Annotated in this window: 98 protein-coding genes, 2 tRNA genes and 2 pseudogenes (2 of these 102 cut by a window edge); 24 read left to right on the top strand and 78 right to left on the bottom strand. The window is 43.7% G+C overall.

What is annotated here, in order from left to right; genetic code table 11:
- Nucleotides 1-672: the start of an NCS2 family permease gene (locus SWP_RS05560; protein WP_020911425.1), read on the bottom strand. It extends 687 nt beyond the left edge of the window; 672 of the gene's 1359 nt are visible here — the first part of the coding sequence; it begins with the start codon at nt 670-672; its stop codon lies off the left edge, out of view.
- Between the two features lie 410 nt (nt 673-1082).
- A complete protein-coding gene (locus tag SWP_RS05555; protein ID WP_020911424.1) occupies nt 1083-1772 on the bottom strand; it encodes a hypothetical protein in 690 nt (229 codons plus the stop codon).
- Between the two features lie 105 nt (nt 1773-1877).
- On the opposite strand from SWP_RS05555, the gene SWP_RS05550 reads away from it, so the two are divergent.
- Nucleotides 1878-2750, top strand: coding sequence for a LysR family transcriptional regulator (locus tag SWP_RS05550; RefSeq protein ID WP_020911423.1), 873 nt, complete (start codon nt 1878-1880; stop codon nt 2748-2750).
- Between the two features lie 60 nt (nt 2751-2810).
- On the opposite strand, the gene SWP_RS05545 is transcribed toward SWP_RS05550, so the two are convergent.
- Entirely contained in the window at nt 2811-2996 is a 186-nt protein-coding gene (locus SWP_RS05545; RefSeq protein ID WP_044555696.1) for a hypothetical protein, read from the bottom strand.
- A 373-nt stretch (nt 2997-3369) separates the two neighbouring features.
- Between SWP_RS05545 and SWP_RS05540 the strand changes: the two genes are divergently transcribed.
- The 4 genes from SWP_RS05540 (at nt 3370) to SWP_RS05525 (ending at nt 6073) form a co-directional block, all read left to right on the top strand.
- Nucleotides 3370-3549: a hypothetical protein gene (locus tag SWP_RS05540; protein WP_044555695.1), complete on the top strand. Its 180-nt coding sequence runs from the start codon at nt 3370-3372 to the stop codon at nt 3547-3549.
- 262 nt (nt 3550-3811) lie between these two features.
- Nucleotides 3812-4165, top strand: coding sequence for a glycine zipper family protein (locus SWP_RS05535; RefSeq protein ID WP_020911421.1), 354 nt, complete (start codon nt 3812-3814; stop codon nt 4163-4165).
- 47 nt (nt 4166-4212) lie between these two features.
- On the top strand, nt 4213-5370 hold the full coding sequence (locus SWP_RS05530; protein ID WP_020911420.1) for a BamA/TamA family outer membrane protein: 1158 nt from the start codon (nt 4213-4215) through the stop codon (nt 5368-5370).
- 247 nt (nt 5371-5617) lie between these two features.
- A complete protein-coding gene (locus tag SWP_RS05525; RefSeq protein WP_044555694.1) occupies nt 5618-6073 on the top strand; it encodes a hypothetical protein in 456 nt (151 codons plus the stop codon).
- 102 nt (nt 6074-6175) lie between these two features.
- Here the strand turns inward: SWP_RS05525 and SWP_RS05520 are convergent, their stop codons facing one another.
- Nucleotides 6176-7405: a DEAD/DEAH box helicase gene (locus SWP_RS05520; protein ID WP_044556290.1), complete on the bottom strand. Its 1230-nt coding sequence runs from the start codon at nt 7403-7405 to the stop codon at nt 6176-6178.
- A 160-nt stretch (nt 7406-7565) separates the two neighbouring features.
- On the opposite strand from SWP_RS05520, the gene SWP_RS05515 reads away from it, so the two are divergent.
- The 3 genes from SWP_RS05515 (at nt 7566) to SWP_RS05505 (ending at nt 9960) form a co-directional block, all read left to right on the top strand.
- Entirely contained in the window at nt 7566-8753 is a 1188-nt protein-coding gene (locus SWP_RS05515) for a BamA/TamA family outer membrane protein (protein WP_228371117.1), read from the top strand.
- A 159-nt stretch (nt 8754-8912) separates the two neighbouring features.
- On the top strand, nt 8913-9458 hold the full coding sequence (locus SWP_RS05510) for a YgjV family protein (protein ID WP_020911416.1): 546 nt from the start codon (nt 8913-8915) through the stop codon (nt 9456-9458).
- A 130-nt stretch (nt 9459-9588) separates the two neighbouring features.
- Nucleotides 9589-9960 (top strand): PilZ domain-containing protein, encoded by a 372-nt coding sequence (locus SWP_RS05505; protein WP_020911415.1) that lies wholly within the window; start codon nt 9589-9591, stop codon nt 9958-9960.
- A gap of 51 nt (nt 9961-10011) precedes the next feature.
- Here the strand turns inward: SWP_RS05505 and radA are convergent, their stop codons facing one another.
- Nucleotides 10012-11385 carry a DNA repair protein RadA gene (radA, locus tag SWP_RS05500; protein ID WP_020911414.1) on the bottom strand — a complete coding sequence of 458 codons (1374 nt, stop codon included), beginning with the start codon at nt 11383-11385 and terminating at the stop codon, nt 10012-10014.
- Between the two features lie 152 nt (nt 11386-11537).
- Between radA and SWP_RS05495 the strand changes: the two genes are divergently transcribed.
- Complete coding sequence (locus SWP_RS05495; protein ID WP_020911413.1) at nt 11538-13943, top strand: PilZ domain-containing protein; 2406 nt, start codon at nt 11538-11540, stop codon at nt 13941-13943.
- A 63-nt stretch (nt 13944-14006) separates the two neighbouring features.
- Here SWP_RS05495 and nrfD read toward each other — a convergent pair whose 3' ends face one another.
- From nrfD to SWP_RS05475, 4 genes are all read right to left on the bottom strand, one after another.
- Nucleotides 14007-14954, bottom strand: coding sequence for an NrfD/PsrC family molybdoenzyme membrane anchor subunit (gene nrfD / locus SWP_RS05490; protein ID WP_020911412.1), 948 nt, complete (start codon nt 14952-14954; stop codon nt 14007-14009).
- Complete coding sequence (locus tag SWP_RS05485; protein ID WP_020911411.1) at nt 14951-15523, bottom strand: 4Fe-4S dicluster domain-containing protein; 573 nt, start codon at nt 15521-15523, stop codon at nt 14951-14953. The genes nrfD and SWP_RS05485 overlap by 4 nt, the downstream gene beginning before the upstream one ends.
- Before the next feature lie 12 nt (nt 15524-15535).
- On the bottom strand, nt 15536-17812 hold the full coding sequence (gene phsA / locus SWP_RS05480; protein ID WP_020911410.1) for a thiosulfate reductase PhsA: 2277 nt from the start codon (nt 17810-17812) through the stop codon (nt 15536-15538).
- Nucleotides 17813-18222: 410 nt separating this feature from the next.
- Complete coding sequence (locus SWP_RS05475; RefSeq protein ID WP_020911409.1) at nt 18223-20007, bottom strand: sensor histidine kinase; 1785 nt, start codon at nt 20005-20007, stop codon at nt 18223-18225.
- Nucleotides 20008-20164: 157 nt separating this feature from the next.
- Here SWP_RS05475 and SWP_RS05470 point away from each other — a divergent pair, with 157 nt between their 5' ends.
- The gene (locus tag SWP_RS05470; protein ID WP_020911408.1) at nt 20165-20773 is read left to right on the top strand and encodes a response regulator transcription factor; all 609 of its coding nucleotides are present in this window, start codon (nt 20165-20167) and stop codon (nt 20771-20773) included.
- On the opposite strand, the gene SWP_RS05465 is transcribed toward SWP_RS05470, so the two are convergent.
- Nucleotides 20770-21678, bottom strand: a complete 909-nt coding sequence (locus SWP_RS05465) for an alpha/beta fold hydrolase (RefSeq protein WP_020911407.1) — start codon at nt 21676-21678, stop codon at nt 20770-20772. The genes SWP_RS05470 and SWP_RS05465 overlap by 4 nt on opposite strands.
- 266 nt (nt 21679-21944) lie before the next feature.
- A complete protein-coding gene (serB, locus tag SWP_RS05460) occupies nt 21945-22916 on the bottom strand; it encodes a phosphoserine phosphatase SerB (RefSeq protein WP_020911406.1) in 972 nt (323 codons plus the stop codon).
- Between the two features lie 78 nt (nt 22917-22994).
- Here serB and SWP_RS05455 point away from each other — a divergent pair, with 78 nt between their 5' ends.
- The gene (locus SWP_RS05455; protein ID WP_020911405.1) at nt 22995-23699 is read left to right on the top strand and encodes a YtjB family periplasmic protein; all 705 of its coding nucleotides are present in this window, start codon (nt 22995-22997) and stop codon (nt 23697-23699) included.
- 382 nt (nt 23700-24081) lie between these two features.
- On the opposite strand, the gene deoD is transcribed toward SWP_RS05455, so the two are convergent.
- From deoD to pnp, 10 genes and pseudogenes are all read right to left on the bottom strand, one after another.
- Complete coding sequence (gene deoD / locus SWP_RS05450; RefSeq protein WP_020911404.1) at nt 24082-24792, bottom strand: purine-nucleoside phosphorylase; 711 nt, start codon at nt 24790-24792, stop codon at nt 24082-24084.
- Nucleotides 24793-24894: 102 nt separating this feature from the next.
- Nucleotides 24895-26113: pseudogene (locus SWP_RS05445) on the bottom strand (phosphopentomutase).
- Nucleotides 26114-26126: 13 nt separating this feature from the next.
- On the bottom strand, nt 26127-27458 hold the full coding sequence (gene deoA / locus SWP_RS05440) for a thymidine phosphorylase (protein WP_020911402.1): 1332 nt from the start codon (nt 27456-27458) through the stop codon (nt 26127-26129).
- A 163-nt stretch (nt 27459-27621) separates the two neighbouring features.
- Nucleotides 27622-28395: a deoxyribose-phosphate aldolase gene (deoC, locus tag SWP_RS05435; protein ID WP_020911401.1), complete on the bottom strand. Its 774-nt coding sequence runs from the start codon at nt 28393-28395 to the stop codon at nt 27622-27624.
- A 512-nt stretch (nt 28396-28907) separates the two neighbouring features.
- Entirely contained in the window at nt 28908-29756 is an 849-nt protein-coding gene (locus SWP_RS05430; protein ID WP_020911400.1) for a nucleoside-specific channel-forming Tsx family protein, read from the bottom strand.
- Between the two features lie 339 nt (nt 29757-30095).
- Entirely contained in the window at nt 30096-31370 is a 1275-nt protein-coding gene (locus SWP_RS05425) for a NupC/NupG family nucleoside CNT transporter (RefSeq protein WP_020911399.1), read from the bottom strand.
- A 177-nt stretch (nt 31371-31547) separates the two neighbouring features.
- Nucleotides 31548-32354: a TatD family hydrolase gene (locus SWP_RS05420; RefSeq protein WP_020911398.1), complete on the bottom strand. Its 807-nt coding sequence runs from the start codon at nt 32352-32354 to the stop codon at nt 31548-31550.
- A 231-nt stretch (nt 32355-32585) separates the two neighbouring features.
- A complete protein-coding gene (prfC, locus tag SWP_RS05415; RefSeq protein WP_044555692.1) occupies nt 32586-34166 on the bottom strand; it encodes a peptide chain release factor 3 in 1581 nt (526 codons plus the stop codon).
- A 153-nt stretch (nt 34167-34319) separates the two neighbouring features.
- Nucleotides 34320-35213, bottom strand: a complete 894-nt coding sequence (gene nlpI, locus SWP_RS05410; RefSeq protein ID WP_020911396.1) for a lipoprotein NlpI — start codon at nt 35211-35213, stop codon at nt 34320-34322.
- Nucleotides 35214-35418: 205 nt separating this feature from the next.
- Nucleotides 35419-37524 carry a polyribonucleotide nucleotidyltransferase gene (gene pnp, locus SWP_RS05405; RefSeq protein ID WP_020911395.1) on the bottom strand — a complete coding sequence of 702 codons (2106 nt, stop codon included), beginning with the start codon at nt 37522-37524 and terminating at the stop codon, nt 35419-35421.
- Nucleotides 37525-37722: 198 nt separating this feature from the next.
- Between pnp and SWP_RS05400 the strand changes: the two genes are divergently transcribed.
- Nucleotides 37723-39771 (top strand): putative bifunctional diguanylate cyclase/phosphodiesterase, encoded by a 2049-nt coding sequence (locus tag SWP_RS05400; RefSeq protein WP_020911394.1) that lies wholly within the window; start codon nt 37723-37725, stop codon nt 39769-39771.
- Nucleotides 39772-40176: 405 nt separating this feature from the next.
- Here SWP_RS05400 and rpsO read toward each other — a convergent pair whose 3' ends face one another.
- The 14 genes from rpsO to rlmE form a co-directional block, all read right to left on the bottom strand.
- Nucleotides 40177-40446: a 30S ribosomal protein S15 gene (gene rpsO / locus SWP_RS05395; RefSeq protein ID WP_020911393.1), complete on the bottom strand. Its 270-nt coding sequence runs from the start codon at nt 40444-40446 to the stop codon at nt 40177-40179.
- A gap of 126 nt (nt 40447-40572) precedes the next feature.
- Nucleotides 40573-41523 carry a tRNA pseudouridine(55) synthase TruB gene (gene truB, locus SWP_RS05390; RefSeq protein WP_020911392.1) on the bottom strand — a complete coding sequence of 317 codons (951 nt, stop codon included), beginning with the start codon at nt 41521-41523 and terminating at the stop codon, nt 40573-40575.
- On the bottom strand, nt 41523-41951 hold the full coding sequence (rbfA, locus tag SWP_RS05385; protein WP_020911391.1) for a 30S ribosome-binding factor RbfA: 429 nt from the start codon (nt 41949-41951) through the stop codon (nt 41523-41525). The genes truB and rbfA overlap by 1 nt, the downstream gene beginning before the upstream one ends.
- 67 nt (nt 41952-42018) lie before the next feature.
- Nucleotides 42019-44721: a translation initiation factor IF-2 gene (gene infB / locus SWP_RS05380; RefSeq protein ID WP_020911390.1), complete on the bottom strand. Its 2703-nt coding sequence runs from the start codon at nt 44719-44721 to the stop codon at nt 42019-42021.
- A gap of 26 nt (nt 44722-44747) precedes the next feature.
- Nucleotides 44748-46247, bottom strand: a complete 1500-nt coding sequence (nusA, locus tag SWP_RS05375) for a transcription termination factor NusA (protein ID WP_020911389.1) — start codon at nt 46245-46247, stop codon at nt 44748-44750.
- A 27-nt stretch (nt 46248-46274) separates the two neighbouring features.
- Nucleotides 46275-46730: a ribosome maturation factor RimP gene (rimP, locus tag SWP_RS05370; protein WP_044555691.1), complete on the bottom strand. Its 456-nt coding sequence runs from the start codon at nt 46728-46730 to the stop codon at nt 46275-46277.
- 159 nt (nt 46731-46889) lie between these two features.
- A tRNA-Met gene (locus SWP_RS05365) sits at nt 46890-46966 on the bottom strand.
- 105 nt (nt 46967-47071) lie between these two features.
- Nucleotides 47072-47158 (bottom strand) — tRNA-Leu (locus SWP_RS05360).
- A 110-nt stretch (nt 47159-47268) separates the two neighbouring features.
- A complete protein-coding gene (gene secG, locus SWP_RS05355; protein ID WP_020911387.1) occupies nt 47269-47604 on the bottom strand; it encodes a preprotein translocase subunit SecG in 336 nt (111 codons plus the stop codon).
- A 2-nt stretch (nt 47605-47606) separates the two neighbouring features.
- Nucleotides 47607-48389 (bottom strand): triose-phosphate isomerase, encoded by a 783-nt coding sequence (gene tpiA / locus SWP_RS05350; RefSeq protein ID WP_020911386.1) that lies wholly within the window; start codon nt 48387-48389, stop codon nt 47607-47609.
- 185 nt (nt 48390-48574) lie between these two features.
- The gene (glmM, locus tag SWP_RS05345; protein ID WP_020911385.1) at nt 48575-49912 is read right to left on the bottom strand and encodes a phosphoglucosamine mutase; all 1338 of its coding nucleotides are present in this window, start codon (nt 49910-49912) and stop codon (nt 48575-48577) included.
- Nucleotides 49913-49994: 82 nt separating this feature from the next.
- Nucleotides 49995-50867 carry a dihydropteroate synthase gene (folP, locus tag SWP_RS05340; protein ID WP_044555690.1) on the bottom strand — a complete coding sequence of 291 codons (873 nt, stop codon included), beginning with the start codon at nt 50865-50867 and terminating at the stop codon, nt 49995-49997.
- Nucleotides 50868-50895: 28 nt separating this feature from the next.
- Complete coding sequence (gene ftsH / locus SWP_RS05335) at nt 50896-52839, bottom strand: ATP-dependent zinc metalloprotease FtsH (protein ID WP_020911383.1); 1944 nt, start codon at nt 52837-52839, stop codon at nt 50896-50898.
- A gap of 70 nt (nt 52840-52909) precedes the next feature.
- Nucleotides 52910-53539 (bottom strand): 23S rRNA (uridine(2552)-2'-O)-methyltransferase RlmE, encoded by a 630-nt coding sequence (rlmE, locus tag SWP_RS05330; RefSeq protein WP_020911382.1) that lies wholly within the window; start codon nt 53537-53539, stop codon nt 52910-52912.
- A gap of 91 nt (nt 53540-53630) precedes the next feature.
- Between rlmE and yhbY the strand changes: the two genes are divergently transcribed.
- The gene (gene yhbY / locus SWP_RS05325; protein ID WP_020911381.1) at nt 53631-53930 is read left to right on the top strand and encodes a ribosome assembly RNA-binding protein YhbY; all 300 of its coding nucleotides are present in this window, start codon (nt 53631-53633) and stop codon (nt 53928-53930) included.
- 366 nt (nt 53931-54296) lie between these two features.
- Here the strand turns inward: yhbY and secF are convergent, their stop codons facing one another.
- The 11 genes from secF to dnaK all read right to left on the bottom strand — a co-directional run bounded on the left by secF (nt 54297) and on the right by dnaK (nt 69125).
- A complete protein-coding gene (gene secF / locus SWP_RS05320; protein WP_020911380.1) occupies nt 54297-55196 on the bottom strand; it encodes a protein translocase subunit SecF in 900 nt (299 codons plus the stop codon).
- A 1-nt stretch (nt 55197) separates the two neighbouring features.
- A complete protein-coding gene (gene secD / locus SWP_RS05315) occupies nt 55198-57012 on the bottom strand; it encodes a protein translocase subunit SecD (protein WP_020911379.1) in 1815 nt (604 codons plus the stop codon).
- A gap of 308 nt (nt 57013-57320) precedes the next feature.
- Complete coding sequence (locus SWP_RS05310) at nt 57321-57875, bottom strand: hypothetical protein (RefSeq protein ID WP_020911378.1); 555 nt, start codon at nt 57873-57875, stop codon at nt 57321-57323.
- 142 nt (nt 57876-58017) lie between these two features.
- On the bottom strand, nt 58018-58494 hold the full coding sequence (greA, locus tag SWP_RS05305) for a transcription elongation factor GreA (RefSeq protein WP_044555689.1): 477 nt from the start codon (nt 58492-58494) through the stop codon (nt 58018-58020).
- Between the two features lie 334 nt (nt 58495-58828).
- Nucleotides 58829-62050, bottom strand: coding sequence for a carbamoyl-phosphate synthase large subunit (gene carB / locus SWP_RS05300; RefSeq protein ID WP_020911376.1), 3222 nt, complete (start codon nt 62048-62050; stop codon nt 58829-58831).
- Between the two features lie 28 nt (nt 62051-62078).
- Complete coding sequence (gene carA / locus SWP_RS05295; protein WP_143711174.1) at nt 62079-63251, bottom strand: glutamine-hydrolyzing carbamoyl-phosphate synthase small subunit; 1173 nt, start codon at nt 63249-63251, stop codon at nt 62079-62081.
- 175 nt (nt 63252-63426) lie between these two features.
- Entirely contained in the window at nt 63427-64242 is an 816-nt protein-coding gene (dapB, locus tag SWP_RS05290) for a 4-hydroxy-tetrahydrodipicolinate reductase (protein WP_020911374.1), read from the bottom strand.
- 64 nt (nt 64243-64306) lie between these two features.
- Nucleotides 64307-64924, bottom strand: coding sequence for a BamJ family beta-barrel-assembly machinery protein (locus SWP_RS05285; protein ID WP_020911373.1), 618 nt, complete (start codon nt 64922-64924; stop codon nt 64307-64309).
- Between the two features lie 81 nt (nt 64925-65005).
- Complete coding sequence (locus SWP_RS05280) at nt 65006-65794, bottom strand: M48 family metallopeptidase (protein WP_020911372.1); 789 nt, start codon at nt 65792-65794, stop codon at nt 65006-65008.
- Between the two features lie 186 nt (nt 65795-65980).
- Nucleotides 65981-67111, bottom strand: coding sequence for a molecular chaperone DnaJ (dnaJ, locus tag SWP_RS05275; protein ID WP_020911371.1), 1131 nt, complete (start codon nt 67109-67111; stop codon nt 65981-65983).
- A gap of 88 nt (nt 67112-67199) precedes the next feature.
- On the bottom strand, nt 67200-69125 hold the full coding sequence (gene dnaK, locus SWP_RS05270) for a molecular chaperone DnaK (RefSeq protein WP_020911370.1): 1926 nt from the start codon (nt 69123-69125) through the stop codon (nt 67200-67202).
- A 309-nt stretch (nt 69126-69434) separates the two neighbouring features.
- Here dnaK and SWP_RS05265 point away from each other — a divergent pair, with 309 nt between their 5' ends.
- Nucleotides 69435-70352, top strand: a complete 918-nt coding sequence (locus SWP_RS05265; protein ID WP_020911369.1) for a DMT family transporter — start codon at nt 69435-69437, stop codon at nt 70350-70352.
- Nucleotides 70353-70455: 103 nt separating this feature from the next.
- On the opposite strand, the gene SWP_RS05260 is transcribed toward SWP_RS05265, so the two are convergent.
- The 8 genes and pseudogenes from SWP_RS05260 to SWP_RS05225 form a co-directional block, all read right to left on the bottom strand.
- Nucleotides 70456-71091 carry a hypothetical protein gene (locus SWP_RS05260; protein WP_020911368.1) on the bottom strand — a complete coding sequence of 212 codons (636 nt, stop codon included), beginning with the start codon at nt 71089-71091 and terminating at the stop codon, nt 70456-70458.
- A gap of 321 nt (nt 71092-71412) precedes the next feature.
- Complete coding sequence (locus tag SWP_RS05255; protein WP_020911367.1) at nt 71413-72681, bottom strand: glutamate-5-semialdehyde dehydrogenase; 1269 nt, start codon at nt 72679-72681, stop codon at nt 71413-71415.
- The gene (gene proB, locus SWP_RS05250) at nt 72678-73796 is read right to left on the bottom strand and encodes a glutamate 5-kinase (RefSeq protein WP_044555688.1); all 1119 of its coding nucleotides are present in this window, start codon (nt 73794-73796) and stop codon (nt 72678-72680) included. The genes SWP_RS05255 and proB overlap by 4 nt, the downstream gene beginning before the upstream one ends.
- A gap of 242 nt (nt 73797-74038) precedes the next feature.
- Nucleotides 74039-75328, bottom strand: coding sequence for an NCS2 family permease (locus tag SWP_RS05245; RefSeq protein WP_020911364.1), 1290 nt, complete (start codon nt 75326-75328; stop codon nt 74039-74041).
- A 604-nt stretch (nt 75329-75932) separates the two neighbouring features.
- Nucleotides 75933-77405: pseudogene (gene ltrA / locus SWP_RS05240) on the bottom strand (group II intron reverse transcriptase/maturase).
- A 776-nt stretch (nt 77406-78181) separates the two neighbouring features.
- Nucleotides 78182-78553 carry an SMI1/KNR4 family protein gene (locus SWP_RS05235; RefSeq protein ID WP_020911360.1) on the bottom strand — a complete coding sequence of 124 codons (372 nt, stop codon included), beginning with the start codon at nt 78551-78553 and terminating at the stop codon, nt 78182-78184.
- A gap of 118 nt (nt 78554-78671) precedes the next feature.
- Nucleotides 78672-79088, bottom strand: a complete 417-nt coding sequence (locus SWP_RS22990; RefSeq protein WP_020911359.1) for a DUF4265 domain-containing protein — start codon at nt 79086-79088, stop codon at nt 78672-78674.
- A gap of 176 nt (nt 79089-79264) precedes the next feature.
- Nucleotides 79265-79759: a hypothetical protein gene (locus SWP_RS05225; protein ID WP_020911358.1), complete on the bottom strand. Its 495-nt coding sequence runs from the start codon at nt 79757-79759 to the stop codon at nt 79265-79267.
- A 1258-nt stretch (nt 79760-81017) separates the two neighbouring features.
- Between SWP_RS05225 and SWP_RS05220 the strand changes: the two genes are divergently transcribed.
- Nucleotides 81018-81470, top strand: coding sequence for a hypothetical protein (locus tag SWP_RS05220; RefSeq protein ID WP_044555687.1), 453 nt, complete (start codon nt 81018-81020; stop codon nt 81468-81470).
- Nucleotides 81471-82623: 1153 nt separating this feature from the next.
- On the opposite strand, the gene SWP_RS05215 is transcribed toward SWP_RS05220, so the two are convergent.
- Nucleotides 82624-84162 (bottom strand): M17 family metallopeptidase, encoded by a 1539-nt coding sequence (locus tag SWP_RS05215; protein WP_020911355.1) that lies wholly within the window; start codon nt 84160-84162, stop codon nt 82624-82626.
- 226 nt (nt 84163-84388) lie between these two features.
- On the opposite strand from SWP_RS05215, the gene SWP_RS05210 reads away from it, so the two are divergent.
- Nucleotides 84389-85852 carry an aminoacyl-histidine dipeptidase gene (locus SWP_RS05210; protein ID WP_020911354.1) on the top strand — a complete coding sequence of 488 codons (1464 nt, stop codon included), beginning with the start codon at nt 84389-84391 and terminating at the stop codon, nt 85850-85852.
- A gap of 71 nt (nt 85853-85923) precedes the next feature.
- Here SWP_RS05210 and dinB read toward each other — a convergent pair whose 3' ends face one another.
- The 17 genes from dinB to SWP_RS05125 all read right to left on the bottom strand — a co-directional run bounded on the left by dinB (nt 85924) and on the right by SWP_RS05125 (nt 102041).
- Nucleotides 85924-87000 (bottom strand): DNA polymerase IV, encoded by a 1077-nt coding sequence (gene dinB / locus SWP_RS05205; RefSeq protein ID WP_044555686.1) that lies wholly within the window; start codon nt 86998-87000, stop codon nt 85924-85926.
- Between the two features lie 164 nt (nt 87001-87164).
- Entirely contained in the window at nt 87165-89165 is a 2001-nt protein-coding gene (locus SWP_RS05200) for a methyl-accepting chemotaxis protein (RefSeq protein WP_020911352.1), read from the bottom strand.
- 253 nt (nt 89166-89418) lie between these two features.
- The gene (locus SWP_RS05195; protein ID WP_020911351.1) at nt 89419-89622 is read right to left on the bottom strand and encodes a hypothetical protein; all 204 of its coding nucleotides are present in this window, start codon (nt 89620-89622) and stop codon (nt 89419-89421) included.
- A 285-nt stretch (nt 89623-89907) separates the two neighbouring features.
- On the bottom strand, nt 89908-90375 hold the full coding sequence (bfr, locus tag SWP_RS05190; protein WP_020911350.1) for a bacterioferritin: 468 nt from the start codon (nt 90373-90375) through the stop codon (nt 89908-89910).
- Between the two features lie 12 nt (nt 90376-90387).
- Entirely contained in the window at nt 90388-90855 is a 468-nt protein-coding gene (gene bfr, locus SWP_RS05185; protein ID WP_020911349.1) for a bacterioferritin, read from the bottom strand.
- A gap of 334 nt (nt 90856-91189) precedes the next feature.
- Nucleotides 91190-91411 carry a (Na+)-NQR maturation NqrM gene (gene nqrM, locus SWP_RS05180; RefSeq protein WP_020911348.1) on the bottom strand — a complete coding sequence of 74 codons (222 nt, stop codon included), beginning with the start codon at nt 91409-91411 and terminating at the stop codon, nt 91190-91192.
- Between the two features lie 12 nt (nt 91412-91423).
- A complete protein-coding gene (locus SWP_RS05175; RefSeq protein ID WP_020911347.1) occupies nt 91424-92440 on the bottom strand; it encodes an FAD:protein FMN transferase in 1017 nt (338 codons plus the stop codon).
- 29 nt (nt 92441-92469) lie between these two features.
- Nucleotides 92470-93717, bottom strand: a complete 1248-nt coding sequence (gene nqrF, locus SWP_RS05170; RefSeq protein WP_020911346.1) for an NADH:ubiquinone reductase (Na(+)-transporting) subunit F — start codon at nt 93715-93717, stop codon at nt 92470-92472.
- Between the two features lie 47 nt (nt 93718-93764).
- Complete coding sequence (gene nqrE, locus SWP_RS05165) at nt 93765-94373, bottom strand: NADH:ubiquinone reductase (Na(+)-transporting) subunit E (RefSeq protein WP_020911345.1); 609 nt, start codon at nt 94371-94373, stop codon at nt 93765-93767.
- A 5-nt stretch (nt 94374-94378) separates the two neighbouring features.
- Nucleotides 94379-95011, bottom strand: a complete 633-nt coding sequence (locus SWP_RS05160; RefSeq protein ID WP_020911344.1) for an NADH:ubiquinone reductase (Na(+)-transporting) subunit D — start codon at nt 95009-95011, stop codon at nt 94379-94381.
- Nucleotides 95011-95805, bottom strand: a complete 795-nt coding sequence (locus SWP_RS05155) for a Na(+)-translocating NADH-quinone reductase subunit C (RefSeq protein ID WP_020911343.1) — start codon at nt 95803-95805, stop codon at nt 95011-95013. Before SWP_RS05155 ends, SWP_RS05160 begins: the two co-directional genes overlap by 1 nt.
- Nucleotides 95798-97000, bottom strand: coding sequence for an NADH:ubiquinone reductase (Na(+)-transporting) subunit B (locus SWP_RS05150; protein WP_020911342.1), 1203 nt, complete (start codon nt 96998-97000; stop codon nt 95798-95800). The genes SWP_RS05155 and SWP_RS05150 overlap by 8 nt, the downstream gene beginning before the upstream one ends.
- Nucleotides 97000-98334 (bottom strand): Na(+)-translocating NADH-quinone reductase subunit A, encoded by a 1335-nt coding sequence (locus tag SWP_RS05145; protein ID WP_020911341.1) that lies wholly within the window; start codon nt 98332-98334, stop codon nt 97000-97002. Before SWP_RS05145 ends, SWP_RS05150 begins: the two co-directional genes overlap by 1 nt.
- A gap of 647 nt (nt 98335-98981) precedes the next feature.
- Nucleotides 98982-99491 carry an S-ribosylhomocysteine lyase gene (luxS, locus tag SWP_RS05140; RefSeq protein WP_020911340.1) on the bottom strand — a complete coding sequence of 170 codons (510 nt, stop codon included), beginning with the start codon at nt 99489-99491 and terminating at the stop codon, nt 98982-98984.
- Nucleotides 99492-100243: 752 nt separating this feature from the next.
- Nucleotides 100244-100543, bottom strand: coding sequence for a BolA family protein (locus SWP_RS05135; protein WP_020911338.1), 300 nt, complete (start codon nt 100541-100543; stop codon nt 100244-100246).
- Nucleotides 100544-100702: 159 nt separating this feature from the next.
- The gene (locus tag SWP_RS05130) at nt 100703-101206 is read right to left on the bottom strand and encodes an ACT domain-containing protein (RefSeq protein WP_020911337.1); all 504 of its coding nucleotides are present in this window, start codon (nt 101204-101206) and stop codon (nt 100703-100705) included.
- Between the two features lie 169 nt (nt 101207-101375).
- The gene (locus SWP_RS05125; RefSeq protein WP_020911336.1) at nt 101376-102041 is read right to left on the bottom strand and encodes an alpha-ketoglutarate-dependent dioxygenase AlkB family protein; all 666 of its coding nucleotides are present in this window, start codon (nt 102039-102041) and stop codon (nt 101376-101378) included.
- A gap of 118 nt (nt 102042-102159) precedes the next feature.
- Here SWP_RS05125 and SWP_RS05120 point away from each other — a divergent pair, with 118 nt between their 5' ends.
- Nucleotides 102160-103398 carry a methyltransferase gene (locus tag SWP_RS05120; RefSeq protein WP_020911335.1) on the top strand — a complete coding sequence of 413 codons (1239 nt, stop codon included), beginning with the start codon at nt 102160-102162 and terminating at the stop codon, nt 103396-103398.
- Nucleotides 103399-103464: 66 nt separating this feature from the next.
- On the opposite strand, the gene SWP_RS05115 is transcribed toward SWP_RS05120, so the two are convergent.
- The 5 genes from SWP_RS05115 to SWP_RS05095 form a co-directional block, all read right to left on the bottom strand.
- Nucleotides 103465-104589, bottom strand: a complete 1125-nt coding sequence (locus SWP_RS05115) for a hypothetical protein (RefSeq protein ID WP_020911334.1) — start codon at nt 104587-104589, stop codon at nt 103465-103467.
- Between the two features lie 97 nt (nt 104590-104686).
- Nucleotides 104687-106261: a winged helix-turn-helix domain-containing protein gene (locus tag SWP_RS05110; RefSeq protein ID WP_020911333.1), complete on the bottom strand. Its 1575-nt coding sequence runs from the start codon at nt 106259-106261 to the stop codon at nt 104687-104689.
- A 137-nt stretch (nt 106262-106398) separates the two neighbouring features.
- Nucleotides 106399-107307: a sterol desaturase family protein gene (locus tag SWP_RS05105; RefSeq protein ID WP_044556285.1), complete on the bottom strand. Its 909-nt coding sequence runs from the start codon at nt 107305-107307 to the stop codon at nt 106399-106401.
- 32 nt (nt 107308-107339) lie between these two features.
- Nucleotides 107340-108404, bottom strand: a complete 1065-nt coding sequence (locus tag SWP_RS05100) for a DUF2804 domain-containing protein (RefSeq protein WP_020911331.1) — start codon at nt 108402-108404, stop codon at nt 107340-107342.
- A 219-nt stretch (nt 108405-108623) separates the two neighbouring features.
- Nucleotides 108624-109187 (bottom strand): porin family protein, encoded by a 564-nt coding sequence (locus SWP_RS05095; protein ID WP_020911330.1) that lies wholly within the window; start codon nt 109185-109187, stop codon nt 108624-108626.
- 224 nt (nt 109188-109411) lie between these two features.
- Between SWP_RS05095 and SWP_RS05090 the strand changes: the two genes are divergently transcribed.
- The 4 genes from SWP_RS05090 (at nt 109412) to SWP_RS05075 (ending at nt 112667) form a co-directional block, all read left to right on the top strand.
- A complete protein-coding gene (locus tag SWP_RS05090) occupies nt 109412-109978 on the top strand; it encodes a YajG family lipoprotein (protein WP_020911329.1) in 567 nt (188 codons plus the stop codon).
- A 36-nt stretch (nt 109979-110014) separates the two neighbouring features.
- Nucleotides 110015-110608, top strand: coding sequence for a peptidylprolyl isomerase (locus tag SWP_RS05085; protein WP_020911328.1), 594 nt, complete (start codon nt 110015-110017; stop codon nt 110606-110608).
- A gap of 106 nt (nt 110609-110714) precedes the next feature.
- Nucleotides 110715-111035, top strand: coding sequence for a hypothetical protein (locus SWP_RS05080; protein WP_044555685.1), 321 nt, complete (start codon nt 110715-110717; stop codon nt 111033-111035).
- A 210-nt stretch (nt 111036-111245) separates the two neighbouring features.
- Nucleotides 111246-112667, top strand: a complete 1422-nt coding sequence (locus tag SWP_RS05075) for an AmpG family muropeptide MFS transporter (protein WP_020911327.1) — start codon at nt 111246-111248, stop codon at nt 112665-112667.
- 65 nt (nt 112668-112732) lie between these two features.
- Here SWP_RS05075 and SWP_RS05070 read toward each other — a convergent pair whose 3' ends face one another.
- Complete coding sequence (locus SWP_RS05070) at nt 112733-113218, bottom strand: YajQ family cyclic di-GMP-binding protein (protein WP_020911326.1); 486 nt, start codon at nt 113216-113218, stop codon at nt 112733-112735.
- A gap of 158 nt (nt 113219-113376) precedes the next feature.
- Here SWP_RS05070 and SWP_RS05065 point away from each other — a divergent pair, with 158 nt between their 5' ends.
- The 3 genes from SWP_RS05065 to SWP_RS05055 form a co-directional block, all read left to right on the top strand.
- On the top strand, nt 113377-113751 hold the full coding sequence (locus SWP_RS05065) for a VanZ family protein (protein ID WP_044556282.1): 375 nt from the start codon (nt 113377-113379) through the stop codon (nt 113749-113751).
- Nucleotides 113752-113785: 34 nt separating this feature from the next.
- On the top strand, nt 113786-114748 hold the full coding sequence (locus SWP_RS05060) for a ketopantoate reductase family protein (RefSeq protein WP_020911324.1): 963 nt from the start codon (nt 113786-113788) through the stop codon (nt 114746-114748).
- A gap of 142 nt (nt 114749-114890) precedes the next feature.
- Nucleotides 114891-115343: the start of a sodium-dependent transporter gene (locus SWP_RS05055; protein ID WP_020911323.1), read on the top strand. It continues 1047 nt past the right edge of the window; 453 of the gene's 1500 nt are visible here — the first part of the coding sequence; the start codon lies at nt 114891-114893; its stop codon lies off the right edge, out of view.

Here is a 115343-nt window from a genome sequence, read left to right as displayed (position 1 = left end):
TATCAAACCAAATACAGACAACGCGATAATCACTAACAAGATCCCGCCCGGCATACCGCGACGTTCAAGCCCAATTGTGGCTGCGAGGCCAACAATCGTCGCGATAACAGCTAGACTGTTAATATCGCCAAGTTTTACCGGCAAACCAGCGTCATTCGATACAATCAAATTCACACTGTTGGTCGCAATAAGCAAAAGGAATAAGCCGATACCAATTCCCGTACCGTGAGCTATCCCCTTGGGCAGATTAGTCAGTACCCACTGACGTATACCAGTCACGCTAACAAGGGTAAATACGACCCCCATTAAAAAAATAGCGCCAAGTGTGACTGGAATTGAAATCCCCTGCCCTAACACCATACTAAAAGCGGTAAATGCTGTGAGGGAGATTGCGCAGCCAATCGCCATTGGCAGATTAGCCCATAGCCCCATAAGTAAGGAGCCAAAAGCGGCAATTAAACAGGTCGCAATAAACACAGCCGCTGGGTCAAAACCGGCAGTGCCTAGCATGTTAGGTACCACAATAACGGAGTAAACCATGGCTAAAAACGTAGTAAAGCCAGCGATAACTTCACGCTTTAAGGTACTTCCACGGGCTGAAATATTGAAATATCGATCCAAGAATGAATCGGCAGGGACAGTCGAGTTTGAAAGAGCCTGTGCAGACTTCATAATTATTTTACCTTGATCTCTTAAATATCAGTTAACTAATGACGATTCATTAGCGACACGGCTACGGCAGGTAGAGCCCCAAAGCCATTAGACTTGGGTGAGAGATCCACTTAACGCTTCTTGCGTCAGTGACCTGCGAATCATGTTGTCATCTTTCAAAATGTTTGCATTCGACGACAAACAATGTCTGGTAAAATTTACTCTTACCAACATAACCTTTGTTGGCGCGGAGTGTACCGTAATATAGAGCGCTGAGATACGAAACAGCTAACAGTTTTGAGTAACATATGTAAAAACACCGCTATTTTAAGTAACGGTGTTTTCTAAGGCGAACGGTGTACCATTAAATTTTGCTCTGTTGCATTAATTACAGGCCTGATTAGACTGAAGACTTATTTCAGTACTTCCTCCTAGAAATAGTAGTTCGCTTGTAACCAAGTCACTGTATCTGCTTTCATGGTACCAAATTGATTCTTGTGCTCAGCCGTATACTCAACCTTGGCGCCAACAGAGATATTACTGCTCACCATAAAGCCTCCCCCCAGTTCTACTTGGTTAATAAACGCTTTGTTCTTCACGTGGTACGTTGTCTTAGGGTTAGCGTATAACCAGTGACCCGCATCAAAACCGTACATTGCATATACACCAGCCTGAGCAAGACCTGAACGATCATACTTGTTGTCTTCCCCTGGGCGTTTCACCTGTGTGGCACCACCACTAAGCATTGGAAAGATTGAAATATTGTCAGTTACCTGAAACTTATAGATAAGGCCACCGAGTACCGTTTGAGAGTTTGCATCTGCAAGAACATCAACTGAGTAACCAAGACCATCAGTCACATGAAAATAGCGACCACGACCGTTTAAGTCGCCAGTTTTATTATCGGCGGCAATATCAAGTTGAAAAATATTAGCGCCAAAACCCGCCATACCATTTAGTTGAGTGGTATCTTTGCTGGCTGAAATACCAATGGTTGAAAAACTGGCGGTGGGATCACCGTAGTTAACATCTTGTTCAACTTCAGGATCGGCAGCAATAGCATTGAAAGAGAATAAAGTCGCGATAGATAGTGCCGTAAATGTTGAAGTAAGTGTTTTCATGATAGTGCCTCTTGGGGTTGATTCGAATAATTAACTGGCGCCAGTATCCCAAAAGGTGTTTAATAGATTAAACCAATTAGTATTAACAAAACGAATAGGTGACTAATGCTAAATCTAGAACAACTTAATGCTTTTGTAGCTGCTGCGGAGAAAGGCTCTTTTTCAGCTGCTGCTAGACACATTGGTAAAAGCCAAAGCTCAGTCAGTATTGGGGTGAACAACCTTGAACTTGATTTAGGGGTTAATCTATTTGATCGAAGCACTAAATACCCGACGCTGACTCAGCAAGGTGAGCGACTCTATCAACAAGCAAAAGTCATCATTCGCCAAGCAAACAGAATGGAGAACTATGCGCAAGGTACAATCGAAGAAGTAGAAGATGAGTTGGTCATTGCCGTTGACCCTCTTGTCCCCATGTCAGTATTTGATTTTGCGCTTGAAAAAATGGCGCAAGCATTCCCATTCACCCGTATCAAGCTGGTTAAGCTATTTGGTGATGAACTCAACCGTGCACTCGTAGAGCAAACCGCTAACCTTGGTTTCAATATTGCCTCGGATGCTATTCCTGAGAATCTGGATTTCGTTACTATCACTCAAGTCGAGTGGGTCTGTGTTTGCAGTCCAGACTCCAAGTTTGCCGATATGGAGATGGTTGACAATGAAATGCTGATTACCGAAAGGCAGATCACCTGCACCAGCATGTTGCAACATAAGCTGCTTAAAAACTCAGCGCTAGTATCACAGGAAACATGGGAGGCATCAGATCAAGATGATATGATCCGCTTAGTTGAACAAGATTTGGGCTGGGCTTTTTTACCTAAAAGCATGCTCGATGAAAAACTAGCAATTGGAACCATTAGTCAATTCACGCCTGAGTTCAATAGAGCTAAAATGTATTCTGCAATTGATCTTATCTGGAAATCTAACAGCCCTAAAGGGCCTGCAATGAGCTTTATTGTTGATCAAATGCAGGGATAATATTTTACCTTGGCTATCAATTAACAACTGGATAGCCAAGGTCAACTTGGTCAACATCATTTAGCTCAACCTTAGCAAACGTTCGAGTAACACTTGAACGTGCAAGCGATCATCTAATAAGGTTTTATAAGCAACAAATAGCACGATTAATGCGATGGTAGAGACCAGATCCACTGCTTGGATCTCGGTATTATTCAAACCATCGGCTTCATGAGCAAACAATTTATTTAGATGTTTAATTGACATGCTAGCCTCCAAAATTAATTCGCGGCTATTTTCCAACTAAATTCACTATAGTGTTAATGACTTTTTATTAGACTTTCAAATAGATAGTTACAGACTAGGCACTATAAAGACAAATACCTCGTATCAATACGCGCTTTATCCACCACTACCTATTCGCTATAACGATAATAGCTAACAAATACTATTCAATTAACTTCTATAAGATGACGCAAACCTTATCCGAGATCAGTTCAATCAATAGTGAAGTTGATGATATTGAGCCTACAGTCACAACGTCTTGAACTGCTATTAACAAATATCAAGGATAAGGATAAAACCTCTCTTTAAACGCAAATTATAAAAGGGAATCAATCCACTTTAGCTTAGGAAGCCTATGACCTATCTAATTCGTTACTCGTTCTACCACCAATTAGGAGCAACATCTAAGCGCTTTACAGACAAAGTCCTCATAAAGGACACCACGCTACAAGGTGCCAAAAAACAAGTGACTGCACGTGCTATAAAGGAAGAGCTGCAAAACTTTAAAATCACTTCAGCAGAACTGATGTTGTAACGACCAGTAAGCAAGTCTCTTTTCCCCTAAACCATAGAGTTGGTCTAGCTTGGGCTAGATCCACTCTCTACCTCTTACGCCCTCCTATTAAAAAGACATTGTGATTAAGCAGAAAAATAGCAATGCCAAACAGTGAGATCTTCGCTGTTATTCAACCTTAAGCAATCCATTCGATTTGGCAATACAAACTAACTCTTAGTATTGAATATATTCAAATAAAATGTGCTTCAAGTTAATCACACTATTACGAAGAGGTACCACTATGAAACTTAAACATCTATTGATCACGGCAACCCTGAGCCTCAGCTGTGTAGCCACTAGCTCTTTTGCTGATTACTGCGACGATACCTTAGGAAATGTTGTCGGCGGTGCTCTTGAAGGCGGCTTAGTTGGCACAGGATTAGGCGCTATTGCCGACGGCAGAGAGGGAGCTAAACGAGGCGCACAAATTGGCGCTGCAGTTGGAGCTATTGACGGCCTAATTGAAGGGGAAATAAAGCGAGATCGCTGTAAACGTGACATGCAAGATCTTGAAGACGGCCTAATCATGGATGAGCTCGATGATATGGCAGTTGAAGATGCCATCGCCGACGACATTATCTTTAACGGTTATTAGTTTTGTCGCGCGCTGTCTCAACGCAGCGCATAATCCTTAGGGGGAACATGAATATTAGCAACATTAAACTGGCCGTGAAAACGGCCACACTCAGCGCATTATCACTGTTAATGTTACCGAATATTGCATCAGCTAGCTTTATGGATGGTTTTAAAGACCCTATAGATGGGCGTATAGACGCTAGCCAGTGGATTTTAGATAACTCCGCAGGCTTTATGCCTATACCACTGATCATAACAGAGCCAGCGGTAGGCACTGGTGGTGGTGCTGCTTTGCTGTTTTTTCATGAAACCGAGGAACAAAAAGCACTCCGTGAACAGAACCCCGAACAAGTCTCAGAGATCCCACCGAGCGTTACCGGTGTCGTCGGTGCCGCTACCAGTAATGGTAGCTCGCTCGCTGGAGTGTTCCATTCAGGGAACTGGGAAAACGACAATATCCGTTACTTGGGCGGTATATTCGGCGCTGATTTCAACCTACAGTACTATCAAGAGGGCTCAGAACAAGCCAATAAATTCAACATTAAAGGCTTATATTTCTTCCAAGATATCGACTTTAGGCTCGGTAACAGTAATTTCTTTATCGGGGCAGATTACGTCAACATGAGTTCAGAGGCTTCTTTTGACCTATCTCCTATGCTGCCAGGTGTTGACCCCCTCGCATTAGATAGTACTGATGCTCATTTAGGGCTCAAACTCACCTATGACAGTCGAGACAATCAGTTTGCCCCTAGAAGCGGCACCAAAGCTGGCATGAAGGCCAATATGCATGGCAAAGGTGTTGGCGGAGATTTCGATTACCAAGATTACCACGTCTTTGTGCAGAGCTATCATCGGCTAGCCCATAAGTGGGGAGTCGCTATCCGCCTGGATGCACAATCAACAACAGACGGTGCACCCTTTTATGCCAAACCCTATATTGATATGCGCGGCATGGCAGCAATGCGCTACCAAGCTGACAATACTGCACTTGCTGAAGTTGAGGTTAGTTATGACATAGACGACCGCTGGACTGTTTTAGGTTTTGCAGGCTCAGGCAAAGCAGTCAATAACGACCAAAGCTTTAATCAAGCTAAGTGGCAAAATGCACAAGGTGGTGGCTTTAGATACCTAATTGCTCGTCAGCTGGGTTTAAGAACAGGAGTTGATATCGCCAAAGGCCCTGAAGAGTGGACTGTTTACCTACAATTCGGTGGCGCATGGTAACTCCCAGCGACTTTCAATAAAAAAGGAGCCAATGGCTCCTTTTTTAATTGTTCAAACTGAGCACCTATTCGACAACATTGATACTAACGGCTTAACTTTTACACTGGCATTAACTATCTAGTTTTAGGCAATAAATGCCTCATCTCAAGCCATCCACAACCTATTACAAAAACGAATACAAACCAACTGTAATTCACTCTATATTCTATAGATAATACTAAGCTCCTAGCCCTTAATAAGATACAGAATGAAAATAACAGTAACGAGCCTACTACTCACTCTGTTCACTGGTGGCTGCTCTAGCAAACACACCTTACAAGAAGTTCAAGGAGAAGTATTAACAATCAAAATGACTCAGTCCAGTGATGAGAAAGCTGCTAATAATCTGTTGGAAAGATTAATGGTTGCCGATCGAAATGTTAGTTCACCAGGCTGGATCCTCGGCGCTGCCACTAAAGACCCTATTGATGAAGCAACACTCCATAGGGTGTCGGAAGTTACTGTTCGGCTAAATGACGGTAGCATTGTCAGTATGGAGCTAGCCTATTATGCAGATGACCTTAAGCAAGGTGATAAGGTCTCCGTCAGTATGAACCAGAGCGATGAGATAATGAATATTGAAACGCTAATAGTAAAAGCACTACCAATAAATAGGATGGATAAGCCGCTACATCAACGCAATACTCTGCTGCTAGCAAAATAGTTAAGCTTTAATCCTTAAAAGCGCTGAAACATATTAAACATTTAGAATAAAAACGGTCTTAGCTATTTACTCCTATTTAAACAACGCAGTTTTTAGCATAGGTTAACGCTTCCCTTTTGAACCCAAAGCCCGTTTTTTAGCTCGTTGCCTTTGCGCTGCTTTACCATTTTTGCGCGGCTGCACTTCCATTTTGGTTAAATCGGGCTCAAAGCCTGGTAACCATTGCTGTGGAAGGCGTTTATCCAGCAATGATTCTAGCTCTTCGAGCAAACGAGCATCATCTTCACTGTAGAGTGTAATGGCTTTACCCGAGTTACCCGCCCTCCCCGTACGACCGATACGATGGATATAGTCTTCAGCTACAAAGGGGATCTCATAGTTAACCACATAATTGAGCTCTACAATATCAAGCCCTCGCGCAGCCACATCTGTGGCAACTAACGCTTTAATATTGCCCGCCTTAAAATCATTAAGCACTTGCTCTCTAGCGCCTTGACTTAAATCGCCATGGAAGGCTTTAGCTGCAACTCCTGCTGCGACTAATTTACTGGTAATAGTATCGGCGGTTTGTTTCTTACGGCTAAAAATAAGTACTTGTTGCCAGTGATATTTGTTAATGAGATGACTAATTAGCGCAGCCTTACGATCACTATCTACCGCATAAACTATTTGCTCGACACTGTCTGCAGCGCTATTGGCCTTATCAACTTCAATGCGTACAGGTTTGCTGAGTAGTTTTTTACTTAAGCGGTAAATAGCATCTGAAAAGGTCGCCGAAAACAGTAAAGTTTGTCGCTCCGTTGGTAGCTGCTTTAGAATGGCATTAATCTCATCCATAAAACCCATGTCCAGCATTCTGTCAGCTTCATCAAAAACTAAAGTGTCAATCGCCATCAATGACAATGAACCTCGGCGAAGATGATCCAATAACCTACCAGGGGTAGCAACCACTATATCGACGCCAGCAGCAAGGGAGCTTGCCTGAGCATCAATACTAACGCCGCCATATATCACCATGCTCTTAAGCGCGGTATTAACCCCGTATTCAGTGACGCTTTTATTGACTTGAACAGCGAGTTCACGCGTCGGAACTAAGATCAGCGCACGAATACTATCAGTCTCTTTACCAGCAGACTGCATCGCCAACTTTTGCAATATTGGTAGGGTAAAAGCCGCAGTTTTTCCGGTGCCAGTTTGAGCGCTCGCCATTAAATCTTTGCCACTTAAAATAACCGGAATAGCAGCAGTTTGGATCGGTGTAGGCTCGTTATAACCTTTTTGCTTTATGAGGCTAAGTAATTCGTCACTTAATGATAAAGATGAAAAAGACACCTGCATATACCTAAATATCGTTGTTGAACTTGCGCGCATGGTAGCAGAAAACAGCTGGCTTGTTTATTGGCTAACTCGAGCATTCAGTTATTGCGACCTATTTGAAAATATTCAGTTTCAAGGACTATACTCAAAGTTCGTTAATGAGGGATCGAATAACGTGATAAATAATAACAAGATTGCGCTCACCTTAACCATTGCTGCCTCCAGCTTGTTCTCAAGCAGTGCCACCGCAATTGATTTTTTTGACCCCATTGATGGCTACTTTGATGCTGGGGAATATCTAGCAGAAAACGCCTACGGCTTTCTACCTGTTCCTAGCATTATCACCGAACCATCGGTAGGCAACGGTCTAGCGGTAATGGGGTTATTCCTGCATGAGACTGACGCCCAAAGAGACAAACGAAAGGAGGTCGCTACCCATTCTATTGATGGCGGTGCGCAGCTACTCACACCGGGCATCTCGGTGGTCGGAGTCGGTGCCACAGATAATGGTACAAAAATGGGCTTTGCTGGACATCGACAAACATGGGGTAAAGACAGTATTCGTTACTTGGTCGGTGGCGGCTATGGCGATATCAATATGAGCTATTACAGTCAAAACGATTTTGCTGATGCCCTCTCTCTCGACCTTAACTTGCAAGGCTATGGGTTATTACAGAAATTCCAGTATCGTATTCCTGGCAGTGCATTCTTTGTCGGTGTATCACAAAAATTCCTTAGTGTTGATATGACAAATCGACACGAAAATAGCGCTGTTCCAGCTGAACTAATCGATAGACTCACAGGGTTATTAAACGTTTCACCTAAAGTCTCGGCCCTCGGCGCCGTGATCGAATATGACAGCCTCAACAACTTCTTTCTGCCCACTAGCGGCTATAACTACATTTTTGAATATGATTGGTTTAGTGAAAGCCTAGGCAGTGATTATGATTACCAAACCCTGAATGTTGAAGGTATCAACTATTGGGCACTATCTAAGAGCCTGACATTTGGATTAAAAGCCCGATATCAATCTGTTACAAGCGATGATCGCCTACCGGTTTTTGCCTATCCCTATATCGATCTTCGTGGTATTCCTAAAAACCGCTATCAAGGCGAGAACGTTGGCTCGGCGGAGGTACAACTTATGTGGAAGCTCACTCCGCGTTGGATGTTGCTCTCCTTTTTAGGCAGTGGTGTGGCTGGAGATTTAAGCAGCTCAATGTGGGACAGCGATCAACAAAATGCCTATGGAGTCGGCTTTAGATACACCATTGCCAGACGTTACGGCCTGCATATGGGTATTGATGTCGCGAAAGGGCCTGAAGATGTTGCTTGGTACGTAAATGTTGGCACTGGGTTTTAATGCCCACCTGTCATCTAAGCAACAAAACATGAGCCAAGTCACAAACTACAGCAAAGCATGATAAAGCAAACGCTAAAGTGACGAATGGATCACGGCGCTGACGACTAAAAAAACGACAATAGCAGCCGGTTTAATTATGTCGTTATTGTTGGTCGTTCTGTGTTCGAGTTATCTCATCAAGCATTATTTTGGGTTCAAGCGATAGGCTTTGTGTCTATGGCTATCGGTTGGTGGGCAAATGCTCAGTCATGCGATTCAAAACTCGTCTCAGGCAACCTGTTAGCATCTAGCTTAACAGCGATTCACTTAGGGCTGCTTGGCAGTACTTTAGGCATGATGAACCAACTGCTTAATATTGGTCGATTTGGCAGCTGTAGAAGCGAAAAAGCACGCTGTGGTTGGCGAATAACATTACTGCCGTTGCTGTTTTCAGCATTAGCTGTAATACAAGGCTTTATTTGGGCTGAACATTGGTCTGAATGGTGCGCTGTTGCTGCCGCAGTTTTAATGAGCTACGCCCTGTTTTATAGCAGCTCATTGAGATTACGTTACGCCATGCTATTGAGTAACATACTGAACTTAATGCTATCGGTGCACCTACTTTCATGGTCTGGTATCGCTTATCAGCTCGTCACCATTGCAATTATCCTAAAAGGATTGTCAGCGGTAAAACAACAGTCTTACGCACTAGAGAGTACAGCTTAAGTAGAACTTTACAGCTAAATTAGCTTCAACATAAGCAGAATGTTTTACTCAAGTTCTTCATTAAATTAGTATACGACAGAAAATGTAATGTTCTGAAGTTGACACTGGAATCGCTGGACAAGGAAGCAATATGAATGAACGCAGACAGTTTTCAAGGATTTTATTTTCCAATCAAGCACAGCTTCGTTGCCAAGAAGTCGTCTGGCAAACAACACTGCTCGATATTAGTCTCAATGGTGCACTCGTAGTAACTCCCGCACAATTTGCCCCCGAAACAAGGCAATTACAGTTAAGCTTTACCCTCTCAGACTCTGATATTCTAGTTCAGATGGAGACTCAGCTTGTTCACCAAAAAGATAATCAGCTGGGCTTAGCTTGTCGGCATATTGATGTTGAAAGTATTAGCCACTTAAGACGTCTAGTTGAACTTAATGTTGGCGACCCAGCATTACTTCACAGAGAGTTGGCGCTATTTATCGATATGCACAGCCCTGAAAAATAACTCTCTTCCAGGGCAGGCTAGCAGCTCAATAGTTATCACTAACTGCTGTCACTAGTTAATCAACTCAATAAGTTCATGGATCGTTTTAATCGCATGGACTTTCGCCCCTAACCCTTCCATCGATTTATGATAATTCCTAAAAGGAATATAGATCTCAGTAAAACCGTGCTGCACCGCTTCTTTTACTCTCGGCACACCGCTATCGATTGGCCTAACATCGCCATTAAGACTTAACTCGCCCATGATGCAGGTTGTCCTTGGTACCACAAAATCATTAAGGCTACTCAGCAGGGCTGTAACCAAAGCTAAATCGATACAGGTTTCAGACTCATCAATCTTTAAGCCTCCCACCAAATTAAAGTAGGTATCGTGGAAGATTTTCGTCTTAGTGTGTTTGCGTAAAATACCCGTTAACATCTTAATACGATTCATATTAAGGCCAACACATACCCGCTGTGGAAATTCGCCCTCGGTTTCAGTGGTCAAACATTGGATCTCAAGTAGCAGATTGCGATTACCTTTACGAATACAGGTGATCGCGGCTCCTGGAGATTCAGTGCTCGAACCAGAAAGAAATATTTCACTGGGGTTATCAACGCTCAACATGCCGCGCTCAGTCATGCGAAATATGCCGACAGTATCAACATCACCAAAACGGTTTTTGTTGGCCCTAAGCGTGCGTACTTGGCCGTCATTGCACTCGATATGGGTTAAACAGTCAACGATATGAATAAGGGTCTGTGGGCCTGCTGTTTCATTGTTTTTATTCACATGCGCCACCAAAAACATGGTGACATTGTTTTGCTTACAGTATTGCGTCAGCGCTTGGGCACTGCCTTTTACTTGTGAAGGCGAACCAGGACTGCCATTCGCCATCTCTGTGACAACCGCTTGAATAGAATCTATCACTGCGAACTTCACCTGCTTAGCTTCAAGCTCTGCAATAATCGCCTCTACGCTGGTCTCAGCCATAAGATAAAGGTTATCTTCGTTACAATTGAGCTTTAATCGATTTACGCGGTTTTTAAACTGCGATAGAGATTCCTCTGCAGTACAATAAAGGGATGGCATTAACTGCGACATACGCGCAACAAGATCAGACAATAAAGTCGTTTTACCTGCGCCAGGGTCGCCAGAGATAATATTGACAGAACCGGTCGTTAACCCGCCGCACAAGACTCTATCTAACTCACCAATGCCAGTCAGCCTTTTTTGTGCCTCGACCTCTTCAATCTCAGTGAGCTTTTTTGAACCACCACCAACAGCGCCAGCGTAACCGGCACTGGTTGCTGTTGTCGGTTTAATGGTAGAGATTTTAAGTTCACTAATGGTGTTCCACTCTTGGCAAGCGCTACACTGGCCCTGCCAGCGAGGAAAGTCTTGACCACATTCATTACATACGTAAGCTGTTTTATTCTTTGCCATGATTCTTTCTAGGTAGTATAAAGTCGATAAAGTATCGGCACTTTAAGCCGATAGCTATTAGTACAAGGAAGATAGTACTGGAAATAATTATAAAATCTTGCCTGTGAGCCTATCAGCCATTGGCCCAATAAGCATCCTAAAAGAAGTAATAGATGAGTTTAGATCTGCATAATGCGCTAATAGAACAACTAAAACCCTTACTCATGGAACCCGATTTCCATGAGTTGTTTGAACAGCTCACTGCAGAAGAGTCAAATTCCACCCGTTTTCTGCTTAAGATGGAGCTCAACAGGTTAGCCACTAGCTGCACTCGAGTTATCGACCTACGTAACAAAACCGATCTCAACTGCGAAACTTTTGAGTTTGGCGCACAAACTCACTTTATCGACCCACCAGCAAAAGCCAGTTTTCGAGAAGCGCTAGCGCTATATAGAGAACAATATACCCTTGGCGTTTACGAGCAAGTCATCGCCGCCCATAAAGCGCGAATTCTAAAGTCTCGCAGCAGTACTAACAGTTCTGACAATGTACCAACGACGTACGTCGCTGAAGGTGTAGTGCTGGGTAACTACTTTGCCCGCAGTGAAGAGCGCATGAATTACAGCATGAAAATTGAAGTGTCCCAAGCGATGCAACAATACATGGGGATAACGGTAGACTTATCGGTCGGTGGCGCGCGAATTCGCCTGCCAGCGAAGCAAAACCTCAATGCTAAGCAGCCAATTAGAGTCAAACTGCTAGAGCTAAGTGATGACTATTACCACCGAGACCTTCAGCAAGGGGTTGAATACGAAATTGTCGATATTGAGGGCAACGATGAATACAACTGGCTGAGATTAAAACGAATTTCAGGTAGTGAAGCTTTAGCCGAAATGTTAGCTAAGCTTATAAGAGGATTTAAGTTCCGATACAAAGTTGATGTCAATGATGTGCTGGTCACCGCCAAAGGTTTAGGTTTCGAGCGTCATTACCTGCCTCATCTACCACACCTTGCACTCTTTATTGAACACAAAGACCAAGGTGATGCTGGGCTTCAGTATCTGCCAACCCATCTTTTTTTAGGCCGAGACAATCAGGCTATTTCACAATACTTTAAAGATGAGTCAGGTGTTAGTCAGATAAAGGCGCTACTCACTCCATCCCGCTTAAATGCCATCATAAACTCTGATGATAACAGCCCCCATTGCCAGCTATTTTGCTTCACCTTTCAAGCAAAAGGCTGCAAATTTTATTACTCGGCAACCTTAGCTGAATTAAAAGAGAAGCAGTTACAGGCACTGTTTTTAAGCTTTGGCGCAACCAAACCTAGTTGGCGTATTTTCCATGTAGCTCGTCAAACCATCGATCACCAACAATCTTATCGCGCGAGTTTATTGCCTGGGGATGATGCTAGCTATAGTGCACTAACCGAGACGCAACTGGCGGCATTTACTCATGTGATTCAATTGATCGATGTCACCAATGATGCTGCAAACGAGCAGTATCAAACTTGGAGTAAATTGAACAACAGCAGTGCTAATGAACTTAAAGTTTTTGGTCAAAAAAAGCTTAAGAAACATAATTTGAAGCAAGTCTCTATGCAGTTCAGCGAACGCCGTAATGAGGCGCGCTTTGCATTTAAAACCTCGGTTATATTAACTCAAGGGAATCTCAGCGCCACGGCATTAACTCAAGATATCTCCAGTAAAGGGATGCAACTTACCACTGAAACCGCGGTTGAATTTAGCCTTACAGCACCTATTGCTGTTAGCTTCCCCAAATTACAAACCATCGCAGGGAAAACCTCTTTACAACATCTGCCCTACCGTCTCATACGCACAAGAAAGAACGGCGTGACTTTGCATCTTGCGGCACAGATAGGACATACCCCGCATATTGGCGTTGAATTTCTCAATCGTTTAATCGAGCACAATAAAGATAAATTCGATAAGCTCACAGAGAACAACCATGAGGTAAAAGAGCTTGCCGATGGTATGAAAAACATACTGATCCGCAAACTGGTGTCTGTCCCTTTTTATCTAGAAAAAACATTGAAATCGGCTTTCGTCTCAACCATTGGAGTAGGTAAAGAACAAAATCACATCGCCAATGTCTTCGCCTCCAATACCAATAACTTATTGGAATATGATTTAGCGCCACTGTTTCAAGATGACAAGCTAAAACGCGATATTGTGACCCCGATTCGCACCATGAAGCCACAAAATGGCCTATCTTTTTACGAAGTTTATCTGCAAATATCGCAGCACTCTCAAGGAAAGATTAACGTTCGCTGTATTGCAGATTCTGATATTAAGGATACCGCCCACTTACAACAGTTTATCGAGCAAAGTAGAAACCTCGGTGAGTTTTTAGCATTACGTGTTTATCGAGGCGCTGTAGGAAAGCCAGATCTAGACTATATCCGTAGAGAGCGAGAATATATAAAGATCCATGCACAGCACAAAGGGAAAAAGCTAGAGGAACAATTGTGGCGAATTATAGGTGTTGGAGAGCTACTCGATGTGACTCGCGAGGTCATCCTGCGTTTTCCAGAACTTGAGCGTGAACTCTTAACCTAGCGGGATCAACAAAAAGGCAGCCCAAGTATGCACTTGTGCTGCCTTTTTAATACAGGTTAGCAGTTAGCTAATATAACTTTGTCCTGCATACACAACAAAGTGACGTAATGCTAATACCCCTAAAATGGTGCTACAAGATACCGTGATTAAAAAGCCTTTGGTATGACGCCATGCCTTTGGCGCTAAAGTACTGGCTAATACAGGCACCACTAGACCTAAGCCAACCACACCTATCCAAAACACGCTTGCCCATGCACCAGTGGTAATTGCAGCGGTAGCCGCTTGTGCTGCAGGGCCTGAGAAGTTAAGTCCAACGAACAACAACACCAGACAAAGCGCCTCGTTAAACGCCACTGGATACTCAATGCGGTGCACCTGCTCAATACAATCAGACTCTTTTTTACTGAAAAACAATGTAGCAACTAATATATTCCCCGCTGAGCCGACCGACATTGCCGACGCTAAAAACAGTGCCGGTAATACTGCTGTATTTAAGATAGGGTAGCTAATCATCGCCGATAGTAGGAAGCCAGTGTAAACCCCAACACCTAAAGCTAGCGCAAATATAAGCTTGTTAAGGCTGCCCTCAAGTTGCCGGCATACCTTCAATACTCCGGCAAGCCAAGGCGCAAAATGTAGTACCTGCTTTTCGAACACTAACGCAGCAAATACAAATACTAGCGGAATATATACCAGTAAAGCGATAACTCCCCATGCCATCACTGAGGTGAGGTTATAATTAAGCAAGATATGATAAAACTCGAACGGTTTTGTCAAATCGAGTACTAACAGTGCCATCCCTAAACAAATTGCTACCGGTCCAATCACAGCTGCGGCTTTAATTACCGGCAAGCCCTCTGTGGGTAGCCCGCGGCTTTGTTTGTACCACTTGAGCCCAATCGCCACCAACATTGAACCTGCTGACAGACCAGCCATAAAGAGATACACAGCGATGATCCAATTCCATACAACGGGATCGTATTGCTCCATTGAGCCCCATATATTGTTCATGCTTTGATCCCCCCTCGACGGCTTGGAATTCGGTAAACTCTTGGTTCAGTGCCAAGGTTCACCTTCTGTTGGTAGTTCTGTTTGGTATCTAGCAGCTTGCGTACTTCTGAGTTCAAATCGTTCGCATCACCAAAAGTGAGCGCATCTGTTGGGCAAACACTGACACAAGCAGGTTCTTCTCCTCGTGCTAAACGACTCTCTTTACAGAAATCGCATTTATCTGGCACACGCGTTTCAGGGTTAATAAAGCGCACTTTGTATGGGCATGCTGCAACACAGTAAAGACAGCCCACACATTTGCCTTCATTGATTGAAACAATGCCATCATCATTGACATACGCCGCCCCCGTCGGACAAACCTTCACACAAGGCGCATTTTCGCACTGCTCACAAGAGACACGATTGTACTTAAAATGTAAGTGAGGAAAGTTACCATATGGTCCTTCAATTCGAACTTGTAACCGAGTCACTGACTCAGGTACATTATTTTCGCTGCGGCAAGCCACGTTGCAGGCTTGGCAACCAATGCACTTGTTTTCATCGTGCACAAGAACATAACGTTTAGTCATAATGATCTCCGATTAAATCTTGGCAATTTTGACGCCGGTGGTATGCAGGTTCATACCTGTCACCGGAGACGTAACGTGAGGAAGTAAGTTACCGCAATGCACACCTTTACCCGTTGCTCGCGCTAGCTCTTTATTTTTGGAACCGCAGCCCATGTAAGCAAATACGGTATCCGGACGTATACCAGGCGTAACCAAGGCATGCCCCTCTTCACTGCCAGTATCGTTGTAGATACGAATTGCATCACCACTAGAGATACTTAAAAGTCCTGCTGTAATAGGGTGGATCCACACGGCATTGTCAGACATCAAGTTGGCAAGCATAGGCACATTTTGCGTTGCAGCATTGGTATGAACGGCCACTTTACCCTGAATGAAAAATAGCTCATCGGCTTTTTTCATATTCACTTCACGGTAGCGAATGACGCCGCGCCCAGGGGCCATTTTCTCAACCTTGTCAGAACTTAATTCAATTTTGCCCGACGGGGTTTTGAAGCTTAACTGGCTTGCATAAGTGCCATCAGCGTCCAATGGTTTGGCATTGGGGTAACTCACACTGAACGCTTTTACCATTGCAGGCTCACGTAATAGCAGAGGTTTGCCGTAGCTCACCCAACCATCAGCTTTTATCTTATTCAATAACGAAGTGTTTTTATCAACTTGGAACAGTTGTAGTGTTTCCATGTTCTGCCATGGGAAGAACTGACCCTGACCCATTTTATCAGCGAGTTCTTTCCAAATAAGCCAGCTTGGTTTGGTATTACCAATGGTTTCCACCACTTTCTGGCGTACGTAATAAGCAGGGCTCTTACCCGACTTATCAACAACCTCTTCGTCGCGCTCAAGGTAAGTTGACTCAGGAAGGAAAATATCAGCGTAAGCAGCACTTTCGCTAATGTAGATATCGCAAGCGACCACAAAGTCGAGCTTTTGCATCGTTTTAACGATCCTTGCTCTGTCAGTCATCGTCTGCATTGGGTTAGTGCGGCTCATTACCCAGCCGTGGAGCTGATAAGGCTTGGCATCGAGTGTGGAGTCTAGAATGGTTTGGTAGATCCCGCCTGATGACCACAGTAGCGAGTATTGCTCGTCAACCATGTCGATGCGTTTAGCATCTATTTTCGGCATGTCTTTCACGCCTGGTTTTGCTAACGTAGGCGCGACATTTTCTCCAGCAAATTTATTGTATTTAGAGGCTTTCTTGCCGAAGTACAATCCGCCTTTTCGCTCAATATTACCCACTAGCACATTGGCAGCATAAAGCGCTCGGCGCATTTCAAATTCTTCGGTTGTAAATGAAGAACGGTGACCAAAATCAACTAATGCATGTGGGGCTGCTGCGGCATACTCGTGGGTAATGCGGCGAATATCTTCTGCAGGCACATCACTGATAGATTCTGCCCATTCAGGCGTATAAGCTTTAACTTCTTTGGCAAAATCGGCAAATCCTGAAACAAACTCAGCAACAAAGGCTTTGTCGTACAGGTCATCTTCAATAAGCGTGTGACAAATGGCGAGCGCCACCGCAACATCAGTGCCGGGCTTAATGGCATACCACTCATCAGCTTTATCTGCCACAATCGAAAAGCGCGGCTCAAAAACCACCAGCTTAGCGCCTTTCTCCATTTGTGCATTCATCATGCCTCTGGTTTCAGACATATTGATGCCTTCATAGAGGTTGTGACCAAAGTTAATGATGTACTTAGAGTTGCTCAAGTCGCGTTTAATTTTACCGCCAAACATGGCTTTGGCTGCAACCACATAGCCTGCAGGACAAGTTGATGCATGGGTAAAGGTATTAGGGCTGCCAAAAGCTTTAGCAAGGTGAAAAAGGTGGCCAGAAAGAGAGCCCGATTTTGAAGAGAATGCGACAGATTCGGCGCCATGCTTTGCTTTAATCCTATTAAGGTTTTCAGCAATGGTTGCATAGGCTTCATCCCACTCAATCTCTTGCCACTTACCTTCACCGCGCTCACCAATACGCTTCAATGGCTTAACGATACGCTGCTTATCATAAAGCTGACTATGGCCTGCTCCGCCTCGAGCGCAAACAGCGCCACCATAGGATTTTGCGTTTTCGTTGCCTAATATCGACACGTTCTTGCCATTGACAACTCGAGCAGAGATTGGACAACGTGTGGAACACATTTCACAGATACTCGCAACGGACTCTGCACTGCCCTTCAATGTGGATTCTCCAAAAGCAGCTAACGAGCCAGGCAAGCTTGCGAGTGCACAGCCTGCTGTCGTTGCGCCAGCCCCTTTGATGAAGGTTCGCCGATCTAGTTTCATGATGATTCTCCCAGTAAACATTGGAACTCAGTGCTTGGTTGAAAGCAGATGACCTTTAGTTAGCTATTAAGCTCAAAAATCACTGCTGTCCCAAACTTTTCACCATTGTCTGCTAGGAATTATCAGCTGAATATTGTGGTAAACCACATTTCAATATTTACATATTACGCTTTGTGAGTTGTTTCACAGTTGAGTTTTTGTCCAACATAAACCAATAGAATATGTCTATTGTGGTAAACCACATATCGATAGTCTGTCCAGAAAAACCTTCCCGAAACGCTTTTTTGAATCTGACTGGAATATTATGGATGTATGGAACAAACAGGGAAAAGAAGCCTGTATATTTAACAGGCTTTTACATGTGCAGAATTCGAAGGTATTGGTTTGGCGATAGATATTAGCAACGTTAATCACACTTCTACGCTACGCTCACTGCCACGTTTTTTTAAGCTAACTTTGGCAACACAGCCAGCTTGCCCATCAACACGGTCATTGAGTGAGAATGCGCCATCATGTTCATTGACTACCTCATTACAGATAGCTAAGCCTAAACCCAAACCATCTTCTTTGGTGGTAAAGAATGTCGCCATCACCGAGTCGGCACTCTGGACTAAGCCACTACCGTTATCTATAACCAGTACGTCAACTTGAAACTCCTTAAAAACAAGTTCGATAACAACCTTACCTTCAGTTGCAGGTTGCGCTTCAGCGATGGCATCGATACTATTTTTAGTCAGATTGATGAGTACCTGTAGTAAACCAACCCGATCAGCGCTAATGAAAAAAGGTTCGCCCTTAATACGTTTAGTAATTTGAATATCTCGTCGCTGAGACTCCAGCTTTAACAAAGATATGCACTCATCAACTAAGCTGAGAATATTAACGTCACTCATCACCGATTCTCGCCGTTTGAGCAGACTGCGGATCCGATGCACTACCTCTCCAGCTCGAGTCGACTGGCTGTGGATCTTTTGCAATAGTTCAACTGTTGATGCGCACTCTTGTGCTTGCCCTCCCTCTAAGCGCATTATTCCGCCTTCGCTGTAACTGGTAATCGCCGCAATCGGTTGATTAATTTCATGGGCTAGGCCTGCACCAATTTCGCCAATAATAGACGCACTCTGCAGCTTTTCAAGCGCAATAGCTTGCTGTTTAAGCTGCCTCTCTGTGGCGATTAGTGATTCACTTTTCTGGTGAAAGCGATACTCTATCCATAAGTGGTAAACCGTCGCGACCAGAAATACAAAAATGGCAAATATGCCCCAATGCCGATTATATTTTAGCCAGTTCTCAACACTTTCCCAGCGGCTACCGTCGCTAGCATGAACATGAAGTTCACCAAATAGTTGAATAACTGCTAGTTGACTGATGGGCGATGTCCAGCCCATGAGCAGCGCTTTAATTGCGGCGGGATGATCCGCTGTTAGCTCCATTAATGCTTGGGTAATCTGTTTACTCAAGCCGATATCGACACTTTCACTCGCCGCAAAAGACCAATTTGGGTAAAGATTAGTGCTGCACTGGCAATCAAAGCCATCTGGCCGACTTGGATTAAGAATGCGATAGTCAGCCTTATTGATAAGCCCGCGAGCGATCATATCTTCAAAAGTACACAGCGGCGTGATCGCCGCATCAACATTACCATCTCGGACTTGATACAAAAGAGGATCGAGTGGGAAACCAAGGAACTTAACCTCTTTAAAGTAATTTTCTGATTCCATCCCCAATTTATGCATCAAGCCCACCGTCGCCTGATACCCGCCCAATGCGTGGGGATCACTTGCTGCAATCACCTTGCCTTTTAGATCATAGAGAGTGCGATAGTCACTTTCCGCCTTAACGATAATGGCTGAGCCTATGGCCGATGTGGCGCCGTTATGACGCGCTGAACGCATTGTCGCCAGCCAAGATAACGGATACTGATTTGATAGGTACAGGTACTGGCCAGGGTTAGTAATAATAAACTGGATCTGTCCAAGCTCCATGGCCAGATTAAGCGCCTCAAAATTACCTGGGTAAACATGAAAGTCAGTGCCGGGTACCTGCTCATTTAGATATTCCATCATAGGTTGCCAACGCTCAATCGCTTGTTGGTTCCCCCAGTTAGACAGCACTCCAACATAGAGTGCTTGAGTTTGTCCCCAAACACTGGATGTACAACACAGTAGTAATAAACACAATAAGGTCCGATACACTCGATTAGCCTCGAATTAAACGCTGGCTCAAGTTTACGATAGGCTAATGTAGAGCCAACGTGATGGGTCTCATGCTTTGTAAAAAAGATGTTCGCATTAAGTAAGGAACTGAGATATCTATCTACTAGATCCTAATTAAAGTGAAAGAGGAATACCCATGCAAGCGTTGATTGGCGGCCCTGTCTACCTTGTCGATGATGATGAAGCTATCGTTGATTCCATCACTTTTCTAATGGACGGATTTGGCTACAAGATTAAAAGTTTCAGCTCTGGCAATGATTTTATAGCTAGCATTGATCTTAGCCAGCCAGGTTGTGTGATCCTTGATGCCCGTATGCCTGGCCTTAGTGGACCACAAGTCCAGCAACTGCTTAGTGAAGCGAATAGTCCTCTGTCGGTCATTTTTCTTACCGGCCACGGTGATGTGCCCATGGCTGTGGATGCCTTTAAAAATGGTACTTTCGATTTTTTTCAAAAACCCGTTCAAGGCCAAGTGTTATCGCAATCTATCTCAAAAGGTCTGCAAAACAGCATTAATAAATATAATCGGTTCGTCGAACAACAGCTGATAACCCGTTTATCTGAGCGAGAATTGCAGATCTTTAAGCTCATTGTTGCAGGTAATACCAATAAACAGATGTCGAGCGTACTTTGTGTCGCAATTAGGACCATTGAGGTGCACAGGTCAAAGTTGATGGACAAGCTTGGGGCAGCAAATGTCGCTGAACTTTTAAAGCTTGCCCCCTTGATTGAGCTCGAGGATTAGCGATTGAACTGACGATACCAATCACGAACTGTTGGAAAATGATCTTGCACTGCATCTTTATGGGTCAACATGCCAGCATGGTCATAGTCGTGCTTAAAACCATGTTTACGGCTGAGCAAAGTATAATCGACCTGCTGAATTTGACACTCGCTAATCATTCGCTGTACATCACTAGGGTTGCCTAAAACAGTATCGCCCTGCCCTGCAATAAACCAAGACTTAGGCCACTTTGCATGTTTTGCAGCCTGACTGTAACTAAAGCCATCGTCATGATCGATCCAATGGCCGCGAACCCAGTCGATACTTTGCAGCAATGACGCCTGAGACTCATTATCCATCCCCACCTTTAACTTATCAGCCGGAAGATATCCACGCTGCCAAGCGATAAAAGGGGCAAGTCGATTCCAGAAAAGATCGACCTTCAACCATTTGCTGAGCGACTTAACTTCAATTCGACGCTTGCTGCCAAAGGTCACCAGTGAAGCCACCGTTTGCTGTAAATTTTCATATCGGGCGATAGCGCTAGCCATCAACACACCGCCCCATGAGTGGCCACACCAATGCACGCTATCTGCTTTTGGATGTAGAGAAAGAATGTACTGTTGAATAAGTGGCAATTGCTCTCTGATAACTTCACCTTGCCCAGCACGAAACCCTCGAGCAAGCTTTGGTGTACTGTGGCCTCGCCCAAGCGTGTCCAATACATAAACTACCACTCCAGCATCAGCCAAATAGCAGCCTAGCCCTTTACCTGATTCACTGTAAAAAACACGCCCATTGGACATTGCACCGTGCAGCATCAATAACGGAGGCTTATTCATATCTGGGTTGGCTGGCAATAGCTGCCTTAAATGCAGGTGGCCGTGGTTATAAGGCACAAAGAGAGATTTCTGTTGAGTTTTCACGCTGTAATGCTCAATTTTTTAACCTAAGTTACTGAGTTAACCGCACAAAAACAAGAGTAATAACTCTAACTCTGAGGTTGAGATTAACAAAACCAACAAGTTTCAAACGGTAAAGCAGAGAATCTAATAAGTGGAACAGCAGGATAAGACACTTTTAAAACAGAAATAAAAAGACCTACAAAAATTAATTTGTAGGCCCAATAATGAAATGTCCTTAAATGGTGCTTACTTTGACCAAAGTGCACTTAACATTAACGCTGCTGAGGCTAATTAAGCTGAAATAAATAAGGCAACACTTTAAGGTTTAACTTTTCAATATTAATATCTGCAGCCGAGGCAAGCTTAGGCTTTGCATGGTAAGCAATACCAAAGTCCGCAATATTAATCATTGGGATATCATTGGCGCCATCACCAATGGCAACACGTTGCCCCTTTGCAATTGACCACTGCTTAGCGCAACTTTCGACAGTATCAGCTTTAAACTGTGCATCAACCACCTGACCGGAAACCGTGCCGACTAGCTTACCTTCAACAATATCTAACTCATTAGCATAAGCGGCGTCTAAATCGAGCAACTGTTTAAGGTGATTAACAAAAGGAGTAAAGCCTCCAGAAGCCACGACAGTTCGCCATTGATACTGTTTTAACTCGGCAATCATTTCGTTCAAACCAGGCATTAACGGCAGTTTGCTACATAAACGGTGAATAATGTCAGCATCGGCATCTTCAAGCTTTGCCACTCTTGCACGCAGGCTCTGTTCAAAATCAAGCTCTCCCTGCATCGCTTGCTCAGTCACAGCAGCAACTGCAGCGCCAACCCCAGCCATCTCAGCAAGTTCATCGATACATTCAATCTCTATCGCGGTAGAGTCCATATCCATCACTAACAGTCCCGGCTGATTTAACACAGGGGCATCAGCTTTAAGCTGAAATACTTCTATATCCGATAAGGTCTTAAAAGCAGCAAAGTTTAACGTTTCAGCCGCGCAAACTTCTATACATGTCAGCCCCGTTGAGCGTGAAATCACCGCCAGACTTAACTCTGCAGTATTGCACAGCAACCAATCCTCTATAACTGCCTGACTGCTATTTTCAGAAAACAAAATCCTATACCGCAGCGAAGCCGATGGAAAATGAGTCTCGACATGGCGAGAAAATCTTTTTCCCCCAGTGCCGTAAGACATGCTACTTTCACTGTTTAACCATTCAAAAACAGTAGATTGACTTAAATTTTCCATTAGTTATGCTTCTCCAACTACCGAGTACCGAGATAATCAATTATGATTAAGTGAGTACACTACAAATTAAGGATTTCAGTGTTTTATTTAAAAGGCCTAAAAAAGAGCCATCGAATAAGCAGGATATTGCAGATCCTTATCGCTATCGCATTATTCATTGGTCTGGATCAGTTGTGGGAAACTAGCCTACTACAAGGGCAACAGCTTCTAAAGTCCCAAACTGAAAAGATGGCAAGATTATTAGTAGAGCAAACTGCCTATGGTGCCGCTCCAGCCCTGCAATTGGAAAATGATGAGCAGCTGCAATGGCTTGCTACCGCACTAGTACTTGACCCTAAAGTGATGTCGGCCAGTATTTTTAGTGAAGATGGCGTGAGGCTGTCCTTTGCACAAAGTGTCACCCAAGACGATTATGAAGTTGATTCCGAGGAGATGGTACAACTACTTGCACAATACCCTCCTTATGTTGAGGCTGTTTCGCAAGATGGACAGAACTTGGGTTATGTCGAGGTCAGGTTAGAGCCAAAGTACTTTTTTAATGAAATTAAAGAAGCGCACCAGATCAATATGGAACAGCAGCAGATGATGCTGATCATTGCGGGGCTCATCGGTATGCTATTGTCACGCGCGTTATCGTTTAAACGTGCCGATTTTGATAGGCGTAAAGCTAAGATAAAGTTCAGGCAACTACTCAGCAAGAGAAATGCTATACATCGACGTGAAGAGTCAGACAATCAAGCGGATGAAACACTTTCTGTTGAAGAAACAGTGGATAAACCATAAATCGCTATAGTAATACCAATCAGTATAAAGATTTGATCGCTCAGCGAGAGTTTAGCGGCTTTGAGGTAAGGCAATGAATGAAGAGCATAGTTATTCTACGTTCAAATTAATTAACACAGCATCAAAGCCGCTAAAATTCGCCTTTAGGAGTGTTTTTGGCTTGCTACTTCTGCGTTGAATAAACTCATAAGGGAATAACCATTATGTCATTTATTCGCCTTGAATTAGCGTGCCGAAAACGCTCTGAGTAGATCAACTTCTTATACTGATTGGTATAATGCATTTCAGCACCAAACAAACAGCCACAAAAAAGCGGACAATCAATGTCCGCTTTTTTTATAACGTATAAACCAGTACTACTGGTTTACTGCACCAATACCCATTAAAGAGTAATAGCTGCTTCTAGTGTCATTTCGATCATTTCGTTAAAGGTCGTTTGACGCTCGTCAGAAGAGGTCTTTTCACCAGTACGGATGTGATCAGATACAGTACAAACACATAATGCTTTAGCGCCGAACTCAGCAGCTACGCCGTAAAGGCCTGCAGCTTCCATTTCGACACCTAAGATGTTCATTTTTTCCATAACGTCAAACATTTCTGGATCTGGAGTGTAGAAAAGATCAGCAGAGAAAACGTTACCAACGCGGAACTTAGTGCCTTTCTCTTCTGCAGCTTTAACCACTGCGCTAAGTAGGCTGTAGTCAGCGATTGCTGCGAAATCTTGGCCTTTAAAACGTAGACGGTTAACTTGTGAATCAGTACATGCGCCCATACCGATTAACACGTCACGAACTTTAACGTCAGTGCTAACCGCACCACAAGTACCAACACGGATTAAGTTTTTAACGCCGTAATCTTTGATCAATTCAGTTGCGTAGATTGAGCAAGAAGGAATGCCCATACCTGAACCCATAACTGAGATGCGAACACCTTTGTATGTACCAGTAAAACCTAGCATGTTACGAACGTCAGTAACTTGCTCAACGTTTTCTAGAAATGTTTCAGCAATGTATTTTGCACGTAGTGGATCGCCAGGAAATAGAACTGTATCGCCAAATGCACCGTCTACGGCATTAATGTGTGGTGTAGCCATCAGAAAACCCCTATTTATATTTTGAGACTGTCGTTAATACTTGAGTCTTTGTATGCTAGCGGTCCAAAGTGAACCGCCAAATTTAAATTTGTTTCGGTTTAACTAGCGAACAAACGATTCGCCATATTCCATAGGCTCAAGCTTAAAGTAGCTCGCTATCGATTGGCCCATATCAGCAAAGCTATTACGTAGACCTAATGATCCGGGTTCGAGCCCTGCGCCATACGCTAAAACCGGTACTCGCTCTCGAGTATGATCGCTGCCAGGCCAAGTTGGGTCACAACCATGGTCAGCAGTTAACAGTAAGAAGTCATCTTCGTCTAACAACGCTAATATTTCTGGCAAGCGCGCATCGAAATATTCTAAGCTTCGAGCGTAACCCGCGACATCACGGCGGTGGCCATAATGTGAGTCAAAATCAACAAAGTTAGTGAATACAATCGTATTGTCACCCGCTTGTTTCACTTGCTCTAACGTCGCATCAAACAGTGCTTCAAGCCCGGTCGCTTTCACTTTTTTAGTGATACCACAGTGTGCATAGATGTCAGCAATCTTGCCCACACTAACCACTTCACCGCCGGCCGCTTTAAGTTTATCGAGTACGGTTGGTGCTGGTGGCTCCACTGCATAGTCACGACGATTACCAGTACGCTCAAAGTTACTGGCATCAGTACCTACAAATGGACGCGCAATAACACGACCAATGTTGTAATCAGCTAGCTCTTCACGGGCGATAATGCAAAGCTCATATAATTTTTCTAGGCCAAAGCTCTCTTCATGACAAGCAATCTGGAACACTGAATCAGCAGAGGTATAGAAAATTGGCTTACCAGTGCGCATGTGCTCTTCACCGAGTTCTTCTAGGATCACAGTTCCTGAAGAGTGGCAGTTACCGAGAAATTCAGTTAAACCTGCGCGAGCTAGAATTTTGTCAGTCAGCTCCTGTGGGAAAGAGTTGGTTAAATCGCTAAAGTAGCCCCATTCATACAAAACAGGTACACCCGCCATTTCCCAATGTCCACTCGGCGTATCTTTACCTGAGCTTAATTCATCGGCATGACCGTAAGCGCCGATAATCTCAACATCATCGCCAAAACCCGCAGGAAACTCACCCGTGCTTTCTTTAGATGCGTGCCCTAAGCCTAAGCGCGCGAGGTTTGGTAGCTTTAATGGTCCTTCGCGACCATCATTAGCTTTACCTTCTGCACAGGCTTTTGCGATATTACCAAAAGTGTTAGAGCCTACATCGCCGAAAGCTGCTGCATCATGTGCAGCTCCGCACGCCGAATGAATCTAGCATCATGATTATAGTACGTTTCATAAACTGTGCTCCGTTACAGATCTGACTCACGGATATAACGATATATCTCAGGAGTCTTTTCTGGCTTGGTATCGCCAATATGAATCGCTTTCTTCACTGCAGCTTCCGCTTCAGCAAAGGCACCTTCAGATTGGGCGTGAATAAATGCGATAGGCTTGTCGGCACTGACTTCATCGCCAAGGGCGCAAACTTTAGTCAGTCCAACACTATAATCGAGTGTGTCGCCAGGCTTGCGGCGCCCACCACCGAGAGTAACAACAGCGAGACCGAGTTCACGGGTATCCATAGCTGTCGCGAAACCAGTTTGCTCAGCATATACAGGACGAATGATTTGTGAATCAGGTAGGTATTTACTGTAGTTCTCAACAAAATCAGTCGGTCCACCTAGACCTGATACCATACGACCAAATATTTCAGCCGCTTTGCCATTATCGAGTACTTCATTCAGCTTGGCGCGTGCCTCTGCTTCATTGCTTGCAATACCACCAAGGGTAAGCATCTCAGCACAAAGCCCCATCGTCACTTCGTAAAGGCGAGGGTTACGGTAAGCACCGGTCATGAAGTCAACAGCTTCTTTAACCTCTACCGCATTACCTGCACATGAGGCCAAAACTTGGTTCATGTCAGTCAATAGTGCAGTGGTTTTAGTGCCTGCTCCATTAGCGACTGCAGTGATACTGCGGGCAAGCTCTTCTGATGCTTCATAAGTCGGCATAAAAGCACCTGTACCGACTTTAACGTCCATTGCAAGGGCATCGAGTCCAGCAGCTAACTTTTTAGAAAGAATTGAAGCGGTAATCAGAGAGATAGACTCAACGGTCGCGGTATTATCACGAATAGAGTAAAAGCGCTTATCAGCAGGGACAAGATCACCAGTCTGACCAATAATCGCCACACCAGCCTCTTTAACAACTTTGCGGAACAAAGCGCTATCAGGCTCGGTATTGTAACCAGGGATAGCATCAAACTTATCAAGCGTACCGCCAGTATGACCTAGGCCGCGGCCAGAAATCATAGGTACATAACCACCGCAAGCAGCAGCCATTGGGCCTAACATCAAACTAATGACATCCCCCACACCGCCAGTTGAGTGCTTATCGATAATCGGACCATTAAGGTCAAGAGATTTCCAGTCGAGAACCGTACCAGAGTCACGCATAGATGTGGTCAGCGCAATACGCTCATCCATATTCATGTCGTTGAAGTAAACAGCCATACCAAGCGCAGCGATCTGCCCTTCAGAAACGGTGTTATTAGTGATGCCGTTAACGAAGAATTGGATTTCTTCAGTTGAAAGGACTTCAGCATTACGTTTTTTACGAATAATTTCTTGAGCTAAAAACATGTACTACCTCCAAGAATGTAACTGAGTTTCCATCAAGGGTAACTTTCAGTTAGCAATCTGCTAAAGGGGAATCAAAAGCCGTAATATTGTTACATAATAACGGACTTTTGATACACCTAATTAGATTTAGATCACACTTAACAACAAGCTAAATCAGTAAAGATTAGTAACCTTGTGGTCCTTTTGGTGCGTCACCTAACTCCAATGTGTGAAGTAAGTTAGTAAGTAGGCTAGAAGCGCCAAAACGGAACGTAGCTGGAGTCGCCCAATCATCACCAAGAAGACGTGCAGCAACACCTAAAAACTCTGCAGCGGCTGCAGCATCTTTTACGCCACCAGCTGGCTTAAAACCAACCTTAGTGTTCTTTTCACTAATAACAGTCATCATGATTTCTGCAGCTTCTAGCGTTGCGTTTACAGCAACCTTGCCTGTCGAAGTCTTGATGAAGTCAGCACCTGCATCGATTGATAGCTCAGAAGCCTTTCGGATAAGTGCAGGGTCAGCAAGCACACCTGATTCGATGATTACTTTCAAGATTGCTTCATCACCACATGCTTCTTTACACGCTTTAACTAGCTCAAAACCAACGGTTTCGTTACCAGCCATTAGTGCGCGGTATGGGAATACGACATCGACTTCATCAGCGCCGTAAGCGACAGCAGCACGAGTCTCTAATACTGCGATTGCAATATCATCATTACCGTGTGGGAAGTTAGTCACTGTTGCGATTTTAATATCATCGCCGCCAATCTCATTTAGCGTTTTACGTGCAATAGGAATAAAGCGAGGGTAAATACAGATAGCAGCGGTGTCGCCTGCTGGCGTCTTAGCTTTATGACATAAGTCGATCACTTTTTGATCGGTATCATCGTCATTTAGCGTAGTAAGATCCATTAAATTAATGGCTTGTTGTGCTGCTTTTTTTAAGTCGCTCATAATAGCTCTCCGAGACATATTCAAATAGTAAAATTTTGATAGAAATTTGTCGTATAGCTGCGCTTAGAAGTGGCTGTTTTGATTATAGTTATGGGCCGGGCCTTCGAGCATTGCCAAACCTTAATGATGAAGATCGATTAACGATGCTCAAATTAAGGTCAATATTCAGGTATCCAACATTGCATCGTCTATGCGCTGCAATAATCTTGACACTAGTGTCACGACTTGAATCCATGAAGACCGGGAAGGGAGATAGATACTGCCTATGTCTGCCTTTCCGCGAAAAGTCCTTTTTAGCGCGTTATAAATCTTATATCACTTTCAATTAATACTTACCTAAACAAGCTAATTAAATATAGTTCATGCTTAAGTAAAAATTAATCTGTTTGCGTTAGCAAATGACTAAAATTCGAAATAACAATTAAAGGTTCAACATTATTATGATTAGAAGATAGTGAGAGCCGCGATGCTTCGCGGCTCTGACAGATACTTAGCTGTTCTTTAAGCGTTGCTTAGAACTTGTAAGTAGCAGTTAGGTAGTGAGCCCAACCAGTAGTTTCTAGACCAACGATGCCAGCACCATCTTCAAGAAGGTACACATCTTTGTAGCCTTTTAGACCGTAACCCAGTGCGTAGTTCTCTGAGTGCCAGTGTAGACCGAAATATGCAGCACCACCGCTTGATGTCATAGGAACGAACTCGTTACCGTACTCGTCATCAGCGCCGAACTGGTAGTCAACATAACCTTGGAAAGAAACGAAAGAACCGTTATCAAAGTTTACGAAAGGCTTGAACCAGTTCATAGAGAATTGGTAACCATTCCACTCTTTACCGTTCATGTCGTAGTGAGCGTATAGGTTCATGCCAGTTTTACCTAACCATGGAACCATTACGTCAGCACCGATACCCCAGAAAGATGCATTTACATCACCTGAACCATCTTTGTTGAATGCTCCGCCACCCCAGTTAAATAGCGTTGAGAAGTAAACTTCTTGGATAGGACCAGCAGAAAGATCCCAACCTGTCATTGCATCGATAGAGAAACGAGGAGCAAACTTCATGAACATCTTGCTGTCGCCGCCAGTCTTATCGCCTGAGCTGCTGTTAGTTAGGTTGAATACATCAACATAACCGTATAGGTCTACGATGCCAGCGCGGCCGCCAAATTCCATCTCTAGGTAATCATGACCAGAACCGTCACCGTCAGATGGTAGTTCGTCAAATGCGTACATTGCGTTGAACTGCATCCAGCTGTAGTCGCCAGCGCGAAGGTCTGTACGATCTGCTGCGAAAGTAGGTGCTGCCATTGTTGCTGTAGCTGCTAGTGCTGTAGCTAGTGCGATAGTTTTAACGTTTTTCATCATCAACCCCATTTATTTATGGTTTGCTGCTCGACTTTATGAAGAGTCAGCGTTTCTTTTTTATGGCGCCGCATTTTACTTACTTTATGTCAAACTTCAACACTATTTGTGTAAAAATGCGAACACTAAGTTTTAACATTCGAACAAAGCCATGATTTGTCGACAGATTATGCTGCCTGATCATTGTTATTGTCGTATTTAAATCGAAATAGCCCCTAACCATAGTTATTGATCATTTCGTAAAACTTGGTAATTGGAAAACGATTGACTTAATTGTGGTTCTGCTCAGAGTGAGCAGAACCAAGACTGAGCAACACATGCCACTCAGTCAATTGAGGCTTACAATGCTAGGAATAGACCAGCAAGTGTTGCACTCATAAGGTTTGCTAGTGATGCTGCGATAACCGCACGAACACCAAGTTTAGCAAGGTCGTGACGACGGCTTGGAGCCATAGCGCCTAGACCACCAAGTAGAATTGCGATTGAAGATAGGTTAGCAAATCCACATAGTGCAAATGAGATGATAGCTTTAGTTCTATCAGTCATAGCAACACCAGTTTCAGCAACAACCATACCGCCATCAGCAATATCTTTTAGGTATGGGGCAAAGTTTAGGTAAGCAACGAATTCGTTAACAATGATCTTTTGACCAATGAAAGAACCAGCTACCATTGCTTCACTCCAAGGCACACCGATTAGGAATGCTAAAGGCATGAACACGTAACCTAGGATAAGTTCTAGAGAAAGGTTCTCCATACCAAACCAGCCACCGATGCCACCCAACATACCGTTAAGCATTGCGATAAGACCAACGAATGCTAGAAGCATTGCACCAACGTTAAGCGCTAAATGCATACCAGAAGCAGCACCTGCAGCAGCAGCGTCAATAACGTTAGCTGGCTTGTCAGTGTCTTCAGGCAGGTCGCCCATTTCGTTTTTAGTTTCTTCAGTCTCAGGATGGATAAGCTTAGCCATCATTAGACCACCAGGAGCAGCCATGAAAGATGCAGCAACTAAGTACTCAATCTTAACGCCCATGCCAGCGTAACCCGCAAGTACCGCACCAGCGATAGATGCAAGACCACCAACCATGATAGCGAATAGCTCTGAGTTAGTCATAGTCGCAATAAATGGACGTACAACTAATGGCGCTTCAGTTTGACCGACGAAGATGTTTGCAGTAGCAGACATAGACTCAGTACGGCTTGTGCCCAATGCTTTCTGAAGACCACCACCGATGAACTTAATTACCATCTGCATGATGCCAAGGTAGTAAAGAACAGCAATCAAAGAAGAGAAGAAGATAATCACAGGTAGTACGCGAATAGCGAAGACGAAGCCAACACCGTTTGCGAACATAGCGTCAGTACCTAGACCACCAAATAGGAAGTCGATACCAGCTTGAGAGTAACCAATAACACTGGCAACACCCATTGAAACGCCACCAAGTACTTCTTGTCCAACTGGTACATACAATACGAAACCACCGAAAGCGGCTTGAATTGCTAGTGCACCTAGAACAGTACGTTTGTTAATTGCTTTTTTATTATTTGAAAGCCCGAAAGCGATCGCTAGTAAGGTGACCACCCCTACTAAACTCATTAAAATATCCATTAACCATCACCCTATTGTTAATACTTTTTAATTATGTTGTTAACCAACCTTTTTCCGCGGTCGATTATACCCGACCAGACGCCCAAAAGCGTCGTATTGATCAAATTTTTGAAGTTTTATTTCAATGATTTCGTTAGTTATTATGATGCGAGTTACATCTGTTCAAACAAAATAAAACTAAAGGTCAAAGAGTTGCGAAACATTCAAATACAGCTGTTCTGATATAAGAACATTAGTTTTTTTCTGCAAACTTGCCATTTTTTTGAGTAATAAAGGCAAAATAAGTGGTGAATTACGATCACTATCACTATTTTGAGGCCTCATCGCAGGGGAATCGGTTTCTAATACGAATGCACTGAGGGGTAATTCAGCCACTGTTTGCTGCAACTTATGAGCATTATCATTCAAAAGTAATCCGCCAATACCTAACTTATAACCTAAATGAACATAACGTGATGCCAACTCAGGTCCGCCATAAAAACCATGGATCACACCTTTCCTGACATTTTTACTGACTTTGAGCAGGTTAAGCATCTCTTCATGGCTTTTAACACAATGAATAATGAGAGGTAGCTCAAACTCTTCAGCGAGCAAAATTTGAGCTTTAAATACCGATAATTGTGTTGCGAAATTACTTTTATGTAACTTATCTAAACCGCACTCGCCAATAGCGACAAGTTTTTCATCTTGCTGCGAGCGCAATAACAACTCCCTGAGATTGGCTAACGTTTGGTTTGTCATCGAATGACAAAACCAAGGGTGTATACCTAATGCAAAAGGACAATCAAACTGCTTGGCAATGCGAACTTGGTTTGCCCACTTATCTTCTGATACGCCTGGGATCACTACTTGCTCTACCCCAAGATCCCTCATCTGTTGAAAAAGTTCGCCTCTGTCATGATCAAACTCGCTAAAATCCAAATGAGCGTGACTATCTATCATTGGAAATATTTTAAACTGCTCATCATTCACTAATAATGTCATGGCTACCTCTATACTCTTTCAAAATCAACGGTCAATTTAAGAACTCCCTCTATTATTGTAATACTCGCTCTCATGAATCAAACCTTTGGCAAATTCAACTTTTACTCATGAACCTAATTGCCCATGTACGCTTACAGTATATCGTTCCAGCTCATTCAACCTAACTATAAACAGCCAATAAAAAACCCAAGCCATGGCTTGGGTTTTAGTATCGAGTATCAGTTGCGAAGATTAATTCTCACGTGTCTTAGCAAACTCAATATCAGGGTAGCGTTCCATCGAAAGATTCAAATTCACCATTGTCGGTGCGATATAAGTGAGGTTATCACCGCCATCAAGTGCTAAGTTCATGCTGCACTTACGCTTAAATTCGTCCAATTTCTTATGATCATCACAATAAACCCAGCGAGCAGTAGCGACACTAATCGCTTCATAAATAGCTTCAACTTTGTATTCAGTCTTCAAGCGACCTACAACCACCTCAAACTGCAGCACACCAACAGCGCCTACAATCAAGTCATTACTGTCTAATGGTCTAAATACCTGTACAGCGCCCTCTTCAGAAAGCTGTACTAAGCCCTTTAGCAGCTGCTTTTGCTTTAATGGATCTTTAAGGCGAATGCGGCGGAACATCTCTGGCGCAAAGTTAGGTACACCAGTAAAGCGTAACTTTTCACCTTGAGTAAAGGTATCACCAATGCGAATGGTACCGTGGTTATGCAAACCAATAATATCACCTGGATAAGCTGCCTCTGCACGATTACGATCGCCCGCCATAAAGGTCAACGCATCGCTGACATTTACATCTTTCCCCAAACGTACATGATGCATCTTCATGCCCTGCTCATAACGGCCAGAACAGATCCGCATAAAGGCAACGCGGTCACGATGCTTAGGATCCATATTGGCTTGGATCTTAAACACAAAACCACTAAATTTAGCTTCCGTAGGTTCGATATTACGTGCTTCTGTTTCACGCGGCTGTGGAATAGGAGCCCACTCAACGATACCGTCAAGAATATGGTCAACACCAAAGTTACCCAATGCAGTACCAAAATAAACAGGTGTTAATTCGCCTTTGAGGAATTGCTCACGATCAAATTCGTGAGACGCGCCAGCCACGAGCTCCATCTCATCACGAATTTCGTCAGCATAGCTGCCGATTGCTTCGTCAAGTTCTGGGTTATCGAGACCTTTAATAATTTGGGAGTCTTGAATCGTGTGCCCCATACCATTTTGGTACAAGATCACTTCGTCTCGCAAAAGGTGATAAACCCCTTTAAACTCTTTACCTGCACCAATCGGCCAAGTGATAGGTGCACACTTGATGTTAAGCACCTCTTCAACTTCATCCATCAACTCAATAGGATCACGAATATCACGGTCAAGTTTGTTCATGAAGGTAACAATTGGCGTATCGCGCAGACGAGTGACTTCCATCAATTTAATGGTACGTTGTTCAACACCTTTTGCCGAGTCAATCACCATTAAACAGGAATCAACCGCTGTAAGCGTACGGTAGGTATCTTCAGAGAAGTCTTCGTGACCAGGTGTGTCGAGAAGATTAACTAACGCATCATTGTATGGAAACTGCATGACAGAAGTAGTAATCGAGATACCACGGTCTTTTTCCATCTCCATCCAGTCAGACTTAGCGTGCTGACCTGACTTTTTGCCTTTTACTGTGCCCGCTTTTTGTAACGCGTTACCAAATAAAAGAACCTTTTCAGTAATGGTGGTTTTACCCGCATCTGGGTGAGAGATGATGGCGAAAGTGCGACGTTTGTCGACCTCAACTTTATAGCCTGACATGTATACCTGTAATTCTGGGAGTTCACAAAGGCGGCAATTATAGCTGTTCACCTATATTTTGGCTACCAGTGCGGCAGCTTAAAACGAATTCAAAATCGCATTCAAGCAATAAAAAAGCCTCCTTAAAGGAGGCTTTTGCAAGATCAATAATACCTAGTTAACTGCAGGTGCCATTGCAGCGGCAACTCGTGCAAGCTCAAGACGTGCATATCTATGCTCAACAAAATCATAGATGTTTGTTGCTAATGCTAAACGAAAGTAATTAGCGGCCTCGGCATTATCACCCCGTTGCTGGGCTATTTTTGCCATATAGAAGTAGGCTTCACATAAACGTTCGGCATATTCATTCGGGTGCTTTAAGCCCTCTTTAGCTAGCGCAAACACAGCTTCTTTATCTTTTTTACCTAGGTAGTAATCAACTAAGGTGCTTGACCAAGCATCTGGATTCAGCTTAGCGCGGTTCTCAACCATTCTGACGGTAGCAGCTTGCTCATCGATCTCTCTTTCAGCAAGGAAAAGCCATAACACGCGATAACCATCAGATGGGTCACGGTTATAGAACATATCCATATCAGATACGGCTAACTCAGAGCGCTCTCCATAATAAAGCGAGATGCCGCGGTTCAAATAGGCATAGTCGTAGTCAGGAGACAACTCAAGCACAGCATCAAATGCTTCATAAGCGCTTTCGAATTCATTTTCTTGGGTATAGTAAATACCGAGGAAATTATAGGCATCGGCTAGGTTAGGCTGTAACTTCAATGCCTGATGGAAATCGATTCGGCTTAAAATACGTAAGCCAACTCGGTCATAAATAACACCGCGGTCATAATGGAAACGCGCACGCTGTTCCTGGGTTAACTCTACACTAGATAGGATTTCATTTAGTTTGGCTAGCGTAATCTCGAGCTTATAGTCAGGGGAAACGGGAGCGACTTTAATAGCGTCAGGTTGGTTACTACCTGCTTGGGTTGATACACATCCGGTCAGCAATATACTGATCCCAGCCATCACTGCAATTGCAGTGGTACGCATCTTTTGATTCATCCATTTAACCTTTTGAGTTCAGCAATAGCTCCAATCATAGCAATCCCCTGTTACTACTGCTATCAAGGAATTGAAAAATACTCTCATTTACAGTAAATAATTACCAGCGACAGCGTTAAACCTTCATACATACGCTAGAAGAGGTTATTAGCGCTCACAAAAAAGGAGGCCACATGGGCCTCCTTTTAAATAAACGGTTTAAGGTTTATTCTGCAGCAGGAGCTTCAGCTTTTGGCGCAGCTTCTTTCATAGAAAGACGCACACGACCTTGGCGGTCAACTTCCATAACTTTAACTTTAACTTCTTGGCCAACTTCTAGGTAGTCAGACACATTTGCAACACGCTCTTCAGCGATTTGAGAAATATGAACTAGACCATCTTTGCCAGGAAGAATTGTCACGAATGCACCGAAATCGACGATACGAACAACTTTACCGTTGTAAACAGTTCCAACTTCAACTTCAGCAGTGATCTCTTCGATACGACGAATAGCTTCTTTAGTTGCTTCGCCATTTGAAGAAGCAATCTTAACTGTGCCGTCATCTTCAAGCTCAATCGTAGTGCCAGTCTCTTCAGTAAGTGCACGAATTGTTGCACCACCTTTACCAATAACGTCACGGATCTTCTCAGGGTTAATCTTAAGAGTTGTGATACGTGGTGCGTGGTCAGAGATATCTTCACGATGTGAACCAATGGCTTGGTCCATTACATTTAGAATATGTACGCGCGCGCCATAGGCTTGTTGCAGTGCAATCTGCATGATGTCTTTAGTGATACCTTCAATCTTGATATCCATCTGCAAAGCAGTAATACCGTCACGAGTACCAGCTACTTTAAAGTCCATATCACCAAGATGATCTTCATCACCTAGGATGTCAGAAAGAACAACGAAGTCGTCGCCTTCTTTAACTAGACCCATTGCGATACCTGCAACCGATGTTTTAATCGGTACACCTGCATCCATAAGCGCAAGTGAAGTACCACATACAGAAGCCATTGAGCTTGAACCATTTGATTCAGTGATCTCAGATACTACACGAACGCTGTACGGGAACTCTTCAGCTGAAGGCATAACAGCGTTAATACCACGCCATGCTAACTTACCATGACCAATTTCGCGGCGCTTAGGTGAACCAACAAAACCAGTTTCACCCACTGAGTACGGAGGGAAGTTATAGTGCAGCATAAAGCGGTTTGTGTACTCGCCCATGATGCTATCAACTTTCTGTGCATCACGCTCTGTACCAAGAGTACAAGTAACTAGTGCTTGAGTTTCGCCACGAGTGAACAGTGAGCTACCGTGTGTACGTGGAAGTACGCCAGCCATCACGTTTAGTGCACGAACCATATCTGGCTCACGACCATCAATACGTGGGTTACCCGCAATGATACGGCTACGAACGACTTTCTTCTCTAAGCTACCAAGCAGACCGTCGATTTCGCGCAAATCAGCTTCTGGGTTTTCAGCCAAAAGTGCTTCTTTAGCAGCAGATTTAATTACGCCAACTTGAGTGTAACGATCTTGCTTAACTTCGATTTGATAAGCTTCAGTAAGACCTGCTTCAGCCAGGTCTTTAATCTTAGCTACAAGCTCTTGATCTTGAACTGGAGCAGTCCAATCCCATGCAGGCTTGCTAGCTTCAGCTTTTAGTTCACTAATCGCATTAATAACAACTTGCTGTTGTTCATGGCCATAAACCACACCGCCAAGCATCACTTCTTCAGGTAGAGAAGCCGCTTCCGATTCAACCATCAGAACCGCGCCTTCAGTACCCGCAACAACTAGATCTAGCTCACTATCAACAAGCTGAGTGACATCTGGGTTAAGAACGTATTCACCGTTTGTGTAACCGACACGTGCAACCCCTAGTGGGCCGTTGAAAGGCAGACCAGAAATAGCTAGTGCAGCAGAAGTACCAATCATCGAAATAATGTCAGGATTGATTTCAGGATCAACAGAAACTACTGTGATAATTACCTGAACTTCATTCTTGAAGCCATTTGGGAATAGTGGACGAATTGGACGGTCAATGAGGCGTGCAATCAATGTTTCGCTTTCAGATGGACGACCTTCACGTTTGAAAAATCCACCAGGGATCTTACCAGCAGCGTATGTCTTTTCCTGGTAATTAACGGTTAGCGGGAAAAAGTCACGACCTGGCTCTTCAGCTTTCTTTCCGACAACAGTAACAAGGACTGTTGTATCACCCATACTTGCTAAAACAGCAGCGTCTGCTTGACGTGCGATAACACCAGTTTCTAATGTAACTGTGTGCTGACCATATTCAAAACTCTTTACGATTGGATTCACGTGAACCATTCCTTAAATTTAATTACCTTAATTACGCGCGTAAGTATACTGCAAGTTTATTCAATAGATAAAGAGAATAGATTAATGACAAAGCGGAATCTTTTCTCTAAAGTGGGCATATTACAATATCAATGTTTCCCTAAACACAACTACCTACCTACACAAGCATACATAAGCTATTAAAATAAAGGAAAAAAGTTGAAAAAGGAAAATTTTAAGTCACTGACTTGGAAGCAAACCATACTTGTTGTTTCTTCAACGTTATTTTTTGCTTTTGCAATTTTTCTAGTTGAAATTTCGCTAGTTTTTGTCAATGAACGCCAACAGTTGATTTCAACCCAGCAAGAATTACTCAATTCTGTCGAGCAACCAGCAACAAATGCGGTTTGGGCAATGGACGAGACATTGGCTGCTCAAACCATACAAGGTCTATTAAAGGTTGATAATATTGGTTCTGCAACCATTGAACTTGATGATAAAAGCCTTTTTGTTGTCGTCAAAAATTCGAACGATATGCAAATTTCAGGGTTGTTCACAAAAATAAGCAAAGAACTTTTTGGCGATCTAAATCAAGTATCCCGTTTATTATACCGCCCCATTTCCACTAATAACTATCAACAAGAGCTAATAGGTCAGCTAACGGTTCATTATGATGTGCAGAAGCTGACTCTCTCGCTATTTTCAACCTTACGTTACAGTTTGTGGGCAACCTTAACCCGCGCCTTTCTACTTACTCTGTTGCTATCAATTGTTTTCCATCGATTCTTAACCCAACCTATTGCTAGGATAAGTGAAGCCATCGATAAAATAGATCCCGAATCGCCGGCTGAAAACCTGCTTCCAACATCACGAGCCCACAGAGATGACGAACTTGGCCTTGTAACCAGTAAGCTCAATCAAATATTGGTGCAGTTCTCAAGAACACAAAACAAACTGAGAAAAATGGCGACAAGAGATGCGTTAACAGGCTTACCCAATAGGGCACTTCTACTTGAAACCATTGCGGTCACGATACAAAGAGCTAAAGTTCAGAAAGTGCAGTTTGTATTGTTATTTATTGATTTAGACAGGTTTAAAAATATCAATGACTCCCTTGGCCATGCCTTGGGTGACCAATTTCTCGTGCGGATCGCTCGGATTTTAGAAGATTCTGTTGCTGAAAAAGGCACGGTGGCACGCCTAGGTGGTGATGAATTTGTTATTCTAGCTGACGGTCTAACCACACCATGCCAAGCCGCTGACTTTGTCAGTAAATTGTTACTCAAACTCAACACGCCAATGCAGTTGAATGAGCATGCAATCCATCCTGCAGCATCTATAGGGATATCTATCTTTCCTGATGATGGTCTAGCGGCTGAAGATCTTATCCGCCACGCCGATATCGCCATGTACAGCGCCAAAGCGGCAGGAACTAACCAGTGGGCCTTTTTCAAACAACAGATGACTGAGCGCGCCGCAGTGCGATTAAGAACCGAAGCATCATTGCATGATGCACTTATAAATAAAGAGTTTGTTTTACACTTTCAACCTAAGCTCGATATTCAAACAGGGCAACTAATTGGCTGTGAAGCCTTAATAAGGTGGCAGAAAGACGGCAGATTAATTAGCCCCATGTCATTTATACCTGTCGCGGAAGAAACTGGTATTATTATCCCACTTGGACAATGGGTAATAGAAGAGAGTTGTCGTACCATTAAGAAGTGGCAAAATGAATACAACTTTTCTTTACCTATTGCTGTCAATGTTGCCTCACAACAGTTCGAACATTCAAGCCTCGTACCTGATATCAAAAAGGCTGCGCTGCGCTATCAAATAGCACCAGAGTTATTGGAGATTGAGATCACTGAGACCTCATTAATGAATGATGTTCAGTTAGCGATAAAGAAGCTAGATGAGTTGCGTTCAGCTGGTTTTGGCATTGCTGTAGATGACTTTGGTACTGGCTACTCTTCGTTGTCATATCTACGTCACTTACCAATCACCACGATGAAAATAGACCGCTGTTTTGTATCTGATCTTCCGAAAGAAAGTGCTATAGCTTCAACAATATTGATGTTAGGGAAACAGCTGGATTTAAAGATAGTCGCAGAAGGCATTGAAAACGAAGCCCAGTTAACGTGGTTACAAGAACGTGGTTGCTTAATTGGGCAAGGCTATTACTTCAGTAAACCCCTACCGCTAAACATATTTGAAGATAAATATATTAAGCAACATAGCACTGAGGCGAAAACGCTAAGCTCTCGCTGACGGAACAAATATTCATATTAATACCAATTGCATTAAGTATTTGACCATTTCAGAGCCCCTCAGCCTTTTCAATTCAAAGCGCATTGGTAAAGAAATGGTTATTCCCTTTTAAGCCAATGCAAAGCAGAAGTGGAAAGACTGAAGGGCTCACGTAGTGCGGGTTTCAAAACGCTGTATGCTTCGCTATGGGGTTTGGATATAGAATAACTATTAGCTCAAATCCCACTACTTGCCTACAACGTTTTGAATTCCCGCTGAATGGTCAAACTTTTAATGCAATTGGTATAATTCGTACAAACAATTATTTTGTGTTTCAGTAGGTACAGCCAAGCATTGCTAAATTGCAGGCACAAAAAAAGGAGGCTATGCCTCCTTTTAATAGGTCGAACGTTATCTAATTAAAGATTAACGACGTAGACCTAACTTCTTGATAAGCTCTTGGTAACGAACATTTTCAGTACGCTTAAGGTATGCAAGAAGTTTACGACGTGTGCTAACCATACGTAGTAGACCACGACGTGAATGGTGATCATGGATGTGCTCTTTGAAGTGACCTTGTAGGTGGTTGATCTGCGCAGTTAGCAGAGCAACTTGAACTTCAGAAGAACCAGTATCATTTTCACAACGACCAAATTCAGCTAGGATTTTAGCTTTAGCTTCAACACTTAGTGACATTTCTATCTCCAAAATAATAATTAAAAATCTTTAGCCGATCACTAACTCAGCCAAAGTGAGCGCGCTATTCTACCCATTAAGCTAAGTAGTAGCAACTAGATTTCTTACTCGCATCGCAAATAATTGCTATTGAGCTGCCTCATCTCTTAAAACAATAAGTCGCTTCGGCGCAAGCAGTCCATCATCATTCATCTGACCAATGCCAACAAACCTACGCTCAACACCTAAAGTGATACGCACAAGCTCATCAACGGGCAAATTTGCAACCTGGACAGGGTTACCATTCATTAAGAACGGCGCTATATCATCGGAGACGTTAATCTCTTTGAAATCACTCACCGCAGTATCCATCGGTAGAAGAAGCGGATCTAATACCTCAGCTAAAGTCAATGACTCAGCTTCAACCTTAGTAACAAGCGCTTCAAGCTCTGCTAGAGAGACCATATTGTCGTATGGATAACCCGCGACTTGAGTACGTCGCAGCATTATCACATGAGCGCCACAGCCGAGCATCTCACCCAAGTCATCAGTAATGGTTCGGATATAGGTCCCTTTAGAGCAATGAATATCTAAGGTTAACTCGTCGCCTTCTAGGCTAATAAAGTTAAGCTCAAATACATTGATAGGACGTGCTTCACGCGGTACTTCAATGCCTTCACGGGCATATTTATACAAGGGCTGACCTTGATATTTAAGCGCTGAATACATTGACGGCACTTGCATCGTTTTACCGCGAAAATACTCAAGTGCTGTATCAAGCTGCTCTTGAGTAAAGTCAATTTCACGAGTCTGAACAACTTCACCGTCGGAATCGCTAGTGTCAGTGCGCTGACCAAGCTTGGCGGTGACGAGGTAACGTTTATCAGCATCGAGAAGGTGCTGCGAAAACTTGGTCGCTTCACCTAAGCATATAGGCAACATGCCTGTGGCTAAGGGATCAAGCGCACCAGTATGACCCGCTTTGTTTGCATTAAAAAAGCGTTTCACTCTTTGCAATGCAAAGTTCGAGCTCATGCCAGTGTCTTTATCAAGCAACAACACACCATCTATATGACGACCACGAGAACGACGAGCCATTACTTGTCGTCCTCAGCCTTGTCACCGTCTTGCTTAGCATTTTCAACTGTGCCGTGCTCTTGCTGCTTAGCTTCATCATCACTGATCACTCGGCTAACCAGGTTCGACATGCGCATACCTTCAACCAGCGAACTGTCATAGATAAAACGCAGTTCAGGCATCACGCGTAACTTCATACGACCTGCAACCAGTGAACGGATATAGCCTGCTGCGGCATCTAATGCTTCAACTTTCTCTTGAACAAGCTTTTCATCTTCTTCAAAGAAAGTAACAAACACCTTTGCGTAGCTTAAATCACGTGAAACATCAACGTCATTGACCGTTACAAAGCCAATACGAGGGTCTTTCATATCACGCTGAAGAACGACAGCTAACTCTTGTTGCAGTTGCTGTGCAATACGGCGTGTACGACTAAATTCTTTTGCCATAATATATTTGCCATTTACTTTAAAAAATAAAGGCGGCTTACGCCGCCCTTATAATTAATAAGATAGATTACAAGGTACGTGCAATCTCAACGGTCTCGAAGACTTCAATCTGATCGCCAACTCTGACGTCATTATAGTTCTTCACACCGATACCACATTCCATTCCGTTACGGACGTCGCTAACATCGTCTTTGAAGCGGCGTAGAGATTCTAGCTCACCTTCGTAAATAACAACGTTTTCACGTAGAACACGGATTGGAGCGCTACGCTTAATAGTACCTTCAGTCACCATACAACCAGCGATTGCACCAATCTTAGGAGACTTAAATACGTCACGAACTTCAGCAAGACCAATAATTTCTTGTCTAAATTCTGGCGCTAGCATGCCACCCATCGCGTCTCTAACTTCATCAATCAATTGGTAGATGATGCTATAGTAACGTAGGTCAACACTTTCGCTATCGACGACTTTACGCGCTTGTGCATCAGCACGAACGTTAAAGCCAACCATAATAGCGTTAGATGCTGCTGCTAATGTTGCGTCTGTCTCAGTCAGTCCACCTACACCGCGAGCGATGATGTTAACTTTAACTTCGTCAGTTGATAGCTTATTAAGCGAATCAGCGATTGCTTCAAGCGAACCTTGTACGTCAGCTTTAAGTACCAAGTTAAGCTCTTGAACTTCACCTTCAACCATATTGGCGAACATGTTTTCAAGCTTTGACTTCTGCTGGCGAGCCAGCTTAACGTCACGGAACTTGCCTTGACGGTAAAGTGCAACTTCACGCGCTTTACGCTCATCACGTACAACAGTAGCTTCATCACCAGCTGATGGCACTCCAGAAAGACCTAAGATCTCTACCGGAATAGATGGACCTGCTTCAGTAATTGCTTTACCGTTTTCATCTTTCATCGCACGGACTTTACCGTACTCAAGACCACAAAGAACGATATCGCCCTGCTTCAGTGTACCTTCTTGTACAAGCACTGTTGCAACTGGACCACGGCCTTTATCAAGCTTAGATTCAACAACAACACCAGCAGCCATACCTTCACGAACTGCTTTAAGCTCTAATACTTCAGACTCTAGAAGGATACCTTCTAGTAATTCATCAATACCTTCGCCGCTCTTAGCTGAAACGTGAACAAACATGTTCTCTCCGCCCCAGTCTTCTGACATTACGCCATGTTGAGACAGCTCAGACTTAACACGCTCAGGATCTGCTTCCGGCTTATCAATCTTGTTCACTGCAACAATCAGTGGTACACCACCTGCTTTAGCATGCTGGATAGCTTCGATTGTTTGTGGCATAACGCCATCGTCTGCAGCAACAACAAGAATAACAATATCAGTTGCCTTGGCACCACGAGCACGCATTGCGGTAAACGCAGCGTGACCAGGAGTATCAAGGAAGGTGATCATGCCGTTACCCGTTTCAACGTGGTAAGCACCAATATGCTGGGTAATACCACCCGCTTCGCCAGAAGCAACTTTTGCACGACGAATATAATCAAGTAGCGATGTTTTACCATGGTCAACGTGACCCATGATAGTTACTACTGGTGCACGTGGTTCAACTTTAACGTCACCGTTACGATCAGCAAGAACTTGATGCTCGAGCTCATTTTCACGAGTCAGAATCACTTTGTGACCCATCTCTTCAGCAACTAGCTGTGCAGTCTCTTGGTCTAGGACTTGGTTAATCGTAACCATAGAGCCCATTTTCATCATCTGCTTGATAATTTCAGTTGCTTTAACTGACATCTTTGAAGCAAGTTCAGAAACTGAAACCGTTTCACCAATGCTAACTTCTGCTTTAACAACAACGGCAGATTTATTAAATGCTTGATCCATAGACTCTGGTGCAACGCTACGTGCATTACGTGAGTTACGTGAGTTACGGTTATCACGACGGTTATCTTTACCGCGCTTACCTTTGCCGCCTGGACGGCCTGAACCCGCATTTGAGTTTGAGTTGGCATTATTGCCAGCATTTGCAGAAGGCTTACGAGGACGACGTCCACGTTTTTCAGCATTAGCATCAGCGGTATCTTCAGCTGCACGAGCTTCTGTAGAAGTCGTTACATGGTGATCGCCTGTCTTCTCTGCTTCTTTACGAGCTTTTTCTTCATCAGCCCAACGTTTAGCATTTTCTTCAGCTAAACGACGTGCTTCTTCAGTAGCTGCGGCAGCTTCAGCATCAGCCTTGGCTTTAGCAACTTCATCTTTAGCTGCTTGAAGCTTATCTGCTTCATCTTTAGCGGCTTTTTCGTCTGCAGTTTGTGCAGGAGCTGCTTCTTGCTTCTCTGACTTAGCTTTAGCTGCTTTTTCAGCTTTCGCTTTAGCTTCTGCATCAGCTTTTTGCTTTGCTTCAGCATCGGCTTTAGCCTTAGCTTCTGCTTCAGCTTTCGCCGCAGCAGCTTTCGCTTCTTCTTCAGCTTTCGCCGCAGCCGCTAATTCAGCTTCTGCCGCTTCGTCGCGTTTAACAAAAGTGCGCTTCTTGCGAACTTCTACTTTAACGTCTTTAGATTGACCGCCACTTCCCGCAACGCTCAATGTAGACACCGACTTACGCTGTAATGTCATCTTTTGTGGTGCAGCATCGCCACCATGTTGCTTCTTAAGAAAATCAAGCAACTGCTGTTTTTCAGATTCAGAAACCGTATCGTTCGCCGATTTCTTGATACCAGCCTGAGAAAATTGCTCGACCAGTCGATCAGCGCTTTTCCCAACTTCTTTGGCTAGTTTGTCTACTGTAGTATCTGCCATTATTAAATTCCCCTCTGTTGATCGACTTATGCTTCTTCGCCAAACCAACAGATATTACGGGCAGCCATAATGAGCTCACCTGCTTTTTCTTCTGTTAATTCTTCAATTTCGATCAAATCATCAATGCCTTGTTCGGCTAAATCTTCTAGCGTGATTACGCCTTTGCTTGCCATTACGAATGCCAAATGTCTATCCAAACCTTCTAACGCTAGTAGGTCTTCACTTGGTTCAGCACCATCAAGTGCCTCTTCAGTCGCAAGTGCGCGAGTCGAGATCGCAGCTTTTGCACGTTCTCTTAAAGACTCAACGATATCTTCGTCAAACCCTTCAATTTCTAGTAGTTCTGAGCTTGGTACGTAAGCAATCTCTTCTAAAGAGGTAAAGCCTTCGTCAGCCAAAACTTGAGCAAACTCGCTATCTACGTCTAATGACTCGATGAACAAGTTAACTACTTTAGCGCTCTCTGCTTGATGCTTAGCTTTCATATCATCAACAGTCATTACGTTAAGTTCCCAACCAGATAGTTGAGTTGCTAAACGAATGTTTTGACCATTACGACCAATTGCTTGCGCTAAGCTATCAGCTTCAACAGCGATATCCATAGAGTGGTTGTCTTCATCTACAATGATTGAAGCAACATCAGCTGGCGCCATACAGTTGATAACGTATTGCGCTGGGTTATCGTCCCAAAGCACGATATCAACACGCTCACCGCCAAGCTCGTTTGAAACGGCTTGAACACGTGCACCACGCATACCAACGCACGCACCGATAGGATCGATACGACGGTCGTTAGACTTAACAGCAATCTTTGCGCGAGAACCAGGATCACGAGCAGCGCCCATGATTTCGATCATTTCGTCTTGAATTTCTGGCACTTCAACACGGAAAAGCTCAATGAGCATCTCTGATTTAGTGCGAGTCAAGAATAGCTGTGCACCGCGCGCTTCTGGGCGTACCGAGTAAAGCAATGCTCTAACACGGTCACCAGGGCGGAAAGACTCACGTGAGATAAGGTCTTCTTTGAACAGTACGCCATCAGCATTACTACCCAAATCAACAACCACGCTTTCACGGTTACTTTTCTTAACGACACCAACGATTAGCTCACCTTCGCGATCACGAAATTGGTCAACAATCTGTGCGCGTTCAGCTTCACGTACTTTCTGAACGATGACTTGTTTCGCAGTTTGCGTCGTAATACGGTCAAATGCCACTGAATCGATTTCATCTTCGATAAAGCCACCAAGCTCAATCTCAGGATCGTCGTATACAGCTGCTTCGAGCGTAATTTCGCGGAAAGGGTTCTCTAACGGCTCGCCAGTGTCCTCAACAACCATCCAACGACGGAATGTTTCGTAACCACCAGTTTTGCGATCAATGGCAACACGTACTTCAATGTCACCTTCATATTTTTTCTTGGTTGCTGTGGCTAGTGCAATTTCCAACGCTTCAAAAATCTTTTCGCGAGGTACACCTTTTTCATTTGAAACCGCCTCAGCGACTAGCAGGATCTCTTTATTCATTCTCTTGCCTCGTTCACCTTGAATTCATCAAAACTTAGCGATTAAATTGCCTTTGCGGATATTATCCAAAGCAATTATCAGTTCGTTGCCGTCTACCGACAGAGTAAGCATTTGCCCCTCTATGCCAATAACGGTTCCTTTTAAATTACGACTACCTGCAACAGGCATCGTCACTTGTACTTTTACAGTTTCACCGATGTAAAGTTGATACTGTTCAGCAGTGAACAGTGGTCTATCTACACCAGGTGAAGAAACTTCGAGTGTGTACTCTGTTGAGATTGGGTCTTCAACATCCATTACAGCACTAACTTGACGACTGGTCTCTGCACAGTCCTCAATAAAAATGCCTTTTTCGTTGTCTATATATAGACGCAAGATAGAGTGCTTACCTGCTTGAATATATTCCAAACCCCAAAGCTCGTGGCCTAATGCTTCAACTGGTGCTTTGAGCATCTCTACCAGTTTGCGTTCTAATGTAGCCAAGGTTACCCCCAGAAAAACAAAAAAGGGCCTAATAGCCCCAGTAAAAAGTCATTTTCATGACAGTTTTGTAAGTCCCAGATAACAAAAAACCCCGTAATGACGAGGTTGATATATCCAGAACCTGTAACAGTATAGGATCTAAATCCTTTACTGGGAAGCTGGTTGCGGGGACCGGATTTGAACCGATGACCTTCGGGTTATGAGCCCGACGAGCTACCAAACTGCTCCACCCCGCGACAACTTGTGCAAGTATATTGAGAATCGACTCTACTTGCAATAATAAAGGGCTTAACTAGCCACTTTATTACCTTTGACTTGGTCATTAAACAAAATCAAAGATTTGGTGCGGATGGGGGGACTTGAACCCCCACGAGCTTTCGCTCACCAGCCCCTCAAGCTGGCGTGTCTACCAATTCCACCACATCCGCATAATTTCTACGTTAATTGTTGTTAATAATGACTACGTTTAGAGGTTAATAGTCATTGCAACAATCGCTATTAATCTATTTGATTAATAGGTTCCATAAGTCACTATGGATTAGTCAGGGATTTTATCTTCTGACTTTTCAGCGCCCTGCTGAACTTGCTCAACAGCTTGTGCTGCATCGCTACCCAAATCGTTCCATGCATCTTCAGATTGAGTGTGGTTTGCACTTAAGTTACCAATAGTAAGACTTAAAGCAAAAAACGCTATCGCTAAAATTGCAGTTGAACGAGTCAAGAAGTTACCAGAACCTGATGAACCGAACAGAGTACCAGATGCACCGGCGCCAAAAGAGGCCCCCATATCTGCACCTTTACCTTGCTGGATTAGGATCATGCCTACAAGACCAATCGCTACCAACAAGTAAACAACCATTAGAACTTCATACATATTTATGCGCTCATCGCTATCGTACATAGACTGAGAAATTCAGTAGCATTGAGGCTAACACCGCCAATCAAGCCACCGTCTACATCAGGCTGCGCAAATAAATCTGCTGCGTTACTCGGTGTTACGCTACCACCGTACAAAATCCTGATATTTTCTCCGATAAATGGAGATACTTCAGAGAGGCGTTTGCGAATAAACGCATGAACTTCCTGTGCCTGCTCTGGCGTAGCGCTCTTACCTGTTCCTACTGCCCATAATGGCTCGTAAGCGATAATTGCGTTGTCAAAAGCCATGGTGCCATTTTTTTCAATGACCACGTCTAACTCTTCAGCAATAACTTCAAAAGTACGTCTTGCTTCACGAGCTGGACCTGACTCACCAACACATAAGATTGGCGTCAAACCATGTTTTTGAGCTGCAGCAAATTTCTCTGCTACTATGTCACTCGTCTCTCCGTACATACGGCGACGTTCTGAATGGCCAATAATAACATATCGGCATCCTGAATCTTTTAACATCTGCCCAGATATTTCACCAGTATAAGCACCGAAGTCATGTTGACTGACATTCTGCGTACCCATTCTGACAAGACAACCATTTAAGGCTTCTTTATTTTCATCTAGCAGCTGTCGAACACTTTCTAAATAAATAGAAGGCGGACACAAAACTACTTCCGCTGAATCATTTTGGAGCTTGGTAGCGAATTTTTTGAATAGCTCTTGCGCGAGTTGCGCACTGCCATTCATTTTCCAATTACCAGCGACCATGGGACGTCTTAGTGCCATCACTGTCTCCTCTGAAAGCGGCGTGAATAATAGCGAACCACTTGTTAACTTACAATACCTAAAGGCGTAATTTTTAATAAACTCGGTTAGAACGCATATTTTTTACGCGAACAAGGCGATATATGCTTGAGATGCTTGTTTTTACAGCATCATCAACACCAAAAAATTCTAACCAAGCAGCAAGTCTACACTAGATTACGGACAGCATCTGCTATGTCGTTTGCAAATTGCGTTACGTCAGCGCGATCGTCACCCTCTACCATCACCCGAAGTAAAGGCTCTGTGCCAGACTTACGCAACAGCACACGGCCTCTTGCACCAAGTTTCTGTTCAACCTCGGCTTTAGCTGCCAAGACAACTTCTGACGACAACGGGTCATCAGCACCTTCAAAACGAACATTGACCAATACTTGAGGCAACATGGTTATGCCGGCGGTGAGCTCTTCAAGGCTAGCGCTTTGACGACACATTGCTGCGAGTACCAGTATCCCCGCCACAATACCGTCACCAGTTGTACCATGATCAAGGTTTAGAATGTGGCCAGAGTTCTCGCCTCCAATCTTCCAATCATGCTCTTTTAATAACTCCATCACATAACGGTCGCCCACTTTAGAACGTACAAACGGAATATCAAGCGCCTGCAGTGCTAAGTCTAGGCCTAGGTTAGACATCAATGTTCCAACGACTCCGCCTTGCAATACGCCACGCTTTTGCGCATCACAGGCTAGGATATAAAGAATTTCGTCGCCATCAATCACCCGACCATGACGGTTAACCATCATGATCCGATCACCATCACCGTCTAGTGCTATACCTAAGTCGGCATTTTCTTCCAGCACAGTTTCACAAATTTTAGCCATCGAAGTTGCACCAACTTTGTCGTTGATGTTCAAGCCATTAGGTTTATCACCAATCGCGATAACTTCAGCGCCAAGCTCTTTAAATACGCTAGGTGCGATGTGATATGTAGCCCCGTGGGCACAATCTACAACAATCTTTAATCCACTTAATGTTTGCTCAGCCGGGAAGTGACTTTTACAGTATTCAATATAACGGCCAGCAGCATCATCGATACGACCCACTTTGCCCAATAAGTGAGACTCTACGCAAGTTAATGGTTTTTCCAATTCAGCTTCGATTTCAAGCTCTACCGCATCTTCTAATTTACTACCATCGGTATAAAAGAACTTAATACCATTATCATAATAAGGGTTGTGTGATGCGCTGATCACTATGCCTGCTTCTGCGCGGAATGTACGTGTTAAATAAGCAACGGCAGGCGTCGGCATTGGGCCAATAAGCATGACATCAAGACCCGCAGCAGATAAGCCAGCCTCTAGTGCTGATTCAAATAAATACCCTGAAATACGGGTATCTTTACCAATAATCACTTTATGTGTTCCGGCACGAGATAATACACGTCCTGCCGCCCAACCCAGTTTGAGAGCAAGCTCAGGTGTCATCTTGCCCGCACCGACCTTGCCACGAATACCGTCGGTACCAAAAAATTGTCTTTGCTTCACGAAAACTCCAAACTAATAACAGTGGGTAGAAACGAATGCACATATTCTACCAAATAATACTTCATTTAAGCTGAACAAGAGTCTAGCTTAAATCCTTGTAATTTTTTGTCGCGCTGAGTACAGCCATCATATCGGCTGTTTCCTGTACATCATGTACACGCACTATATCGGCTCCCGCCTGCAGGGCTAACATATTAGCAGCAAGCGACGCGCTTAATCTTTGTGATACATCACGATTAAGTAACTGACCGAACATGCTTTTTCGAGACATTCCTGCTAACAAAGGAAGCCCGAAAACATCAAATTCAGCAAAGCGCTGTAATATTTCATAATTATGCGCTAATGATTTACCAAATCCAAATCCTGGATCAAGCACAATATTGTCACGCTTAATACCTGCTTGAACACATTGTTCTATACGCTGCTTAAAAAACGCCGCTATATCTTCAACAACGTCGGCATAGATTGGGGCTTGCTGCATCGTACGAGGTTGCCCTTGCATATGCATAAGGCATACGGGAACATTAAGCTCACAGGCCGCTGCTAATGCACCAGGCTCTTGTAAGGCTCTAACATCATTAATGAGCTGTGCACCAGCAGCGACAGCTGCTCTCATTACTTCTGGCTTACTGGTATCAATCGAGATCCAAATATCATGATGCTTAGATACATATTCTATTAGCGGAATAACTCGTGCGAGCTCATCGGCCACGCTTACATCTTTAGCACCAGGTCTGGTAGACTCGCCACCAATATCAATAAACGTCGCCCCATGTTCAACCATGGTATCTGCTTGAAGGCAGGCTCTTTCAAATGAAGAGTATGCGCCACCATCAGAAAAAGAGTCAGGGGTAACGTTAAGGATCCCCATAATAACCGCTGTAGATAAATCTAATGATTTGTCACCACAAGTTAATATCGACAAAATAAAACTCCATAAACAAGAAAGCCCCATAATGGGGCTTTCTCAAATTAACTAAAGATTACTTAGCAGGTGATTCGTCCGCATCAGTTACATCAGTTTTTCGCTCTTCAGTGTCGTCAGTGTTCTCTTTCTTCTCAGAAGAAGCACCGTTGCTGTCGTTATCATCAGACTGCTGGTCTTTTTCCCACTCAGCAGGCATACGCACTTCACGACGTTCCATTAAGTCATCAATCTGATTTGAATCAATGGTTTCATACTTCATCAAAGCATCTTTCATTGCATGGAGAATATCCATATTTTCAGTCAAATACTTTTGAGCTCTTTCGTAGTTAGAGTCAATCAACATCTTAACTTCAGCATCAATAATTCGAGCAGTGTCGTCTGACATATGCTGTGATTTACCCATGCTACGACCTAAGAAGACTTCGTTCTCATCTTCAGCGTAAAGTACTGGACCTAACTTCTCAGAGAAACCCCATTGCGTCACCATGTTACGCGCGATAGATGTCGCGTACTTAATATCTTGCGACGCACCAGTCGAAACTTTCTCTGTTCCGTAGATAATCTCTTCAGCTAGACGGCCACCATAAGCAACTGAAATCTGGCTTTCAAGTTTACGTCGACTTTGACTAATCGCATCCGCTTCAGGCAAGAAGAAAGTAACACCCAGGGCACGGCCACGTGGAATAATAGTAACCTTATGCACAGGATCGTGCTCAGGCACTAGACAACCAACGATAGCATGACCCGCTTCATGGTATGCGGTCATCTCTTTTTCTTCTTCAGACATCACCATCGTACGGCGCTCAGCACCCATCATGATTTTGTCTTTTGCGCTTTCAAACTCTTCCATGCCAACGACACGGCGACTGTTACGAGCAGCAAACAGCGCCGCTTCATTAACAAGGTTAGCCAAGTCAGCACCAGAGAAACCAGGTGTACCACGAGCAATAACACTTGCCTTAACACCGTCAGCTAAAGGTACTTTACGCATATGCACTTTAAGAATTTGCTCACGACCACGAACATCTGGTAAACCAACAACAACCTGACGGTCGAAACGGCCTGGACGTAATAATGCAGCATCAAGTACGTCGGGACGGTTAGTCGCTGCGATGACAATCACACCTTCGTTACCTTCAAAGCCATCCATTTCAACCAGCATTTGGTTCAATGTCTGTTCACGCTCATCATGACCGCCACCCACACCTGCGCCACGCTGGCGACCAACAGCATCGATTTCATCAATGAAGATAATACAAGGAGCAGACTTTTTAGCTTGTTCGAACATGTCACGTACGCGAGATGCACCAACACCAACAAACATTTCAACAAAGTCTGAACCTGAAATAGTAAAGAAAGGCACTTTAGCTTCACCAGCAATGGCTTTAGCAATTAGCGTCTTACCTGTACCTGGAGGGCCCACGAGCAAAACACCTGTAGGAATTCGGCCACCCAACTTTTGGAAACGTGTTGGCTCTTTCAGGTAATCAACCAGCTCTTTAACGTCTTCTTTGGCTTCGTCACAACCAGCAACGTCAGCAAAAGTCGTTTTAATCTGGTCTTCGCTCATCAATTTGGCTTTACTCTTACCAAATGACATCGCGCCTTTACCACCACCACCTTGCATTTGACGCATGAAGAAAATCCACACACCAATAAGGAGTAGCATTGGGAACCAAGAGATAAAGATTTGGGTCAAGAAACCCGACTCTTCCGCTTCTTGGCCTTTCATCATGATGCCTTTACGGTCAAGATCATTAATTAGATCTAGATCCGGCATTGGCATAATGGTGACAAATTTCTCACCTGTACGCTTAGTCCCTTCAATGGTACGTTGATCGCTTTTCACTTCAACAGTACTAACCTGTCCAGCTTTTACGTCATCCAAAAAGGTAGAATAATCCATCTTCTGCTTATTTGAAGAAGAGGGGGAATAGCCCTGAAAAACTGACATCAATACAACAGCGATGACAACCCAGAGAATTAAATTTTTAGCCATGTCACTCAAATTACTCGACCTCTTTTTAAAGTCTTTCGAAAACTAATGTTAGAGTACTTACGATAGATTACTATAACTTGTACCCAGTCGCCACAAGATAGACTTCACGCGATCGTGGTCGCGAAGAATCTGGCTTACGTGTTTTAACCGTTTTAAATGCTTCTTTTACTGCTTTCATGTATTCGTCAAAGCCCTCCCCCTGAAAGACCTTAACAGCAAAACAGCCATTAGGTGCCAAAACTTGATGACACATGTCTAATGCAAGTTCTACCAAATACATAGCACGAGGTTGGTCTACCCCGCCAGTCCCACTCATGTTTGGTGCCATATCAGATAACACGACATCCACTTTTGCATCACCAACTCGAGTCAGTAGCGCATCAAGTACTTTTTCCTCGCGAAAATCCCCTTGCAAGAAATCTACACCTACAATGGGATCCATAGGCAAGATGTCACATGCGATAACTTTTCCTTTGTCTCCAGCAAGTTTAACGGCCACTTGTGACCAACCGCCGGGTGCGGCACCTAAATCAACAACCGTCATCCCCGGACGAATAAGTTTATCTTTCTCTTGGATCTCTTCTATCTTAAAGGCCGCTCTTGACCTAAAACCGCGTTTTTGCGCGAGTTTGACATAGTGATCATCGAAATGTTCTTGCATCCAGCGAGATGAACTAGCTGTTCGTTTTTTACCTGACATTTAAAATCCGCAACAATTGAGAGTTACACAAAGCATATATAAGGGTAGAATAGCGGCTTTTCAACAGTAACTCAGCATAAAGTTGGTATAAATGAACTTAACAACCAAACAAAAACAGCACTTAAAGGGCTTAGCGCACAGTTTGAAGCCTGTAGTGATGCTTGGTGGCAACGGCCTGACTGAAGGTGTACTGGCTGAAATTGATAGTGCACTCTCTCATCATGAATTGATTAAAGTGAAAATAGCCTCTGGTGACAGAGAGCTTAAAAATGCAATCGTCGACGCCATCGTACGTGAAACTCAAGCTGTTCAAGTTCAGCTTATTGGTCACGTTTTAGTACTGTTCCGTCAGTCTGAAGAAATGAAAATTGCTGTGCCTAAGGCAAAGTAGTTAGCAAAAAGCCTCTTTTATCCACGAAAGATGCTTTAGCGAGATAGATAAAAAGAGCCGCTGATTATTTAGCGGCTCTTTTTTTACGCCTTATACCAATTGCATTAAGTATTTGACCATTTCAGAGCCCCTCAGTCTTTTCAATTCAAAGCGCATTGGTAAAGAAATGGTTATTCCCTTTTAAGCCAATGCAAAGCAGAAGTGGAAAGACTGAGGGGCTCACGTAGTGCGGGTTTCAAAACGCTGTATGCTTCGCTGTGGGATTTGGATATAGAATAACTATTAGCTCAAACCCCACTACTTGCCTGCAGCGTTTTGAATTCCCGCTGAATGGTCAAACTTTTAATGCAATTGGTATTAGTAAAACTATGGCGTATCGTTTATTGGTTTTACCTCATAGTGCTCAGCTTTTACTTTCAGTAACTCAGGCAAGCAGGTTCCCACGGAAATAGACGAGACAGTTCCGATCAAAATCCCTAAGAACATCGCGATGGAGAACCCCTGTAAAGGTCCCCCCCCCATAAACCATAACGCAGCGACAGTTATCAGAGTTGTACCACTCGTCACCATGGTTCGAGAAAATGTTGCTTTAACCGCACTGCTACAGATTTCATCAATGGCCATTTTAGGTTTGGCGATTAACACCTCCCTAATTCTATCGGCAATCACAATCGAGTCATTGAGCGAGTAACCTAAAATGGCTAGAACGGCCGCTAGAATGGTTAGGTTAAACTCCATCTGTGTCAAAGAGAAAACAGCCAATACAAATACAACATCATGAAACAGGGCCAATAGCGCACCACTTGCCAGTCGCCATTCAAAACGAAAGCTCAAATATACCAATATACACAGCATAGCCACTAGCAATGCTAAACCGCCCTGCTCCGCAAGTTCCTGGCCGATTTGTGGGCCTACAATACTTGAGTTAAGCACTTCAACATTTTCTGTTAGTGGTGCAAAAACACGGGCGATATTAGTGCTTGATTCAGCATCTACTTGGCTGTATCTCAGCACCCAACGTCCAGGTTCTCCGGCTGAAATAACACTCACCTCTTGCTCTGAGTGTGCAGCCAATAGTTGACTAATCTGCGCTGCTTGGATATTTGCATCAACCTTAACTTCGGTGACTACTCCTCCAGTAAAATCTAACCCCCAATTAAAGCCATGGCTAAAGATTATGCCTATAGAGGAGAGCATGATGATCAAGGACAGTACACTTGAAAGGTAACGGGCTTTGCTTAGTTTGCTTATACTAGATAATTTCATACTACACCTTCACATCGCGTCTAAAGTCACGTCCATATACCCAGTTAACTAATGCTCTAGAGGCAAAAATACCGGTAAACATACTGGTTAATAGTCCTAGCCCTAGAGTCAAGGCAAAGCCTTGGATCGGACCGTTACCAATCGAATACAACACAACAGCGGTTATCATAGTGGTAAAGTTAGCATCGATAATGGTTGAAAATGCGCTATCAAAACCTCGATCAATCGCGTGAGCAAAACTTCGCCCTTCCCGTAGTTTGTCCTTAATCCTTTCAAAGATGAGCACGTTTGTATCAACTGCCATGCCCACTGTTAACACCAGACCTGCAATTCCAGGCAGGGTTAAAACAGCGCCAGGGATTAATGCCAGTAGACCAAATAACAGCACCATATTTGAAAGAAGTGCCACATTAGCAATCCAACCTAAACGGCGATACCAAAGCCCCATAAACAGTAATGTGAATGCCATGCCTAACGCCAAAGCTGCAAAGCCATTAGTAATATTTTCCTCTCCTAAACTTGGCCCTATGGTACGCTCCTCTACAATTGTCACTGGCGCAGTCATCGAACCAGCCCTTAATAAAAGTGCCAGTTGCTGTGCGCTCGCATAATCGCCAGCACCAGTAATACTAAAACGGTCCCCTAATTGTGAGCGAATGGTTGCCACGCTTATCACTTTAGTGGACTGGCTAACCTTACCTTGCTCATCTCGGCTATATTCGCTGTACGATGTCGCCATTGGCTTGCCGATATTGGCACGAGAAAAGTCTGACATCTTTTTTCCGCCATCACGATCAAGGTGAATCACCACTTCTGGCAACCCCATTTCACCTAATTGAGCCCTAGCATCAACAATATGCTCACCACCTAGCACTGCCCGCCTTGCAACTGATACTGGCTGTCCTTGCTCATCGTTCAGTTTTTTTGAGTTAATTGAGTTTGGCTGCATCACCTGATAGAAAGCTAAACTAGCTGTAGCACCGATCACCGACTTAGCCTCGGCTGGATCTTGTACGCCCGGCAGTTCAATTCGGATCCGTTGCTCTCCTTGACGTTGAACGACAGCTTCGGTGATCCCCAACTGCTCAATGCGGCTACGCATAATCTGCAGGTTCTGTTTCACAGTGAGATCTTGAATATTGTTTTTTTCAGTCGCTGATAGCACCACACTCAGTGAATTCGCACCATTATTACTCAATTGCCAATTTGGGTATCTTTGGCTAATGAACGCCCGCAAAGCTTGTCGATGGTTTGAATCCGATGTCGTGATTTGTACTCTATCACCGACCAGCTGTTGCACTGCGACACCTGTTAGAGATTCATCTCTAACAAATTGCCGAACAGAATCCACAAAGGTGTTGTAGTGCAACTTGTAAACAGGCTCTATTTCAACATCCAGCAAAAACTGTACGCCTCCACGAAGATCTAGCCCTAACTTTATCGGTGAAACTCCTAGGGACAGCATCCAATTAGGGGCTGCCGGAGCTAACATTAGCGTCAGCTCAGATGGGTCTTTTACCTGCTCTGCAAGTAACGACTTCAACTGCGCTTGCTGATAGTTATCTCCAAGCACAACTAAAGTTTGTCCGTGTGACTGCTCAATTCTTTTAACATCAATACCGGAAGATAGTAATTGTTGCTGCAGCGCCAATGGCTGTAACTTAAGACCAGCATTCTTGCTCACTTGAATAGCAGAATCTTCCCCATAAAAGGTTGGTAGCGCGCTAAAAAACATAATGGTGATAGTGACCACTAACAGCACATATTTCCATGCACTGTAATGGTTTAAGATTGTTGCTTTATTTTGTTTATTCATACTGTTTTGCTCTTTGTATTCACTAAAAACGCGAAAACGAACTGCAGCACTCACTCAGAATCTTATTAAGATATTGAATTCAATTAAGAGATGCGGCAGTAACAACTATCAAGAGCAACACTTCGCCTCTAATGACTCAATTGAGTCATCTATAAAGGCTGTTAAGCGTCACAACAGATTCAAAGGCACTTGATTCAACGCGTAAGCTTGAAAATACAAGTACTAACCAATGTCTGAAACAAGGGTTTCTGACAATAGAGATGAACTTTTCTTGATAGAGAAGCCTGAAACGGCTTATGGGTAGTTAGCTAAGCGGAGCGTGTATGAGATAAACGATATAAAAGATTAGACTCTTTCCATGCGGAAAGTCTGAAAGAAGAACCGCCAACATGTAATTGCCAATCGACAGCTGGGGTGGAGTCCATGCGGTATCCAACAGTTAAAGACGGTACTGGTGGAGAAGTAAACTCAAATGCGAATTGATAGTCAGGTCGACTGTGTAGTCGCTCATGTTGTGCAAAACTCATGAAACGCTGCGATACCAGCGGCGCATATTCTGAGCCGGTGGGCTCAGTGTGTGTTAGATGGTTACCTTTTAATTTACCTTGCAACTTAGCTTGCATAGCGGCTTTATCAATAGGTTGTAACAGAGTCTGGCTAAAAGAGTCATCAATCATCCAGTCCTGAACGAGTACTTTCTTTGTGTCGACACCTGTGGAGGCACCAGCGAATGCTTCTATGTTGGCTTGGATTGAAGATTGCCATTCATATTGGTTTTGTACAGGCGCACTTGCTGACATAGGTGACAATAAAAGCCCCCCAATGAGCAACAACATGAACCCAACCATTGCAAATAATCGCACTAAACTGTCCTACAACTAAATTAACTCAAGCTTATATAAACACACTATGATGCCAACTCAAAGTTTTGATTTCCATCTTATGATGGTTAATTATAAAGAAAAAGCCGCAAAAGCGGCCTTAACGATTCATCATACCTTTTACTTAGATATATTCTACTTTAGTGATTTCAAAATCACTGGTACCACCTGGCGTGGTAATAGATATTTCATCATCAACGCTTTTGCCGACTAAACCGCGAGCAATTGGCGAGCTGACTGAAAGCAAGTTCTCTTTCACGTTAGCTTCATCTTCGCCTACGATACGGTAAGTCACTTCTTCATCAGTATCGATGTTTAAAATCGTCACTGTTGTGCCGAAAATAACTCGGCCAGTATTTGGCATCGTCGTCACATCGATAATTTGAGCATGTGATAACTTACCTTCAATATCACGCACGCGAGCTTCACACAGCCCCTGCTCTTCTCGAGCGGCGTGATATTCAGCGTTCTCTTTCAAATCGCCTAGTTCACGAGCTTCACCAATTGCCTCTGCAATTGCTGGGCGACGTTCAAACTTCAAAATATCTAATTCTTTGCGAAGCTGTTCAGCACCGATAATTGTCATTGGAACCTTGCTCATAATCTTCTTTCGTCTCCTTTAAAACAAAAGCAGCCCTCGCTGACGAGGAAAATGTCAACGGGGTTAAAAATCTAGTGGAATAGCGTCATTGTAAACGCTAAGGGCGAAACATGCACCCTATGGAATGCATAGAGCTTACTCAACCTTGGCGACAGTTACTAGCTAAGTAAGATAAATTTTCATTAATCGAGAACCGCTGCAACCATTTCTAGCAGTCAAATAACAGCTACTGCTATAAAGCCCATCTCTTTGTTTCAACTCGTTGCCACGGACATTACGCACGCATAAAAAAAGGCCGCGCAATGCGGCCTTTTTAGCAAAACAGCACTAAGCGTTACTTAGTAATGCGTTTATGAAGCTCTTGTACTGAGCTTACATTTGAACGGTCATCTGCAGCATGCGCCATGCATGTTGCAAAAGCAGCGTTCAATGTCGTGGTGTAGTTCACCTTATAACGCAGTGCACCGCGGCGAAGTTGACGTGAATCTTCAATCGCCTTACGACCTTCAGTGGTGTTCACTATGTAGGTGTACTCATCATTCTTAATGCGGTCAAGAATATGAGGACGACCTTCGTGTACCTTATTGACTAGACGAGGATTAATCCCCGCTTCACCTAAAATAACAGCGGTGCCATGTGTCGCATCGATTTCGTAACCAAGTTCAATCAACTTAGCCGCCAAATCTGCAACTCGCGCTTTATCACTGTTACGCACAGATAAAAGTGCGCGTCCAGACTTAGGCACTTCAGATGTTGCACCTAACTGCGCTTTAGCATAAGCCTCAGCAAACGTATCACCAACGCCCATCACTTCACCGGTTGAGCGCATTTCTGGGCCAAGCAGTGGATCAACACCTGGGAACTTGTTAAACGGCAATACGACTTCTTTTACAGAGTAGAATGGCGGAATAACTTCCTGTGTGAAGTTCTGTGATTTAAGGCTTTGACCAGCCATCACTCGAGCTGCAATCTTAGCTAACGGTACACCTGTTGCTTTCGATACAAATGGCACTGTACGGGCTGCTCGAGGGTTAACTTCAATCATGTAGATCTCGTTATCCTTCACCGCAAACTGTACGTTCATTAGACCAATAACACCGAGCTCCATTGCAAGCTTGCCCACTTGCTCACGCATGCGATCTTGAATATCTTGGCTTAAGCTATATGGCGGTAGTGAACAACCAGAGTCACCAGAGTGAACGCCCGCTTGCTCGATATGCTCCATGATAGAACCAATCACGACGGTTTCACCGTCACATACTGCATCGATATCAATTTCGATGGCATTATCAAGGAAACGGTCAAGCAATACAGGAGAGGCATTCGATACACTTACCGCTTCATTAAAGTAGCGACGTAAGTCTTGCTCGTCATAGACGATCTCCATTGCGCGGCCACCTAATACATAAGATGGGCGAACAACTAGCGGATAACCAATACGCTCAGCAGAGATAACCGCACCTTCAACCGTTGTCACAGTATCGTTTTCTGGCTGCTTCATGCCTAAACGCTCAATCGCTTGCTGGAAACGCTCGCGATCTTCAGCGCGGTCAATCGCATCAGGGCTAGTACCAATAATCGGTACGCCAGCAGCTTCTAAGTCACGTGCAAGTTTAAGTGGTGTTTGACCACCGTACTGCACGATAACGCCTTTTGGCTTCTCGATACGGACAATTTCAAGCACGTCTTCAAAGGTGATTGACTCAAAGTACAGACGGTCTGAAGTATCATAATCGGTTGAAACAGTTTCAGGGTTACAGTTAACCATGATGGTTTCAAAGCCGTCTTCACGTAGCGCTAATGCCGCGTGAACACAACAGTAATCGAACTCGATACCTTGGCCAATCCTGTTTGGCCCGCCGCCCAGTACCATGATTTTGTCACGGTCTGATGGGTTCGCTTCACACTCTTCTTCATAAGTAGAGTACATGTAAGCAGTATCAGTTGAGAACTCAGCCGCACAAGTATCTACGCGCTTGTATACTGGGTGTATTTCGAAACGGGTACGTAGTTTACGCACCTCCGATTCGCTTACACCCGCCAATATTGCTAAACGTGAATCAGCAAAACCTTTACGCTTAAGTTTACGTAATACGTCCGCATTCAAACCAGCAAGACCGGCTTCAGCCACTTGAGCTTCGCTCTTCAGCAAGTCTTCAAGCTGCACAAGGAACCAAGGGTCGATATTGGTCAGCGCAAAAATATCATCCACCGACAAACCGCTACGGAATGCATCTGCGATATACCAAATTCGCTCAGCGCCAGGCTCTTTAAGCTCATGGCGAATACGTGACATAGCATCGGTTTCGGTGATATCGATTTCTGGGCAAAGCCCCTTCTTACCAACTTCAAGACCGCGCAGCGCTTTTTGCAGTGACTCTTGGAAAGTACGACCAATCGCCATGACTTCACCCACAGATTTCATCTGCGTGGTGAGACGGTCATTTGAACCGGCAAACTTTTCAAAGTTAAAACGAGGGATCTTAGTCACAACATAATCAATTGCTGGCTCAAATGATGCAGGTGTAGCACCACCAGTAATATCGTTGCTTAACTCATCAAGGGTGAAGCCAACCGCAAGCTTGGCTGCAATCTTAGCGATTGGGAAGCCGGTTGCTTTAGAGGCTAACGCAGATGAGCGAGATACACGTGGGTTCATCTCGATGATAACCATACGGCCATCTTTCGGGTTGATACCAAACTGTACGTTTGAACCACCGGTTTCAACACCGATTTCGCGCAGTACTGCAAGTGATGCATTACGCATCAGTTGGTACTCTTTATCCGTCAATGTTTGTGCAGGAGCCACGGTAATAGAATCACCCGTGTGCACGCCCATTGGATCGAAGTTTTCGATTGCACAAACGATAATACAGTTATCGTTACAGTCACGGACCACTTCCATCTCGTACTCTTTCCAACCAATCAAAGATTCGTCGATAAGCAGCTCGCTGGTAGGCGAAAGTTCAAGACCTTGAGAACAGATATCCTCAAACTCTTCTTTGTTATATGCGATACCGCCACCACTACCGCCCATGGTAAATGATGGGCGAATAATACATGGGTAGCCAACTTCAGCTAAAACAGCACGTGCTTCATCCATGTTATGAGCGATACCAGCGCGAGGACACTCAAGACCAATTGACTTCATTGCTTTGTCAAAACGGCTACGGTCTTCGGCTTTATCGATTGCATCGGCAGTTGCGCCAATCATATCGACATTAAACTCTTTTAGTACGCCACGGCTTTCTAGCTCTAACGCACAGTTAAGTGCAGTCTGGCCGCCCATTGTCGGTAAGATCGCGTCAGGGCGCTCTTTAGCAATAATGTTGCGTACAACTTCCCAGTGAATAGGCTCGATATAGGTTGCATCGGCCATCTCTGGATCAGTCATAATGGTTGCAGGGTTAGAGTTAACAAGTATAACTCGGTAACCTTCTTCGCGTAGGGCTTTACAGGCTTGAGCGCCTGAGTAGTCAAACTCACAGGCTTGACCAATAACAATTGGTCCAGCACCTAGGATAAGAATACTCTTTATATCGGTACGTTTTGGCATTGCTTAAATCTTCTCCCGGATGAATTTACTACTTGGCATTCTGACGATACAGTTCAATCAAATCGATGAAGTGATTAAACAGCGGCGCAGCATCGTGTGGCCCAGGGCTCGCTTCAGGGTGTCCCTGGAAGCTAAACGCAGGCTTGTCAGTTAAGTGAATACCTTGCAAAGAACCATCAAAGAGTGACTTATGGGTCACTTTAATATTGGCTGGTAGCGTTGATTCATCTGCAGCAAAACCGTGGTTTTGACTGGTGATCATTACGTTACCTTGCTCGATATTGCTCACTGGGTGGTTTGCACCGTGATGACCAAATTTCATTTTTAAGGTTTTAGCGCCAGAGGCTAATGCTAATAACTGATGGCCAAGGCAAATACCAAAGACTGGAATATCCGTCTTCAAAATCTCTTGAATCGCAGCAATCGCATAATCACAAGGCTCTGGGTCACCAGGACCGTTTGATAGGAAAACCCCATCTGGGTTCATCGCTAATACTTCTGATGCAGGGGTTTGTGCAGGCACCACGGTGACATCACAACCACGGTCAACAAGCATGCGTAAAATATTACGCTTTACACCATAATCATAAGCAACGACTTTATATTTAAGCTCAGCTTCAGCCTTATCTGACGGTAAACCGCCAACAAGACGCCAGCTACCACTACGCCATTGATAGGCGTCAGTAGTTGTCACTTCTTTGGCTAAATCCATGCCTTTTAAACCAGGGAACGCTTTAGCTGCTGCTAGCGCTTTGGCTTCATCAAGATCACCCACCAGAATACATCCTGCTTGGGCGCCTTTTTCTCGTAAAATACGAGTCAATTTACGGGTATCAATATCCGCGATACCAACAACGTTGTTGGCCTCTAAGTATTCACTTAAAGATTGCTGATTTCGGAAGTTACTTGCGATAAGAGGCAAGTCTCGAATAATAAGGCCACAAGCATGAACAGACGACGATTCAGTGTCTTCTTCATTAGTGCCAGTATTACCAATATGTGGATAAGTGAGAGTTACCATTTGACGAGCATATGATGGATCAGTCAAAATTTCTTGGTAACCAGTCATTGAAGTGTTAAATACCACTTCACCAACAGACATCCCTTCAGCACCAATTGCAGTGCCAGAAAAAACGGTTCCATCTTCAAGTACGAGTAAGGCAGACTTTGTCAACGCGACCTCCGGAAAGAGCCAAGCCATTGAAATACAATGTTTTTTGTGTTTTTTTAAAATACCAACTTTCGCTAAAATACGAAATTTTGACAAATTCCGCCGATTTTATACGTAAAATAGGTACTCGTCTATAGTGGAACTGTACTTTTAAAAAAAATAACTGTTCTCACATAAAAAAACCGCTAATAGCGGTTTTTAATATTTATTCTTTTAAGCCAAGGACTTGCTGCATATCATACAGACCAGAACCTTGAGCGCTGAGCCAGGAGGCGGCACGCATAGCACCATTAGCAAAAGTCATACGGCTCGATGCTTTATGGGTGATCTCGAGTCGCTCACCAATATCAGCAAACAGTGCGGTATGCTCACCAACAATATCGCCAGCACGAACAGTAGCAAAACCTATGGTTTCCCTATCACGCTCTCCGGTAATACCTTCACGACCATAAACAGCACATTTTTCAAGATCACGACCTAAGGTTTCTGCGATCACTTCACCCATTTTAAGTGCTGTGCCAGACGGTGCATCTTTCTTATATCTATGATGCCCTTCAATGATCTCAATATCGCTGTAATGACCCATCACTTCAGCCGCAACCTCTAGCAGTTTCCACATTAGATTTACGCCGACAGCCATATTAGGTGCCATGACAATGGGGACTTGTTCTGAGTATGCTGAAATCTGCTCTTTTTGAGCATGATTGAAACCAGTTGTACCAATCACAATGGCTTTACCATGTTTAGCACACCAATCGGTATGGATCACGCTAGCTTCAGGCGAGGTAAAGTCAATGAGTACATCAAAATCATCAACGGCCTTATCTAGTGAATCGGTAATCGCAACATTCATTGCGCCCACACCCGCAAGCTCGCCAGCGTCAACTCCCATTAACGTTGAACCCGCACGCTCAATCGCAGCGCCTAACAAAATAGCATCATTTTGTTTAGCCGCTTCAATAAGAGTTCGTCCCATACGGCCACTGCCGCCGGTAATCGCCACTCTTACTCTTTCAGTCATCTCGCTACTCCCTAACTAATTGTCAAAAAAAAGCCTAAGTATTAACTTAGGCTTATTGGCTAACTTAGATAATCTCTAACAATTCAACTTCGAATACTAAAGTTGAATATGGTGGGATTGCAGCGCCAGCGCCACGCTCACCGTATGCTAAGTGCTGTGGTACGCAAAGCTTCCACTTAGAACCAACAGGCATTAGCTGTAGTGCTTCAGTCCAGCCAGCGATAACGCCGTTAACTGGGAATTCAGCAGGCTCGCCACGAGCAACAGAGCTATCAAATACATCACCAGAGATGAATGTACCGTGGTAATGAGTACGTACAGTAGAATCAGCGCTTGGCTTTTCACCATTACCTTCGGTAATGATTTCGTATTGAAGACCAGACTCCAAAGTAACAACGCCTTCACGTGCGCCGTTGTCAGCCAAGGAACTTATCGCCAACTTCTGATGCAGCTGCGGCAGCTTCTTCTTGCACTTTCTGGATACGTTGGCTGATTTCAGTGAATGCGATTGCATATCTTGCATAGCCACTACACTTTCTTTACCTTCGAAAGCGTCAGATAGACCCAATTGAACGGCAGAAATATCGATACCTTCAAACGAGTTAGCAGCTAGTTGCTCACCTAGTTGACGACCAACACCGTAACTTGCTTGCTCTTCAATTGTACTGAACTTATCAGACATAATGATTTTACTCTCAATGATTCATGAATTTTCGCGCGCCAGTTTAGCACATTTTCTGTGATATTCCCCTAAAAAGGGCGGCTAATTTGGCCTTTGACAAGTATTTTTCACGCTAACACGATTAACTTCATAAAGCGGCTGAGCTTTGGCTTGCATCTGTTGTAGCTGTGCAATGCGTTGGCCATGTGATGGGTGGGTCGATAGCAGTTCAGGCCCCTGTTCTCCGCCAGCTTTAGACATATTTTTCCACAGCTCAATGCTTTGTGCTGGGTTAAAGCCCGCCTTGGCCATTAGCTCTACCCCGATAATGTCGGCTTCAGATTCTTGGTCGCGACCATAAGGTAAAATGTAACCGACCTGTACTCCGAGTCCGAGCGCAGCCATATAGATACTTTTATCTTCAATGCCTCCAGCACCTAACGCCACATCAGCGAGCTGCATGCCTGCACCTGTTAACTGCGCGCGCGACACTTGCTCATTACTGTGATTTGCCAAAACGTGGGCCACTTCATGGCCGATAACTGTTGCTAACTGATCTGAATTGACCGCGACATCTAGCAGGCCAGTGTATACACCTATATGGCCACCAGGCAGCGCAAAAGCATTGACTTGTTCAGATTCAAATACCACCACTTGCCACGGTAAGCTTTGATCAGGTAATGCTGCGGTTACCCTATCCGCGACACAGCTGACATAGTTGTTCGTTGCTTTGTTTTGACTGACCTTCTCTTGCTGCTTCAATTGCGCAAATGAAGCATCGCCCAATTTCGACATCTCTTGTGATGAAAACAGTAAGGTTTGGCCACGGCCTGTGGGGGATTGGTGAGTCGCGCAGCCCGATAACAGCAGTACTGAGCTGATAAATATCATTAGTCCTTTATCATATACTTAATCCCATATTACTAATAACAAAAAGCCCCGCAATTGCGAGGCTTAAATTATATACCCGTTCTACCTGAAGATGTAGGATTCAGTGGGAATCGCAGAAGGCTTTGTGCCAGCCCACTTGAAACAAGCAGCTTCGAGTCGCACGGCTATATAACGATTTAGTGCGTTTTAGCTATTCAAGTCCTGAAAAAACTTTTTAACACCATCAAAAAAACCTTCAGCTTTAGGGCTGTGTTTCTTTGACTGGCCAGTTAGTGTTTCTTCAAATTCGCGCAATAACTCTTTTTGACGTTCGTTAAGGTTAACAGGAGTTTCCATCACAACCTTACACAATAGGTCACCAACAGCATGACTGCGAACAGACTTAACACCCTTACCGCGCATACGGAACATACGTCCAGTTTGCGTTTCAGTTGGGATCTTAAGATTAACTTTGCCATCTAATGTTGGCACTTCAATCTCACCACCCAATGCCGCCTTGCTAAATGAGATAGGTACTTCACAATAAAGGTTATTGCCATCACGTTGGAAGATTGCATGTTCACGTACACTGACCTGAACATATAAGTCCCCTGGAGGTGCACCAAACTCGCCCGCTTCACCTTCACCAGATAGACGAATACGATCGCCAGTATCAACCCCTGCAGGGATCTTAACCGATAATGTTTTGCTCTTCTCTACGCGACCTTCACCATGACACTTATTACAAGGATCTTTAATAATCTTGCCGCGGCCATGACAGGTAGGACAGGCTTGCTGAACAGCAAAGAATCCTTGACGCATCTGAACTTGGCCTTGGCCATGACAGGTACCACAAGTTGTCGGTTTAGAGCCTTTCTTAGCGCCGCTACCATCACATGGTTCACATGCAACCAGTGTTGGAATGCGTAACTCTTTGCTCAAACCTTTAACTGCTTCCTCTAAAGAAAGCTCAAGGTTATAGCGTAAGTCGCTGCCACGCGCTGCTTGACGTTGTCCGCCACCACGACGACCACCACCGAAGATATCACCAAATACATCGCCAAATACGTCGCCAAAATCAGCACCGCCATGACCGCCACCGCCACGATTAGGGTCAACGCCAGCATGACCAAACTGATCATACGCCGCTTTCTTATCGCTATCGGTTAGGATTTCATAAGCTTCTTTAACTTCTTTAAAGCTAGCTTCTGCTTCTTTATCACCTGGGTTGCGATCTGGGTGAAACTTCATTGCTAAACGCTTATAAGCTTTTTTCACTTCGCGTTCGCTGGCGTCACGTCCGACACCTAATACTTCGTAAAAATCTCGCTTTGACATAATCTCATGCTTTCTTTGCTGGAGTTGCACGAACGGGCGTAAGAGTTACCTCAAACGCCCGCTTGAATAAATTAGGGGTTAGCCGTCATTATTTTTTGTCGTCTTTCACTTCTTCAAACTCAGCGTCAACAACATCATCCGCTGCGTGAGCGTCTTGTTGAGCTTCGCCTGCGCCTTCTGGCTGACCTTGCTGAGCTTGCGCTTTAGCTTGGGCAATTTCCATTAGCTTAGAAGAAGCTTCCATTAGCTCTTGAGTCGCTTTTTCAATCGCTTCTTTGTCGCTACCTTTAGTGGCAGTGTCAACGTTAGCCATTGCAGCTTCAATTTTCTCTTTTTCGTCAGCTGGTAACTCTTCACCGGCTTCTTCGATCTGCTTCTTAGTTGCGTGAACCATGCCATCAGCTTGGTTACGAGCTGTTACTAGCTCTTCGAACTTAGCATCTTCATCAGCATGTGCTTCAGCATCACGAACCATTGCTTCAACTTCTTCATCACTTAGACCTGAAGAGGCTTTAATAGTGATGTTTTGTGCTTTACCGGTTTTCTTGTCTGTAGCAGATACATGCAAGATACCATCGGCATCGATGTCGAATGCAACTTCAATTTGTGGCATGCCACGTGGAGCTGGCTCAATCCCTTCTAGGTTGAATTGACCTAGAGACTTGTTACCGCTTGATTGCTTACGCTCACCTTGCAGTACGTGAATAGTCACGGCAGCTTGGTTGTCATCTGCAGTCGAGAACGTTTGCGAAGCTTTAGTCGGGATAGTGGTGTTCTTCTCGATAAGCTTAGTCATTACGCTACCCATAGTCTCAATACCTAGAGACAGAGGCGTAACGTCTAGTAGCAATACGTCTTTAACGTCGCCAGATAGTACGCCAGCTTGAACTGCTGCACCGATAGCAACTGCTTCATCAGGGTTAACATCTTGACGTAATTCTTTACCAAAGAATGAAGAAACTTCTTCACGAACCTTAGGCATACGAGTCTGACCACCAACAAGAATTACCTCGTTGATATCTGAAACTGAAAGGTCAGCGTCTGCTAGAGCAACTTTTAGTGGCTCAAGTGAACGAGTAATTAGATCTTCAACCAATGACTCAAGTTTTGCACGAGTGATCTTAACCACTAAATGCTTAGGACCTGTTGCATCAGCTGTGATGTATGGCAGGTTAACTTCAGTTTGTGTGGTGCTTGAAAGCTCAATCTTCGCTTTTTCAGCAGCTTCTTTTAGACGCTGCATCGCTAGCGGATCGTTACGTAGGTCAAGAGATTGCTCTTTCTTGAACTCGTCAGCTAGGTAATTAATTAGACGGTTATCAAAATCTTCACCACCTAAGTGAGTGTCACCGTTAGTCGCAAGTACTTCAAAAGTTTGCTCGCCATCAACACTGTCGATTTCAATGATAGAGATATCGAATGTACCACCACCTAAATCGTAAACGGCAACGATGTTGTCGCCTTGCTTCTTATCAATACCGTATGCAAGTGCTGCAGCTGTTGGCTCGTTGATAATACGCTTAACTTCAAGACCTGCGATGCGGCCGGCATCTTTTGTCGCTTGACGCTGTGAATCGTTAAAGTATGCAGGAACAGTAATAACCGCTTCTGTGACTTCTTCACCTAAGTAATCTTCTGCAGTTTTCTTCATCTTCTTCAAGATTTCAGCAGAGATTTGTGGTGGCGCCATTTTCTTACCTTGAGCTTCTACCCAAGCATCGCCATTATCTGCGCCGATGATTTTGAATGGCATGATGTCAACGTCACGTTGTACTTCATCATCTTTAAAACGACGACCGATAAGACGCTTAATAGCAAATACGGTGTTAGTTGGGTTTGTAACAGCCTGACGCTTTGCAGGTTGGCCAACTAAAGTTTCATCAGCAGTGTATGCGATGATTGAGGGTGTAGTACGATCGCCTTCAGCATTTTCTATTACGCGAGCTTTGTCGCCGTCCAATACTGCAACACAAGAGTTTGTTGTGCCTAAATCGATACCAATAATTCTACCCATGGAGTCCTCCGAAATCTTATCTAAACTAAATTTGTTATCTGGTAATAGAAATGGGGTCAGACCGAATCGTTTTCAAGTCTTAATTTTTTGCCCATTTCGTCTCTTGGTTACCTATATTGGGACGTTTGAAACGAATACAAGGGAAAAGTGTAAATTTTGTCATTTGATTGCATTTTATTGATCTAAATCTCAGTTCACTAATATGCACAAACGTATAATGCATACAATCGAAGTAATGGATGTGCAACGTATGTGTTCTAACAGTGTTGCGCGTATATATGTAGTCTCGACGTAGTAGAGTAGTAAAAATTGAAAACATCCCATCAGGCTTATGCTTTCGGCATAGGTGCAATACTGCTGTGGTCGACTGTCGCCACAGCCTTTAAATTAGCATTGACCCATTACACGCCTTTGCAACTGGTGTTCATTGCGGTCACCACCTCTATTGTGGCGCTTGGCGTCATTCTTGCCGTGCAAAATAAATTGTCACTCGTTAGCAAACAGTTTGCTAGCCGACCACTGTTTTATTTGCAGACGGGTTTACTTAGCCCTTTTCTTTATTACTTAGTGCTGTTTAAGGCTTATGACTTGCTGCCAGCACAGCAAGCTTTATCACTCAATTATACTTGGGCAATTTTACTGCCTTTACTGTCAGTTCCCTTATTAGGGCAAAAGCTAAGAAAAAGTGATGTGGTTGCAGCAGTGGTTGCTTACCTTGGGGTGTTTACCATTGCCACAAAAGGAAATTTGACGGGGTTTCATTTTGAAAGCACAGCCGGTGTGGTGTTAGCGTTGACCAGCACCCTGCTTTGGTCGTTATACTGGATAGTCAACACTAGAGACAAAGGCGATCCGGTAGTCAGTTTACTACTGAGCTTCCTCGTTGGATTACCATTTATTGTCACAGCAATGCTTACAACCCAAACACTGCCAGCTTGGAATATGGAGGGCATGCTAGCTGGGGTTTATGTTGGTTTGTTTGAGATGGGTGTAACTTTTGTGCTGTGGCTTATCGCATTAAAAAAAGCCGAGCGAACTGCGAGTATTACCACCTTAGTGTTTATTACCCCAGTACTGTCTATCGGCTTTATTGCCTGGATCTTGCGAGAAAATATTGAAGAGTCGACCTATATAGGCCTTGCTTTGATCTTATCTGCATTAGCATTGCAGCAGCTATTGCCAAAACTCGGCAAATGGCGCGACAGTAAACGTGCATCAGTGCAGTAATATCAACTCGCGAGAACCTTGCACTCAGCTATGGCCTAAGAATATATAATAAAAAACCGGCATACGCCGGTTTTTTAAATCATTAATTAAGGAAGGCTAAGAGCTACAATTTAGTAACCACAACCTCTCCAACACCAACATCGACAGTGAGTGATGCCTTCCCTTCTTGGTCTTTGTTCGAATACGACTGCGCCACTAAACTTCTCTCAACAGTCAGTTTTCTCCCCTGCTCACTGATCGATATATCACCCACACCAGAATCAAGTTCTATGCTGTGATAGGTCACTTGATGCTCAACTATGGCACTGCCGACCCCTAACGAAATTTCAATATCATTGGTCATACCGCTAACTTCGATTGCACCCACTCCAACCTCTAGTGACAGTGCTGCTTGCTTTGGTAAATACACCGTCCACTGCTGCTCGATATTATCTTGCTCATTCAGGCTCAAATTAAGCTCTTTGGTTGTTAGCTTTGATTCGATGGCGATATCGCTAAGATCGGTACCGCCCCAAAAGAACAACCAATTGGTGTCGGAATCTTCAACTACTACCTCAATTGTTATCTCATTACTGTCAGTGGCAACAAAATTAGCCGAGCCGATCCCCATATCGAGGCTGACTTGTTGGCCATCATATTGATAACTTTCGCTCAAGGTTCGGCTAGATGCAGCCATCGCTGCCGTTGATGTCATCCCTAATATCAAGAAGAGTGTTGTAAATAAGCGGGCAGTCGTCATGGATAAGTCCTTTTGATTATCTTTCATTTGTTAACAATTAGAATGCAAGCGACAGGCCAACTTTTATACCCAACGAATTCAACGTCTTAACAGTACGATTGATATTGGAGAAATAAGTTTGTGTTATTTCACACTAGTTAATAGCAATTCTAACCACCTTAAGGTTTGAATCTGCTAGCAACAATAAGCAGTAATACCAATCAGTATAAATAGAGAGAAAGCAAAGCAATAAAAAAGGCCGCTGATAGCGGCCTTTTCTACGACAAGTAGCTTTTATGCAAAACTTCAATCCATTATTAAGCGAAGTGAATAGCTAATAATTTAGCCTCTGACAGTGTAATCTCCCCAAGCCAGCCACTTATATGTTGTAAGCGCTTCGAGTCCCATTGGGCCACGAGCATGTAGCTTTTGGGTGCTTACCGCCACTTCAGCCCCTAAACCAAACTCGCCACCATCGGTAAAGCGAGTACTGGCATTAACGTATACAGCAGCAGAATCGACCGCATTCATAAACTCGCTAGCAGTATGGATATTGTCAGTCAAAATAGACTCTGAGTGGCCACTAGAATATTGACGAATATGCGCCACAGCTTCTTCTAAGCTTCCAACCACTTTTATTCCTAGAGTTAACGATAACCACTCCGTTGAATAGCTCTCATCAGTAGCCTGCATAATTTGCTGTTCATTATTCGCCATCACCGCTTGAGTTTGCGCGCAACCATAAAAACTAACGCCTTTAGTTGCCAACTGCTGACATAAAGCAGGGATAAAGCTGGCTGCATTTGTTTGATGTACTAGTACTGTATCAAGTGCATTACACACTGTAGGTCGCTGCACTTTGGCATTTTCAATAACAGCTACCGCCTTGTCGAGATCGGCTTGAACGTCAACAAACAGATGACAAATTCCTATGCCGCCCAAAATGACTGGGATGGTGGCTTGCTCTGCACATAAACGCTGCAGATTTTGCCCGCCTCGCGGTACAATCATATCTACATACTTATCGAGTTTAAGTAGCCCAGACACCAAGCTACGATCTGGGTTATCAATTAGCTGTACACAATCTTCAGGTAACCCTTGCTCCGCCATTGCACTGCGGATCACTTTGCATAGTGCCTTGTTTGAGGCCAAAGTCTCTTTACCGCCGCGCAGAATAACCGCGTTGCCCGTCTTTAACGCGAGTACTGCAATATCAACCGTCACGTTCGGGCGAGCTTCGTATATAACACCAATAACACCGAGTGGTACACGGCGGCGAGACAATCGCAGGCCGTTATCAAGTAAGCGGCTATCTATCTCACTGCCTACGGGATCGGTCAAGCCAATCACATTATCAATATCAGCAATCACGCTAAGTAAACGCGGTTCATCTAATAACAATCGGTCTATCATCGCCTCTGATAATCCGTTTGCTTTTGCTTGTTCCACATCTTGTTGGTTAGCCGCAATAATATTCGCTTTGGCATCAGTCAGTTTGCTAGCGATACAGCGCAACAATGCCGTCTTTTGCTGACCTGTTAGGCTAGCTAGCGCATAACTTGCTTTTTTTGCCTGTTCACCTAACTTATTTAGAAATTCGTTATTACTCATAACACCACCATATCGTTGCGATGAACCACTGCATCACCATAATCATAACCAAGCACCAACTCGATGCTATCTGAATGTTTGCCCGCTATTAGGCTTAAATCTTTCGAGCTATAACGGCTCATGCCTTTGGCGCAGACTTTGCCAGTAATATCGACTAACTCAACGGTATCACCGCGTTGAAACTGACCGTTTATCTCGGTAATACCTTTAGACAGCAGGCTCTTACCTTTATCCGTCACCGCGGCAACTGCGCCAGGATCAAGCTTAATTTGGCCTCGTGTTGCCGGGCCTGCCAAAATCCACTGTTTGCGGCTTTCTAACGGGTTTTCTAACGCAGTAAAATGGGTGCCCACTGGTGTTGAACAGACCACTTTTTGAATCACATCTTTATGATGTCCAGAAGCAATCACCACCTCAACACCTGCACGGCGAGCGATATCAGCCGCCTCAAGCTTGGTTGCCATACCGCCTGTACCTAAGCCAGAAACTGCTCCACCAGCCAACATACGCAGGCTATCGTCAATATTAGCTACTTCAGTGATCAGCTTTGCATTAGGGTCACTTCGTGGATCGGCATCAAACAAACCTTTTTGATCCGTCAGTAGGATAAGCATATCCGCATCACAAAGTAGCGCTGCGCGTGCAGACAAGTTATCGTTATCACCCACTTTAATTTCAGTGGTCGCTACAGCGTCATTTTCATTAATAATCGGGATAATGCCATTAGCCAGCAACGCGTTTAAAGAGTCTCTTGCATTGAGGTAGCGCTCTCTGTCGTGCAGATCGGCGCGGGTAAGCAATAGCTGACCAACATGCAAACCGTAGATACTAAACAGCTGCGACCAAGCTAAGATAAGCTGACTTTGACCAACTGCTGCTAATAATTGCTTACTTGCCATGGTATCGGGGAGTTCGGGGTAGCCCAAATGCTCTTTGCCAGCAGCGATAGCCCCCGAAGTGCAAAGCACGACTTCAACACCCGCTTTCATCAAACTCGCCATTTGGCGAGCAAGTTCAACTAAATGTGCTTTATCCAATTTGCGGCTGCCAGAAGTCAGCACGCTCGTTCCCAGTTTTACCACCACGCGGCGGTAAGCAATCTCACTTAAGTTCATTATTATCTAGCTAAAATACATTGAATAAACCTTATACCCAATCTAGGTTTGAATTGGTAGTGAGTGCCCACAAAGAGCAGAAATAAATTAGATGAATTGGATATATCTCATATTATTGCTACTTTACAGTAAGATCTGCAGCCCATTTAACTCGTCAGCGTTCAAACGGCAAAATAAAAGCCACTCGAAGTGGCTTTTCTATTAATGCGATAAAATGACAACAAAATAATGCTTTGACAGCATTAGCCATAAATGAACTTAGCCACAAACAGCGCCGCTAAAATCACCACCCCAAGGCTTAAATCTTTATAACGACCGCTCATCAGTTTTATCACTGCGTAAGAGATAAAGCCCATTGCAATTCCGGTCGCGATAGAGAAAGTCAGTGGCATGAGAATACAAACCACCACCACAGGTGCCGCTTCGGTAATATCCTCCCACTCAACATGCACAAGACCAGACATCATTAATATGGCGACGTAAAACAGTGTGCCAGCGGTGGCGTAAGCAGGCACCATGCCCGCAAGCGGTGAGATAAATAGCGAGCCTAAAAACAGCAATCCGACCACAACGGCAGTAAGACCCGTTCGACCACCAGCACTGACGCCTGCTGTACTTTCAATATAACTAGTGGTGGTAGAAGTCCCCAGCATAGCGCCGGCAATCGTCGCAGTACTATCGGCAGTAAGCGCACGATTAAGCCTTGGCAACTTACCTTTGTCATCTAAAAATCCACCGCGCTGCGCAACGGCGACTAAGGTGCCTGAAGTATCAAACAGATCGACAAACAAAAATGCAAACACCACCGACAACATGCTCACTTCAAGCACACTCGACAAATCCATCTTCATAAATGTCGGCATCACTGACGGCGGCGCCGATACAATGCCTTGATACTGCACATCACCGAAAAGTAGCCCTAGCGCAGTGACCCCCAAGATGCTGATAATGACCGCCGACTTCATGCCTCTGTGTACCAAAGCGATAATGATGAAAAAGCCAAGCACCGCCATAACTGCAGGAAACGCGGTGATATCGCCCATTGTCACTAAAGTCGCTGGGCTAGCAACCACAATGCCGGCACTCTTGAGGCCAATTAGCGCTAAAAATAGACCGATACCGGCTGCAATGCCTAAGCGTAATGAGATCGGAATGCTATTCACGATCCACTCACGAATGCGTACCAATGAGAGTACCAAAAAGCAGATCCCAGAGAGGAAAACCGCGCCTAATGCTGTTTCCCATGTGTAGCCCATTTCACCTACAACCGTGTAAGTGAAAAAAGCATTCAAGCCCATACCTGGAGCAAGTGCAATAGGATAGTTAGCGACAATTCCCATGATCAAGCAACCAATGGCGGCGGCCAAACAGGTAGCCACAAATACAGCGCCATGATCCATGCCCGCATCAGCGAGCATCATAGGGTTAACAAAAATAATATAAGCCATGGTTAAAAAAGTGGTTAATCCCGCAACAACCTCTTGTTTTAACGACGTTTGGTTCTGTTTTAGTTTGAATAATTTTTCTAGCATGGAACAAGGTTCCTTGATTTTATTATGTAGGGTATGAATACAGTTTTTACTGTCATATAAATGTTTACGGACTGTTAAGAGCGCACATTTTTAGGCGATTATACGGGCAGATATTAAATGACGCTAGCGATTTACTTCAGGTTAGAAGCGGCTAATTTAAATAGTGTTTTTTGATGGAAGGACAAACAAAGTTAAGCGGGTTAACAGCACATATATCGGTAGCTTTCAGCTATCTATTGAGAACAGGTTTTCTCCAATTAGAGGGTTAAAACTCACTTTGAGACTAGAGGGGAGTAAACCTAAAGAGTCTAAAAGCCAGTAAGGGTTAAGAGAATATATGGCAATGGGACGTAATTCAGCTGCATTGAGCTTTTGCAAGTCGCCGTGAATATATCCCTATAGGCTCTGCTAAATCATCCATGATTTAGCAGCTTGCACAGCCCAATTCAGATGAATTTCTAGCAAATTTCATTTTAGTCGTTAACTCGTTTTTGTCGGATAGGCGGCACTTGTTACCAAGTGCCACCCTCCTAAGAACCGTACGTGCAACTTTCACTGCATACGGCTCAAGCCTCCACAAAGGCGTATTCTGTTACCCAGCACCCTACATAGCAGCCAAAACAGGATCAAACCAAGAGTTTCTGCCTTCCTTTGCCCGTTTCCGCTTACTTAAGTAAGCTTCGTATTCGGGGTCGTAAGGTATAGCTGCGCTCCTGATTTTCACATGTCTTTTTATCGGCGTTTGAGCTATCTGAACCAGATTAAAATGGCAGTCCATGTTGGCAATCTTCTGCCAGCCATGGAATTGCCACCCACCTATGCGATTCATGTAATATTTACGCCTCACCCAGTCCTTACTTTTCGTTGGATGACGCCTTACCGCCCATCGCCATAACAGCCAGAAAAGTTGATGGCCTACATAACCGAAAACTTGCTTTGCAACACTGTGGCGATAATAGTTCGCCTATCCTCTCAGTTTCGGATTCAATATTTTGATTAAATCGTTAACGGGGATTGTTGGATGTTTTCTGATGAATTCACGTAGATTACTCAAAAATGATAGAACGTTACTCTTGCTCGGTTTAATGAGCAGTTTGCCTTTGTACTTCCTAAGATTGAATCCCAGAAAGTCAAAACCATCATCGATATGAGTTATGTGCGTTTTCTCATCAGAGAGTGTTAAGCCTCTTTCCTGTAGAAAGCCAATGAGTTGCGGTTTGATTTCATTGACGAGCACTTCCTTCGAAGAACTTGTGATAACAAAATCATCTGCGTACCCGATAAAGTTGACTCTATTCCCTGTTTTACAAGCAATAGACTTAACCAACTGTTCTAACCCAGCCAGCGTCAGTAACATCAGCGTTGGGGAGATTATCCCGCCTTGCGGTGTTCCTTCTGCTGTTTTGTAGAACAATCCTTTATCAACATAACCACATCCAAGCCATTGTTTCAGCATTCGCTTATCTAATTGAATGTTATCGATGAGCCATTGATGACCAATCTTATCGAAACAGGCTTTGATATCTCCCTCAAGAACCCACTGACTAGAGCGCTTCATACACAAACATTTGAAGCACTGTGCAATTGCATCTGCTGCGCTTCGGTTAGGTCGAAAGCCATAGCTATTGAGGTCGGCTGCCGTTTCTGAAATAGGCTCCAAGGCGAGAAGATGAAGCGCTTGTTGCGCTCTGTCTATCATGCAGGGAATGCCTAAAGGTCTGAGTTTGCCGTTTTTCTTGGGGATGTAGATCCGCCTGAGCGGTTTGGCATGATAGCCCTTTCTACTCAGTTGATTGACCGCACCTATACAACGAGCATCACTGTTCCAAATGATCCCGTCGATTCCAGGTGTTTTGCTGCCTTTGTTTTGAGAAACTCTTTTAACTGCAAGCAATTTTGCTGATTTAGAGTGAGTTAATATCCACTGCAACGCTTTCGCCTTACCGTGTTTACCTTCTCGGGTTGCTTTTGCAATGCGCATTTGAAGCTTTAATACATGTTGCTTAACCGCTTTCCAGTTAATGGATTGCCATTGAGCGCTGTTAGGAGATGCACTAACTTCGATTGAAGCCATCATTTGCGTTTCTCCTTGAATAAAGTTCTTCAAATCATCTTGCAACGGGAGACCAGCTAGAAGTCAGCTCGCTTTCGCGCCAGATAACAACCTGTATCCGCATCATTACAACACGGCTTTCGCTTTTTCCAGCCTCCTTTACCTACATCACTATCAGTAGCCTTCGCAGGCCACTTTCCCCAAAGGGAGCAATACAGGCTTACCCTGTTCCGTATGTCGCGCAACGTCAGGTTAGATGCCCACTATAGTGCGGAGAGTTATTTGATCACGAAAGAGCACTGTCCAATCTCTTTCCAACTCTCGTGCCTTTTGGCCACAGCGTATTAACCACTTCCGCTGTTTCTCATATAACGCACCTTACATGGATTCACATACGTTCATCATACTGACACCCTAGCACTTACCCGATTGTGGTTATCAGGAAGAACGTCCTCTCACGATTCAGTTCCCATTTGACATAAGCCAAATATCGTTACATTGTCAGACTCGCTACTTTATTCAGAGTCTTAGGGTCATCTGGTGATACAGATGGTTCACTCTTACCGTGGTGAACAACGCTTCATACGACTTCAGGTCGCACGGACAGAAATGCGTTAGTGCAAAGGGTCTAAAAACCGGAATGGGATAAGTAAATGTATGGATAGCCAATTAAAGTTTACCCTGACCCCACATATCCTTAACGCCTTACTAATGGGCGCATAAATGCTTGGCTAAAATTAGCGACGAAGGTGTGCACGCCAAGCGTTTTGCGTCCTTTTGAGTAACTTGTTAGTTGTACGTTATTCACCAGCCTCTAAAACAATATGATTACGCCATATAGCTACATTTTCCCACTTTTCATCTGTAATTCCATTATGTGACCAAAATACAACTTCACCTTTATCGTTGATGCAGTAGTAATCCGAGCTGTCTTCGCAGATAGGCAATAATTCTGCTGGTAGATCGTAAAATTTTCGCGCGCTTTCCAATGCTTCATATATGTCAGCGTAACTTGGAGGGTCGACGATTTCTAGTGCTTCTAGTGGGGCATCTCCTAAATCGTATCCAGATTTTATAAACGCCACATATTCTTTAGGAAATCTAAAACCTAGCTTCTTTTGGGCATCTGCAATTTGAATGTCGGATGGTATTTTGATTTCGAATTCTTCCATTTACTCTGACTCTAATTGAGTACAACTAACGCCCCTCTAATAAGTGAACCATGTGCTGGCGGGCGATTTGCACAGCAAATGGCATGACAGCCTTTGTGAATCTGAATTTAGCAGCTTGTTAGCCATTTTCTGCGTCTTCTGGAACAGCATCAAAGCTACCTTCAATGCATTGTTCACAAGTCTCAAAACTAAGTATTCCCTTTAATTCTAGTTCATCCAGTTTATCGAAAAACTCATCATAATTTCCAGATGGCGTGACGTTGAGAGTAAATTGATCATCATCCCATCCTTCGTAGCCAATATGTTCAGTTCGTATCGATTCGATCACCGAAATATGTTCTTTTTTACCTTTATTGTCGGTAAATATAACCCTCAGAGTTTGGTGGCCACTAGCTTCTACAACCTCAAGTATTTCGGGCTTAGAACCTTCATTTTTGGCAATTGCTTTAACAATGTCGTTGTAATTTAACCCGTAAGAAAAAAATGGGATATTTTTCAATTGATAGAGGTTTTCACCGACGGGCTTTGCCCACATTGACTCTCCACCAACGGACCAGTGATTTGGTAAATCTACGTGTAACTTAACTAAAGGGGCCTGATTCATAATTTAGATGGCTAACGCCCCGCTAGGGGAAATTTGTAGTTGGCTAAAATGTTGAACGGAGTGAAAACAGCCAACTGTAAATTTTCCCTCTTGAGCGCCTTGTTAGGTTACGTATACTTTAACCAATTCAAAGTGCTTTGCCAAAAAGAACCTTTTATTAAGGCTTTAGGCTCATTATCAGTTAGCCACACGATAAATGGTTTAAGGAAAACACTTGGAATATTATTATCTGTGAATGCGTTATCGTTAGACTCTACAGCTGCATTTATACAGGCTTGAAACTCTTCTAGTGCTTTCCCAAATAATGCAGGGTTGGTTGCTACGAAATCTAGATTTGAATTATTTAAACGAAAAACCTCATTAGAAGTTGTAGAAATACAAATATGATTATCATCACGATCCGAACCTAAAACAGCGAGTTTTTCGTTTTGTATTAGTAATTCAGGTAACCAACAATCTTCTTCTCCGAAAAACATATTCGGGGCACACCATTCAGGTAAACCAATATCTGATAAGAATCTAATAGTTGATAAATGTAATCCAAGTTCACTGAGTCTAGTTATTGGATATTTGGAATAATTATCGAAGATTGCAGCATCCATACTCTAGTAACCTAACATTTGTATACACGCCTTGCTCGTTTATCAGGTTAGACCAGTCAAAGTGTATGCACTTAAATGTCTGATTTATAATATTTTTCAACGGTTAGTCCAAATACACCTTCTGGAAAAACGAGAATGCACACTTTGTTTGCCTCGTATCTTCTGCAAAACGAGCAAGCGCGTTTTTAGTTACTTGAATTTACTCTTCTTTTTATTTTAGCTCAATAGCAAACCGCGAACTGATTGCGCATAATTTGGTGATTATCCGCACAAAACCAATAATACTGTATAAAAACACAAACACTGCTCTTTCCGACTGATGAGAAAAAATATTGCAAAGAGGTTATTGCTGTATTGGACTAATTGCTGGCGTAAACTCATTTTGGGGCAGAAGTGAGTTTCAAAAACTAACAGAATACACCAACTCCCCATCGGAGTTGCCGAAGTGCGATGAAGAAATAACCGTAATGCCCACACGGATGTGGGCATAGCTTTCGCGGGACAGGATGTCCCATCGGAAGCGTTAGGTGATTTCAAATAAGTACGAGGGAGACAACTTCGTCTGGGGCGCTGAAGGATTGTCAAGGGGCGCAAGCGCTTTGCCCCTTGGCTCGGGTGTGGGCGAAGCGCCACGACTTAGGTCAAGCGTAGCTTGATAAAACTTATAGAGGTCCACTAACTTTGGGGCAAAAGTGAGCTACAAAACTAACAGAATACACCAACCCCCCATCGAAGTTGCCGAACTCATCGAAGACAAATCGCGTGAGTGAGGCATGGATGCCGAGTTAGCCTTAGGTGAGCCATGGACGGCGAATATAAGGCGATAGCTATTTTCGAAAATGAGCGAGGCTCAACAACTTCGCCGGGGCGGCAGGGGTGATCCAAGAGGGGATTGCTGTTGATCCCCTTTTGGCCGAGTGTGAGCTGGAAGCTCACGACTTTGGTCAAGCGCAGCTTGACATGTGGCAATCCCACCTCAAATTACAGGCAAAAAAATGCCTGTTCAAAGAGCAGGTAGACATGTTCAAGTGTTCCATAAGGAAATCGGCATAACACTGCTAGCGTTAATTCATAGCAAGGTACTGCCATTAATCTCCAGAAAAAACCTCAAATTTCAGGCAAAAAAAATGCCTGCTCAAAGAGCAGGCAGACATGTTCAAGTGTTCCATAAGGAAATCGGCATAACACTGCTAGCGTTAATTCATAGCAAGGTACCGCCATTTATCTCCAGAAAAAACCTCAAATTAAAGGCAAAAAAATGCCTGCTCAAAGAGCAGGCAGACATGTTCAAGTGTTCCATAAGGAAATCGGCATAACACTGCTAGCGTTAATTCATAGCAAGGTACCGCCATTAATCTCCAGAAAAAATCTCAAATTAAAGGCAAAAAAAATGCCTGCTCAAAGAGCAGGCAGACATGTTCAAGTGTTCCATAAGGAAATCGGCATAACACTGCTAGCGTTAATTCATAGCAAGGTACCGCCATTAATCTCCAGAAAAAACCTCAAATTAAAGGCAAAAAAAATGCCTGCTCAAAGAGCAGGCAGACATGTTCAAGTGTTCCATAAGGAAATCGGCATAACACTGCTAGCGTTAATTCATAGCAAGGTACCGCCATTAATCTCCAGAAAAAATCTCAAATTAAAGGCAAAAAAAATGCCTGCTCAAAGAGCAGGCAGACATGTTCAAGTGTTCCATAAGGAAATCGGTTAGCGCGCTAGCGTTAATCAATGGCATGTTGACTAGCATTCAACATACAACTTGCGTCTAAACACACCCAAAGGGTGCTATAAGGTTGATGGATATTGAAACTACTCTTAAGGAGGGTTAGCCCTTAAAAGTCATAGCATATAGACCGCCACGCATCACATCGGTGTTTAACCAAAAGCTCTGCGAATAAATAGTACTACTAGCTGTAAATGACATAATCATTACTCCTAACAAAGTTGAAAAATACTCTAATCAATTTAATTACGGGGTTGAGACCAATTAAACTGACGAGTCAACTTGTCGCTCGATTCCTTGGAGAATTATCCATCCTGGATAGACTTATCTGTGGTAGGCATTCACCCTAACCAACGAGAGCCATTATAGATAGCTGTAATTTTATTACAACTATTAATTCAACATAATGCTAAAAAGCGGCTTTAAACGTAATTTAACCACACATACTATGTGTGTAGATCACACTAAATCACTTTTTATTGAGGTTAATGTCAATTGTTAACAGGTTTTGATCAGAATAATTACCTTAATCCAACCAGAATCGAAAAAAATGACTAAAGCGGATCAACGTATATAATGCAAAAAAAAGCCCGCTCAATGAGCGGGCAAGACATATTCAAGTTTTCTGATGGAAATTGGTTAACGCGCTAACGATAATCAATGGTAAATTTGGTCAATCTACAACTTGGTCTAAAGACACCTAATAGATGTCATAAGGGTGATGGAAACTTGCGACTTACTAGGTGGTTAGCCCTTGTAAGCCATGGCGTATATTCCGCCACGCAAAACATCTGTGTTTAACCAAAAGCTTTGCGAATAAATAGTTGTGCTCTTTGTAAATGACATAATCAATACTCCTAACTAAGTTGAATTCCTAATACTCTGCATGCTAATTGCGCCCCTTCGTGGGTTAAGCAAAGCCAACTCGTCGCTCGATTCCTTGGAGAATTATCCATCCTGGATAGACTAGCTCGATTAGGCACCTGCCTAATCAACGGAAATCATTATATCCAAATGTAGTTTTATTACAACTATTTTTATTTAAAAAGCCAAAAAACAGCGAAAACTGTAATTTTATTACTTAAGTCCTCACTAAAAAGCCGACATTAGTGTCGGCTTTGAGTGTTTTAACCGGTAAAGCTTACTGACTATCGAGCATATAATTAAACAGGCCTACCAATGGTGTTGCTGTAGGGCTACCGTATTGAGGGTGACCTTCGGTTGCGCTACCCGCGATATCTAAGTGAGTATATGCGATAGGTGTATCGCTATTTAAACCATGCTCGCTTAACCCTGATGCTTGGATTAAAAACGCTGCTGGGTATTGATGTCCACGAGCTGTCACCGATGAAGGTGCATTATTTGATGACAACATGTCTGCAGCCGCAGACGGATCAATAATTTTACTAAAATCATCTCGACGCAATTGACTAACTTCTATTGGTTCTCCCCAAATTGCCGCCTGTTGCTGAATACGCTCGGCAACGTTCGCCTGCTTAGCGACACTATTTTCTACCGCTGCTGTATAACCACCAAAACAGCGCACCACGTGACCGGTTAACGTTGCAACAGAGTACATCTCAGGTTTTACCGCTGATTCCGCTTTAAGACGTAGATGCGACAGTAGATCCGCTAATACCAGTCGCCCTTCGGCGTCAGTATTACCAATACGCACACGTTTGCCAGCATGACTGGTAATGATTTCATCTGTCACAAATGCCTCGCTACCTATGCTATTACGCACTAAACCGAGCTCAGCAACAATACGGATCCCCTTCGGTTTAAGCATACTGACGGTTTTGAGCAGACCAGCAACGGCCGCTGCGCCACCTTTATCTCGGCTCATACCAGCCATCCCACCAGCAATCTTGATATCTGCGCCGCCAGTGTCATAAACCACACCTTTACCAGCAAACATAAAGGTGCGTTCGATTTCGCCCTCACCGACATACTCCAGCTTCACCACTCGGGGCTGATGTCTCAGCACGGCAAAAGAGGAACGACCGACTGCGCTAAGTAGCGGATAATCACGCTCTAAAATATCTCTGTCCTCTACCACTGACATCGTTAAGCCGCTATCAGCAAGAGCCGCTAAACAGTAGTCGGCAAAAGCGGGGGCTGACATGCGCTCAGGCTCGGTACCACACAGGTCACGTGCTAACACGCGTCCAGCTTCAATTGCCGTTAACGTTGCAGCATGATGGCTGTCATTCAATAAACCGATGCACTCTAGCGCTTCATCTGCCCCACCCGCTTCGCGTAGTTCAAGCGCCTGCCATAGCTCTTGCCCACATGCTAAAGCCGCTACCTCTGCCGCTTTTTGGTAACGCGACTCTCCGATACCGTTGACTAATAACAATGGTCGTTTGGCTCCCGCTTCTTTAGCGACTCGAATACCTTGACGCGCCGCGTCAGCAAAAACCCGCACATCTTCATAGTCATCTTTTGCTTTGGTTACCGGCGCGATAACGAGTCGACCGCCCGCAATGCCTGGCGCAAACAGCAGCGTTACCGATTTACCGACTCGCTGATCAACTTTCTGACCATGATTGGCCAGCAGTGCCACTTCTTCAACCTTAATCGTATTGAGATCGGCAGCGACAACCACTAGCGCATCCCATCCATTACCTTCAAAAATCGCCTCTTGAGAGGCTACATCAATATATTTAACTACAGCCATGACCCTTCCTTTTTATTTTTAATTGCTGGCATTATTATCCTATTGCGTGCAGATTACCAACGACTTCATCAAGCTTGAAACCTTCTATGGCAACTTCTGCTGACACTGAATAGGTAAAGCCCAGTAAACCTCTCTTGCAGTTACTGAGACTATGATAGAATATTGCCATTTTCAGCCTCAAGCGCACCAGCGCAGTAGTGATAATCTCAAAATAGAGGAACTTTCTGTGACCGCACTAAACCAGCTACAACCACAAGCACTTTGGCAATGGTTCGAACAAATCTGTGCCATTCCACACCCTTCAAAGCATGAGCAAGCTCTGAGTGAGTACATTCAAGCTTGGGCTAAAGATAAACAGCTGTCTGTTGTCGAAGATAAAGTCGGGAACCTTATTATTAAGAAAGCCGCCACCGCGGGTATGGAAGATCGTAAAACCGTCGTACTGCAAGCGCATATCGATATGGTTCCACAAAAGAATGCCGATAAAGTGCATGACTTTGAAAAAGATCCCATCGATGCCTACGTTGAAGGTGACTGGGTAAAAGCCCGTGGTACTACACTTGGTGCTGATAACGGAATTGGTATGGCTTCGGCTCTAGCGGTGCTAGGCGCTGACGATATTGTTCATGGCCCGCTAGAAGTGCTTCTGACTATTGATGAAGAAGCGGGTATGACTGGTGCATTCGGCTTGGAAGCTGGCATGCTTGAAGCAGAGATATTGATCAACACTGACTCTGAACAAGAGGGTGAGATCTACATGGGCTGCGCCGGTGGCGTAGATGGCCAGATAAGCGTGCCTATAGTTTGGCAATCTCCAAAGCCAAGTAACTCAAGCTATACACTTTCGCTTGCGGGCCTTAAAGGTGGCCACTCTGGAGTGAATATCCATTTGGGGCGGGGTAATGCCAACAAGTTGCTGGCTAGATTCCTGTTTGATCATAGCGATGAACTAGCGCTTGAGCTAACAAACTTCACAGGTGGTTCACTGCGTAATGCTATCCCACGTGAAGCACAAATTAGCTTTATGCTACCAGCTGAAAATGTCACTTTGCTACAAAGTCGTATTAGCGAATTTCAAGCATTGGTTCGCCAAGAATTAGCCATTGCCGACCCAGACACGGAGCTAACACTGACAGAAATACCTGCCGAAACGAAAGTGATGAGTGAAGACTCGCAACAGATTTTGATCGATATCCTCAACGCTTGCCCTAATGGCGTAGTGCGCATGAGCGATGAAGTTGAAGGCGTCACAGAAACCTCTTTAAACGTTGGTGTTATTAGCACGGAGACTGATTCAGTACAGGTGCTTTGCCTTATTCGCTCACTGATCGATTCAGGTCGTGAAGAGATAGAAGGCGTGCTCACCTCGTTAAGCAACCTTGCAGGTGCTAACGTTGAGTTTAGCGGTGCATACCCAGGTTGGAAGCCTGACAATAGCTCGCCTGTGATGGCGAGTGTGCGTGAGACTTATGAAGATATCTACAACAAAGAGCCGACTATCATGGTGATCCATGCTGGCCTTGAGTGTGGCTTATTTAAGAAGCCTTACCCTGAAATGGACATGGTTTCTATTGGCCCAACCATCCGCTACCCACATAGCCCAGATGAAAAGGTCAATATCACTACTGTTGGTCAGTACTGGAAACTATTGCTGGCAGTACTTGAACGTACACCAGTAAAAGGTAGCTAATCGCTATTTTGGCTACACTCCAAATAAAAAGCCGCTCTTGAGCGGCTTTTTTGTCTTTATACTATTGCGGCTTAAAAACCGAGGTCCATTTGTGGTGGCTCTGCACTATCGTGGTTAGCTGCAGGTGTATTTGAAGCTAAACCGACAGAGACTCCTAACAGACGAATACCGCGCTCATGTTGGCGAACCATCGCCTGCTCTAACAGTTGATAAAACAGATTAACGGAGATCTCGTCACTGCGATGTTCAATCGTTGTCTGCTTAAAATCTTCAAACTTGAGCTTAACCACTTGCTTATGGATCACGCGATCTTTTGCGCTACGATTAACTCTTGCACCTAACTCTTGTATAAGCTGCGGCATCACTGCACGGCACTGCTCAAGTGTATGAATGTCTTTTGCCAATGTGGTTTCAACCCCCACAGACTTGCGTTCCCTATTTGGGGATATTGCTCGATTATCGATCCCTTTTGCCCTTTCTATTAATATTGCACCAAATTTTCCAAACCGCTCTAACAGCTTGTTTTGTGGGTATGCCTGAATGTCTGCGCAGGTGTTCAAACCAAGATCGGTTAGCTTTTTAGCAGTGACCTTACCGACACCGGGAATTTTGATTAATGGCAAGGTTTTTACAAATTCGTCTATTTGGTCTGGTCTCACAAGATACTGGCCGTTTGGCTTATTTAGATCAGAGGCTATCTTGGCAAGAAATTTTACCGGCGCTATCCCCGCCGATGCAGTGAGCCCCGTCTCGGCAAATATCTCCTCGCGGATCGCTTTAGCCATTAACGTTGCAGAGCCTTGGCAGTGGTCGCTTTCTGTGACGTCAAGATATGCTTCATCGAGTGACAATGGTTCAATCAAGTCAGTATAACGCTCAAACACCGCTCTAATTTGGCGAGAGACATCTTTATAGACCTGCATTCTACCAGGCACCAATATAAGATCAGGACAAAGCTTAAGGGCGTAACCTGATGCCATGGCTGAACGCACGCCAAATTTACGTGCCTCATAGTTACAAGTGCTTATCACACCACGGCGATCGCTCCTGCCACCCACTGCGATGGGTTTACCTTGTAACTCTGGAAAATCACGCATCTCTACTGCAGCGTAAAAGCAGTCCATGTCGACATGAATTATTTTTTGCAATCTTGAGCCCTCCGCAGAAGATGGTACTGTATATAAAAACAGTACTCAAGAAAAATTATTCCTCCAAGTCAGGCAACCGTCCATTGCCAGCCTTATTAATGTGGGCTAAAAATAAAAACGGAGCCAATCGGCTCCGTTTCAATCTAATAACCAACAGCAAATTGTTAGATTTTAAACTGCTTAATGTTACCTGACAGTGATTCAGTGACTCGGGCAAAGTCACCAAAGTTACGTGATAACTCTTCACTGGCTGCGAGTGAGTCATCAGAAAGCGCTCTAACATTCTCGACATTACAAGCCACTTCTTCGGCGACAACAGCTTGTTGACCTACAGCCGCTGAGATCTCAATGGTCTGCTGTTGAATCGCTTCAATGGCGCCAGTAATACTGTCCAGTGCCACTTCCACTTTTCCTGTCAATTCCTGGCCGATATTGGCCTGCTCAACGCCCGCCTCCATCACTTGCTCTGCCTCATTAGCATTTTGTTGTAGTGTTTGGATGATCTCTTGAATGTTTGCTGTTGAGTCTTGAGTACGTGATGCTAACGTTCTCACTTCATCTGCGACAACCGCGAATCCTCTGCCCTGCTCACCCGCTCTCGCCGCCTCAATCGCCGCGTTAAGCGCTAGCAAGTTAGTTTGCTCAGCAATACCACGGATGACATTAAGTACTTCGCCAATCTGCTCAGAGCGAGTTCTTAGCTGCTTGACAACCTTTGCAGCTTCAATCACTTGAGATGATAAAGACTGCATCCCTTGGCTGGCTTGTGCAACAATGGCACCGCCCTCAACCGACTCCGTTTGTGCCTTATCGGCAAAATCACTGGCACGTTGTGCACTCGCGGCCATCTCTTGGCTCGTATGCGCCATCTCAGTAGCCGCTGTTGCGACAGAGGCTATCTCCTCTTTTTGCTGTGCAACAGAGTTAAGCGCACGTTCACTGACCTCTGAAGCCGATGTCACACCTGTTTCCACTTCTAAAGTTAACTCACGAGTTTCTTGCAGCATGCCCTGAACTTTGGCGGCAAAGCGGTTAAACGCATCACCGAGTTTACCAAGCTCGTCTTCTCTATCCATTTGGATCCGTTTTGCTAAATCACTGTCGCCTTCAGCAATATCTTCCATCGCGGCGAGTAAACTATTGATCTGCTTTCTAAACGGTAGCAGCATGCCCCAAACGGTAACGCCAACAAATAGCATGATCAAACATGAAAGAAGAATTGAATTAATAATCGCATCAGTTACTGGCGCTTCAATGACCTCAGTGGGTAGCATAAAGGCCAAATGCCACTTCTGCTCTGGGAAATCACCGCCAACTTCGACGAAGCTAACCCGTTGAGGTTGCCCCTTAAAGGTGACCTCTGCAAAACCTGATGATTGTGACTGCATCTGTCTGCTTAACGCATTAAAGCCGCTGGTATCTTTAAACTGGCTATCGACTTTTGAAGCGTCTGAGCCAGGTGGAAATTTTTCAGTGAAGCCAGGGAAATAAACCAACTTGCCAGCATTGGTCACAAGAAAGGCTTGGCCCGCACCTTGATATTTAATTGGCGCTAACAACTCACTGCCTATGGTATCAATCAAGATATCCATCCCACCGATACCGATAAACCGCCCAGATTGATCTTTAACGACAGTTTTAACCGTTGCTGAAATTGAACCATCGTTAGCATCAACGGCTGGGTCGCCAACAAACATGCCGTCTTGATCTATGGCTTCTTGCCACCAAGGGCGTTTATTCGTGTAGTACTCGCTATCATTATAGCGACCATTAAGATCGAAATACTCAAAGGTATTAGCCGAGCCAAAGAAAACAGATTTGATGTCACTATCATGATCTGAGAAAAACTTAAAATACTCAACAATAGCGCTATATTGCTTATCGGATGATAGGTCGCCTAAGCGATTATTGTAATTAGCGAACCACTCCAAAACTGTTGGATCTGCAAAGACAGCGTGGATCAGCTGCCCTTTGGCGACAAAGTAGCTGCGTACCTCATTAGATTTAAGCTGAACAAGCCCGGTGAGATCACTATCAATTTGTTGACGCGTACTAGTGCTTTCATTCTTAACTAAGAACAATGCGACGATGGTAAACAATACCGCCAAAGCACCAACAATAGTCACAACCAGCTGCATACTTAGCGAGCGTTTAAACCAAAGCATCCTATATTCCTTTATAATTATTTTTTTCTAGGAATAATGAATTTAACAGAATTAACACAAGATTAAAGCACAAAATTCAACATTTGATCGCCGAGTTGTAAATCGAAAATTACATTAAAGGAAAAACGAAAGTTACGGCAGGTGATAGCTTCAACAGGCAAAGGCTTCGTTAGATTACTTAACTAGCAGTTGTTATTGCTGGCAGTGAAAAACGCTAATGACAAGGTTCAAGTATTGAAGAGGCTGATCAAGACTAGAAAAGAGTAGTCAACATTGAGAGTTCATCAGCAGAAAGGGCTGACTTGCTGCTATAAGTCGCTTGTGATGAAGAGAAAGCTCTATTATCTGACTCAGCTAACTCAAGCTGCTGCTCAAGCTTTCTTATTTTAGAAAGAAGACGCTCAATTATCAGCTGGTTATCGCTTTCATGAACGCTATTTTTCGCTGAAATAATCATAATCTCCCCTTCTTATCAACTAACCATCAAAAAATCACACTTGCGGACTTTAAGGTTAGTACAAATATCCATCGCCGCAATAAATTCTATGAATTATTTACAGCTTTATTATAGTAATCCTCCTTAGCTGAATATTAGCTGTATAAAGGCTGTCAAAATAAAAGCAATATCACTTTCTAAGCTTTAAAAAATGCCTTAAATGCAAAGAGCACCAACTGGTTCAAAGTGAGGTGCTCTAGCAAATATGGAAACGTCTAATAGATAGTGCAGAGCTAGCTAAACTGACTACATCTTACTTTGTAAGTAATTCTGCAGGCCAACTTTATCAATCAAACCTAGCTGCTTTTCGAGCCAGTACATATGATCAGACTCAGTCTCTTCTAGCAATACCTCTAAGATCTCACGGCTTTCGTAATCACTTTTTTCCTCACAAAGTGCAATAGCACTTCGCAAGTTATCAGCCACTTGATACTCATAGGCTAAATCGTTTCTAAGCATCTGCTCAGTATCTTTACCAATATTCAGCGGTTCGCGACTCGCAACATCAGGGGTCCCTTCAAGAAACAAAATTCGCTGAACCAGTTTTTTTGCATGTTCACGCTCATCATCTGATTCATGAGAGATCCGTTCATGCAGTTCATTTAACCCCCAGTCTTCGTACATTAAACCATGTACAAAATACTGGTCCATCGCAGACAGTTCACCAGTAAGCAATTTGTTTAGAGTGTCTATAACCTCTTTGTTACCTTTCATAATAGCCTCCGGTTAGTCCATTTTAGATTGTAAGTAGTTTTGAATACCTGTCAGCGTAATAAGCTCTAGCTGGGCTTCAAGCCAGTCCAAGTGCTCCTCTTCATCTTCCAACAGATCTTCTAAAATATCACGGCTAACATAATCTGCAGAATGCTCACAAAGTGCAATAGCCTCCCGTAGTAATACCAGCTCTTCTTCGAGCATGACTTTGTCGCATTCGAGCATCTCTTGGCTATGCTCACCAATGCGAATTTTCTCCAGCTGTTGTAGATTCGGCAACCCTTCAAGGAACAAGATCCGTTCAATGACCTTATCGGCATGCTTCATATCTTGAATGGATTTCTTGTAAGCTTTCTCATCAAGCTCTCCCAAGCCCCAATTCTTAAACATACGGGCATGGAGGAAGTATTGGTTAATGGCAGTCAGCTCGCTGGTCAGCACCTTATTAAGTTGGGCGATAACCTTAGGTTGTCCTTTCATTTGGTATTCCTTATTTGAAAATTGATCTATATCAACAAATACAGCCTAGAACAAAAAACAAGCAAATACAAATTAACCTTAGATTTCAACAATTTAGTAAAGATAATTATTATCATTACTACTACAGTTCTTAATTAGGGGTGAGCTTAGATAGTGCCAATATTTCTGCGTAAAAAGAGTAAATTACATCAGCTAGTTGTGAGGAGGGAAAATGCAGGCATTAGCTTAATGCTGTTAATTAGCTCAGAAAATGCTATCAAGCATTCATGCTAGGAATAAAAGATATAAAAAAGGCCCCTTAGAAAGGAGCCTTAATAACAGAGCCAATAGAAAGTTAGATGATTCGGTTCTGCTCTAACTTTTCACGACGTTCCTGTTCAGCCATTCTGGCTTTACGCTTATCACACGGATCATCACAATCACATGCTTTTTCAATTCCCAGTGCGCCTAGACCACCGCAGCTCCCTGCCACCTCTTTTTTCTTAACCAAATAACCGATCGACATTAAGAAGAAAAATGCTAGTAACACGACAAATGCCGCTATAAATGTGCTCATATTCGACTCCAACTACTGAGTAACGAAAGGTTTAAACGCTTCGCTATAGAAAACTTTAAAGCCTTCATCCTGCTTTTCTATAAGCATTATCGCAAGATGCTCACGATTAGCAAGTTCTAGTGATGCCTGCGTCCCCAAAACCATCATCGCCGTGGCATAGCCATCAGCGGCCATTGACTCTTCGTGCAGTACTGTCACCGAGGCTAATCGATGATTAATCGGATAACCGGTTCTCGGATCAATAAGATGAGAGAAGCGCTGACCATCCTCTTCATAATAGTTACGATAGTCACCAGATGTTGCCATAGCCATATTTTTAAGCGATATAATTTGCTGTGCATCGATAGCTTTGTCACTCGGTTGCTCTATGGCAATAACCCAAAGTGAACCATCGGGTTTGGTGCCACTTAAGCTAATTTCGCCGCCAATCTCAACTAAGTACCCTTGAGGCTGATATTTATCGAGTAATGCAGCGACTTTATCAACACCAAAGCCTTTTGCAATCGATGAAAGATCAACATACAGATCAGGGTTTTGCTTGCTCACTTTATTACCTGACAAAGACAAAGACTCAATGCCTGTGCGAGCTTTAGCCTCTGCAATCATCTCTGCTGTCGGCACAGTTGTAGGCCTTTTATCTGGACCAAAGCCCCAGAGATTGACTAGCGGTCCTAAAGTAATATCAAGCGCACCATCTGTTATTTTGTACAACTCAATCCCTTCGGCAATGACCTTAGCAGTATCTGGCGATACTTCCATCTGTGCATTGCGAGTCATCTGATTGAATAAAGATAGCTCGGAATTTGGACGATAAGTTGACATTTGATCGTTGACTTTCTCAAGTGCCAGATCAATTTCAGCTTGCAGCAATTGAACATCTGGCAGTGACTCGCTGTGCACAACTTTAATATGATAAGTTGTGCCCATAGTGTTACCAGACAGTGAAATTATTTCAGCAGGTTTACCACATCCTGAAATAAAAAAGGCTAACCCAACAAGGGCCAGCCAGTTTACTAAGGTCTTATACATATTGACCTAGATCTCCAATTAGAGAGAGGTTAGCCACCGAAGTCATCTAGTAAGATGTTTTCATCTTCGACACCAAGATCTTTAAGCATGCTAATAACAGCCGCGTTCATCATTGGTGGGCCACACATGTAGAACTCACAATCTTCTGGCGCTTCATGGTCACGTAGGTAGTTTTCGTACAATACGTTATGAATAAAGCCAGTGTAGCCGTCCCAATTATCTTCAGGCTGCGGATCAGACAGTGCTACATGCCACTGGAAGTTGTCATTATCAGCCGCTAAGCCATCAAAATCTTCTACATAGAACATTTCACGGCTAGAACGCGCGCCATACCAGAAACTCATCTTACGCTTAGAGTTAAGGCGCTTAAGTTGGTCGAAGATATGAGAACGCATTGGCGCCATACCAGCACCACCACCAACAAAGACCATTTCAGCGTCAGTATCTTTAGCAAAGAACTCACCAAATGGACCAGAGATAGTAACCTTATCACCAGCTTTGAGGCTAAAGATGTACGATGACATCTTACCACAAGGTAGAGATAGATTACGCGGCGGTGGAGATGCAATACGTACGTTAAGCATGATGATACCTTCCTCTAGAGGATAGTTCGCCATTGAATAAGCACGGATTGTTTCGTCGTCAACTTGAGATTCTAAGTTGAAGAAGCCAAAATGCTCCCAGTCACCACGGTACTCTGCAGGAATATCGTAATCTGCATATTTAACATGGTGCGCAGGTGCTTCAATCTGAATATAACCACCAGCACGGAAAGGTACCGAGTCGCCATCAGGAATTTGTAGCTTAAGCTCTTTAATGAAGGTTGCTTTGCTATCGTTAGAGATAACTTCACATTCCCACTTCTTAACACCAAAGATCTCTTCTTCAAGCTCAATTTCCATATCAGCTTTGACGTTTACCTGACAAGATAAACGGCAGCCCTCACGAGCCTCACCTTTGCTAATATGATCCATCTCAGTAGGAAGAATATCTCCGCCACCAGACTTAACGTGTACTTTACACTGGCCACAAGTACCACCGCCACCACATGCAGACGATACGAAAATACCGCTTTCTGCTAGTGCACCTAGTAGCTTGCCGCCTGCTGCAGTTTTAATTGCTTTATCTGCATCATCATTGATGCCGATTGTGACATCACCGCTTGGTACTAATTTTGATTTGGCAAATAAAATAACCAAAACCAAAACTAATACGATTGCGGTAAACATACTCACACCGAGATAGACATCGATTGGAGTAGATTCAAGAATACCCATTAACTTATCCTTAAAGGTTCAAATTAAGACGTCGCTTTGGTGCCTCTTTACAGAGACACACCTGAGAACGACATGAAACCTAGAGCCATCAAACCCGCGGTGACAAAAGTAATACCTAAGCCGCGAAGCCCATCAGGAACATCAGCATATTTCATCTTCTCACGGATACCAGCAAGCAGCACAAGTGCTAACGCCCAACCGATACCAGAACCGATACCAAACACTAAGCTCTCGCCAAGGTTGTAGTCACGCTCAACCATGAAAGATACTGCACCAAAAATTGCACAGTTTACAGTGATTAGCGGTAGGAAGATCCCCAATGCGTTATATAGCGGTGGGAAATACTTATCCAATGCCATTTCAAGGATTTGAACCAATGCGGCAATAACACCAATGAAGGTGATGAACTTCAAGAAGCTCAAGTCAGCATCTGGCACACCCGCCCAAGCTAGTGCACCTGGAGCAAGAATACCTTGATAGATAATTTGGTTAACAGGCACTGAAATTGCCAGCACCACGATAACAGCAACACCTAGACCCATGGCTGTTTTTACTTTCTTCGATACCGCTAAGAAAGTACACATACCAAGGAAAAAGGACAGCGCCATGTTTTCAATGAAAACAGAACGAATTAGTAGACTAATATAATGTTCCATTATGCTTATCCTTTTGCTTCTACTTGCTCTGGCTTCATCACACGAATAATCCAGATCAATGCACCGATCAGGAAGAACGCACTTGGAGGCAGTAGCAATAGGCCGTTAGGCTGATACCAGCCACCGTCTGAAATCTTGCTTAAGATTTCAATGCCGAACAATGAACCGTTACCAAACAGTTCACGAACGAAGCCAACTGACAATAGGATTGCACCGTAGCCTAAACCATTACCAAGACCATCCATGAAGCTCATCATAGGTGGAGTCTTCATCGCAAAAGCCTCAGCACGGCCCATCACGATACAGTTAGTAATAATCAAACCAACGAATACAGATAGCTGCTTAGCAACATCGTAAGCGTAAGCCTGTAGTACTTGGTCAACCACGATTACCAATGAAGCAATAATCGTCATCTGAACAATAATACGTACGCTACTTGGAATGTGGTTACGGATCAGTGAAATAAATAGATTCGAAAGCGCACATACCGCAGTCAATGCAATCGTCATTACCAACGCTGTTTCCATTTTACTGGTAACAGCCAAGGCACTACATACACCCAAAATTTGCAAAGCAATCGGGTTGTTGCTGACAATAGGTCCAATTAGAACCGATTTAAGTTCTTTAGCATCAGCCATTAGCTAAGCCCTCCATTGCGAGCTTTTTCGATAAAGCGAGCAAAGCCCTCTTCACCTAACCAGAATGTCAGAGAGTTTTGTACACCGTTACCGGTCAGCGTTGCACCAGACAGTGCATCAACACCGTACGGAGAAGCAGCTACAACTGGGTTCTTAGTGACGCTAATCGCCAACTCACCCTTATCGTTATATAGCTTCTTACCATTCCACTTAGCAATCCACTGTGGATTTTGCACTTCGCCGCCCAGACCAGGGGTTTCACCAGAGCCTGTAAAGCTGTAATACACCAAGCTACGAATCGTATTCAGGTCTGGCTCAACCGCTAAGAAAGCAAACATTGTTGACCACAAGCCATAACCTTTAACAGGAATAATCACGGTTTGTAGCTGCTTGTTATCATCACGCACTAAGTAAACGACCGCGTTATTTGCTACACGCTTTACTGATGCAATGTCGTTTTCTGGCACAAATGATGTTGCCGGAGTACGTGCAGCCTTTTCAGTATCAAAAGAGTCAGCATCGCCAGCAACAAACTCACCGGTTTTCAGGTCAACGAGTTTAGCTTCAACATACTTATTGTAAGTTTCTAGTACTTGAGCCTTTTCAACTTTGCCTTCTCTGGTATTAATCAGACCGGCAGCTTCAAGAATGTACTTTTGCTTATCAAGTAATTTGTTCTCTTGCTGAGTTGGTTTCAATAGTACTGCTGCTGTCGAAACGAACATAGAGCAGATGAAACACAAGCCAACAACAACAAATAGTGTTCTTCCGAACGAATCTTTATTACTAGCCACGAGCAATCCTCCGCTTGATATTCGACTGAACCACGAAATGGTCAAATAATGGAGCAAATAGGTTAGCGAACAAGATGGCCAACATCATGCCTTCAGGGAAAGCAGGGTTGATAACACGAATGAATACCGCCATAGCACCGATTAAGATACCGTAAGCCCATTTCGCATTATTAGTGAAAGACGCTGAAACAGGGTCTGTCGCCATAAACATCATACCGAACGCAAAGCCACCTAACACTAGATGCCAATACCACGGCATAGCAAACATAGGGTTAGTGTCACTACCAATAAAGTTCAGTAGGTAAGAAACGGCAATCATACCTGCCATCACACCAGCCACAATGCGCCATGAGGCGATACGGGTATAGATGATAACCGCGCCACCAATCAAGATAGCTAAAGTAGATACTTCACCAACGGAACCAGGAATGAAGCCAAAGAATGCATCCCACCAGTTCTGAGTCAATCCGTACTCTAATGTGCCCTGTGCCGCTTGGCTCAGTGCTGTCGCACCAGAGAAACCATCAGCAACAACCCAAGTCGTATCACCAGACATATTCAGCGGGTAAGCGAAGAATAGGAATGCACGACCTGCTAGCGCTGGGTTTAAGAAGTTACGGCCTGTACCACCAAATATCTCTTTAGCAACAACGACACCGAAGGTAATACCCAGTGCAACCATCCACAAAGGAATTGTTGCCGGTAGTGTTAATGCGAATAGGATAGAGGTAACAAAGAAACCTTCGTTAACTTCATGTCCACGTACAGATGCAAATAGCACTTCCCAAATACCACCGACAGCGAACGTCACCGCATATATGGGTAAGAACCAACAGGCGCCATACCACATTAACGCGGCGATACCTGAGTCTGCAGTTAGTTCAGTACCGAACATACCGAACAGAGCAACCTGCCATGTGTCTGGTGTTGCAAGGCCTTGCAGAATTAACGCGTCTTGTGCTTGTAATCCAACGTTGTACATACCTACGAACATCGCAGGGAATGCACATGCCCAAACCGTAATCATCATACGCTTTAGGTCCAAGTTATCACGAACGTGGGTACGCCCTTTGTTCACGTGACCTGGAGTATAAAAGACAGTATATGCGGCTTCAAAAAGCGCATAAAACTTCTCATATTTACCGCCTTTTTCAAACTGCGGTTCAATATTTTCGAAAAACTGTTTTAAGCCCATTAGCCTTCCCTCACGATCGTATCTAAACAGTCACGTAGATATGACGCATAGTCATATTTACCAGGACATACGAAAGTACACAGTGCCAAATCTTCTTCATCCAACTCCAATGCACCTAATGTTGCAGCGCCATCGTAGTCACCAGAAACAAGGTCACGTAATAGCATCGTTGGGAGAATATCTAGCGGCATCACACGCTCATAGTTACCGATTGGTACCATTGCACGATCTGAACCACCTGTGCTCGTAGTCATACTAAACAGACGAGAAGATGATAGATGTCCTAGGAATGCACGAGTAATTGAGAACTTATCGCTGCCAGGCATAGCCCAACCGAATAGCTCTTTTTCAGTGCCTTCTTCTAATAAGCTAACTTGGTTATGATAACGACCAAGGTAAGCATGAGGGCCGATAGCGTTACGTCCATTCAAAACTGAGCCAGAAATAACACGGATGTTACCTTCGCTAACTTCGTTTTGAGTCAATTCCGCTACAGCTGCGCCGACAACAGTTCGCACTAATCGAGGCTTAACCGCTTTAGGGCCTGCTACAGATACAACACGCTGAGTATTAAGCTCACCGGTGGTAAATAGCTGACCTATCGCAATCACGTCTTGATAGTTGATGTGCCATACAGTTCTGTTAGCAGAAGCTGACAATAGGAAGTGAATATGCGTACCTGGCAAGCCTGCAGGGTGTGCCCCAGCAAACTCTTCAACTTGAGCATTTGCACTAGGGATATCAGCGCCAGGAGCCTTACAAAGGTAAACTTTACCTTCGGTTAACTTTGAAAGTAGCTTTAAGCCATTTTCAAAGTCAGCTTTATGCTCAGCAATCACTACAACAGGATCTGCTGCAAGCGGTTGAGTATCAATCGCGGTGACAAAAATACCAGCGGCGGTAGAATCTACTGCAGGTACTTTACTGAAAGGACGCGTTCGCAGAGCCGTCCACAACCCTGATTCGATCAGGTTGTCACGAACTTGCTGAGTTTCAACTGATTCTATTGCAGTGGCGTCATACTTAGCGAAAGAGATACTGTCATCCCCTTCTACATTGATAACAACAGACTGCAGAACACGTTGAGCGCCCCGGTTAACTTCGGAAATTGTGCCACTGGCTAAAGCAGTATATTTTACGCCCAAATTCTTTTTATCTTCAAAAAGAACCTGACCTTTTTTAACTTTATCCCCTACCTTTATTTTCATGGTAGGACGTAAGCCAATATACTCTTCACCCAAAGTAGCTACGTGGTTGATGGCCGGGCCATCATGGATAACTTGCTCTGGCCCACCGACTAGGGGTAGGTCCAATCCTTTCTTTATTGTAATCATATCCACAAGCACTACGTTATGAAGGAAAGACAATGCGCCGCGTTCCTGCTAAACACACAAGTTTTAAACAAACCTTTTTTTCGTGTTGAGCTAGCGCAGATTTATCGCCGAAATGCGATCGCAATCACGCTGGTCGCGCGCATTTTACCCCAAATATCACAAGGTCGCCATGAAAAATGTGGGTGTTTTAAAAGGTTACCGACGTTTTAATAACAAACAGCTCGAATTGATTAAGTTTTTAAGTTTCAATTAACCTAGCATAATCTAACAATAGCTATATTTATAAGTGAGTTAGAGATAGGTGAGCTATTATTACCAATGTGACATTAGAATTAAATTAATAAGAGTCAGCTTGAATTCGAGTGTTGAATATTTGAACAGCACATATTGAGGAACTTCGTCAATATGACTAAAGAATCAGGCAATTGCAGTACGGAATAAAGCCTTCTAACTCTGTTATTTGATTTTAATGCTAGCTAAGTTGCTTAAATATATCGTAAATATTTTACTTAAATGCAAGTAACTAAGCTTTTACACTAATTAAGATATGAGTGACGTAAAACATAACCTCAGTTAGAAAGGCTGCTATAGGTTGAAAATAAAAAAGCGACGTTAGCCGCTTTTTTGACTGATGCTAAACTGAACCACTAAAGGCCGTTTAAGATCTCATCACTTAATGTCAGCTCATCGTTACGGTTCACATTTATACCTGCAGATATGATGCTACGTGCAATCTCTTTAGCTTGTTCAAGCGAATGCATCTCATAAGTACCGCACTGGTATTCGTTCAGCTCTGGAATTTCTGATTGTTCAACCACAGCTAACACATCTTGCATTGCTGCCAACCAAGCATCCGCCACAATAGACTCTGAAGGCGCACCAATTAAGCTCATATAAAAGCCTGTACGGCAGCCCATTGGCGAAATATCAATAATCTCTACATTGTCACCATTAAGGTGGTCACGCATGAATCCAGCAAAAAGGTGCTCAAGCGTGTGAATACCTCTTTCGCTTAATATCTGTTTATTGGGTACGCAAAAACGCAGATCAAACACGGTTATTGTGTCGCCTTTAGGGGTAGACATGGATTTGGCAACTCGAACAGCAGGTGCGTTCATTCGAGTATGATCCACGGTAAAACTATCTAATAACGGCATAATGAGTCTCCAATTGCGCTTTCTAATTGAGCATGAGGTAGGTTACAGCCTAAAGCGACTGTAAGTCGTTTTTATTATAATCAATGATATTTACTCAGCCCCGCCCTGTAGTCAACATCAGCGTCATAAACTTTTTTCAATGACTTATCAGCTATATTTATAAGCAAATAAATCACACAAAAATATATTTTCCAGAAACATCGCGAACTAACAGCTTAAAAGTAGGATACACAGCAGTATATGAATTGCAGCTGGTGTTTAAAACAGCTTTAAAATAACGCATTGATTCACTATATACCTATCCCACTTGAAAATGCTCGTTTCAGAGCTGTTGTGCTAGTTCAATTCTAGGCGCGTTAACGTGGAAATGGTTATTCCCTTTTAAGTTGCCGCAACAACGAAGTGGGCTTGAACAACCCCTTCCTCGATGGGCGTTTCTTATATAAAAAGCATGGGCTTTACTCTGTGTAACTGATTTTACTAAGGGAGCAACCATTTAGCTGCAATCAATGGCTCGCCTACATGGCCTAGTATGTTCCTGACATGCTAAAGGCATTCCCTCCATCCCTGGAGGTCAGATGTAGGTGCTTAGGTTCAGCATGGAGCAATGAACCTGTGACTAAAGCCCATTAAACGCCCACTGAATCCTGCATTTTCAGGTCGGATGGGTATAAGTAAGCTATGGCTCACTGGGGCTTAAACCAAAAAATCACAGCAGTGCTGTGATTTTTGTGCTCTTTCGCTAACGAGCTCTAGCCTTTACATTTTGGCGACGCAGGTACAGCAGACTCGAGTGCCCATTCTTCAGGGGTAAAGGTATGCATAGACAAAGCATGTAATCCTTGAGCAAACTCTTCAGCTAGCGCTTCGTTAACTGCACGGTGGCGACCTATAAGGCGCTTACCTTCGAATTGGCTGCTGCTAATAATCACTTTAAAGTGAGTTTCTGAGTTCGGCGGTACATGATGGTTATGACTTTCATTGATCACTTCTAAATGTGATGGTGAAAGTGCGGCGGTGAGTTTTTCGGTAATGATCTTTTCAACTGACATAACGATGTTCTCAAATGGAATAAATCCGATTGCGGCAGGTTACTGCCATGAGCTAAAAAGATCAACCGTCCGCAAAATTACTGCGACTGGCCGCCACTTAAATAAATGTCATCAGCAGATATAAAGTGGCCAGCAAGCCAAGCGATGGCAAACGATATATTAGATAACGCTCGCTCTTAAGCCTTCAGACACGCCTTCCAATAACTCCAATACACTGGCATTGCTGACCTCGATAGGTAGCAAAACGGTCAACTTAGAGGTAAACATTGTTTCGCCAATCATTGATACATGGACACGGTTAAACTCCATATGTTCGATAGCCAAATCTAAATTAACTAACACATCGACAATATCTCGAGTCAGCCCTGGACGGTCCTTGCAATCAACATTAAAGTTAACCGCCCTTAAATTATGTAGCTCAACACAGGCTGATGCCTCGAACATCAAATTAAGTTTAGGAAACTGGCTTTTAAGCATTGCCTTTAACTGCTCCGCCTTTTCCTCTTCAATCGCTATCTTTAACAATGCAGCAAAATGATGGTCAACTTTAATCACTTTACTGGTTATCCATTCACCACCAGACTCTCGAGTCAACTGTGCAAGTGCTTTAATCACCCCTGGTGTCACTTCGCCCAGCACCGTTGCTATGAACATTTTTTTCATTGAAAACTCCTAACTGTCGCTAAAGCTGAATGGAAAATTGTTGGCCAGTATATTGCTGAAAACATTCACGATGACTACCAATCCTCCTGCGGCTAAATTCAGCATAGAGTAAATATTTACCGTAAAGTGCGAACTGGATAGCAAAAAATGTATAAATTGACAGCAAATTTCAAGCCTGATGAAAATCCACTATCAACTTTCTAAAAGTATAGTTAATTCTCGTTTGTTTCACTCGCATTCGCTTAGGCAGCGCATGCTCCCAATGTTGTTGCATCGGCCAATGCATGATCAATAGATCGCCACTATTCAATGTTAAGACGGTTTTTTCTTTGGTCAGTTTATTGCGAATAAAAAAGTCTCGACTTGCACCCAATGTTACCGAAGCAATATCACTACCTGACTCTATCTCTTTTTCGTCATCGCTGTGCCAGCCCATCGATTCAGTACCGTCTCGATAGCAATTAACTAATACACCGTTACTCATCAATGAATAATCTCGTATCAGTTTGAGCCTTAGTTTTTCAGCATATCTAGGCCAAGGCAAAGCCTCAATAAACAAACCCGAATAGAAATAATCACATCCTTTATCGGCAAACCAAACTTGGCTGCGTGGTATTGGATGGCTTTTGCCATATACTGTTAATTCTGGGCGTGTCATTGGGTAGCTCTTTGCTTCAATTAACAAAGCCTGCTGCTGAGCTTGATTGAGGTATCCCCGTATTAAAGTGTACGGCGCAGCACTTTTGTCATCATACAACGCCTTTACAGTTTGATTATCAGCTGCAGTGGGCAGCAAGGGCTCTTGCTCATCGAAACCAAAGCCTGCTTGTTTCATGGTCCCTCCTCTCAAATCTGAATAAAATGGGTATAGATATAAGCTTACGTCTAACATATACCTAAGATCATAAATCTGCGATAATACGCGCCCTCATTTATTTGGTACTTATTGGCTTATGACAACACAACTTTCAGTAGCGGGCATCGAGCTCGAACTCTTCCGTTACCCTAGCAGACAAGAGTCAAACCTGCAGGCCTGGGACGCTGCCGATGAGCACCTAATAAAACACTTAGTCGATAATGAGCAAAAAGCCGTTAACACCGCAATTGTAAACGATAGCTTTGGCGCACTAACCGCAGGCTTGTTATCAATCGATTCGGGCTGGCCGCTTACGCTTGAGACAGATGCAAAAACCAGTTTGTTGGGCACAACTCAAAACTTAGCCCGTAACCAGTTAAATGACGCTAGCCTTACCTGGGTTAATAGCCGTGATGAATTGCCACAAGGTATCGAGCTGGTATTGATGAAACTGCCTAAAAACCTCAATTACTTTAGCCACCAACTAAAGAGGTTATCGCAAGTTTTACCTGCAGGTACACAAGTGTTGATTGGCGCTAAAGCTAAATCAATAAATAAATCATTGCTAGAAACCATCGCCCGCAGCCTTGGTGAAGCCAGCGCAAGCTTAACTTGGAAGAAAACCCGGGTAATTACCTGTATCGCCGATGGTAAAGCGCGCGCTTTACCCATGACCACCAATTGGTCGGTTCCAGAGTGTAAACTGCAGATAAGTAACCTAAGCAACGTTTTTGCAGCCAGTAAGCTCGACATTGGCGCTCGCATCATGCTGGATAATATGCCTAAAGGTGATTTTAAATCGATAGTCGATTTAGGCTGTGGTAATGGAATTTTAGGTCTGCATGCCAAACAGTGCTTTCCAGAAGCTTATATCCACTTTATTGATGATTCTGAAATGTCGGTGGCGTCGGCAAGAGACAATTGGGCGCTGAACAAGCTCGATAACCCGGCACTGGTTGGTGAGCAAGCGACCTTTGCGTGGGATGATTGTTTAACTCATATGAGCGAAGGCTTCCGCCCGGACCTCATATTGTGCAACCCTCCCTTTCACCAAGGTGAGGCGATTACCGACCATATTGCCTGGCAGATGTTCCTTGATGCATTTAGGCGCTTAAAGAATGGCGGGATTTTACATGTTGTAGGCAATCGTCATTTAGCCTACCACGTTAAGCTACAACGTATTTTCAAAAACTGTACCACGGTAGCCTCAAACGGAAAGTTTGTTATATTACAGGCGCAGAAAATCAGTAAGAAAGCGCAAGAGCCTGAAATAGAAGACAATCACTTAGAGTCACCACATCCACAAAGTGCGTTGTACGGTAAGCCTAATAGCTAAGTTTATAGCGAGTTATCGAAAGCGGTGAGCCATTCGCTCACCGTTTTCACTTGCTAGAAAGTCATTTTATTCTACCTGTACTAATACCCTATCGACTAACTGCAATGCTGTTGTCATTCCCGATAAATCACTATGAACCAAACCATTCTTTCCAGAGTGATGCCCACGGCCAACGAGTGCCATTTGTGACAATACAGCAGGCTTGTCAAAGTCAATTTCAGTTTCATAGATCACAGACGGCTGCGCTGAAAATCCTTCGCCAGAATATACCGCGTCATTGGGAAAACGATCACTACTGTAGTAGTGGTTGAAATCGAATGACTGGTTCATCTCTAACTTAAGCTTATAACGGCCAGTTAGAGTCTCATCGACGCCCACTCGATAGACGAAATTATCCATCATTGTTGCCCCCGTATAGGCGTCAGCAATAAGCTTACCTTCAAACGGTTGATTTTCTTTCTCACCAATGACCATCATTTTATGTAGGAAAACGGGCAAAGATTCGACCCGAAATCGTGTCTTACGAGTTTCAGGCTCAACCACCAGCTCGAATGCTTGCTCTATGGTAAACCCCTCCCTGTCAAAGGGGTTTTCAGTGAAAACATACTCTTTATCCCGCTGAGAAACTCTGTTTTCAAAGTTGTTAGTCGCCAATTTTTCAGTCACATATATTGGTTGAACAAAATCCCCTTCAAGAGTTTCTAGCCATATAGCATACTGCGGCCATTGAAATGCTCTTCCAGCTTTAAACTCAACCGTCAGCTGGTTAACAGAAGGTGCGTCTAACGTTTTGTCCAATACAATATAACGTAGCTCATGTTTACTCCCTGCCAAGTCACTGGCTCTCATCGTCATGCCCCACTGGTAAAACTGCTTAATAGGCTGCACACCAAACCAAGACATGGCTGTGAGCAATGCGATAAAACCAACAGCAATTGGCAGTGTCATTTTATAGCGAGATTTGTTTCCCCAAAAGCGTAACCTTAAATAGCCTTTAAGTGGGGTAAAGTTATTTTTAAGGTGCCAACAAGCGGCAAGCAGGAGACAAAATCCGATAACTGTGTGTAATGTTGCAACGGCCACATTGTGGCTATAAACAAACATTAAAATCGAGGTAACAAGCATCACTGAAATACTTGCAAGCACAGTAAGACTAACCAGTGCGCGAATATTGAACCATCGTTGTAACATAAGCCATTATGGGTGAGGAAATGATAGTTATCACTTTCTATAATCTCAAATGGTGACGCCACAAAAACTTTCTAAAATTTTATAAAATCATTATTTATTAGTTAATTAACGATTGCCAAATAATAATAGGCAGCGCATGTTGTTCAATGCTCTTCTTTGCAGCTTCCAAATAAAAGTCCGACTCCGTCGCCCTACCTTGCTGTAAATAAAAAGCGGCTAACGCCAATTTGACATTGCTTATGCCCATAGGACAATAGATCATTTGATGGAACGACAATGCCTGTAAAAGCGATGCTTCAGCATCAATAAACTGCCTCCCTTCAATATAGAGTTCTCCTTCTAACTGGTGAGCGTACCCAAGATAAAGTAGATCGTGATGTTCAACACTATGGGCTATTGAATCTGTTAGCGCTTGCTTACTCGCCGCTTTATCATTGCCAGCATAGCTCATGGCAAGCCAGTAGTAGAAGCGACCAATCGCTGGAGAGTTATTTGCTTTAAAGTTGTTGTCACTGCGGATAACCTTTCCTTCTATGGCATTAAGCAACAGCTCTCGCCCTAGCAACAACCTGCTATCTTGAATATACCACTGGGCTAGCAACAAGCGAACACTGCTATTATTAGGTTCTATCGCTAACGTACTTACTAACATCTTCCGAGCCTTTTCACTCTCTCCAGCTTTTCGACTATTCACAGCTTGGTAAATAAGCTCATTTTTCAATTCAGTTTCAAATTGCTCTCGAAGACTCGCAGCACCTGATCCAATATATTGATTAATCACACGTGCGAGTTGCAGTAAACTATTGTCGACGCTGTTGCTAAAAAGCACACCTGCAACGCTTGAATCAACGAAATGCAGCCTGTAGCTAAGCTGGTAATCCCTAACCGTACCGTGTAGTTCTGTTTCTACAACTAAATTCGCCCCAGTTTGAGCAAAAACCTTATCTATTTCACTTCCTTGATAACTGCTATTTCGCGACAGTTTTCTTACCAGAGGCAACACATACTCAGTGCTCATTACCTTGCCACGGTTATTTAATTTACCAATTAACTGATCCATCGCTCCCAATGGAACCCATTGATGATCTTGCCCAATAACATGATTACTGACTGGCAATATGACGATGGTTCCAGCAGTCAGATCTATAACACTGGTTTTGTTCAGGCTCATCACTAGCGTAAGCCCTACAGCAATGATTATAAGTAGTGCAAAAACTAGCTTGGCGGTGGTTTTTTTGAAGAGTTCTGCGAGTGCTATTTTTGACTTTTCAGGCTCAATTGATCCGGTCTGCGTCGCGGCTTTAACGTTATAGCCAACAGACGATACCTTTTCTAGACAATGCTCCCCCATTACTTGCTCATGGTCATTTGCAGTTGTTAGCGGCGCAATCCACGCATAGCCTTTTCTGGGAAAGGTTTGGATGACTTTTATTGGAGAGAATAAGCGCCGTATTTCGCTAATAGTTTGAAATAATACCTGCTCATCACATTCGATATCGTCCCAGACAGTGCTAAGCAATGAACTTTTTGTGCATATCTCATCAGTGGATTCAATCAAACTTAGCATTAGCGTTAAAGTTTTAGGTCTAACTTCAACAATGCGATCGTCAAAATAGATTGCTCTTTGACGACAACAAATTTTAAAACCATCACCGAAAAATACTTGCTGCAAGCCCTGTCCTTGATAATAAACATTCCATAATACGTTGAATATTATCTTAAAAAAGACGAAGGAAACAGCAAAACACTTAGAACAATCAATTACACCTTATTGATTAGATTATGAGTTAAGTTACCATTTTGAAAGCGCTATAAATCCTTAACGGCTTCAGGCGTTTGAGTAATCTCGCTATCGTCACTGACTTGATGCTCTGAACTTGGCGGCGCAAACAAGGATTGCCAGCGCTGCTTAATCGAACGATTAGGCGCAAAAAGCTCTCTAAACATATCGCGCCATTCAGTAAAGGTCACCACTAATGGATTAAAGCTATTGATAGGTTTGGTTATACCGTATTCAACCGTTTCGACTTCCTTTTCAAATGTACCAAACATGCGATCCCAAATAATAAGAATGCCAGCGTAGTTTTTGTCGATATATTGCGGATTACGACCATGGTGAACCCGGTGGTGAGAAGGCGTATTAATCACCCACTCTAAGATCCCTAAAGATTTTATCGCCTGAGTATGAACAAAGAACTGCAAACCTAAATTAAGCAGTACCACGAACACCACCCAGTTAGGATCAAAACCTACGACCACCAGTGGCAACCAAAAAATCCACATCCCCGCCAGTGGGTACATTAAACTTTGCCTGAATGCAGTGCTGAAATTCATGTTCTCTGAGCTGTGATGCGCCACATGCGCCGCCCACATCCAACGAATACGGTGACTTGCCCGATGGAACCAATAGTAACAAAAGTCTTGTGCAACCATCAGCGCTACAAACGTACCAGCATTCATCTCAATATCAAATAAACGCCAACCAAAAAACAGCAGATACAACTTAGCAATAAGTAGTCCTGTAAGAATATCTGTTAATTGGTGCATCGCCGCTAAACCAAAATTACACAATACTTCAGGCAAGTGATAACGCGCATTAAGTGGCAGCCTATTTCGCCTATCTCCTATATACCACTCCAGTAAAATACAGACGAAAAAGATTGGCGCGAGTACCAAAAGCAGTACTTCGGGGTGTGAGATCAGTGAATTAAAATCCATCTTGTTATCCATTTCCTATAAATCCTTTTTCATTACCAACGAGCAAAGTGATCTTCAGTTAAGCCCAATACATTATCTAACTGATGCTTATGACCTAAATTATCGATGATATGGCCGCTGTAATGACCTAGGTACTGTCTAAAGTTACTCTTTATCAACCAAAGGTTCAGTTTTTCCTGGCGGCAGTTAAGCGGTGTAAAGCTGAGTTCAACTTGGCCATTGTCGGAATAGATCCGCCACCCCCCTGCTTGCTGATCTTTTGTTCTTTGGCGAGTGAAATCAAAGTGAACCGCTCCCAGTAAATGCCGCTCACCATCAATCCAAAATGCATTTTCATTGCAGCCAGTCTCATTGACTCCTGCCGCTAGGTTCAATCCAATACTGCCAGTATCAGTTAGCGCATTAATACTTGCCCAACGCCAGCTAGTTTCTCGGCGCATGAAACCCGCACTGAAATCATAGCCTGCAGTAACTCTTTGCAATGGTTGTGGCTCGTGGCTAATCACCAACTTACCTTGTACAGTTAATGCATTATGTTTTTGAGTGTAAGTCCAACCGCTGTACCCAGTTGGATTACACATTGCCATGGGCAAACTCAATGGCTCAGGTTGTAGAGTCAGATCCGCTTCTATGCCAAGGGAATTGAGCTTTACTCGCCACAATCCCTGCTCAATATCAAACCGAATCTCACCTTTTGCGCCTTTGATGCTGGCATTGCCTTGCATTGGAGATTCGGACATTTGATATCCCATACCCAACGGTTTAAGCCAGCCAGCTTCAATCAAGCTATTTTGCTTAACGTCATACAGATAACAAAATGCACTTCCAACGTAACGGATATCTGCAAGCGCAACGCCGATAATGTAATGGGGAGTGACAATACTGACAAACTGGAACTGTTTATAATCGAATCGATTTGCCCACTTCGAAGCAGGTTTATCCATTTCATCAAAGTAGCGAAACTTATGAACGCCAAGTTCATTAACCGGACCATCAAAGTGCCCATATACTGGCAAGCCAGTATCATCTATAAGAGATTGCGGCGCCGCCAAGCTAGTCAATATTTTAGGTGTCCATGGTACGCTATTTGAAGACATTAATAGACCATCCCTCTGTATACATTTGACCTTTTACTCTAACTGGAACTGACGTAGGTTAAAAGCGATTAGCGTATTTTTTGTTATCAAACTGTAAAACACCGCCAGTTGACGATAAAGAAGGATGCCGAAAAGTCAGTGTAAGATAAAAGGGGTTTTAGAGAAGGTAATGATGTGACGCCTTTAGTAAAGGCGTCATTTTTTGCTCAATTAAGCTTGCTAAAATTGATAGCTTATACCGAAGTTTAAGTTCTGCGCGGTTAGCTGCTGAACAGGGATATATTGATATTCAATGTTCATACCAAAGCCGGAGTGAAACCGAACCTCCCAACCGACTGCAGTGTACAGATCTTGGTCGCTTTCACTTTCATTAGTGAATTCGCCACTAGAAAATGGACGACCTTGCTCATAGCTAAGTTCATTCGCACTCACACCTAACTTGGCATATAAGCGGTTTCTTTCTGACAACATATATTGACCATATAGAGTGGCTCTAAAACCTGAATACTCGACATTCTTAATACCAGTAAAGATACTTGTAAATGCAGAGGCTATTCCAGCATCCCCTGCAAAGTAGCCCGCTTCAACACCAAAGTTATCGTGCCACATATAGCGATAGTAGAGGTCATAAACAAAGTTATCACCATCGCCTGAGTCATCATCCGCTAACCCATCAAAATCATTAAAACCATAGCCCACACTACCACCAACAACATGTTCGCCTTGAGCAGCCATAGCACCACAACTCAATAACCCCGCGACAACGAATGTTAAAATACGCATATTGATTCCCTTAATACACTTTAAGATACGTAGTTAAATCTACTAATCTATTAATAAACAAACAGTTTACTTACACTGCAATTGCATCATATATCGATATTTACAACAGAATCCACCAAAAAATCAGCCTAAAGCGCTAACGCATCAAAAGTTATCTCAACTGTGGAATTCAGATCCTGTTCTGGTATGCTGATGCCATCTAACTTTTGACAAAAACAGTGAAAATGAAACCTCTTATTTTAGTGATAGCCGCAGCATTTACCGTTATCGGTTGCGCCAGTCAGGCACCAACTCATATTGCATTAAACCCTGAAGTTCCAAATATTATCCAGCAAACAGATATTGAACTGCCCATCGCTGTAGATACCATTGATACTCGTTCAGCCAATTTTATTGTTAGATTTAACGATGGTGATAAAGCCGCTCGCCTTGTGAGCCCGAGTGAAGCCCCCCGAGTACAGATAGATCAAGTGTTTAGGGATGGATTTTCACAAGCAGGTTACCGCGTCGATCCTAGTTCAGTTAAACACCTGCAGATCCAGCTAGAACAGTTACTCACCGACGTTGATGAAGGCACCTTTGGCTTTGAGGCTAATAGCCAAATCGTTATCAATGTTATTGCACAAAACAGTAATCAATCTTTGACCAAACGATACCGCGCTAAAGGCTTGTTGAAAGGACCGTTCAGCGCCGATTTTGCCACTCTAGAGCTGGAAATGAACAAGTTACTCGGTGAGTTAACCCACGATATTATTAACGACCCAGAACTAAATCAGTTCATTCAGCAATAAATACCGCAATACTCATAGATACAGTAAAGGAAGATTATGAAATCTTGGATGATAAAATGTATTAGCCTAATCGCAATTGTACTTACACCTCTTGCCAATGCCGTTGATATTCAACCCAATACGCTTTACCCACAGGTTGAATTTGATACTAGCATGGGAAAAATTGTGGTTGAGCTCGATAGAACCCGAGCACCGCTTACCGTTGATAACTTTCTTACTTATGTGGTGAAGGGTCACTACGACAATACGCTGTTCCACCGTGTTATTGCAGATTTCGTCGTGCAGGGTGGAGGGTTGGACTTAAATAAAGAGGAGCGCCCAACAGATAAGCCTATCGTCAACGAATCAGGCAATGGTCTATCTAATCTCACAGGTACAATTGCCATGGCCCGCGAAAATGAGCCACATACCGCCACCAGCCAGTTTTACTTTAACGTGGTAGATAATGAAAAGCTTGATCCCTCTTCACGTCGCTGGGGCTACGCAGTATTTGGTGAAGTCACCTCAGGCATGGAGATACTTGCCGCGATGGCGCTCGTACCTACAGAGTTTAATAACAAGCTTGAATGGCCCGACTTTCCGATTGAAGATATCATCCTTAAGCGGGCAACATTATTACCTAGAGACTAGCTAATCAATAATTTGCGGATATTTTATAAAATATCTAAAAAATATTGAGCAAAAGATCTAAAAGTAGTTCTATACTGATATTGCTAAAGCAAAAGGAGGCGGTTCAATGACACCAAATCAGTTCATTGATGATAAAGCGCCCCAGCTGGCTTTCTACGGAAAAGCTTTTTTGAGTAATCAACTCGATTTCAATGAAATCCAGCTATATCTATGGGACACCCTAGAAGAATGGCAGATGTATGACCATCAGGGTGATGCGCAAACGGATATGGAACGTGTGTTTTGGCACCTACTGCATGCCTTTGATAGATGGCCCTGCTGGGCCATCAGAGGTAATCAGTTCTTGAGGCAACAAGTAGACGACTGTTGCGACTACCTCAGTATTGGTGGTCAAATTCCTCAAGGATGTGTAGGGATCAGGCCTTAGTTCTTATCTAAAGCTAAAACTAAAAGCTACACCCCAAGCCCAAACCTATTCGGTTTGGGCTTTTTAGTGGGCCAAGCCTTTTCACCATCGCACAATTAGTCAGTTACACGAGTTTCAATAGACAGTTAGCGAGTCAGATCTATATTATTTCCTTGAACCCAAACTCACCGCACCGTAAGCTAGCTCTATCTTTACTCGTTAAGCAAGCATATGCCTTCAGTAACCAAGCTCTCCTATTTCCAACGCATTAAAGATTCACTCTCCATCTACTGCCATAAACGGGTGCTGAGCCTGTTGCTGCTTGGTTTTTCTGCAGGCTTACCCTTGATGCTGGTTTTTTCAACATTATCTTTTTGGCTCAGAGAAGCGGGAGTTGATAGAACCGCTATCGGTTACTTCAGCTGGATAGCTTTAGTTTATGGTTTTAAATGGGCATGGTCGCCACTCGTTGATCGTATGTCATTACCCTTATTTACCCGCTTTTTAGGTCGCCGCCGAGGCTGGATGATTTTCGCGCAACTGACTTTGGTGCTTGCCATCATAGGAATGAGTCAAAGTGATCCCTTGGTCGATATTGATAAGCTTGCACTATTTGCCCTGATGGTTGCTTTTGCCTCAGCAACACAAGACATTGTTATCGATGCATTTAGAATTGAATCCGCTTCAGAAAAGATGCAAGCAGCATTAGCTGCCGCCTACCAAGTGGGTTATCGCAGTGCGATGATTATCGCGACCGCGGGCGCATTAACGATTGCAGCCTGGGTTGAACCCAGCAGCGAGGCTTATAGCCTCGAATCTTGGCAAACAGCTTATTTAGCAATGGCAGGCCTAATGTCGATAGGTATTATCACCACCCTGTTTAGTGCCGAACCGCAAGTAGAAGCTAAAGAGGCTGATGCAAAAGAAGCTGAGCTTAAACAAAAGTTTTCACAGCGATACCCGCGAGTACTAGCTGGCGCTCTATCTTGGCTATACACCGCAAGCGTATTGCCTTTTCTTGATTTCTTTAAACGCTACGGCAAAAGCGCATTGCTGATCTTGTTATTAATCTCTACCTATCGCATCTCAGATATCGTTATGGGCGTAATGGCTAACGTATTTTACGTCGATATGGGATTCTCTAAAGCGGAAATTGCGACTTTAAGTAAAGTCTACGGTCTGATTATGACCCTTGTGGGCGCAGGGGCTGGCGGACTATTGGTTGCTAAATATGGCACCATGAAAACGTTGTTTTTGGGTGCGTTTCTCGTAGCGACTACCAACTTACTGTTTGCTTATCAAGCGGTACTTGGTTATAACGTGCCGTTTTTAACGCTGGCGATCTCAGTCGATAATTTTAGTGGGGGCGTCGCCACTGCGGCCTTTATCGCTTACCTATCGAGTCTGACGAGTACTGGATACAGCGCTACACAATATGCGTTATTATCCTCAATTATGTTGCTGTTTCCTAAGTTTGTTGCCGGCTTCTCTGGCGCTTATATCGATGCCTATGATTACGTCAGCTTCTTTATCGGTGCCAGCTTAATCGGTTTCCCAGTGCTAGGCCTAATTATCCTGGTACAAAAATATGTCCCACATACAAACACGGTTTCAACTGAAGATTTAGCGCAACAAAAAGAACTCAGCAGTTAACTGTGAGCTCTTTGAACTGTCGATGCAGACGAACCTATTTAGTGCGTTAGTCTGCGTCAAATAGGTTAATCGCGAAAATTATTAAATTGAAACGGCTGGCCAAGGTCAGCTTCACGAGCTAAAGCCATTACAGCTTGTAGATCATCACGCTTCTTACCTGTTACCCGTACAGAGTCTCCTTGAATTGAGGACTGTACTTTAAGTTTGCTATCTTTTATCAGCTTAACCAATTTCTTAGCAATTAACGTCTCGATACCCTCTTTAAACTTCACTCGTAAAGAGAAGGTTTTACCGCTATGTACCGCTTTGTCATCAACATCCATCGACTTAGGATCGACATTTCGCTTGCTCATCTGCATACGCAGAATATCGACCAACTGCTGGCATTGAAAGTCATCTTCAGCAGACAGCGTTACCACGTGATCTTTATACTCGATGCTCGCTTCTTTGCCACGAAAATCGAAACGGCTCTTTAATTCGCGTACCGAGTTGTCTACAGCGTTACGTAATTCGACTTCATTCACTTCTGAAACAATATCCATTGAAGGCATGCGTTTGGCTCTTAAAGGTTAATTTGAGCGTATTTTACCCCACGAACAGCGGCGACTTGAAGAGCCGATCAAGATTAAATTGATAGTAAGCATAGTTATTGGTGACTTTAATCGGCTATTTTTCTATGATGACAACAAATATCTTTAGTGTGTATGATGTGATCAATCGACAGAATATATTCAAGCTAGCCCTAGCGATAACCTTAGTGGTTGTCAGTTACTTGGTTTTTTCAAAGCCAAGCTACAACATCAACACCATCCCTCACTTTGATAAAATTGGTCATATAGGTAGCTTTTTTGTTCTCTCATACTTAACCTACTTCGCCTTTAAGCCCAGATGGTACATATTGGCTATTGTGTTAGCTTTCTATGCTATTTTTATCGAAATGGTTCAATCACAACTCTCTTATCGTAGCGCCTCTTTTGCCGATGTTATCGCAGACATGATTGGTATCCTGTTGTTTTACTTTACCCAGTGGCTATATAACAGATACTTCAAAGCCAGCAGATTTGTTGACAATAGTGCCAGTTAACAATGCGCTGTTTATTCAAAGAGTCTAACTAGAAATGAATGCTAATCGCTATTATTCAGTAATCAAAAACCACCAGTTACCTCAGGTATCTATTATTGGTGCTGGTGCGATTGGGCAACTCATTTATCAACAGCTCTCCAGCTCAAAGACTCAAGTTAACTTCATTGGCCGCACTGAAAAATCGCAGCAACAAGCCGTTACCTATACCAATCTAGCGCAACAGCAAACAACTTGCACCGCGATGATTGTAGGCCGTAATGATTGGTCCCTGCAGCTAGTAAATACAAAGCTGCTCATTGTTTGCGTAAAAGCCTATCAAGTAGTGGCTGCACTTAAACCTATCATTAAGTTACTTAATCACGATTGTCACATTTTATTATTGCATAATGGCATGGGACCACATTTAGAGGTCAACAACATGCTAAATGGACAAGGTTTAAGCTTAGGTACGACCTCCCAAGGCGCGTTGAAAAAATCAACATGGCACACTCAACAAACAGGCCAAGGAGTTACTCAACTGGGTCATTTCACAGGCCCCCTGATGAGTGAAACAATCAAAAGTTCGCTATTATCAAACATTCCACAAAGCCAGTGGTTTGAAGATATATTGCCCATGCTTTGGCAAAAATTGGCAATTAATGTCGCTATCAACCCAATGACAGCAATACATGATTGTCGTAATGGAGAACTGGCTGCAGCCCAGTATCGAAACACTATCACTGCGGCGGTGACTGAACTAGCACAAGTTGCAGCAGCTGAATCAATTGTGCTTGATTTAGAGGGGCTACTAACTCGGGTTTACCAAGTCATCGAGCTGACTGCAGCAAACTACTCTTCAATGCATCAAGATGTTCATCACCAACGTAAAACCGAAATTGAATCAATTAATGGTTTTGTGGTGCAGATGGCAAGCAGGCATGCGCTCCGTGCAGAGATAAATCAGCAGCTATTAGCCAGCATTACAACGCTAGAACAAGGCTATTTGAGCAACGCTTAATGCTCATCCTTCGTTAGATTATTTGTACCATCATTGCCAAACCCTGTCTTTGCAGCTTCCAAGCAATATTCTGAATTCCGACTAAAATTAAGCCATTACTCCCTACCGACAGACTTAGCCGGAAAGACAAAAGGCGCGCTTGATGCAAAGAGAACAATGGAACTCAAGAACAGGCTTTATTCTTGCCGCCGTCGGCTCAGCAATTGGCTTGGGCAATATCTGGCGTTTCCCCTACATGGCTTATGAAAATGGCGGTGGTGCGTTTTTCATTCCTTACCTCTTTGCCATGCTCTCTGCCGGGATCCCATTTATGATAATGGAGTTTAGCCTCGGCCATAAATACCGCGGAGCAGCCCCTAAAGTATTTGCCAAGCTTGGACAAAGTATTGGCCTTAGGCTGGAGTGGTTAGGTTGGTTTCAGGTGTTCATTGCCGCAGTCATTGCCGTTTATTATGTGGCTATCATCGGTTGGGCCATGTCTTATCTGGTTTTCTCAGTCACACAAAGTTGGGGAGCCGATACAAATGAATTTTTCTTTAAAAGTTACCTGCAGCTAGGTGACAACTCGCCGACTAAACTAGGTGACTTTCAGTTT

This window comes from Shewanella piezotolerans WP3 (genome assembly GCF_000014885.1).
Taxonomy (GTDB): domain Bacteria; phylum Pseudomonadota; class Gammaproteobacteria; order Enterobacterales; family Shewanellaceae; genus Shewanella; species Shewanella piezotolerans.
The sequence above is the reverse complement of the archived record's forward strand: the minus strand, read 5'-3'. Positions and strand labels throughout refer to the sequence as shown.

Coding starts and splice junctions, on each gene's coding strand:
- SWP_RS05150 (WP_020911342.1), bottom strand. CDS start 97,000: ATGGGCTTAAAACAGTTTTTCGAAAATATTGAACCGCAGTTTGAAAAA.
- SWP_RS05060 (WP_020911324.1), top strand. CDS start 113,786: ATGAATGCTAATCGCTATTATTCAGTAATCAAAAACCACCAGTTACCT.
- ftsH (WP_020911383.1), bottom strand. CDS start 52,839: ATGGCTAAAAATTTAATTCTCTGGGTTGTCATCGCTGTTGTATTGATG.
- carB (WP_020911376.1), bottom strand. CDS start 62,050: ATGCCAAAACGTACCGATATAAAGAGTATTCTTATCCTAGGTGCTGGA.
- SWP_RS05195 (WP_020911351.1), bottom strand. CDS start 89,622: ATGATTATTTCAGCGAAAAATAGCGTTCATGAAAGCGATAACCAGCTG.
- SWP_RS05095 (WP_020911330.1), bottom strand. CDS start 109,187: ATGCGTATTTTAACATTCGTTGTCGCGGGGTTATTGAGTTGTGGTGCT.
- SWP_RS05075 (WP_020911327.1), top strand. CDS start 111,246: ATGCCTTCAGTAACCAAGCTCTCCTATTTCCAACGCATTAAAGATTCA.
- nqrE (WP_020911345.1), bottom strand. CDS start 94,373: ATGGAACATTATATTAGTCTACTAATTCGTTCTGTTTTCATTGAAAAC.
- SWP_RS05525 (WP_044555694.1), top strand. CDS start 5,618: ATGAAAATAACAGTAACGAGCCTACTACTCACTCTGTTCACTGGTGGC.
- dnaK (WP_020911370.1), bottom strand. CDS start 69,125: ATGGGTAGAATTATTGGTATCGATTTAGGCACAACAAACTCTTGTGTT.
- SWP_RS05285 (WP_020911373.1), bottom strand. CDS start 64,924: ATGTCTGATAAGTTCAGTACAATTGAAGAGCAAGCAAGTTACGGTGTT.
- rlmE (WP_020911382.1), bottom strand. CDS start 53,539: ATGTCAGGTAAAAAACGAACAGCTAGTTCATCTCGCTGGATGCAAGAA.
- dapB (WP_020911374.1), bottom strand. CDS start 64,242: ATGACTGAAAGAGTAAGAGTGGCGATTACCGGCGGCAGTGGCCGTATG.
- SWP_RS05545 (WP_044555696.1), bottom strand. CDS start 2,996: ATGTCAATTAAACATCTAAATAAATTGTTTGCTCATGAAGCCGATGGT.
- SWP_RS05430 (WP_020911400.1), bottom strand. CDS start 29,756: ATGAAAAACGTTAAAACTATCGCACTAGCTACAGCACTAGCAGCTACA.
- phsA (WP_020911410.1), bottom strand. CDS start 17,812: ATGAAACTAGATCGGCGAACCTTCATCAAAGGGGCTGGCGCAACGACA.
- infB (WP_020911390.1), bottom strand. CDS start 44,721: ATGGCAGATACTACAGTAGACAAACTAGCCAAAGAAGTTGGGAAAAGC.
- nusA (WP_020911389.1), bottom strand. CDS start 46,247: ATGAATAAAGAGATCCTGCTAGTCGCTGAGGCGGTTTCAAATGAAAAA.
- secD (WP_020911379.1), bottom strand. CDS start 57,012: ATGAATAAACAAAATAAAGCAACAATCTTAAACCATTACAGTGCATGG.
- rbfA (WP_020911391.1), bottom strand. CDS start 41,951: ATGGCAAAAGAATTTAGTCGTACACGCCGTATTGCACAGCAACTGCAA.
- SWP_RS22990 (WP_020911359.1), bottom strand. CDS start 79,088: ATGTGGGCAAAGCCCGTCGGTGAAAACCTCTATCAATTGAAAAATATC.
- SWP_RS05070 (WP_020911326.1), bottom strand. CDS start 113,218: ATGCCTTCAATGGATATTGTTTCAGAAGTGAATGAAGTCGAATTACGT.
- SWP_RS05420 (WP_020911398.1), bottom strand. CDS start 32,354: ATGACATTATTAGTGAATGATGAGCAGTTTAAAATATTTCCAATGATA.
- secF (WP_020911380.1), bottom strand. CDS start 55,196: ATGAAATTATCTAGTATAAGCAAACTAAGCAAAGCCCGTTACCTTTCA.
- serB (WP_020911406.1), bottom strand. CDS start 22,916: ATGGAAAATTTAAGTCAATCTACTGTTTTTGAATGGTTAAACAGTGAA.
- SWP_RS05080 (WP_044555685.1), top strand. CDS start 110,715: ATGACACCAAATCAGTTCATTGATGATAAAGCGCCCCAGCTGGCTTTC.
- nlpI (WP_020911396.1), bottom strand. CDS start 35,213: ATGAATCAAAAGATGCGTACCACTGCAATTGCAGTGATGGCTGGGATC.
- SWP_RS05255 (WP_020911367.1), bottom strand. CDS start 72,681: ATGAGTAATAACGAATTTCTAAATAAGTTAGGTGAACAGGCAAAAAAA.
- SWP_RS05175 (WP_020911347.1), bottom strand. CDS start 92,440: ATGTATAAGACCTTAGTAAACTGGCTGGCCCTTGTTGGGTTAGCCTTT.
- secG (WP_020911387.1), bottom strand. CDS start 47,604: ATGTATGAAGTTCTAATGGTTGTTTACTTGTTGGTAGCGATTGGTCTT.
- SWP_RS05100 (WP_020911331.1), bottom strand. CDS start 108,404: ATGTCTTCAAATAGCGTACCATGGACACCTAAAATATTGACTAGCTTG.
- SWP_RS05115 (WP_020911334.1), bottom strand. CDS start 104,589: ATGTTACAACGATGGTTCAATATTCGCGCACTGGTTAGTCTTACTGTG.
- bfr (WP_020911349.1), bottom strand. CDS start 90,855: ATGAAAGGACAACCTAAGGTTATCGCCCAACTTAATAAGGTGCTGACC.
- SWP_RS05540 (WP_044555695.1), top strand. CDS start 3,370: ATGACCTATCTAATTCGTTACTCGTTCTACCACCAATTAGGAGCAACA.
- carA (WP_143711174.1), bottom strand. CDS start 63,251: ATGGCTTGGCTCTTTCCGGAGGTCGCGTTGACAAAGTCTGCCTTACTC.
- SWP_RS05550 (WP_020911423.1), top strand. CDS start 1,878: ATGCTAAATCTAGAACAACTTAATGCTTTTGTAGCTGCTGCGGAGAAA.
- SWP_RS05215 (WP_020911355.1), bottom strand. CDS start 84,162: ATGGCTGTAGTTAAATATATTGATGTAGCCTCTCAAGAGGCGATTTTT.
- SWP_RS05105 (WP_044556285.1), bottom strand. CDS start 107,307: ATGGATTTTAATTCACTGATCTCACACCCCGAAGTACTGCTTTTGGTA.
- SWP_RS05505 (WP_020911415.1), top strand. CDS start 9,589: ATGAATGAACGCAGACAGTTTTCAAGGATTTTATTTTCCAATCAAGCA.
- SWP_RS05245 (WP_020911364.1), bottom strand. CDS start 75,328: ATGCTAGAAAAATTATTCAAACTAAAACAGAACCAAACGTCGTTAAAA.
- luxS (WP_020911340.1), bottom strand. CDS start 99,491: ATGCCGTTATTAGATAGTTTTACCGTGGATCATACTCGAATGAACGCA.
- radA (WP_020911414.1), bottom strand. CDS start 11,385: ATGGCAAAGAATAAAACAGCTTACGTATGTAATGAATGTGGTCAAGAC.
- SWP_RS05120 (WP_020911335.1), top strand. CDS start 102,160: ATGACAACACAACTTTCAGTAGCGGGCATCGAGCTCGAACTCTTCCGT.
- dnaJ (WP_020911371.1), bottom strand. CDS start 67,111: ATGTCAAAGCGAGATTTTTACGAAGTATTAGGTGTCGGACGTGACGCC.
- SWP_RS05530 (WP_020911420.1), top strand. CDS start 4,213: ATGAATATTAGCAACATTAAACTGGCCGTGAAAACGGCCACACTCAGC.
- SWP_RS05470 (WP_020911408.1), top strand. CDS start 20,165: ATGCAAGCGTTGATTGGCGGCCCTGTCTACCTTGTCGATGATGATGAA.
- prfC (WP_044555692.1), bottom strand. CDS start 34,166: ATGTCAGGCTATAAAGTTGAGGTCGACAAACGTCGCACTTTCGCCATC.
- proB (WP_044555688.1), bottom strand. CDS start 73,796: ATGAACTTAAGTGAGATTGCTTACCGCCGCGTGGTGGTAAAACTGGGA.
- SWP_RS05235 (WP_020911360.1), bottom strand. CDS start 78,553: ATGGAAGAATTCGAAATCAAAATACCATCCGACATTCAAATTGCAGAT.
- SWP_RS05090 (WP_020911329.1), top strand. CDS start 109,412: ATGAAACCTCTTATTTTAGTGATAGCCGCAGCATTTACCGTTATCGGT.
- SWP_RS05260 (WP_020911368.1), bottom strand. CDS start 71,091: ATGACGACTGCCCGCTTATTTACAACACTCTTCTTGATATTAGGGATG.
- SWP_RS05495 (WP_020911413.1), top strand. CDS start 11,538: ATGAGTTTAGATCTGCATAATGCGCTAATAGAACAACTAAAACCCTTA.
- nrfD (WP_020911412.1), bottom strand. CDS start 14,954: ATGAACAATATATGGGGCTCAATGGAGCAATACGATCCCGTTGTATGG.
- SWP_RS05485 (WP_020911411.1), bottom strand. CDS start 15,523: ATGACTAAACGTTATGTTCTTGTGCACGATGAAAACAAGTGCATTGGT.
- tpiA (WP_020911386.1), bottom strand. CDS start 48,389: ATGGCACTAAGACGTCCCATGGTCGCTGGTAATTGGAAAATGAATGGC.
- nqrM (WP_020911348.1), bottom strand. CDS start 91,411: ATGAGCACATTTATAGCGGCATTTGTCGTGTTACTAGCATTTTTCTTC.
- SWP_RS05555 (WP_020911424.1), bottom strand. CDS start 1,772: ATGAAAACACTTACTTCAACATTTACGGCACTATCTATCGCGACTTTA.
- SWP_RS05130 (WP_020911337.1), bottom strand. CDS start 101,206: ATGAAAAAAATGTTCATAGCAACGGTGCTGGGCGAAGTGACACCAGGG.
- yhbY (WP_020911381.1), top strand. CDS start 53,631: ATGAACTTAACAACCAAACAAAAACAGCACTTAAAGGGCTTAGCGCAC.
- bfr (WP_020911350.1), bottom strand. CDS start 90,375: ATGAAAGGTAACAAAGAGGTTATAGACACTCTAAACAAATTGCTTACT.
- SWP_RS05535 (WP_020911421.1), top strand. CDS start 3,812: ATGAAACTTAAACATCTATTGATCACGGCAACCCTGAGCCTCAGCTGT.
- SWP_RS05225 (WP_020911358.1), bottom strand. CDS start 79,759: ATGGATGCTGCAATCTTCGATAATTATTCCAAATATCCAATAACTAGA.
- SWP_RS05200 (WP_020911352.1), bottom strand. CDS start 89,165: ATGCTTTGGTTTAAACGCTCGCTAAGTATGCAGCTGGTTGTGACTATT.
- SWP_RS05145 (WP_020911341.1), bottom strand. CDS start 98,334: ATGATTACAATAAAGAAAGGATTGGACCTACCCCTAGTCGGTGGGCCA.
- SWP_RS05425 (WP_020911399.1), bottom strand. CDS start 31,370: ATGGATATTTTAATGAGTTTAGTAGGGGTGGTCACCTTACTAGCGATC.
- deoC (WP_020911401.1), bottom strand. CDS start 28,395: ATGAGCGACTTAAAAAAAGCAGCACAACAAGCCATTAATTTAATGGAT.
- SWP_RS05160 (WP_020911344.1), bottom strand. CDS start 95,011: ATGGCTGATGCTAAAGAACTTAAATCGGTTCTAATTGGACCTATTGTC.
- SWP_RS05135 (WP_020911338.1), bottom strand. CDS start 100,543: ATGTCAGTTGAAAAGATCATTACCGAAAAACTCACCGCCGCACTTTCA.
- SWP_RS05085 (WP_020911328.1), top strand. CDS start 110,015: ATGAAATCTTGGATGATAAAATGTATTAGCCTAATCGCAATTGTACTT.
- deoD (WP_020911404.1), bottom strand. CDS start 24,792: ATGGCTACACCACACATTAATGCCGTAGACGGTGCATTTGGCGATACA.
- folP (WP_044555690.1), bottom strand. CDS start 50,867: ATGGGGCTTTCTTGTTTATGGAGTTTTATTTTGTCGATATTAACTTGT.
- deoA (WP_020911402.1), bottom strand. CDS start 27,458: ATGTTTTTAGCTCAAGAAATTATTCGTAAAAAACGTAATGCTGAAGTC.
- greA (WP_044555689.1), bottom strand. CDS start 58,494: ATGAGCAAGGTTCCAATGACAATTATCGGTGCTGAACAGCTTCGCAAA.
- rpsO (WP_020911393.1), bottom strand. CDS start 40,446: ATGTCACTAAGTGTTGAAGCTAAAGCTAAAATCCTAGCTGAATTTGGT.
- SWP_RS05125 (WP_020911336.1), bottom strand. CDS start 102,041: ATGAAACAAGCAGGCTTTGGTTTCGATGAGCAAGAGCCCTTGCTGCCC.
- truB (WP_020911392.1), bottom strand. CDS start 41,523: ATGGCTCGTCGTTCTCGTGGTCGTCATATAGATGGTGTGTTGTTGCTT.
- nqrF (WP_020911346.1), bottom strand. CDS start 93,717: ATGGGTATTCTTGAATCTACTCCAATCGATGTCTATCTCGGTGTGAGT.
- SWP_RS05220 (WP_044555687.1), top strand. CDS start 81,018: ATGCCTGCTCAAAGAGCAGGCAGACATGTTCAAGTGTTCCATAAGGAA.
- SWP_RS05280 (WP_020911372.1), bottom strand. CDS start 65,794: ATGATATTTATCAGCTCAGTACTGCTGTTATCGGGCTGCGCGACTCAC.